Genomic DNA, 115,343 nt, shown 5'->3' with positions numbered 1-115,343 from the left:
TGCCGACTAAGCTGGTCAACAGACATAACTTGATACAAGACGAACTGACAGACATGACATGATTCTGTGGTATTAAACAATGCTGTCAGTGTAGGGATTGACGGCTGAAAGTCGTCGGGGACCTGTATCATAAATCCGCCTATGGTACATATGTCCCATAAAATAATTGATTGATTTTGCTTTTATTTAGGAGTTTTAAATGAAGGATATTGTCATTATTGGTCTGCTGGCACTCATCATGTGCTTTAAGCTTTTTGACATTAGTTCCGACATTCAATTAGGCATTCCGCAATGGCATTTAGTGCAGGAAGCCATACTCTTAGTGCTCACCGCCGTCGGGGCCATCTACCTCAGTTACGATTTAATTCGCCGCTCGCGCGAAGTTAAAGCCTTAGCAAAACGCCTCGAGTACGCCGATAAAAAAATCGACAATATGTCGACCCAAATGCGCTCCGCCAGACAGGAATACAGCCAAGCCGTTGCAAACCAGTTTGATACTTGGGGTTTTACCAAGAGCGAGCAGCAAGTCGCGTTTTTATTGCTTAAAGGGCTGAGTTTTAAAGAAATTGCCGAAGTGAGACAGACAAAAGAGAAAACGGTGCGCCAACAGGCGTCGACCATTTATGGCAAGGCCGCCGTTGATGGTCGCCACACCTTTTGTGCTTGGTTTATGGAGGATTTTATTCAGGAACATAACCAAGAACTGGTGGCAAACGAGTCCGATAGCGCCCATAAGGCCGCTTAAGCTAAACGCTCAGGCTTAGTTGTTATAGCTATTTGTTATTGAAAATCGATATTGGCTGGCTTTTTGGTTCTAAACAATAATGAGCATCCCCTAAGTTTGTCGGAGGATGCAATTGAAAAACTCGCTGCTGATTGTGTTTTGCCTTATTGCCTTGGTTGCATCCACGCAAACCACAGGATTACTCCGCTCGCTGATCGAATTTTCCGCCTTTTTAGGCGTACTGGGGTTGGCTTGGCGAATTAAACCTAACGCCGAATAATGCATCCCGCGTTATCGCGTCAATCTGAGCCGTTAGACTCAAATCCAATCTATTGAAAATACAGAATATAAGCTAAAGACGTTACCCCAATCGCCGCCCACAGAACCACGCCCAGCAGCAAAGGTTTAGGGCCGCTCGCTCGCATTTTTTGCACCGTAATCCCCGCACCAATCAAGAACAGACACAGAACCAAGGTGCGTTTAGACACCATAAACAGCGTGTCGTAGAGTGGCTGAAACTGCGGCAGCCAATGGGCGATTGCGATGGCTAAACAGTAAAATCCGATAAAATACGGTAGGTTAAGCTTACGTTTATCGCCGCCAAAGATCAGTGCACTGACAAGGGCGATGGGGATAATCCATAGTGCGCGCGCCAGTTTAATGGTTGTGGCGGTTTTAAGTGCTTCATCACCATAGGCAGAGGCCGCGCCGACGACAGAGGAAGTGTCGTGAATCGCGATGGCACTCCACACGCCAAAATCGTATTGGCTCATATTGAGCAAATGCCCGAGGGCGGGGAATAAAAATAAGGCTACCGAGTTGAGTACAAATACACAGGCTAATGCGGTGGCGGTTTGGTCTGGTTTGGCATTAATCGCTGGCGATACGGCGGCAATGGCGCTGCCGCCACAGATGGCGGTGCCAGAGGCGATTAAGTGGCCTGTGATCGGGTCAAACTTCAGGGCGCGAGTCACCATAAAGCCTAAGATCAGCGTAAAAATAATCGAGCCGACAATTAACCCTAGGTTATGGCTGCTGGCCTCAATCGCGGCGTTGAAGTTAATGCCAAAGCCTAAGCCGATAATCGAATAGGACAGTAATTTTTTGGTGAGGGCGGCGATATTCCAGTCGTGTGGCACCCAACCTAGGCTGGCCAAGGTAAAACCGAGCACAAGCGCCATGGGGGATGAGATAACAGGCGCGAGACATACCAGTGCGGCGCAGATAAACACAAGGCGATGGGGTTGCTTAAGTTGCGAGACTATCGATGAAAAATTCATAACGCCTTAGGTTTGCGACTGAGTGTTATCGTGCCAATCTTGGGTTTTTAGCTCCATCCACATAGGCATGGATACTCGAATAAGCCAATCGAATAAGCATTGGGACGCTGACAAAGACGGGCATTATAACGATTGGGCTCAGCTTCAATAAAATCAATTTAATTTATTTTGTAAGTCAATTTTATTGAGTCTTAATGAATAGGTAGGTTTGAAGCTAAAAAGGAGAGCCGCCAACGGCAGCTCTCCCGTGAAAATACGCGGAATTTAGAGATTCACGATACGTTGCAGGTTGTAGTCGCCACCATCTTTAGCGGTAAACAGCTTGTCTTGAATATCGTTAGCGCTTGGCATTCCCGCATGTAACAGGCTTAACCAGTGGCGCGAGGTGGTGTTGCGTGTCTCTGTGGGTTCGGCGGCTAACTCAACAGGCGCTTCGATTTGCACATCTTCCAAATTTGCTAAATCCCGCGCGCCTATCATGCCAGTGCGGTCGAAACATAACTCTACATGGCAGCCTTGGTCCTGTAACACTATGGCGCTTGGTGCATCTTTAGTGCCGTTGAAGGCAACAAACTGCTTGGTTTGGCGTAATCCGCTGTGGCTGCCGTCGGCAAAAAATGCCAGCAGGTGTTGGTAGTAAACTACATAGCTGATCACATCCTGGTGCGAACCCGCATCGAGCGGGAAATGACGGTCGAGGAACTGCTTCGCCTGAGCAAGTTTTTCATGTTCGGCCACGTTCACTTGGGCGACGGCAAGCACTTCTTCTGCGATGAAGCTGTTTAGATTCGGTTGGATCTGGTGGCTATTGATAATTGACATATTCATCGCTGCATCCTCTACACATTCAAATTAAAAATTAGGGCCTTGATTTCACTTCTAATGGTTCAACGTTTGTCTTCAATTTGGTTTGTCCGACAGAGTTAATGGTTAAGCAGTGTCAGGTGGATAACCTGCCTCGATTGCTTAATTTGTAGTCTAGTCTTTTTTTGGCTACAATTTCACAATAAAAATTTTACAATGTGAATTTTACAAAATGCGCAATGACCAGAGCTTGATGAGAAAGTCACATTTCCTAGGGACTAAAATACGTAACCTACGGAAACGTAACAATTTAACCATGGAAGATTTATCCGCGCGTTGCATCCGCGTCGATGCGGGCAGTGCGCCCTCTGTGTCATATTTGTCGATGATCGAACGCGGAAAACGTGTGCCCAGTGCCGAAATGTTGGCCGTGATTGCCACGGTTTTTCAAAAGGATGTTGACTGGTTTTTAGACGACGTGCCCGAGGAAAGTGCCATCACGCCGGACAAAGGCCGCCGTGGTGGGATTAGCGGCATGGCGCTCGAACCCAGCTTTTTGTTTTCAAATGATATTTTGCAAATAGCCATCCCTGAAATGCTATCCCAGACTGGGATCTCGGGCCGGCAATTTGCCCACTTATTAATCCGCGCCCATCAGGAACACCATCAAAATCATTTCCCCGATCTTGAGCGTGCCGCCGAAGAGGTTGGGTTAAAACGCATGCCCTTATCTCTCGAGGATATGCTGGATATTGCCAAGGGCGTAGGCTTAAAAATCAAATGGATAGATAGTACGCCCCAGGAAGTGATCGACGAGCGCGGCGTAAGCTCCCATCAGTTAGTGACCTCTTTCTTCGAGCCGCCCAGCACGATTTACATCAATAAAGTCCTTAAAAATCGCCCCAGTCGGCTGAAGTACGATCTTGCTGCCCATATCGGCCATTGTGTATTGCACAACAAGGATGGGCTTAAGAGTGTGATGATTTCTGGTCGAAAACTGGAGATGGATGAAGAAGTGACGATGCAATCTAATACCCTGAACGCGCAGGATATTTTGCATGCGTGGCGCGACTTTGAGTCAAGCTTTTTTGCCGGAGCCCTGTTATGCCCTAAGGTGCCCTATCGACAATTACTCGACCGTCACGGTTACGAAATTGAGGTGCATAAGCAGCTGCAAGTGTCGGCCTCGGTCGCCATGCGGCGGATGACTGTGGTATCGCCTTATCCCCATTGGCATTATTTTGATGCTTACGCGCCGGGCAAACTCAAGGCGGTTTACCGTGGCAATGGTATTCCCCTGCCTTGGGGCAACATGCGGCTGGTGGAAGACCCTTGCCAGCACTGGGCGGTGTTTAGAATGATCAGCGAGCCTTCAGTTGGGACATCGGCGCAAATTTCGATTTTAAATGTGGGCAATGAACCACGGATTTACTGCTGCGAGTCGATTAAGGTCGAAGACTCGGCGGGCAACCCCCATGTGCTGTGTGCTGGCATCGATTTGAATCCGGCCATTGAAGCCCAAGGTAAAGATGCACTCTCTATCGCCCATGATTTAAAAGCCGCCTGTGTCTCTGGCGGTGGCTCAATCGCGATTCCTAAGCATATTAAAAGCGATCTGGTCAGCGTGGCTAAGATATTGAATATCAACTGGATTGAGCGCGGTATTAAAAATGATGCCCGACTGATTTGCTCCCGCGGCGCCGTCTGCCCACGGCAACCCAGCTGTTACCAAGCGGGTAAATCCCAGTGTGATGGGGTGGAGTAAACTATGTCGCGAAGTTTTGCATAGGGTTTAGTAAATGGCTGCTATTAAGCACTCTCACTTCAGTGACACGCCACCCTTTTATTTTATAAGAAATCGTCCCTGAGGGCTCGACGGCGGCATCTGCTGCATATGAATGTGCGAATGCCGCGATCACATGGATGTGAATGAGCGGCCATGCCCCCAACGGTCACTGCCACTAGAGTACTTAACTCTGTGGACTTTGGTGTTTCTTAGTCAGCAAATAGGTAAAAAATTTAACTATTAAATTTCTTGGATTTAGCAGATTAAAAATAACTAGTGCGGCTCATTAGTAATGATAATTAGAGTTCCCTCTTACTAAGTGCTAATCTACATTACATTTGGATTTTCAACTGTGATCTTTGTGATATCGTATTGAATAAAAAGAACTTTTAACCTATGATTACTAGCAGATTGCATCGAACTAAAACCGCATAGTGATGATAAGTGTCGGTAACAACTCAATTTGATATACACGATTGAGATATTGTTAGTTAGACTAACATTTCAAGCCTATCATCGAATTGGTGTAGATTTTAAGGAGTAACCGTGCTGCAACGAATGACTATTAAGAATTTGACAGTGTTTGCCGAAGCAAACCTTTCTTTTGCACCTGGCTTAAATGTAATTATTGGTGAGAATGGCTGCGGAAAATCTCATTTATTAAAGACCGCGTATTCTTTAATAGCTGCAAGTGCAGAAGAGGGGCGAAAGCCTAACGCAACTACACCGACAAAATCATTATTACAGAAGGTGTATGCTGAAAAACTCGTTAATGTCCTTCGCCCTGAATCATTAGGACGTTTGGCACGCCGTAGACAGGGAAGAGAACGTTGTGAATTATCCTTAGAGTTCGATAACCCTAATCTTAACTTCACTCTTGATTTTTCAACATCAAGTAAATCTGAAGTGCAAATTAGTGCCCTTAATAGCGATTGGCAACCTAAAGCTCCTGTTTTTTTACCTACTCGTGAATTACTAACTCTATATCCAGGTTTTGTATCCATTTATGACAATCATTATCTAGAGTTTGATGAAACATATCGTGATGCATGTTTACTGTTGGGGGCACCAGCTTTAAAAGGTCCAAGGGAGAGTAAAGCGGCAATTCTATTAAAGCCTTTAGAAGATTCTATGGGTGGGAAAGTAATTTTAGACTCCAATGGTCGTTTCTACTTGTCCTCTCCTGGTCAAGGAAAAATGGAAATGCCCCTTGTTGCAGAAGGTTTGAGAAAACTTTCAATGCTTGCGCGTTTAATTGGAACTGGTTCGTTATTGGATAAAGGTTATCTCTTTTGGGACGAGCCAGAAAGCAATCTCAATCCTAAATTGACAAAGTTGATTGCTGAAATGGTGTTGCATTTATGTGCGAACGGCATTCAAGTATTTATCGCCACACATTCACTGTTTTTGCTGCGCGAACTAGAAGTGTTGTCAGAAAAAAAGCAGTTTAAGAAAATCAAACAACGTTATTTTTCTCTTCGCCCAAATGAAAATGGTGTTGAGATCGAGCAAGCTGATGCCATCGAAGAAATACAAACTTTAGTACTGTTGGATGAGGAACTTAGTCAATCACAGCGATTCATGGAAGCAGAGGCCTAAAATTGATTGAAGAAAATAATGCTATTGTCGAAGGTAGATTAACTTTTCATTTTGCACCATTGATCAAAGCAACAAAGTATGACGATTGGTCATTTTATCGTAACCAATTTAACAATGCTTTTGGTGGTGCAAAAGCAATCGACTTGATCGTCATAGATAGTCATACAACATGGCTCATTGAAATCAAAGACTACCGAGCACATCAACGAACGAAACCTATAGATATCGGGGATGAAATGCTCGGTAAAGTACGTGATACTTTAATTGGTTTAGTCGCCGCTAAATTCAACGCTAATGATCAAGAAGAGAGGCGTGTTGCAAAGCGGGCATTAGGAACTAATAAACTTCGGGTGGTGCTACATTTGGAACAACCACAAAAACATTCGAGACTATTCCCAAGGGCAATAAATCCTGTGGATGTAATACAAAAATTAAAACAGAAATTAAAATCAATTGACGCTCATCCAATAGTAGTCGATCAATTTAGTTTAAAGCCTGAAATGAAATGGACTGTGGAAGGATAGGATATTTTGGCTTTAACCATTAAATTTAACCAGATATTCATCGCTAGATTGTACGCAGATGTTGGTGATTAAGCACTGGAATGCCAGTGCTTAATCATTTATCGGTCTACTATCAGTCTGGTTCTGTGAATAATCGCTAAGCTCTAATCTGTCCTGTGCCTGAAACCAGATATTTTTCAGTGGTTAAGGCTTCGAGTCCCATGGGGCCGTAGGCATGTAGCTTAGTGGTGGCTATGCCGATTTCGGCGCCGAGGCCGAGTTCGCTGCCATCAGAAAAGCGCGATGAAGCATTCACCATAACGACCGAGGCATCCACTGCGCGTTGAAAGCGGGCGGCGGTGAGTTCATTGTCGGTGCAAATCACCTCGGTATGGTGGCTGCCAAACTTAGCGATATGTTGGGTGGCGACCTCAAAGCTGTCGACTTGGCGAATGGCGATTTCTAAGTCCAAGTATTCTTGGCCAAAATCCTCTTCTGCCATATAAGTGCAAGCATCGAAATACGCGGCGGCCTGAGGACAGGCATTGATTTTAACTTGATGCTCGGCCAGGGCTTCGGCGACGCGGGGCAAGAATCGCGGCGCGATATCCTTATGCACTAACAAGCCTTCGAGGGCGTTGCATACGCCTGTGCGTTGGGTTTTACCATTAAGCAGCAAATCCAAGGCGATATCTTGATTGGCGTCTTTATCCACATATAAATGGCACACGCCCTTAAAGTGCTGAATAACCGGAATGCTACTGTTTTCAGTGACGTAATTAATCAGTCCTTCGCCACCGCGGGGGATGATCACATCGATAAATTCCCGCTGCTGCATCAGTTCGAGCATCAGGGCGCGGTCAGGATCGGGGATCACGCTGATAAGTGCTTTAGGCAAGCCATAGGCGGTCAGTACCGCCTGTAAAATGCTGGCGATCACTTGGCTGGTGTGTAGCGCTTCCTTACCGCCACGCAGGATCACCGCATTGCCGGATTTAAAGCACAATGCGCCGGCATCGGCAGTGACATTAGGTCGCGCCTCATAAATCATGCACACCACGCCGAGTGGCACGCGCATCTTACTGATAGATAAACCATTGGGGCGTTTACCAATAAAACGCTCGCGCCCAACGGGATCGGGCAGGGCGGCGATGGTTTCGATTCCTTGCGCCATCGCCTCGATGCGGTGTTGGTTCAGCGTGAGGCGATCGACCATAGCGGGGCTTAAGTTGTCCTGAGTCGCACGGTGTACGTCAATCAGGTTAGCGCTTTGGATTTCATAACTTTTTTCCCTTAATGAGCGCGCCATATCCAGTAATACGGTGTTTTTTAACGACTCATCGAGCTGGGCGAGTGTGCGGGCCGCATGGGCGGCATCGGCGGATATTTGTTTAATTAGGCTCATAGTTTCTCCACTCAAATGGATTTAAGAATGGCGATATTCTTATCGGAAATGATGGGGCCGGTTTTTTGCTGGAATTCACTGGCAAATGCCTGATCATCCTGCTCGGTAATAAAACTCAGTAGGCAACTGCTGTAGTTAGATTTGGCTTTCGCCAACTTAGTGCCATCGCCTTTACGTACCAGAATGGTGTCGCCCACTGAGAAATCCCCTTTGACTTCAACCACATCATCGCTGGTTAATTGCTCGCTGTGCTGATCGAGTGCGAGGTCAAAATCATCCTCGACGATCACTTCGCCCTGGGCTTGCGAGGTGTGGGTCATCCAATGCAAATGTTCCTGCATCGGTTTTTCGTAGGGGGTAAAGAGGGTACCCGGATTTTGCCCCTTTAGCAGCTGGCTAAAGGAGTCGGCATTAAAGCCATTGATAATAAAGGTCTCAATGCCGTGTGAGATGGCTTTTTCGGCGGCTTGGATCTTAGTGCGCATGCCTCCGGTGCCAACATCGCTGCTGACGCCTCCCGCCATTGCATAGATATCGGCATTGATTTCAGTGACTTGCTTTATCAATTTGGCATTGGGATGTTCATGGGGATTTTGATCGTAGAGTCCATCCACATCCGAGCAAATTACTAAGGTGTCGGCATCGGCCGCAGCCGCCACCATGGCCGAGAGATTATCGTTATCGCCAACCTTGAGTTTGTCGGCGGTCACGGCGTCATTCTCATTGATAATCGGCATTAAACCGTGTTCGAGCAGGCTAAAAATCGTGTCTCGAATACTGATATAACGCTCGCGATTACGTAAGTCGCCATGGGTCAGCAGCAGTTGGGCGGTAGGAAAATCAAATAGCTTATTCCACGTCGCCATCATATCCGCCTGACCCGCGGCCGCCATGGCCTTTTTGACCGTGACACTTGGCTGAGCTTGGCCCTCAAAATGATGCCACCCAGCGGCAACCGAGCCGGATGAAACCAATACCACTTGAATACCTTGGACACGGCAATAAGTAATAAACTGCGCGATCCCCAAGAGATAATGACTACTGCAACCTTGCTTGTGGGGCGCGATTAAGGCGCTCCCCACTTTGACGACGATACGTTTACGGGGAGAGTCTGTCATAGCGCCTCCTTAGCTTTCCTCGGCCAATACACGACCGGCCTGATGGAACTGCTTAGTGGTTTTAGCGCACGGGTCGTTATCGAATTTGCTCACCAGATAAATCACTGTGCTGCTGACAACAAAGCCTGGGATCATCTCATACACTAAGCTACTCAATGCCTTACCGTCGGCAAGCACGGGGGCATAAATCCAAAAGAGCACCGTGAGTGCGCCCGAAATAATCCCCGCAATTGCCGCTTTATGGGTGAGATTAGCTTTATACAAACTAAACAGCACCAGCGGACCGAAGGCGGCACCAAAGCCTGCCCACGCATTACTCACGAGGGAGAGGATGCTGTTAGAGCGATCAAGCGCCAGCAGCGTTGCGACAATGGCAACACCTGCGACCCCGTAACGACCCATTTTTACCATCTCTTGCTCGCTCGCTTGTTTCTTCGAGAGGGTGCGATAAATATCTTCGGTCAGCGAACTCGACGAGACTAATAACTGCGATGAAATTGTGCTCATAATGGCCGCGAGAATCGCAGCGAGCAGGAAGCCGCTGATTAAGGGGTGGAACAGTAACTCTGAAAACACGATAAAGATGGTTTCAGGATCCGAGAGTTTCATGCCAAATTTATTGGCGTAGGCGATACCGACCAAGCCGGTCGCTAATGCGCCGATAATGGTTACTGTCATCCAGCTGATGCCGATGCGGCGTGCGGTTTTAATGTCGGCGACCGAGCGGATCGCCATAAAACGCACAATAATATGCGGTTGGCCGAAATACCCGAGTCCCCACGAGAGGCTGGAAATTAAGCCAAGTAGAGTCACATTTTGCATCGCGTCGGCAAAATGCGGGATCGACTGATAGGCAAAGTTCATCATACGATCTGCGCTGGTAAATTCTTGATATGCCACGAAAGGCACTAAGACCAAGGCGACAAACATAATGCAGCCTTGCACAAAGTCGGTAAGGCTAACGGCTAAAAATCCCCCCAGCAGAGTGTACGACACCACGACGGCTAAGGTGACGACTAGGCCGATATCGTAGTTCAGCCCAAAGGCGGATTCGAACAACTTACCGCCTGCGACTAATCCCGCCGAGGTATAGAGGGTGAAAAAGATCACTATGATGGCGGCGGCAATAATACGAATGCTGTTATCGGCCTGACCAAAGCGTTTGGCGAAAAACTCAGGGATAGTCAGCGCGTTATCGGCGACCTCTGTGTAGACTCGTAATTTAGGGGCGACCACGAGATAATTGATTAGAGCACCAATTAATAATCCGAGGGCGATATACAGGGTTTCAAACCCCACTAGGAACATGGCGCCGGGCAGGCCCATCAGCATCCAGCCACTCATATCCGAGGCGCCAGCCGAGAGTGCCGTGACGTGTGGGCTCACTTGGCGGCCACCCAAAATGTAGCCAGAGACATCATCGGTCGACTTACGATAGGCGAACAAACCAATAGCGAGCATGGCAATAAAGTAAATTGCCAATGAAACGTAAGAGAGGGAATTCATCGATTATTTTCCTCCTAACGCTTTGTTATTTTGAATGAAGCTCGGTTTCAAAATGACAAAGAGATAGGTACTTAGAATGGCGAACAGGCAGAAATATTGTAGTGTTCCATGAAGGCGTTCCCGGGTGGAACGGATGATCTGTGAGATGGGGTTTTCATCTGTAGCATGCTTAGCTGACATAATGCCTCCTTGATTTATTTAAGATGAATAATAGTTAGTGCTATAACTATAATAAGATCTTTATTAGTGGAATATCAAGTTGAAATGCCCAGTTTGCATACTTTTGGTTGGCGTAAAACAAGGGAAATTGATTTGAATACTGATAAATTTGCCTGTGCTTTAACCGAAAATTAGGGCTAAAGAATGGGATGTTAAGAGCGGATACATAAGCTTGATGGCTTAGCGTTGAACATAAAAAAGCGGCGCTGAGAATCTCAGAGCCGCTTCGATAAAATGCAACATTTACAGGCTATTGAGCCTGATTTAAAACTTGAGTCATGCGCTTAGCGCATAGTCACAAATTCCTCAGCACCAGTGGGGTGGATGGCGACAACGGCATCGAAATCGGCTTTGGTGGCGCCCATTTTCATGGCGACACCAAACCCTTGAAGGATCTCATCCATACCAAAACCAATGCCATGAATACCCACGACTTTCTCTTCTTTACCCGCACAGACCAGTTTCATCTTACAGGCCTGACGGTGGCTAGTGACGGCGGTATACATTGAGGTAAAGCCAGAGGTGTAAACCTTCACATTATCATCACCATATTGTGCGCGGGCTTCTGGCTCGGTTAATCCCATAGTGCCAATCGGTGGATGGCTGAAGACCACGGTTGGGATTTGGCTGTAATCCATTTTGGCATCGCTCATGCCGTTGAATAGGCGCTCAGAGAGTAAGCGACCTGCCTTAACCGCAACGGGAGTCAGTTCCACGCCGCCTGCCATAATATCGCCCACGCAATAAATGCCTTTGTGGGTGGTATTTTGCTGTGCGTCGGTAATCACATAGCCTTTGCTATCCAGTTGCACATCGGTGTTTTCTAAGCCGATATTACCCGTCGCGGGTGAGCGGCCAATGGCCCAAATCAGGCAATCAACGGTCACGCTTTCGCCATTCTCGAGATTTAGAGTCAGGCTGTCGTCAGCATTTTTAACCACAGATTGTGGGACGCTGTTGGTGTGCAGGGTTGGGCCTTCGGTCTTCATGGCATCGACTAGGGCGTCGATTAGCATAGGATCGAAGTTACGCAGCGGCGCATGTTTACGCACAAACAGGTGAGTCTCACTGCCCAGTGCGTGTAAAACGCCCGCGACTTCGACGGCGATATAGCCAGCGCCGACGACTGCGACACGTTTAGGTTGTTCGCGCAGGGCGAAGAAACCATCTGAATCAATCCCGTATTCCGCGCCAGGAATGTTTGGGATAGTAGGTGCGCCGCCAGTGGCGATTAGGATATGGTCAGCTGTGTAGTGCTCGCCATTTACTTCAATGGTGTTGCCATTAACGAAACGGCCATAGCCATTGAGCAGGGTGACCTTGTTATTGGTAAAGCCGCGACCGTAGGCCTCGTGGATGCGACCTATATAGGCTTCGCGACTGTTCACTAAGGTGTTCCAGTCGAATTTGTTGACTGAAACATCAAATCCATAATCTTTGGCGTAGAGGTTCATGGCTTCGGCGATATGTGCGCCATACCACATGACTTTTTTGGGTACGCAGCCCACGTTTACGCAGGTGCCGCCGACGTGTTTCGCTTCGATGAGTAGAACTTTAGCGCCACGCATGGCAGCTCGGTTAGCTGAGGCGATACCGCCGCTGCCTGCGCCTAGGCAGATATAGTCAAAATGTTGAGCCATGAGTTTCTCCGTCTAACTCTAAGAATGAGGTGCTTATTAGCAGAAGGTCATTGTAGGTTGGAATGGGTTTGCAGACCAGCCCATTAGGTTGCTTTGGTATAGACCTTGTTTTGCCGCCAAAAATCTCAGCAAAGCACCTACTTTATCTTTAGGCGGTTAGCTCAAACTTAACGGCGATATTGGCAACGATAGTGATCGTCTTGGTTTGGCCCTTCGGCGCCGCATTTGAGGCATTGCCATTCCTGCTGACGGGCACTGAGCTCATCGGTCTGATAGCTCGCGGCTTTGTCGGGGCGGTTGCCAATCTGGGTTTCGAGTTGTGACATGCGGGCATTGAGCCAGCGGCAACTGGGGTTGTTAGCGACCCTCTCTCGGCTGGCGAGTTGTTGCTTGCGGCTCTGCTTTTTCTTTTTCGATGACGTCGACTTTGCTTTATTGGTATTTGTTTTCGCAGGCATATTGTCAGTGTCGATAACGGGAGATTGGTAATCTAAGGCGCTTTGTTGAGCCGGGATAGGGAGCGGTTTCCCTTCACTGTCGAGTAGGGTTCCTAAAGGTAGGGGCTCAGTTGCGGTCGGTTTGGATAATGCTTCTAACTCAGGCTCAGCAGCAAATGATGGTAAGCCATAAAATATCAATAAGATAAATGCGTTAGACAGCCATTTTATATGATGCGTTAACATTCCCTGTTCCTCGCCCAAGCTGAGTCGTTCCATCGACTTCTTGAGTGTAGTTAGGGCGAGAAGAGTTTGCCAAACGGAGAAGCGTGCTTAAAAACTTAGAAACTCATATTAAAGTGGACACCCGCATAGGTTTGATCCTGCGAGCTAAAGTCGCCGTTGACGGCCGCTTCTAGTTCAATATCGTCCTGGGCAATGCTGTGGCTAATATGGCCACTGAGACTCATATTATCGGCCAGATCATAATTGGCCTCCAAACCAAATTGGAGGTGATTACGGCCATTGTGTTCTTCTGTTCGATATTTAAAATCAAGCCCTTGGGTTATATAAGGCGCGAGAGTAAAGCTTTCACTCAGTTGCCAATAACTGTGTAGACTCAGCTCGACAAAATAGCCTGCCGCCTCGGTGGAATACACATAACTCACCGAGGGCACTAACCAAGGGGCGGAGGTGTAGGCTAATTCTGCGAACAGTTCGTTATCCTGACAGCGACTGCTGCTATAACCTTCAATCCGCTGATAACCCAGATTCGCCTCTAAGTGTTCGCTGAGGTTTAACGCATATTCGAGACCAATGTTCCACTCGGTATAAGCTTGGCTATCGCCGCGTCCGACAAGGGCGTAGGTGGTGAGATTGCCGTATTGAACGCTAGCATTTAGCCAATAAATTCCGCCCTCGGCCAGATTATTGCGCCCCTGGGACACATATTTGCTATCCCAACCTAAGTCTAGATTCGCGGCCCAAGGTGCTGTGGTTGCTGCGGGTAGTACGCTGCTTGAGACACCTTCGGTTTGCACTAAGCTCTCGTTCGCCAAGCATGGGTGACTCAAGCAAATGACGCTAATCACGCCGACGACACTAAGGATGGGATGAAGTGAAGCTGCCATATTTAAGCCAATCTGATAAAAGATGCGGAATATGTGCAGATATTAACTCAGGTGAATATGATCGTTAATGAGAATGGATTTGATTTGCGATCAGCTCGTCAAGATTGAGTAAGTAAATTTGGTGTAAATCTTAATTGTGAACTGGTTCGCTTTTTTCTTTGTTGAATACGGCTAGGTGTATCTGCGAAGGGGGCAATCGGTTTTCTCACCTTGATAAATAGTAGATAAGCCCTTATTTATTAGCTACACAGATTGTAGAGGAACCATTATGAGCAACCCTTTGCTTAACGGCGCAAAATTACCGCTTTTTTCCCAGATTAAACCTGAACACATTCAAGTTGCCGTTGAGCAGGCCATTGCTCAGTGTCGTGCCAAGATTGATGAAGTGCTGCAAAATCCAGGGCCGTTTACGTGGGATAACTTAGTTGCCCCGCTCGAGCAAGTGGATGATGAGTTAAGCCAGATTTGGTCGCCTGTCTCCCACATGAACTCTGTGGTGAGCACAGATGAATGGCGCGCCGCCCATGATGCTTGTTTGCCGCTGTTATCCGAATACGGCACCTATGTGGGTCAACACCAAGGGCTATATGAGGCATATAAATCACTACGTGCATCAGCAGACTTTGACCAATTAAGCCAAGCACAGCAGATGGTGATTGAGCACAGCTTACGGGACTTCGAGCTTTCAGGTATCGGCTTAGACGATGGGCAAAAAGTGCGTTATGGCGAAATCGTTAAGCGCCTATCCGAGCTGACGAGCGGCTTTTCAAATCAATTACTGGATGCGACCCAAGCCTGGACTAAGTTAATTACCGACGAGGCAGAATTAGCCGGTTTACCCGATTCAGCCAAGGCGGCCGCAAAAGCGATGGCCGAGGCGCGCGAATTAGAAGGTTGGTTATTTACCTTAGATTTCCCTTCCTATTTACCCGTGATGACCTACAGCGAAAACCGTAGCCTGCGTGAAGAGTGTTACCGCGCCTACGTGACGCGCGCCTCGGATCAAGGTCCAAATGCGGGTGAATTCGATAATGGTCCCTTGATGGATGAAATCCTTGCGCTGCGCCACGAGTTGGCGCAATTGTTAGGCTTTGATAGTTTTGCCGAAAAATCCCTCGCGACGAAAATGGCCGAAACGCCTGCGCAGGTGATGGCATTCTTAAATGAATTAGCGCTGCGCTCTAAAGATCAGGCCAAAGCCGAACTGGCTGAGTTAAAAGCCTTTGCGCTGGAGCAGTACGGCGTGAGCGAAATGGCTTCTTGGGATTTGAGTTTCTACGCCGAGAAGTTACAGCAACATAAGTATGAGATTTCTCAAGAGTTGCTGCGTCCTTACTTCCCCGAAGATAAAGTGCTCTCTGGCTTGTTTTACACTGTCTCGCGCCTATTTGGCTTAAAGATTGTCGAGCAAACTGAGTTCGACCGTTGGCATAAAGACGTGCGCTTCTTCGATATTTTCGACGAAACGGGCGAGCACAGAGGCAGCTTCTATTTAGACCTATACGCCCGCACGGGTAAACGCGGCGGCGCTTGGATGGATGATTGCCGAGTGCGTCGTCACACGCCTACGGGTCTACAAAAGCCTGTGGCTTATCTCACCTGCAACTTTAACGGCCCTGTAGATGGCAAACCGGCACTCTTTACCCACGATGAAGTGACGACGCTGTTCCACGAATTTGGCCATGGCATTCACCATATGCTAACCAAAATCGACGTGGCTGGCGTGTCAGGTATCAACGGCGTGCCTTGGGATGCGGTCGAATTGCCTAGCCAGTTTATGGAAAACTGGTGCTGGCAAGAAGAAGCCTTAGCGGAGATCTCCGGTCACTACGAAACCGGTGAACCTTTGCCAAAAGCCATGTTAGACAAGATGTTAGCGGCGAAAAACTTCCAATCAGGCATGATGATGTTGCGCCAGTTGGAGTTTTCACTGTTCGATTTTAGATTGCACCACGAATATGACCCCGCCAAAGGGGCGCGTATTCAAGAGACCTTGGACGAAGTGCGTCGTCAGGTAGCCGTGTTAATTCCGCCTGCATTTAACCGTTTCCAACATGGTTTTGCGCATATTTTTGCGGGCGGTTATGCCGCGGGTTACTACAGCTACAAGTGGGCAGAAGTGCTGTCGGCGGATGCGTTTTCTCGCTTCGAAGAGGAGGGCATCTTCAATCCTGACACGGGCCGTAGCTTCTTGCACAACATTCTCGAAATGGGCGGTTCAGCCGAGCCTATGGGCTTGTTCAAACAATTTATGGGTCGCGAGCCGAGTATCGATGCGCTGCTGCGCCACTCTGGGATTGCTGCTTAAGCCAGACTCAATAGGAATGCTTGAGCATAAAAAGGCGCCATTTGGCGCCTTTTTTGTGAGCTAGATCTCGCTTGCCCTCTGGTATGACCTCTGTTAGCCTGTGGCTCTTATTTTTAGGGCGACTGCATATGAATCTGTATTTCCGTTTGTTTTGGTTGTTGTTTTGGCGCACGCGTCACTGCCGTAAGATTGATTTTTTGGGCACGAGCCGCATTACTTACCGGGCATTACCCAGCGATTGCGATATCAACTTCCACCTGACCAACTCCCGCTATCCAGCGTTTATGGATCTGGCGCGTACCTATATGTTGGCTGAAATGGGGCTGTTGAAGCGTTTCCTTAAATTAAAGTGGATGCCGATTGTTAACGCCGCCGAATTTACCTATATCCGCGATATCAAGCCCCTGAAAAAGTTTGAGATTGAAACCAAGGTCGTGGGCTGGGATGAGAAATATTTTTATATTGAACAACGCTTTGTGAGTGAACGCGGTTTGCACTGCATAGTGCATGTGCGTGGTGTGTTTGTCTGTAAAGGTAAGCAAGTCCCGCTAGATGTGTTAGTCAAAGAAGCGGGTTATACCGATCCTGCTCCCGAGTTGCCGCCAGAAGTCATTAAATGGAAAGCGTTTTTACAGTTGAAGAAAGAACGCAATCGCTAGGGCGTGTTGACGTTTCGAGATTAGATTTTGTTCGTTCTGGCAAGCTCGTGCTCGCGAAACGAGGAATGACGTGTAGTTATTCTACTCAAATGACGAGTGACAAAGAGAACGAGCTTGCTAGACGAACCCTTCGGGCAGCGTTTGGCTGACGTTTCTGCTGCGTTATCGTCCGTTTATGTAGAATAACTACACTGCACGGACTTCGCCTTGCATAAACGCCAGCCAAATTGCTGCAAAAATAACCCTGAAACGTCAACACGCCCTAATGTGTTGGCACTAGGGAATACTCCTGATGCCAGTGTCTTCCTCCATTTCGGCGAGTAGCACTTCTTCAAGCACCAGCATCCAGGCGCCGCGCAGCTGCGCCTGTTGCCAGTAACGTACTAACTCATCTAAATCCAGCAGGTTTAAGTGGGCAAAACTGTAGCTTAAACAGGGAATAAGTGCGCAGTCGGCCAAGGTAAAACTGTCGCCGCATACCCAGTGATTTTGGCTTAAATGGGCATCAAGGCGCTGAAACTGGATAAACATCTGCTTTTCTATCTGCTTGATCTCAAATTCATGCCCTTCGGGCGCATGCTTTAATTTTTCCAATTGAAATAACGGGTTATTGATATCGTTATCAATAATGCGATCGAATAAGCGCACCGCTAAATTGCGCTCGGGTTCGGCGGGCAGTAACTCGGTACCGTTTCGGAAATGCCTGTCTAGGTATTCGATGATGATGCTGGACTCGGGGAGCAGTTGGCCTTCGTGGGTTTTGAGTAACGGCAGTTTGCCGGGAGGATAAAATTGCTGGAATGTTTGACGCGCTAACGGGTCGCGCAAATCGGTGATCCGCGGGTAAAAGTTCGCTTGTTTTTCATAGAGAGCAATCAACACCTTCTGTGAATAACGTGATAACGGATGATAGAACAGCTCCATAGGTGTCGACCCCACAACCCCTGCATTTTTTGACTCTACGACTTAACTTTAGTCGCTATCAAGGCGCTTGCTGTAGGATTTCCCTTAAAAGTAGTGGAAGTGGCGTAAAAGTGGTTTGCCATGCGGAATGATCCGCTCGCGCGAAAATTCGGTACTATTAGCGTTAACATCGCAGTGAAATAGAGATAACCAAAGGTAACAGTATGAGCCAGTTAGAAAGTTTCTCATCCATCTATGCCAGAGCGAGTGAGCGCAAGGGCGGTAAAAAGGGGCTCGAAGCATTGTTGCCAGGCTGCCTGACCAGTGCCGAAATTCGCCAGTATGATGATGCTACTTTGCTCTCTGCTATGAGTCGGCAGGTATTTCAGAGTGGCTTTGTCTGGCGTGTGGTCGATAATAAGTGGCCCGCCTATGAGCAGTCTTTCTTTCATTTCGTGCCTGAAAAGGTGTTGATGTTGTCGCCCGAGCAGATCCAAGCCCGCGCCGCGGATGCGACCTTAATTCGCCATTTAAAGAAGACTCAAGCGATTTATGACAATGCGCTGATGATCCATGATATTGCCCGCGAACATGGCAGCTTGGCTAAGCTGATTGCCGACTGGCCGACCGAAGATATCGTCGGACTCTGGGCGTTATTGAAAAAGCGTGGCGCTCGCCTCGGCGGCAATACTGGGCCCTATTTCCTGCGCGGCATTGGTAAGGGTACCTTTTTGTTAACCGATGATGTGCAAGGTTATTTTAAGGCGCATAAGCTGGTGGATGCCGGTTTTAGCTCGCAAACGGCGCTAAAGCAGGTGCAGGCCGCTTTCAATCAATGGCAGCAAGAATCGGGTCGGTGTCTTGCGGATATCAGCCGCGTCTTAGCCTGTAGCGTGGGTGATAATCGTATTTAGATAAAAAAGGACCAGCCAAATTGGCTGGTCAAGGCTCGATATTTCAAGCAATTGGAGTACTGCAGGGAAGCAGCGGGATGAACGGGTAAGTCACATAACGATTAAAAGCTTTTACTGATCCCAATGACGACTCTGTCATCGAAGATTTGAGTTTGAGTGCCATAGACCTTATGGTCACTGTCCACTGTGCTGCCGTGGTAGCGTAGGTCGAAGTTGAGGCCGTAGTAAGCTTTACTCAAACCAATGTTCCAGTGGCCCCAACCTTCGGCGCCATCACCCGTGAGGTCTTGATAACCTACAGAGGCCGAGATTTTTACGCCATTGTCAAAGCTATAGCTTGGGTGCAAGGCATAGTTAACCCCGTGCCAGCCATCGACACCAAACCAATCATCAACCGTTGGGGTGACTTCGAGTTGCAGATTTGCGCGGCCAAATTGTTTACCCACTTTTAACCATAGCTCGGTGTAGTTGGAGTAGGACGCACCGGGATAGAGGTATGAAAACAACATCACATCGTAGGTAAAACCTGAGTCGCCAAATTCCCCCGCTTTGCCAATAAAAGGTGCGGTAACGATTTCTAAGTTAGGATCGGCAAATTTGATGTTGGAGCTAAATACCCCTGCATACCAGCCTTGGTTGTGATTCCAGCTCAGAGTGCCTTGTACCACAGGAATATCGCCGTCTAAGGTTTCTGATTCACCACGAAACACATAGTCAGATGCAAAGTTAAGGTTGCCGTTAATGGTGCCGCCAAAGAGTTGATTATCTTCGGCGCCGTGGGAGCTTGCCGCCAAAGAAAGCAACGCCCCTGTCAGCAAAAATTTAGTACGAGTCTTCATAATCATCATCTCAAAGTATTGGGAATTGTTAGCGCACCTTTATCGTAAAAATAAGTTGTGAATAGCGCTGCAGCTTGGGATGAACCAATGACGAAAAGATATGAATGAATGTGAATAAGCGGCGAAATAACCTAGTTTGCCGGAGATGTGTTTGTGATCTAATTAATAAAAATACGTTTTTTGGGAAGCAGAGTTTCATTAAATGGGGTGTAAAAAGCCATTTCAGATTTGCCCTCAATTAAGCTTGGTCATAAAATGTCGCGTTCAAAGAGTTGAGTGTCACTCATTTCTGCTGATATGTAGATTCAAAGCGAATTTACATAAACCATACATCATTACCGTTACATCAATAGAATTAAGCATTCGAGTTTTGTAGCGTCTTGTTTGCATCACCATAAGTGAGAGAGCCATATTGGGCTCGGGCAGACAAGCCAAGCCAAGCTAAACGACTGATGGTATATGCAAAAATGCTTATTTATTGGCGTAATGTAGTCGGATAAGTGTCATTTATATCGAATAGACTGTTATCAGGGTTCGCTTGATAGCAGCCTGTGGTGTCGAACAGGTTTGCAACATTTTCGATATAGAGTAGGCTGAATAAGTGTTTTGTATCGTACAACGCTAACAAGCTTATCCACTATTAACATATTTCTTAAATAGGATAACAATTCAATCAATAAGGTATTCGCGAAGGTGTGAATATTTTCATTAGTTTACACTTTAGTTTGTTTATCTTTCTTGTTCATCCTTATAGGGTATGCGATAAGTAACAGATTTGATTTTAGTTATAATTACGGCCGTCAGTTCACCTTTGAAAGCGTGAAAAAACGGTAGCGTTAATATTTAAAGGAGTTCTCATGCGGCAGACAATTAAACTTGCCTCAGTAATCAGCGTGGCGTTGTGGATGGCAGCTTGTAGCCCTCAAGAGGATAAGGCAGCTCAAGCAGGCGCTGGGCCGCAGAGTATGGAAGTTGGTGTAATCAACGTGGCTGCCAAGCCTCAGGTTATCCAAGTCGAATTACCCGGCCGCAGCAAGGCGTTCCTCGAAGCCGAAGTGCGTCCTCAAGTCAGCGGTATTGTTACCAAGCGTAGCTTTGTCGAAGGCGGTCATGTGAAGCAGGGCGAGTCCCTCTATCAAATCGATTCCGCGCCTTACAAGGCGGCACTGGTGAGCGCTAACGCCGATTTAGCCAGAGCGAATGCGAGTCTTGCTTCTGCTAAGGCCAAAGCGGCCCGTTATCAACAATTGGTTAAGACTAACGCTATCAGTAAGCAAGATTTCGATGAAGCCGAAGCGGCTTACAAAGAAGCGCTGGCAAGCGTGACAGTCGCTGAAGCGGCAATCAACACCGCCAAAATCAATCTCGAATACACCGAAGTATTAGCGCCAATTTCTGGCCGTATTGGTAAATCGAGTGTGACTGCGGGTGCGCTGGTCACGGCAAACCAAAGCCAAACGTTGGCGACCATTCAGCAGCTCGATCCTATCAATGTGGATATCGCCCAATCGAGTGCCCAATTGCTGCGCCTAAAAGCGAAATTACAGCAAGGCAAGCTGCAAGCGGCTGATAACGCTGACGTGCAGTTAGTGCTTGAAGACGGCACTGTTTATGGCCACAGCGGTAAGCTGCAATTTGCTGAGGTGAGTGTGGATGAAAACACGGGCTCAGTGATCCTGCGTGCAGAATTCCCTAACCCAGATGGCCTCTTACTGCCTGGCATGTATGTTCGCGCCGTGCTGAATACTGGTACCGATCCTCAAGCCATCCTAGTACCGCAAAAAGCCATTAGCCGTAACGCTAAAGGGCAAGCCGTGGCTATGGTGGTGAACGATCAAGGCGTAGTGGAAGCAAAAATTGTGACCACCGCTGAAGTTATCGACAATCAATGGCGTATTACTGCCGGTTTGGAAGCGGGCGATAAGTTGATTGTGGAAGGATTACAAAAAATCCGTCCAGGTGTACCAGTCACTCCCAAAGTTATTTCTGAAACCCAAGCACAATAGGGCATAGCTATGGCACGTTTTTTTATTGATCGCCCCATCTTTGCGTGGGTGATCGCCTTAATCATTATGTTGGCGGGGGTTCTGTCGATCCGATCCCTGCCAGTCTCGCAGTACCCCAGTATTGCGCCACCAACAGTGGTGATCAGTGCGAACTACCCAGGTGCATCGGCCAAAATCGTTGAAGACTCAGTGACTCAGGTGATTGAGCAACGTATGAAGGGTATCGACCACCTACGTTATATCGCATCGACCAGTGATAGCTTTGGTAACGCGTCTATTACTTTGACCTTTAACGCGGAAGCCGATCCGGATATCGCGCAGGTTCAGGTACAGAACAAGTTACAGGGCGCTATGACTCTGTTACCACAAGAGGTGCAATCTCAAGGGGTTAACGTTAACAAGTCAAGCTCTGGCTTCTTAATGGTACTGGGCTTCGTCTCGACCGACGGTTCTTTAGATAAGGGTGACATCGCCGACTATGTGGGCGCTAACATCCAAGATCCTATGAGCCGTGTACCTGGCGTGGGCGAAATTCAGATTTTCGGTGCCCAATATGCGATGCGTATATGGTTAGATCCATTGAAGCTGACCCAATACAATCTCACCAGCTTAGATGTGGTGAGCGCTATCCGTGCGCAAAACGCGCAGGTATCAGCAGGTCAACTCGGTGGTACGCCATCACTGCCAGGACAAGAGTTAAACGCGACAGTATCGGCACAGAGCCGTCTGCAAACGCCAGAACAATTCCGCAAGATCATCATCAAATCCGATACTTCGGGTGCGAACGTGTTCTTGGGTGATGTGGCGCGTGTTGAATTAGGTTCAGAAAGCTATGCGGTAGAGTCTCTGTATAACGGCAAACCCGCTTCTGGTATTGCGATTAAGTTGGCTACTGGTGCTAACGCCTTAGACACGGCAGAAGCCGTTCGCGCTAAAGTTGAAGAGTTACGTCCCTTCTTCCCTGCTGGGCTAGATGTGGTTTACCCCTACGATACAACGCCATTCGTTGAGAAATCGATTGAAGGCGTGGTACACACTCTGCTCGAAGCTATCGTACTGGTGTTCGTCATCATGTACCTCTTCCTGCAAAACTTCCGTGCGACGCTGATTCCAACCATCGCAGTACCTGTCGTATTGCTGGGTACCTTTGCGATTCTGTCGGCAACGGGCTTCTCCATCAACACCCTCACCATGTTCGCTATGGTGCTGGCAATTGGTCTGCTCGTGGACGACGCGATTGTGGTGGTGGAAAACGTTGAGCGGGTAATGGCCGAAGAGGGCTTAAGCCCACTCGAGGCGACCCGTAAGTCGATGGATCAAATTACTGGTGCGTTAGTCGGTATCGGTCTGACCTTGTCTGCGGTATTCGTACCTATGGCGTTTATGTCGGGTTCAACCGGGGTAATTTACCGTCAGTTCTCGATCACTATCGTGTCTGCGATGGCGCTGTCTGTGCTGGTGGCCTTAATTTTAACGCCTGCACTCTGTGCGACCATGTTAAAACCTTTGAAGAAGGGCCATGGTCATATCGAAACCGGTTTCTTCGGCTGGTTTAACCGTGGCTTCGATCGCTTAACGAATCGTTACGAATCGAGCGTGGCTGGCATTATAAAACGTAGCTTCAGAGTCATGATGATTTACGCTGCATTAGTTGTGGCTGTGGGCTGGATCTTCATGCGCATGCCAACGGCATTCTTACCCGACGAAGACCAAGGTATCTTGTTCACGCAGGCGATTTTGCCAACTAACTCAACCCAAGAAAGTACGCTTAAAGTGCTGGAGAAAGTCTCTGACCACTATCTGGCAGAAGAGGGCGTGAGATCGGTGTTCAGCGTGGCGGGCTTCAGTTTCGCGGGTCAAGGCCAAAACATGGGTATTGCCTTCGTTGGCTTGAAGGATTGGTCTGAGCGTGAAGCGCCAGGTATGGATGTGCAATCCATTGCGGGCCGCGCGATGGGCGTATTCAGCCAAATGAAAGAAGCCTTCGTATTCGCCTTCGTACCGCCTGCGGTAATCGAGCTGGGTACGGCTAACGGTTTCGACATGTACCTGCAAGATAAGAATGGCCAAGGGCACGACAAGTTAGTCGCAGCGCGTAACCAATTGTTGGGTATGGCGGCACAGAATCCAAACCTAGTGGGCGTTCGTCCAAACGGTCAGGAAGATGCGCCAATTTATCAGTTGCATATCGACCACGCCAAACTGAGTGCCTTAGGCATTGAGATTGCGAACGTGAACAGCGTACTTGCAACCGCATGGGGTGGCTCCTATGTAAACGACTTTATCGACCGTGGTCGTGTGAAGAAAGTTTACGTACAGGGTGATGCACAATACCGTATGCAACCTGAAGACTTAGACACTTGGTACGTGCGTAACAACAAGGGCGACATGGTGCCATTCTCGGCCTTCGCAACGGGCGCTTGGGAATATGGTTCACCTCGTCTAGAACGTTTCAACGGTTTACCTGCCATGAACATTCAAGGCGCAACGGCTCCTGGTTTCAGTACTGGTGCGGCGATGAATATCATGGAAGACATGGTGAAGCAGTTGCCACCAGGCTTTGGCATCGAGTGGAACGGCTTATCCTATGAGGAACGTTTATCGGGTAACCAAGCGCCAGCGCTGTATGCTCTGTCGATTCTGGTGGTATTCCTCGTACTGGCAGCACTTTATGAGAGCTGGTCTGTACCGTTCGCAGTAATCCTAGTGGTTCCGCTGGGGATTATCGGTGCCCTACTGGCGATGAATGGTCGTGGCTTGCCAAACGACGTGTTCTTCCAGGTGGGTCTGTTGACGACGGTCGGTTTGGCGACGAAGAACGCCATCTTGATTGTAGAATTCGCCAAAGAATTCTATGAGAAAGGTGCGGGACTTATTGAGGCGACCTTACATGCGGTACGTGTGCGTTTGCGTCCAATTCTGATGACGTCACTCGCCTTCGGTCTAGGTGTTGTACCGTTAGCGATTAGTACTGGTGTAGGTTCTGGTAGCCAGAACGCCATCGGTACCGGTGTACTCGGCGGTATGATGAGTTCGACCTTCCTAGGTATCTTCTTCGTGCCGTTGTTCTTCGTGATTGTGGAACGTATCTTCAGTAAGCGCGAGAAGAAAGGTAAAGAAGAAAAGCCGACCTCGGCGGAGTAATCTAACCTAACCTAACATTATTAAAGCCCTGCACATGCAGGGCTTTTTGTTAGCGTATCGTTATAAGGATGGATAGCCAGCATTAGCCAATTCGGGCATATTGGCGGAATCATAATGGATAGGGAGCTTGGTATGTTGTCACAGGAACTTGCAGCGCTGGATAAAGCAATAGCCAAGGGAAAGTGGTTTTTTATCCTAGTCGTTGGCGTGTTGTTTTGGGGAGGCATGACCTCCCTCTTAGTCGCCACTATCCATTATTTCACCTCAGATACATCCTTTTGGGGCGAGTTAGCTCGGGCACTCTGTATTTATCCCGTGGCAGGTATTTTATTTGGTTGGTTTGACTGGGTGCGGTTACAACGTAAAAGAGATAGACTGCGCGCCGAATATTATCAGCCGCATAATGAGTAACAGTGTGTTGGCTTTAGGAGCAAAGTGGTGTCATCGGTGAGAGGTTTTATGACTAAGCAGCTTATCATGGCAGTCGTTTGCCATTGTATCGCGCTGGGCATGGTCGCCTATGGCGCCTATGAGTTTTATCTTGAGCAACTGGCCGTTCCTGAGCTGTGTCGCCTCTTTGCCGTCGCAGTATTTTTTATTGGCATGGGGCTGGACCCTAATATGTTTTTTACTCCCCTCAACCAAGTGATGAGTCAGGCCGAGGATAAATCGCCTAAGGCAAAGTTACAGACTGTGGTGTTTAATCTGGGGGTTTTCTTGCTGATCTGTAGTTTTTTAATGGAATGGTTATACGACTGAAGCCGTTAATCCCTGCATGAATTCGGACATCAAAAAGGGCGTCGAGCTTAGCTTCGACGCCCTTTTGGTTAGGGACGTAGGCAAACCTCGGCTTAAGGTGTGTAGTAAGTGGCTGCGCCTGGCCCCACAGGCAGACCAAAGCCAAACACCCACAGGAAGAAGAACGCCGTCCAGCCAACGAAAAACACTAAGGTGTACGGCAGCATAGTGGCGATAAGCGTGCCTATGCCAAGGTTTTTCTGGTAACGGCAAGCCACGGCCAAAATCAGCCCGAAATAACTCATCATAGGCGTGACTAAGTTAGTCACTGAGTCGCCAATACGGTAGGCCGCTTGAATGGTTTCGGGCGCATAGCCGACTAACATCAGCATGGGCACAAAAATGGGGGCGGTAATGGCCCACTGAGCCGAGGCGCTACCCAGCATCAAGTTGATAAAGCCACAGATCATAATAAAAAACAGGAACAGGATTGGCCCAGTTAAGCCAATGGATTGCAGGGCATCGGCACCCAGCACGGCTAACACGGCACCCAGATTACTCCAGTTAAAGAAGGCCACAAATTGCGCCGCAAAAAACACCAGTACGATATACAGCCCCATAGTGCTCATGCTGTGCGACATGGCATTGATAACGTCTTTATCGTTTTTAATGCTGCCAACGACCTTGCCGTAGACAAAACCCGGGATAGCAAAACAGATAAAGATAAAGGCGACGATGCCTTTGAGGAAGGGCGAACCCGAGACCAGGCCGGTTTTAGGATCGCGCAGTGGCGCACCCTCTGGCACGACTGACAGCGCAAGGATTACCGCTAGCACCAGCATAGATAATCCCGCCCACTTGAGGCCGCGTTTTTCCAGCTCGGTGACATTGCCCATGGGTTGGTGCACGGTTTCATCGGCATCATCGCCTTGATACTTGCCCAGTTTCGGCTCGACAATTTTCTCGGTCACAAAGGCCCCGAGGAAAGTGATCACAAAGGTCGAGACAAACATAAAGTACCAGTTAACCTCGGGGCCGACGTTGTAGTCGGGATCGATCATTCGCGCCGCCGCCTCAGTGATACCCGATAACAGTGGATCGACAGTACCAAGCAATAGGTTAGCGCTGTATCCCCCTGATACCCCAGCAAATGCTGCGGCAAGCCCCGCCAGTGGATGGCGACCTAAGGAGTGGAAGATCATCGCCGCCATGGGAATTAATACCACATATCCAAGCTCTGCCGCCGTGTTCGACATAATGCCGGCAAATACGATAGTTAACGTCACCAAACGCTTCGACGCGCCCATAACGAGTGCACGCATCGCCGCGGATAACAGTCCCGAACGCTCGGCGATACCCACACCCAGTAGGGCGACCAACACAGTGCCTAAGGGCGTAAAGCCAGTGAAGTTAGTGACTAAGTTGGACACTATCATCCGCAAGCCTTCGGCATTCATCAGACTGACCACATGAATAAGTCCATCGGCACCTCGGCCGTGGGCGCCCTCGGGGCGCGGATCGGTGACCGTTAATCCAAAGTAGCCCGCAATGCCCGATACTAAGATCACGGCGACACAGAACAGGGCGAACAAGGTAATAGGATGGGGGAGTAGGTTCCCTAAGCGTTCGACAATATTAAGAAAACGGACAAACCAGCCGCGAGAACTCATGTCGTCGGCCTGTGGTGAATTGACGGGAATATCGTTGGATTTCGAGCTCATTCTCTTGCCTCTGTCGACCTTTGCTAGCGCATTCTTTACCCGGGAGCAGAATCGATGCGGCGTACTTGGCAGAGCTATGTCTGGCCCAAGTGGTTGGATTAACGCTAAGGTGAAAGTTAAAAAATTGGCCGAAAAGTATGATGGTTAAGCTTTAATTGAAACTTAAATGTTGCAACTGCGGCTGTGCGGCGGATTATGGGGGAAATGCGGGGTAAAAAAATGGACTCACTAGGAGTCCAGTATTCACGAGCAAAAAGGTTGCTCTTAACGTTGTGCATATACACTATAGCCTAGTTTTTCTGTATCCAAGCTGAATAATCTCGCTGGTCATTTTGTTGCTTAATGCTCTGACCAGAGTAGCTAAAGCTAATATTTCATTGCGTTAGCTATCGCTTTAGATGAAATTCTTGGCCATTTATGTTTAGCTGTACCCGTTGAGACTAAGAACAAACCCTAAGGATGGAAGATGGACAAACTGTTATTAGGATTAGCGCTGATTTTTATCGTCACCTACCTTTGGTACGTCAGCCTAGTCAAAAAGCGCAATACCGCCCTCGAAGCCCTGTCGGGAATCGATGTGCAGTTAGCCAAGCGCGCCGATCTTGTGCCCAATATCCTCAAAATCGCCAAGCGATTTATGGATCATGAAAAGTCATTACTCACTGAAATCACTGAGCTACGCACGCAATTAACCCGCAATTACAACAAGACAGATCCGAATGCGGTGAAAGAGCATATCGCGCAAGCCGAGAAGCTGAACGATAAAATGGGTGCCTTGATGGTGAGCGTTGAAAGCTATCCCGAGCTGAAGTCGGACAATACTATGCTCGAGGCTATGCAAACCTATAACGAGGTCGAAGCCCATATCTCTGCTGCCCGCCGTTTCTATAATTCGGCGGTGTCTGAGTTAAATACTGCCGTTGAGATTTTCCCCGGGTCGATTATTGCGTCGATGGCAAACATCAAGGTGATGCCATTCTACGAGGTGAATGAAGCCTCTAAAGCGCCGATAGACGCGGCGGATTATCTGTAATCCTTCGATATTTGCGGGGCCAAGATAGGCTCCGCAAACATATTAACTGAATGAATATACTCACCTTTATCTTAGGTAGTCCCATCAAGGCTCAGCGACAGGCGGCAAGATTGTCAGCCGACGCTTCGGATAGGGCGTCGCTGCAGGAGTACTACGATACCCAACTGGCGCCGCTCGCCGCCCGCTATGAAACTAAGCGCGTCAACAGCCTTAAGGCCACACGTAAACGCTTATATCTTAGTTTGGCGATAGTCGTAGGTCTCGTGCTGTTAGCGCTATTGGGGCATAGCCGTGGGCTCATGCTGTTTCCGCTGCCGTTGGTCGCGCTATTGGGATTAGGGTTTTGGAGTTTTACACCGACTCGGCAGTTTAAGCGGCAAGTACAGCAAGAAATTTATCCCATCATGTTTAAGTACTTTGGTGAGGATTTTATCTACAACCGCGAGATGCGCCTCGACATGAATCGCCTCAGTGCGGCTAAGGTGCTACCTAATTACGATAAGGCGAGCTTTGGTGATTATATTCAAGGCCAATACAAGGGCATCGAGTTAGTCGTCAATGAGTTAACCCTAACCAAAGACGTGCGAGTGGAGGAGTGGGACGGCAATAAACGCCGCACCGTGACCCGCACCGAGACCCGCTTTCGCGGCACTGTGGTTGAGCTAAGTAGCCATAAGCAATTTATTGGTCATACCGTGGTATTGAAGGATCGCGGTGGGCTGGCAAATTTCTTATCCGACAGCCACTCAGGGCTGCAAAGGGTGAAGCTTGAAGATCCTTTGTTCGAAAAAGAGTTCGATGTGTTTTCAACGGATCAAATCGAGTCGCGCTATTTGCTCAATACCGCCTTTATGGAGCGCTTGCAACAATTGGCAAAATCCTTCGATGGGGATATTCAATGCGCCTTCTTCCGCAATCGTTTGATCTTGTTTTTGCCAAATCGCCGTAGTCGTTTCCAGATGCAATCTATCTTCGACAGTGCTAATTTTTCGGCCGAATTTAGCCAGTTAAACCGTGAGATGAAGCAACTCTTTGCTATTATTGAAGTACTTAAACTAAACGAACACACGGGACTTTGATGCCAGCAACGCATTCTTCGCCACTTTGCCTTAAGTCGATAGCCATCATTAGCCTTGGTTTGTGGTTGGCTTGGGGAAGTGTTGCGGCCGCGTTTGCCGATGAAGCCAAGCCTAAGCCTCGTATTGTGGCCCGTTATTCTGAAAGCGGTATTGTGAGTAACACTGGGCAAGAAAAAGTCAAAGTTTATCAATATCTACAGGCCAATGGTGTCACGGCTTTTACCGATAAAGCGCCGACCACCAATGAGTATCAAATCCTGCTCTATGACTGCTTTGCCTGTCGCCCTGACTCCAAAATTGACTGGAATGGTATTCGGCTGTTTACCCGCAATTACGATAGCTTGATCAGCCGTGCGGCCCATAAACATCAATTAGACCCTGCACTTATCCGCGCTGTGATCCACGCTGAATCGGCCTTTAATGCCAGGGCCTTGTCACGTACTGGCGCAATGGGCCTGATGCAATTGATGCCCGAAACCGCCAAAGAGATGGGCGTGACCAATGCCTTTTTGCCGGAGGAGAATATTCTCGGCGGCAGTAAGTATTTGGCGCAAATGCTAAAACAGTTCAATGGAGATATTGCATTGGCCTGCGCCGCCTACAATGCTGGGCCAACCACAGTGACCCAATACAACGGTATTCCTCCCTATCCAGAAACCCAAGCCTATGTGGAGCGGGTGCAAATTCTGCTAAAACGTTACCGCAGCGCCAAAGTCTAGCTGCTCTGTTGCATGCGGTGATGACGCAATAGGATTGGCTTATTCGCCGACTTCCCATTTAACGATGACATTGCCATCGGCTTGGCCTAAGTTTTTGCCGAGGTAATCGAGCATCTCAGTCGCGATTTCATCCAGTTGCCAAGGTGGGTTGATCACCCATAGTCCTGCGGCTGTCATGCCAAATTCATTGGAGTCCGGTTTGATTGCCTGTTCGATACGTAGCTGGCGCTTAATACCGCTGCTGGCTAAGCGGGAAAGCATTTCTTCCGTCTGCGCGCGGTTGACTACGGGATACCAGAGCATAAATATGCCGGTGGCAAAGCGCTTATGCGCCTTGATTAAGGTCTCGGCGACCGTTTGATAGTCGGTCTTAATCTCATAACTGGGATCGACAAGTACCAGTGCGCGGCGCTCAAGTGGCGGTACCGCAGCAATCAAGCCTTTAAGGCCATCGCCCTTGATGACTTTTACCTGCTTATCCTGCTCGAAATACTCATCCAGCAGCAGATGATCGGTACCGTGCAGCTCGTGCAGCAGCATACGATCCTTCGGCCCCAGCTCCATATCGATAATGGCGGGAGAACCTGGATAAAAGTTGAGTTCTTCTGGATTGTCTTCGTTAAAGTGACGCACCGCATCTACATAATCCTGCAGGGATTTTGGCAGATCGGTTTTATTCCAAAGCTTAGCTACGCCTTCGAGGTATTCACCCGTCTTCTGAGCAAACTCATCCGTTAACGCATAACCGCCGGCACCTGCATGGGTATCGATATAGACTAAGGGTTTGTCTTTCTTATGCATTAACTGCAAAGTTTGCAGCAAAATAGCGTGTTTCAGCACATCGGCATAATTGCCGGCGTGATAACCGTGGCGGTAACTTAACATGGAGGATCCTAGTTATTTGCAAACAATGCAAAGGGAGGCAAACGCATGTGGGCAATTATACCTAGGATGCCTTAAAGCGTAAAACGAATGCCTCAGTTAGCCGTCTTTTTCTGTGCTAACCAGTGGGTTGGGGTTTGCATTTGATAGGTTTTTAGCCACAACGAGGCTGGTGCAGGTTTGCCAAATAAGTAGCCTTGGAATTGTTCACACCCCAGTGCTGTGAGCTGTATCAATTGGGTTTCAGTTTCAATCCCCTCGGCAATTACATGCAGTTTTAAACTCTTCGCCAACAGAATTGCCGCGTTGACAATTTGCGTGTGGCGCTCGCTAATGCCGAGCTGGCTGACAAAGTAGCGATCAATTTTTATTGTATCGGCGCTTATGTCAATCAGCTGGCTTAAGGAAGCATGGCCTGTGCCGAAATCGTCGATCGCAATGGAAACGCCCATTCTCGCGAGTGTGTTTAAGCGTCTGCCAGTTTCTTTGTGGGTGGAAAACACTGAGGTTTCAGTGATTTCAATTTCTAAAATTGGAATGAGTTCGGGATGGTTAATATATGTCTGGATCAGTACCTTGAAGAATCGATCCGACAAAATATCTTGTCCCGATAGGTTGAAGGCAATCTTAGTCATAGGGACATTTTTGGGCCAAGCACGGATCAATTGAAGTAATTGCCTAAACACTTTAATGGCGAAAATCGCCTGCAACTGCGATGACTCTATGATGGGGATAAAGGTGCTGGGCATGATCATACTGCCGTCTTTGTCGAACATTCTGGCGAGCGCTTCAAAGCTAATAATATGCCCATCTGCCAACACTTTTGGTTGCAGCCACATTTCCAGTCGGTTGTGTTTTAGCGCGTCGCGGATTTTGCTTTCTTGCGAGGATGCCTCAAGTAAATTGTTAATCAAGCCAACGTAATACACCATAACTGGGTTGGCTTGGGTGGTTTGTTTAATGGCAATCAAGCATTGCTCGGCGGCTTGCTGCGGAGCGGATTTATGGCCAGAACTACAGCCAACGCGACACTCTAAATGGTATTCAATCTGTTGTTCTTGCTTAAGTTTTAAACTTGTCGGAATGCGAAGACGTAATTGCGGTGCGAGCGTCTCTGGCGAGATGAGTGGCTGTTCGGTAAATTCCAGGGCAAAGGATGCACCTCTAAAACGATATATTTTGGCCTGATGGCCGAAGCGCTCTTTAAGCTCTAAGGCAAAGGCTTTGAGGATGGCATCTCCCACGCTGATGCCAAAGGCGGCATTAATTTGGCTTAGATTATCGATCTTAACTAGGGCGACAGTCATTTCCTGGTGGGCAGTACTTGGTGTCGGGTTATACCAGTGGTTCTCGTTGGGTAGGCCAGTGACTAAATCGTAAAAATGGGTACTGATATGGTGCTTTTTGAGTCGATTGAGTTCGAGCTCATGATTGGCTTGTGCCGTGATATCGTGGCAGTGAAACAGCAAGGTATCATGGTGCTCTAATGAGGCTTTTTGCAGTAGATATCGACTGCCGCTATTGTGCCTTAAACGGGTATGGAATGAGGCGGCCAACAAATTCGTACTGGTATCTTGGTCCACTTCAAAAATATCACACAGGCGAGTGCGATTAAGTGTGACATCTCCTGCGATTTGTTTTGCCGCATTATTCAAGTTGAGGATCACTCCATCTTCATTACAGAAGAAGGAGGCCGTGCCATTATTGTCAAAGATTTCTGCATATTGATCTAAAGAGCGTTGCAGCGCGTGTTGATGCTGGATCATTTGCTGCGCATGGACTTTCTGGGTTTTTAACAACCGCATGGCTGACAACGGGATACAAATATTGAAAAACATAAACAACAGCCCGTTGAGGTAAGCGTGGGTTGCTGGCAGGCTAATATCGACATCGACAATAGGCGGGAGATTCTGGTTACGCAGTAGCAATAAGAAAGGCAGCACATTGAAGCACATCATCCAGAAGGCGACTTTTCGACCAAACAGGAAAAGCGCCATCAGCGGCAGCGTATACAGGAAGGTAATGCCCGCCTGCGACAAGGTAAAATCTGGAATAAACAACAGTATTGCCAAGCAGGCCGCGACCACCATGGCCAGCAAGCTGATTGAGCTCGCCAGTAAATACCGACGGGTAAACCATAATGCGAGAAATAAGACGGTTAAAAAACTGACCGTAATACCAATAATAAAGCTGAGGTTGAGCTCATATGCGATCAATGAGCTGTGCAGTACTATGCTGGTGGTCAGAATGGCACCACTTAGCAAAATAATCCGCAATAAACTGGTTTTTAATATGGTTCTATCGGGGTTTAAAAAGTCTTGCTCCCTGATAAACAAAAAACCTTTCAGCCAGTTAAGCAAAAAATGTCCTTATTCCGTATGGAAGTCGCAAGGTTGGCTCGGAACAAAACATATAACACAAATCGCTAAACTGTTATATAAATAGATTTTTGCCTTTATCAATCAGTTAATTACACTGTGACTCATGTTTGAGTTTACCTCAGGTGGCTTAGACAAATTGACTCATAGAATAATGAGCATTAACAAGATGATTGACCGAGTTACATATTCACGAAGCAGATTTTTAGGCATAATAGCCATCATTTTGTTGCTTTGAAGATAGCCTGTGACTCCGATTTTTTTTAATCAGCAATTTCCAACTCTTGTGGACATTTGTGCCCGCTGGCAACTGGTTTTTGATGCCGATGCGCCGTTTGAATTGCGTTTTGAATCAGACACCTTGACGCTACATAAGCGCGATGAGCCTAAGCTCGATGGCATAGTAGTGGATTTTGTGACTGGCGCGGTTGCCCATAGACGCAAGTTTGGTGGCGGTCGTGGGCAGTCGATTGCTAAGGCTGTTGGGTTAAAGCAGGGCGTTACCCCAAAAGTGGTCGATGGTACTGCGGGCCTCGGTCGCGATGCCTTTGTGTTGGCAAGTTTAGGTTGCACTGTGACTATGGTAGAGCGCCATCCTGTAGTGGCCGCATTATTAGAAGATGGCCTGCGCCGTGCCTATCAAGATGCCGAAATCGGCGGCTGGATGCGTGATCGTATGCAGCTTTTCCATGGTTCTAGCCTCGAAGCACTCGCCAAATTGGAGCAAGAGGTTGATGTGGTCTACCTCGACCCTATGTATCCCCACCGCGACAAATCAGCCTTAGTCAAAAAAGAAATGCGAGTCTTTCAAACCTTAGTCGGTGCAGACCTCGACGCCGATGGCTTGCTCGTCCCCGCCATGGTTCTAGCCAGTAAGCGTGTAGTGGTGAAGCGCCCCGATTATGCTGAAGACCTCGCTGGCGTTAAGCCCAGCATGGTAATCGAAACTAAGAAAAACCGCTTCGATGTCTATGTAAAATCGGCAATGAAGTAGCGATCTTCATCCATTTTTAACGCCCTCTTGTCCCTTAGTTATTGAGGATTAAGGCAATAAAAAAGCGCTAACCTAGGTTAGCGCTTTTGTTTTTGAATAAAGGTTATGTTTATCGCACTAAGGTAAACAGTGGGGTTTGACTGACCGCTTGAAAATCCAGCGCCATGGTTACACTGAGTGCTGTGATGGTAATAATTGAAAAACCAAACACTTGTCTGGCCCAACGTGGCATATCCACATCTTGACGATAACCTTTGAGGGCCATAGTTAGCCACCAGAGGCTGGTGGCACAGGTCACGGCCATAAAGGCGGTGCCTGTGTAACCTGCGAGTGGCAGCATGGTGCTGACCAAGGCGAACACTGCGATATAGAGCACTATATGGTGCTTCGCCTTGGCCATCCCTTCGGCGACTGGCAGCACGGGGATCTTCGCGGCTGCATAGTCATTAAAGCGGAAAATCGCGATGGCGTAGGAGTGTGGCATCTGCCAGAGGCTGAACATCAGCAATAAAATCACTGCGCCCATATCCATTTGCCCCGTCACGCTGCAATAGCCCACCACGGGCGGTACTGCGCCCGAAAAGCTGCCGACTAAGGTGCCGTAAACCGAGTTTCGCTTCATATAGAGGCTATAAATCCCGACATACACGACATAGCCAATAGCGGCAAACAGCAGAGCTAAGGCATTGGTGAACAAGGCTAAGATACCAAATCCAAGCACGCCTAAGGCGATGCCAAACAGCAAGACATGGCTTAGGGGAATTTCGCCCGTGACGGTGACGCGTTTGCAGGTGCGCTGCATTTTGGCGTCAATGTCACGGTCGATACAGTTATTAATCGCACAGCCAGAGGCGACGACTAAGGATAATCCCACTAAGCTTGCCAGCATCAAGACCAGATCCACATCGCCCTTAGCGGCCAATAGGAAGCCGCCAGCAACGGAAATCAGATTCCCGAAAATGATGCCAGGCTTAGTCACCTGTACATACCCTTTGAAGCGTGCTTTCCATTGCGTCGATGTCAATCTAGCTTGTGTGTTCATTTGCTGTGTCTCGTTACATCATCAAAGCGTTAGCTTCGAGAATGATCCATACCGACAAGCCAACCACCATCACGATGATCAGTGCGGTAAATAGGAAGGAGAAGGTGTTGATCTTGCCTTCCTTAGAGAAGTCCAAGTGCAGGAAGTACTTAAGGTGTACCAAAATCTGCACCAGTGCCGTGACAACGACGATGGCAAGCGTCGTCGATTGCTCGAAGTGATGGGTCATTACCGCCCAGAATGGGATGGCAGTTAACACCACTGACAGCACAAAACCGACTAAGTAGGACTTGATGCTGGCGGCCAGATCGTCTGCGCCATGGCTATGGTCATGTGATTGAGTATGTGCGCCCATTACAGTGCTCCCAATAAGTACACAACGGTGAATACGCAAATCCACACGATGTCGAGGAAATGCCAGAACAAGCTTAAGCAGCTCAAGCGAGTGATGCTGCGGTTACCTAAGCCAGTTTTGGCGACTTCAATCATCATGATTGCCATCCAAATTAACCCCGCGGTCACGTGCAAGCCGTGCATGCCCACTAAGGTGAAGAAAGATGACAGGAAGGCGCTGCGTTGTGGGCCGTTGCCATGTTCGATCAGGTGATGGAACTCATAGACTTCCATGCCGATAAACACACAGCCCAGTGCAAAGGTAATGGCTAACCAAGTAAGGGTTGCCGCCTTGTTGTGGCGCTTAGCGAAAATCAACGCGAAACCATAGGTAATACTACTGAGCAGCAGGGCTGCGGTTTCGATCAGCACAAAGTCCAGTTCGAAAATGTCTTTACCCGATACACCGCCGTCGGTGTTCATATAGAGCACGGCGTAGGTGGCGAATACCGAAGCAAACAAGATGCAGTCGGTCATCAGGTAGAGCCAAAAACCAAACAGGGTGTTGCCACCCGTATCATGGTGCTCGTGGTGCTCCTCGGCGTGAGCAACTTCTAAATCAGCTGGGATTGCAACACTCATATCAGCCCCTTACTACATTGTTTAAGTGAGCATTTTCAATGCGTGCCACTTCATCGGGTTGAACGTAATAGTCGACATCGTTGTTATAAGCACGGAATAAGAACACGATAAACGCGCCCACCATGCCCACAATCGCGAGCCACAGAATGTGCCAAATTGCAGCAAAACCAGCGGCAGTAATGCCCAGCGCCATTAAGATACCGCTCGGGGTATTTTTCGGCATATGGATTGGCTGATAGTGTTTGAGGCGTTGATAGGCGGTGCCTTTTTCTTTGGCATCGGTAAAGGCATCGATATCAGACACTTGTGGCAACTTAGCAAAGTTGTAGAACTGTGGTGGTGATGCGGTTGACCATTCCAGCGTGTGGCCATTCCATGGGTCACCCGTGGTGTCACGGTTTTGGTCGCGGTCACGGATACTCACGTACAGTTGCACGAATTGCAGAATGATACCGACCATGATGATGCAAGCACCCACGGCAGCGATATAGATCCACATGTTCCATGCTGGGTTATCAATGTGGTTGATACGGCGAGTCATACCCATAAAACCGAGTACATACAGCGGCATAAAGGCCACATAGAAACCAATCTGCCAGCACCAGAATGACGCTTTACCTAAACGCTCATTTAAGTGGAAACCCGTTGCTTTCGGGAACCAGTAAGCAAAACCCGCTAAGTAACCGAACACGGCACCACCGATAATAGTGTTATGGAAGTGAGCGATCAGGAACAAGCTGTTGTGCAGTACGTAGTCGGCGCCAGGTACGGCCAATAACACGCCCGTCATACCACCGATGGTGAAAGTCACCATAAAGCCTAAGGTCCACAGCACTGGCACAGTTAAGCGCAGGCGGCCGCGGTAAATAGTGAACAACCAGTTAAACAGTTTTACCCCAGTCGGGACCGCAATCACCATGGTCATCACACCGAAGAAGGCGTTGACGTTGGCGCTCGAGCCCATGGTAAAGAAGTGGTGTAACCACACGATAAAGCCGAGGATCGAAATCGCGCCGCTGGCCCATACCATTGAGGAATAGCCGAACAGACGCTTAGAGGTAAAGGTTGAAATCACATCCGAGAAGATACCGAACGCAGGTAAAATCAGGATGTACACTTCAGGGTGACCCCAAGCCCAGAACAGGTTGATATACATCATGGCGTTACCACCACCATCATTGGTGAAGAAGTGGAAACCCATATAGCGATCGAGTGTTAACAGCGCTAAAACGGCGGTCAGGATCGGGAACGATGCCACGATCAGGATGTTGGCCCAAGTACAAGTCCAAGTGAAGATAGGCATTTGCATCAGCTTCATGCCTGGAGCACGCATCTTAAGCACTGTCGCGATAAAGTTGACCCCGGTTAAGGTTGTCCCTATCCCCGAAATCTGTAGCGCCCAGATATAGTAATCGACCCCAACGCCCGGACTGTAAGCCAGCTCAGACAAAGGCGGGTAAGCCACCCAGCCGGTACGGGCGAATTCACCTAAACCTAATGAAATATTGATCAGCACGGCACCAGACGCAGTTAACCAGAAGCTGAGGTTGTTCAAGAAGGGGAAGGCAACGTCGCGGGCACCGATTTGCAGTGGCAGCACTAAGTTCATTAGACCGATCATAAATGGCATCGCCATAAAGATAATCATGATCACGCCGTGGGCTGTGAAGATTTGGTCGTAATGTTCTGGCGGCAGATAACCTGCGGCGCCATTGGTGGCCAGTGCCTGTTGGGTACGCATCATTATGGCGTCGGAGAAACCGCGGATCAACATGATGAAGGCAAGCACTATGTACATGATACCGAGGCGTTTATGGTCAACCGAGGTTAACCAGTCGTGCCAAAGCACACCCCATTTTTTGTGTTTAGTGATCAAGGCTGCGACGTACAGGCCTATCACGGCAACAACCGCAAGGGTCACCATGATGATAGGCTCATGATACGGGATCGCATCTAAGCTTAATTTACCGAGAAAAGACATGTTTACTCCGCCTCCACTTGGTGAGTGGATGAGTGTTCTGTTGATGAAGTGTCAGAATGGGTTGAGCCTTCCATGTCGGCCATCTTCTGGTCGCTCGCCATATGCGCCATATCGTGGTGCATGCCAGCCATATTGTGGTCGGCACTCATGTGTTCCATACTTTCATGGCCTGCCATGTGCTCGTTTGAGTCCATGTGCATGTATTGCATAACGATTTGATCGAACATGCCGTGACTAACTGAGCCAAAGTATTCAACAGGATTGTTTTCACTCTTCTGTGCTAAGGCTTGGTAAGTCGCAGAGTCTAAGGTCTTAGTCGCCTGTTGTTTTGCCTTGGCTACCCAAGCATCGAAGTCGGCCGCCGTTGGCGTGGCAATGGCTTTAAACTTCATGCCCGCAAAACCTGCGCCGCTATAGTTAGCGGAAATACCGTCATAGGTACCGGGTTCGTTGGCAATCAGGTGCAACTTAGTCGTCATCCCTGCCATTGAGTAGATTTGGCTACCTAATTGCGGGATAAAGAAAGAGTTCATGGCGGTATCAGAGGTGATCTTAAAGTTCACTGGTACATTCGCTGGGAACGCCAATTCGTTTACCGATGCAACACCTTGTTCTGGATAGATAAACAACCATTTCCAGTCCATAGAAACCACTTCAACCGTAATCGGCTTGGCGTCGTGTTCGAGTGGTTTGTAAGGGTCGAGATCATGGGTTGACCCCCAAGTGATCACGCCTAAAATCACGACGATCACAATCGGCACAATCCAAACCACGGTTTCAATCGCACTTGAGTGGGACCATTTAGGGGCAAAAACCTCATGATCTCGGCCATCGCGGTATTTCCATGCGAAGAACAAGGTCATGAAGATCACGGGGATAACCACAATCAGCATGAGTAGGGTAGCGATGATGATCAGGTGTTTTTCATCGACACCGATCTGGCCCTTGGGATCCAATACGCCGCCATCACAGCCTGCGAGCATCAGGGCAAGCGCCGCGAATGCTACTTTACTTAAATTTCGAATTAACAAAGGAAGATTCCTCTAACCCTAAGGTTTACAACTCTGCCCAGAGAGATAGGCAGTAGCATTGAGCGGCGTTATCCGAAGGCAAATCCGAAAGTGGCTCGAGCGCGGCACAAAAAATGCCTGCCACCCCAATACGAGATTGAGGATCGACTTTCAGCGCTTAATGCTAAATTTGAATTTTAAAACAGAGAGTTACAATGGTGGGGCGCGACAACCGTGCGCAAGGTGCTCGAGGGATTTTAGCCTTGGGGGTGCTAAAAACTGGCCAGCATTAGTGAGGTCTAAGCTGTTGAAAAACTTAAAGCCATTGTCGAACAGATTCCACAATTGCTTAATTATCTGGGGGTTGAGCAGCAATACGCTCAGTAGCGTGGCGCCGAAGAACTCAATTAAAAAGCCATCGCTCAGGGTGATTAACTCGCCAATATCGATACAGCCACCAACCATCACCGACACTAGGTCAGCAGCGGGCAGCACAAACAGTAACCCAAAGAGTAGGGTTAGGTTTGTCATACTGAAGTGGGAGAACCTCGCAACGAGATTCAATCCTTCAGCGATAAATTGGCTGAGTGCGAATTTCAATTAACAGGTCCGGCTGAACGGGAGGAAATCGTTGGCTGAATAAAAATTCAAGCTGCAACTTTTTTGTGCGGGCGGGAGGATAACAAGAAGCGGGGATTGATTGAAAGTGGATCACTGGCTCAAAACGGCTTTTGCATTAAAAAAACCTTAATTAAAACTAAATTTAAACATCTTATTAACCAATTTAACTGAATTTATATCGATTACACTCGCAAAAAATAGGGTTAATGTGAGCTGAATCAGAAAATGCCTTGAGTTAAATGTGAACAGTTTTAGGCAAGTTTTGATGGCTTATCCAGCGGATTTTGTCGTCTGCTTTGGCTAAAATTAGCGACACTTATTTAGATTGGCTGTGAGATGTTGAGTCGTCATCAAGGCTGTAGAAGGTCGATGGCTTTTGTGCCTAGTCGGCGAAATTGGCGCGAGTTTACCAGATAGATGCCTGCAAAAAGAACCTCCATCAGCCGATTTTTAGGGGACTTTTCAATACTGAGTCTGTTATCAGCTTGAGATTGATTTGCAGATTAAGGCATTATGGTGCCTGTCTGAGTTCCGGCTTAGTAATAAAAAGGGATTGTATATCAAAGCATTTGCTCATTATCTTAAGGTCAATATTCTCGTTGCCTTGGCTTATTTTGTCGTTGGCAAAATAGGCTTGTTGATTGCCCTACCGCCAGGTTACTCGGCCGCCATCTGGCCCGCGGCGGGGATTGCCATCGCCTCCTGCATTATGTGGCGCCAATATGCTCCTTGGTTTGGGGTGCTGCTTGGATCTTGGCTGATTAATATCAATATCGGCGGAGCCCTTCACTTAGGTTGGCTGCCCTTAGCCATTGCCTCTGCTTCGAGCTTACAAGCCTATGTTTCCGCCAAAGTGATCCGTCGTATCGACCCCGTTTTTACCTTAGATAAACCCAACACTGTGATTAAATCCTGTCTCAGCCTCGCGCTGACCTGCATGATTGCCACGCTGTTTGCAAATGCCGCCTTAGTGGTCCACGGCACCATTCCGCTCAAGGATGCCTTGGGAAGTACGGTTAATTGGTGGATTGGTGACTTACTCGGGGCGGTGATCTTTATTCCGCTCACTATGTTGATCTTCGATCAGCGCTCCATTTGGCGCTCGAGGCGTGTCCAGACAGGGCTGCCGCTGTTGGTTGGTTTTTTATTCTGTGTCGGGATTTATTACTACTCGGATATGAACCAGCGGCAACAACTGCAAGATAAGTTTCAAATCCAATCCAATGCCATTATCAGCAGCGTGGAGAGTTTCCAAGAGTCTAACTTACAGCAAGTGATTGCCTTGGCCAGCCTGTTCGACAATAGCGAACAAGTGTCCGAGGACGAGTTTATTCAGTTTGGGAAGCGTAACCAACTGCAACTCGATGGTTTTCGGGCCTGGGCTTGGTCGCCACTGATTGCCGCGAGCGATAAAGACAGTTTCGAGACCGAGACCAGTGCCGAGCTCGGTGAGCCCTATAAGATCAGATACTTAGAAGGCGGTGCACCGAATGCCGATGGTTGGCTGGTACCCGTTAAGTTTGTGCAACCTATGAATACTAGCCGCGCCGCACTCGGGTTAGACATCAATGGCGAGCCCTCAAGGGCGGCGGCGATAGCGAAAGTACGCGCGACCCTATCACCTGTGATGACGGGGAAAATCCAGCTGGCGGAAGATCCTAATGGCCCTGGTGGTACTCTGTTCCTCGCGCCCGTATTCGACCGCATAGGCAATATCGTCGGCTTTTGTTCGGCGGTGATCGATCTGCAGTCGATTATCAATGAAGTAGAGCAGGTCAAAGGCTTGCATTGGCGCCTGACGGACATGAGCGCCAAGGGCGCCTTGCTTTACGTCAACAGCCAGAAGACGTTTCCTGATTTTGAAGGCAATATCCATAGCGACAAGATGGGCCAGTACTTTCAGGCGAATCTTATGCTGGCCGACAGGCACTGGCATATAGTGATCTATGAATCCTATTCCTCCTTGATGGGGGATACTTTTAGCCTGTCGCTGCTGATGTTACTGCTCGCCTTTATTACCTGCGCCGTAGTTGGCGGTATGACCTTAGTTTCATCGGGAGAGCGCCACCGTATCGCCGAAAAGGTCGCGGAAAAAACCATGGCCCTCTCGAAGGAAATTGCCCGCAGCCAGACCTTCCAAGCCACCTTGATGGAGAGTGAGCAAAGGTATCGCACCTTATTCGATAAAGCCCCCGTTGGGCATGCCTTAAAACGGTTAGAAGACGGGCAGTTTGTCGCCATCAACCAAGCCTTTATGGAGATAACCGGTTACACCCTAGAAGAGTTGCAAGCCATAGACCCATGGGAACTCACCCCCATTCGCTATCAATCGAGTGAAACCGAGCAGCTCGAACGCCTCAAGCAAACCCGTCGTTATGGCCCCTATCAGAAGCACTACCGCCATAAGGATGGTCAGCTAGTGGCCGTGAGGTTGAATGGCTCCCTCGTCACCGCTGCCAATGGTGAGCAGCTGATCCTGTTTATTGTGGAAGACATTACCGAGCAGGAACGCACAGTTGCTCGGGTTAACCTGCTGGCTCAGGTGTTCCAGCAAAGTGGTGAAGGCATCACCATCATGGACGCCAATGACATCATAGTGGATGTGAACAGCGCCTTTACTCAGATCACCGGCTACTCAAGGGACGAGATTATCGGTAAAAATTGCCGTTTCCTCGAGGCCGAGCGCACCGACCGTAGTATCGATGCACAGGTGCGCGCCGCCCTCGAACAGACCGGATTCTGGCAGGGGGAAGTGTGGGACAGACATAAAGAGGGTTTTGATTTCCCGAAATGGTTAATGATGTCGATAGTGCGGGATGAGACGGGCGCGATCAGCCATTACATCGGCAGTTTTACCGATATCAGCGAGCGTAAGGTGAATGAGGAGCGGATCCACTTTTTAGCTCACCACGATTCGCTAACCTTGCTGCCGAATCGTTTGAGCCTGCAATCGCGTCTGGAGAAAGTCTTTCAAGAGGCATTTATCTCCAAAACTCAGATCGCCGTGATGTTTATCGATATGGATCATTTCAAAAATATCAACGACACCTTGGGTCACCATGTCGGTGATATGTTGTTGCTCGAAGTGGCGCGGCGCTTAAAAAACATCATGGGCAATGACGATATCGTCGCGCGTCTCGGCGGCGATGAGTTTGTGGTGGTGTTGTCCGATACGGATCACGATAGGGTCGCTAAGGTGGCAGAAGCGTTACGTAGCGGTTTGAATCAAACCTATCTTATTGATAATAAGCCGTTATACTCATCGCCGAGTATTGGTATTAGCCTGTTCCCAACCGATGGTGACAGTGTTGAAGCACTCATGAAAAATGCCGATATGGCCATGTATCGTGCTAAGGCGGCGGGGCGTAACAACTACCAGTTTTTCACCGCTGCGATGAACACCTTAGTGACTGAGCGTCAGCAAATCGAAACTGGGTTAAGGCAGGCGATAGCCTGTAATGAACTGCTCCTACATTACCAACCGCAGGTGGATATCAGTTCCGGGCAAGTGGTTGGGGTCGAGGCGTTGATCCGCTGGCAACATCCGGAATTAGGGTTAGTCGCACCCGATCGTTTTATCCCGATCGCCGAAGAAATTGACATGATCATCCCCATCGGCCAATGGGTGTTAGAAAACGCGTTAGCACAGCTGGCCGAATGGCGTGACAAGGGCGCTAAAGGATTGCGGATGGCGGTTAATCTCTCGGCGCATCAACTACGTAAAGACACTATAGTCGCGGACATTATCAACGTGCTGACCAAGCATAAGTTGGGCAAGGGGGCGCTCGAGCTTGAAATTACCGAGAGTGTCGCCATGCAGTATCCCGAGCAAAATGCCAAGTTACTGGCCGAGTTGCGCCAGCATGGCATCGAATTGGCCATCGATGACTTTGGGACGGGTTATTCGTCACTCTCTTACTTGAAGTTATTGCCCTTAGACAGGCTCAAGTTAGACCGATCCTTTGTGAAGGATATTGAGAGCGATCCGAACGATGCCGCCATCAGCGCGGCGACGATTTCAATGGCACATGAGTTGGGGCTGACAGTGGTGGCCGAAGGGGTCGAGAATGAGGCGCAACTGGTGCTGCTCTCGAGCATGGGCTGCGATTTAGTGCAGGGATATTATTTTAGTAAACCACTGGCTGCCGATGACTGTTTCCGCTTTATCGAGCGCAATTTTTAGGCCGTTTTTTTATCCATTTAGAACTATACTTGGCTAAATCCGGCGATGGAAAGATGGATAAACTAAGGACGGCGTCATGCAAGTTATCTTCACCAAAGGTTCGAAGCGTTACGGGCAATTGCGTTGTGTGCGCATGGATGGCAGCGCGACCCAGACTCAAATGCCCGAGCAGGGGATAGCACCCCACGATATGATCCACTATGTTGTTGAAAAACGTCTGCATATTCAGGGGGCATTTTTTGCCCAAGTGCGAGCGGGGGCCGATATTAGCTTCTCCCTCGAACATAACGAAGCTTCCTTAGCCGTCGCAGATAAGACCTTAATTTGGCAAACCGAGTCGATTGTCGAATCCCTGCAATCCCTGCTGTGGTCCGCCGATGCACCGACCTATGCTGGGTTTTTATACCTGTTAGAGCAGAGTTGCAGTAACCGTAAACTCGCGTTGCCCGAGGTCTCTGAAACGGACTTTGAACATATTATCAATGAGATAATGGATCTAACTCTCGAATGGCAGGGCATGGGAGAAGGCCAGTCCTTGACCTTAAAGTTTTAAGCTATTGAATATAAAAAGAGCGCGAATATTCGCGCTCTTTTTATTGGTAAAGATTATTCCCGGTGGCGGCGCTCTTGGCTCTGCGCCGATCTGCCTTGGTTATGCTCAGGGCTGCGGGCCATTTGCATATTTTGGCGTGGCTCGCTCTGCCTAACTCTCGTTTCTTCCCGCTGTCTTGGTTGCACTTGGCGGGGTTGTTCAATACGCTGCGGTTCGGCGCGTCTCACCTCGGGGCGAGCTTCCTGTCTCTGTGGCTGAGTACGGGTCTCAACGCTGCGCGGTTGCTGCTCTCGAGTCTGATACTGGCGTTGTGGACTCTCCTTAGCGTGCTCCCTCGTCGCTTTTGCCTGCATTTGCCTTACCTGATTATCATTGCGGGCATTGTCGTTACGCTCTCTTTTGTAACCTTCCTTGTTCGCTTGCGTCGAGTTTGTCGGTGCCATGCGGCGCTCTTTTAACTCGGCCTGAGTATTTTGGTAACTGGGCGTACGCTCGCGGCTGTAGTGATTATCGCGGCTTACGTTGTTGCCTCTGTCCTTATCTTGGCGCTTGTCATAGTTCTTGTTGTCGCGGTTATAACGTGCGTCTTGGTGTTCCCGCGATTTCGAGTATTGGCTGGTAAAGTGCTGACCACTGCCAGTGGAGTGAGAATCGCGGCCACGGAACTTACTGTCACCGTAGTAGCGCTCTTTCACCACGGGATTATGGTATACCACGCCGCGTCTATGCTCGGGCTTATGCTTCCAAGGTTGAGCGCCGTAGCTGACTGAGTATCGCTCCCTTGGGCGATAATGGTGGGAGTGGCGGTGATCGACAACGACGACTCTGTGGCTGTGCCAATGGAACGAGCTAAAGAAGTAGTTGAAGGAAATATGGATCCCGGGTGACCAGTAAAAGTAACTATGACTTGGGCGGTAAGGGTAGCCCACATAGCCACCGAATTCCCAATACACGGGGGGATAGGCCACGCCCCAGCGCCAAGTGCCGTAAACCACGCGGGGATCATAGTAGGGCACATACACTACTTCGCGGCGCGCGGGCTCTATGATGATTTGGTTGTTGGCACGGGTCACCGCCATATTGTCCATATTGGCTAAGCTGTTGGCTTTATCCGCTTGTTGTCTTAGCGATTGAATGCCGTCCATTACTTGGCCTTCATCGGCCAAGAAGGCTTCGCCGAGCTTCTGGGTCCAATCTAAGTCTTCGCTCATTTTTTCTAAGACGTTAGGGAAAGCCATCAGGGCTTTAACACTCGGATCCCAGTCTTTATCTTCGGTGCGAGACATTACCTCGTCGGTCGATAGCTTAGGATTATCCTCTAACCAACGCTGCGCTTGTACCACTTCGAGTGGATAGGTTGAGGCGATCAAAATATGGCTCAATAAACTATCGGGATAGAGTGCAATGGGCGCAAGCATCTGTTCGAGTTCGGCTTGGCTCAATGAAGCACTTGAACCTTGGCTGACTGATACGCCTTCGGCTTGAGTTGGCGCGGTGAAAGGCAAGGTCATTAATGCCGCCGATAACACCAGCCATTTCCATCGATGTAATCTGTTCATGGTTCGCTCCAATAATCCTATTTGAGGATGTTATTGGCATCATAGGCGCGTGAATATGAACATAAGCTGAAAGTATTTTGTAGGGTAAAAAGAGTATTGCAGCGCCATTCTCAGCTTAAAAATTAACTATCTTTATGAAAAATTAAAGATTAAGCCGAGTGAGTGAAGTTAACGGTAAACTTGGCGCCGCCTAAGTTTTCTGAACGGGATACAGAAATGCGGCCGTTATAGCTATCCACTAAATCGCGGACAATCGCTAGACCAATGCCGTTGCCTTGGCGGTAGGAATCGGCGCGGATCCCACGCTCAAATATTTGAGTTTGCAGGGCTTCGCTGATCCCTGGACCATCGTCTTCAATACAGAGCTGTAACTGATAGGCATTGCCTGTGACGGTTAATTTTACCTGTGACTTGGCGGCCTTACAGGCATTATCGAGCAAGTTGCCTAAAATTTCGGTGAGATCGGCTTCATCGCCCTTAAATACCGCCTGTGGGGCCATTTCACCACTGAGATCTATCTGTGGTTCTCGATAAATCTTGGCTAAGGTGCGCAGCAATTTGGCACCAACCTCATCCACCTTAATCCCTAAGTGCCATGATGCCGATGCTGCCGTTTGGGCGCGTTTAAGCTGATGGCTGATGATGCGACTGATATTCGACACTTGCTCGCTCGACGCCTCGCTTAAATCCGCTTGGCTCTTAATCACAGCGAGTGGTGTTTTGAGGCTATGGGCCAAATCGGCTAGGGCATTACGATAGCGTTTACGCTGGGTTTGCTCGGTATTGAGCAGGATATTCAGTTGCCGCGCGACTTCCTGCAACTCGCTGGGATACTGGCTACTGAGCTGGGTCGATTTACCCTGTTCGACATCGTGAAGTTCTTGGGTAAAGCGCGCTAGCGGCCTAATGGTCCAAATCAACCAACTCAACTGAAACACCAGCATGACTAAGATTAAGATCAACAACCAAGTCCAAAGCTGTTGATTAAACTGGGCAATTTGCTGTTGAAATTCCAACTCATCCTTAATGATATGGATAGTCACAGGCACGTTTTCGTTCAGGCTGGCAAAGCTGACGCTAAAGCTGTAGATAAGATGCGGCGCACCATCGAGGTCGATTTGCTCAAATGCACTCTTGCCCGTGGGAGGAATCGTAAAATGCTCGGGCGGCGTGATGCCCATAAAAGACTGCGAATGCCAGACTATGCTCTGCTGATGCTCGGCATTCTCTGTGGTGGCAATGGCATAGAGGCCTGATTGAATGAGGTTAAAGCGGTTTTCGAGCACTAATTCGGGGATAAAAATCCGTTTGTTTTCAACCTCAGTCACCGCTAACACCGAATACACATAGGCACTTAGCTCGTTTTTAGCGGCGCTTTTTACTTGCTCGGCAAAGGCGTCATTGAGGGCGACCCCAATCAGCGGCAGCAGCACCAAAATAAACAGCAGCGCACTGAGGACGAGCCGAGTTTTGAGGGAGTTTAATAACTGCCAGGCAAGCGCACGCTTACTCATCTGGGGAGATGACTCTTAAACGATAGCCTTGGCCGCGCAGGGTTTCGATCAGATTGTATTGGTTATCTGGGTCGAGTTTTTTGTGTAAACGGCGGATAAAGACTTCGATAACGTTAGAGTCGAGGTCAAAATCCTGATCGTAGATATGTTCGGTGAGCGCAGTTTTCGATTTCACTTCGCCCTGATGCAGCATAAAAATCTCAAATAGCTTGTATTCAGAGCCGCTTAGAGTGACGAGTTCATCCCCTTTGCGCACTTCTAAGCTACTGGTATTTAAGCTAAAGGGGCCGTTAGTAATCACTGGGCTGGCTTTACCGGCCGAGCGGCGTATCAAGGCTTTGAGCCGAGCCACTAATTCCTCGGGATGAAAGGGCTTAGTGAGATAGTCGTCGGCACCCGCATCGAGGCCCTCGACTTTATCCTGCCAGCTATCGCGCGCGGTTAAAATCAGGATAGGGAACGCGCGCTCTTTTTGGCGCACGCGGCGAATAAGGCTTATGCCGTCGAGTTTAGGCAAACCGACATCGATAATCGCGGCATCATAATTATATTCAATGGCTTGATACAGGCCTTCTTCACCGTCGCTGGCGACATCTATGCTGTAGTGAGCATCGAGCAAGTGCTGTTTTAAGTTGGCTTGAAGCGCTAAATCGTCTTCAACGAGTAAGAGTCGCATATTAATTCCTCGAAACACGCCCAGTGGCGGCATCCACCGAAACAGAAAAAACTTGGCCATCGTTATTGAGGATTTTGACTCTATAGCCTGAGCCACTCGACTGCACGCTGAGCACTTTTCCTCGATATTGACGTTGCGCCATCGCCACGGCTTGATCTGGACTGTTGACCACAAGGCGGCGCTGTTCATTCTTCACACCTTGGCCGCGCGATTGATTACGATCATCGTGTTTATCATTGCCCGCCATGCTGCCAAAGGAGGTGCATAAGCAAGCGACTAGGGTCAGTGTCAAACCAAGTTTCATATCTGTTACCCGCGCATGTTCGGCGATCTTAAGTGAGTAGCTAGGTGGATAGCTTATCGAGTCGACTAAGAATACCTTATCACCATAACAAACACATAGAGATCAGCCAATTGGTAAACACAATTCCTTTAAAATTCACTGCGATTCGTGGGATTTTATCGAGTTAATCCCCATCGAACCTCTTTACAGAACAGGAGTCATATCCTGTGACATATTAGCAGTGTTAACCAAAACAGATGAATTGAGGCTGAACGGCTTTTTATCCCCAAAATCACGGTTTTTAATGTTCAGCTTATGTTCACCTTGAGTGCCCTCTAATGTCACCAATTTGAACGGATTATCCAATGGGGTATTCAAGATGAGCACACTCAATCAATCAGGTATCGTAGGCACAACTCACTCTACCTTTATCAAGGCAATCGCATTGGCAGGTGCATTACTGGCGCCAGCCATGGTGAGCGCAGAGTCCTTCGACGAGTCAAACTTGGCCCCCTTTAGCGCGGCCAGTATTGGGATGGCGAGAAAAGCCGATGCCGAGCAGGCCACAGAGCAAGAAAAACAAGCCCTAAGCCTATTGCAGCAGTCGGCGCCCGCTCAAAGTGTGGGTGAAGCCGCTGCGGCCGCAGTTAAATCTTTAGCGCCGTCGTTGTCGCCAAAGAGTCCGAGTGCTCATCGCGTGCAATTGATGGGCGCGACCCCCATGACCCGCGAACAAGTGATTGCTAAGCACACGAGCCAGCCTATCCCAAGTTCGAGTGCGGCCAGTGAAGACCCCTACCGTGCGCCCGTGTATCACAGCTTTGCGATTTTTGATGCCAGCAGCCGTTTGTTTGAAGACTTTGATTACGATGGTTTTTATCAAACCTTCAGCGTGACCTTCGATGTGGATGTGTTTGGCTCATATCTTAATGAACGCGCCGACCTGTTTGCCGAATTGTACCTAAGCCGTAACGGTGGCCCTTGGGTGCATTACTACACCACGGACGTGTTTACCATTTACGGTGACTCGACGCAGGACGATTACGAAGTGCTGACGACTCTCTACACTGGCTATCCAACGGATCACTACGATGTATTAATCGATGTTTATGAAGTGGGTTATAGCGATATTGTCGCCACCATTAGCGCCGATGACACCGATGGCTTATATGCCTTGCCACTGGAAAGTAGCGACCGTGACCGTGTTGACGAAGTGATTGTGGTGGAAGAAAGCGGCGGCGCATTGTCAATCTTTGCCTTGCTTGGTCTGGGATTGCTGGTGGCAGCCCGTAAGCGTGCAAAATGGATTAATACTCTGAAATAAACTCTTACGTAAGCCCAACAGGGTTATACAGAGTCATCACGCCTACCTAGAGTAAACAGCATGTCTCACACTAAAAAGCAGCGTATATCGATACGCTGCTTTTTATTTCGCAATGCGGGTAACAAAAGCAACCATGCGATTTATCAGCACTTTGCTCCCTCTGCTACAAATCCCCTTTTTCTCTCTGTGTTTATCATTTCCGATTCGGGCTAGTATGAGCAAGTTACGTTAACTAAAGGAAGAGAGACATGATTGCTCAAGGTCAAACATTACCAGCGGCGACGCTAAGCCAACTGACTAAAGATGGCATGGTAAATCATCAAGTTACCGAGCTGTTCGCGGGTAAAAAAGTAGTGTTATTTGCAGTGCCTGGTGCTTTCACACCAACCTGTTCTGAAGCGCATTTGCCAGGTTATGTCGTACTGGCCGATCAGTTTAAAGCTAAAGGCGTTGATTTAATTGCCTGTGTATCGGTAAACGATGCCTTTGTAATGAAAGCCTGGGGCGAAGCGCAAAATGCGTCTGAGCTACTGATGCTTGCCGATGGTGACGCCAGCTTTACTAAGGCGCTGGGACTCGAGATGGATACCGCTGGCTTTGGCGGTGTGCGCTCACAACGTTATGCGATGATCATCGATAACGGCGTGGTGACTTTACTGAATGTCGAAGCACCTAAGTCATTTGAGGTGAGTAAAGCCGAAGTGGTATTAGCGGCACTTTAATGCCTGATTAAAAAACAAAATGGGAGCCTAGGCTCCCATTTTTATTGGTATCAAGCTTAAGCCGCTCGGGCAGATACAGTGTTGGTGTCGGCTATGCCCAAACTGGTCTCGATATCTTCCACGCTTTGCTGTACTTCTTGGGCAATCACTTCACTCTGCTGCGAACTGGTTTGCGCTTGGTCTTTTAGGTTATCCATGCTGCGAACAAACTCATCGAGGTAATCGACCTGTTCTTTGGCGTTAAGCGAACCCTGCTTGGCGGTATTGGCCATTTCACTCGCTTGATTTTGTACGGTTTGTGCCACATGCCATAGGCTCTGTGCCCGTTGTTTTTGGCTGTCGGTCGCTTGGGCAATGCCATCAACACTTTCGCCTAGCGCGAGGTTAGATTGGGTGAGCTGATGCAGGATCTTCACGATTTCATTTAACGACACCTGAGTGCGTTGACTCAGGCTTCGCACCTCATCGGCGACCACGGCAAAGCCGCGGCCTTGCTCGCCCGCACGGGCGGCTTCGATAGCGGCATTCAGTGCCAATAGATTGGTTTGCTCGGCAATATTGCCAATCACATCAATGATTTTTGCTACATCTGCCACTGAGTTATTCAGGCTTTCGAGCGAGGCATGGCAAAGGCCAACCGCCGTTTGGGTTTGTTCTGTGGCACTCAGTACTGCTTCGGCCTCGGTTTGGCTCGACTGCATTTGGCGCATGGTTTCAGCCGCGCTTTGTTCAACAAGGGCCGAGGTGTGGCTGACCTCATTGGCGAGGCTGCGGATATGCTCGGTTTGCGACTGAGTGTCGGCGACTATGGTCTGAGTGTGTTCGGTGTGCTGCGACAGTTGAGTAATGCGCGCGACCAACTGACTTAAGGATTGAGAAACCTTAGTCATTTGTTGGCGCTGGAGTTCGTCTTCTTGCTCGAATCTGTGTAGCAATTGATTGAAATGGCCTGCAATTTGGCCGGTTTCGCAGCGGCGATTAATGTCCAAGCGTTCGCGACTGTTGGACTCGCTTAATTGCATAAAGGCTTGATTGAGGCGTTTAAGGGGTTTTACCACGCGGTTCTGTTGCAGGATTAAATAGCCGATAGCAAACAGCGCCATAATCGAAACCATCGCATAAAGAATGATTTGCAACTCATATTTGAGTTGTTGGTTTTTGGCGGCCTGCGCCTCACCTAGGGCGATAAGTTGCTGTTCAACCCTGCTAATGGCTTGAATTAACTGCTCTTGCATCTCCTGATTGGCTTGCAGCAGTTGGTGGGTGTTGGCAACTTCTTTATTGTATCGATTGGCTAGGCTTAACAGCTCGCTGCGATCATTTTCACCCACTTCAATCTGCTCAGGCTCACTTGCGCCAAGGGCAAATTCATCGGCTTCCTGTTGCTCGTACACGCCGATTAACGGCAGGGCGTTCAGTTGGTCGCGCCACTGGTTTAGTTCTTTGCTGGTGCTGTCGAGAATATTTTTAAGCTGCTGATTTTTATCGATGAGATAGCCATCGGTCAGCTGCGATAACTGATAAACAATGCTGGGTAAGTCGCGGCTTAATTGCAGATATTGTTCGGCCACAGTGGCATTAACGGCTAAACCTCTGTCGGCGTAACTGCCGAGTCTGCGGTTATAGTCGAGCATTTCGGATTCGGCGTGGGCCAGTAGCTGTCTTGGATTGCCCGCGAGTTTACCGGCGGCGCGGTATTTGGTATCTAAGTCTTGAATGAATTGACTCAGGCCAGTTTGCAATTCCTCATCGGCACTGCCCGCTGCGGCGAGGTTGAGTTCGCTGAGCTTAGTTTTAATCTTGCTCAGTTTGGCTTTGGCTTCTTCGAGTTGGGTCGCGTTACCGCTGGCTAAATAGCCATCGAGATCGCGGCGTACCCCCACGAGAAAATCCTGTTGTAAGCCCTGGAGCACTTGGGTTTGTTGCTCAATCTGTTGTCTTTGATCGCTGCTCCACAGCACCACGGCTGCTAATAGTCCAGCAAGCAGTAACAACAGCGCCGAAGCTGAGAGTGACAGCGTTGAAATCTTCATGATGCAATCTTCATTGGAAACTTTAGGAAGTTAACTGCCTAGAGTTTATGAATTTCGCGTGACATAAATATGACAACACGAGTTGAATGTCAGCGTTGTCATTCTGAATTTAGGATTTATTCCAGGGGGAGCCAGACTTGGGCTTTTAAGCCGCCCTCAGTGCGGTTAGATAAGGTCACTTGGCCTTGGTGACGGTCGATAATCCGTTTGATGATGGCGAGCCCTAGGCCCGAGCCAACACTACCGCGCGCAATATCACCTTGGGTAAATGGCTGAAACAGTTTGGGAATTTGTGATTCATCAATCCCGGGGCCATTATCCTCAACGCTAAAACCGATACGCTTGCCATCAAATTGCGAGCTTATCCGCACCCAGCCCGAACCATATCGGAAGGCATTTTCGACCAGATTGCTGAGCACTCGCTTAATCGCCAGCCCTTGGAACAGAGTCTCGGGGCAATCGCTCAGTACGACTTCAATTTCACCGTCGCGGTTGGCTTCGGCCTGCGCAATATCTTGGATCAGTTTATTGATTTGCCCGGGCTCGCGGCTCGCCTCCTGATCTTGGCGAATATAGGCAATAAACTGGCTGATAATGGCGTCCATATCTTCGATATCGTTGACGATGCCGTCTTTAAGATATTGATCTTCTTCGACCATCATCTCGGAGGCGAGACGAATGCGCGTCAGTGGCGTGCGTAAATCGTGGGAAATTCCCGCCATCAACAGGGCTCTGTCCTGTTCTAGCTGTTTCATGCTGTGGGACATCTGGTTAAAGGCATTGGTCACTTCGACCAGTTCGCTGGAGCCTTTAAGCGGCAAGGGCTCGGGAAACTCACCGCGGGAAACTGCTATTGCGGCCTTTTGTAAGCGTCTGAGTGGCCTGTTTTGCTGGCGGGCAAACCACCATCCACCGGCGACACTGAGTGCACCGATCACCATTAAGTACAAAGTGAGTGGTGACAGGTCGGAAACGTTTTGCCCTATGAGTGGCACTTTAATCCACACCGAAGGCGCCTGCGGCGGGCGGATCCAAATTTGTAATACCGTGCCGTGGGTGACGCGAACTTCAGCATCGCCACCTAGGTATTCCGACATCTGCGATGACCAAAAACCGTAGTAGGTGGCCTGTTCGATTCCCGCCTCTCGGGCCTGTTGTTGGTTGTAGACCTTCATGCCATCGTCACGGACTTTGGCATTGAGCGCATCGACTATGGTTAAGTGTTCGCGGCCGATATCGATACCATCGACAAATAACAAATTGATTTGACGGGCAATTAACTGGTTAATTTGTTGATAACTGGGCTTTAACACATACACAGCCACAGTGACATAGGAGACCAGCTGATTGATCAACAGTAGGCAACCAATCAGCATAACGGTTTGGCTAAAGGCGCTGCGGGGAAGAAAGCGCCACCAAAACTTAGGTTTCATCTTGATGCCAACGCACTGGCGACTTCAGGCAAGAATGGCTCATCGACGGGCTGCGCCGTCGGGCACAAACACATAGCCAAGACCCCAGACTGTTTGGATATATCTTGGGTTAGCGGGATCCTTCTCAATCAATCGGCGCAGGCGCGAAACCTGTACGTCAATTGAGCGCTCTAGCGCCGAATAATCGCGGCCGCGGGCGAGGTTCATCAGTTTATCCCGAGATAAAGGCTCGCGTGGATGAGTCACTAACACTTTTAATACCGCAAACTCGCCACTGGTGAGTGCGATGGCCTCACTGCCGTGGTACATCTCACGGGTGGCTAAGTCGAGGGAGAACTCACCAAAGCTAATTTCGGCTTCCTGCTGCGCGGGTGCGCCGGGCACATCTTGGATTTGGCGACGCATGACCGCTTTGATCCGTGCCAATAATTCCCTCGGGTTAAAGGGTTTCGGTAGGTAATCATCGGCACCGAGTTCTAGGCCGATAATGCGGTCGACCTCATCGCCCTTGGCGGTGAGCATCACAATCGGAATGGTACTGCCCTGTTGGCGCAGACGACGGCAGATGGATAGCCCATCTTCACCGGGCAACATCAAATCGAGCACTATTAGGTGGAAGTTTTCACGCTCCAATAAACGGTCCATCTGCTCAGCATTGGCCGCACTGCGCACCTGATAGCCTTGCTCCATCAGGTAACGCTCGAGTAGTGCTCGTAGGCGCATATCATCATCGACGACGAGGATTTTCGAGGTTTCTTGTCCCATGGGATGTCCTTAAATTGCTCGGATTATTGCTTTTATTCTTTATGCCGTCATACAACAAAGATTAACTGGCTGAAATTGAAAACGAATCTGCCAAGAATGTGCTTAATATAGCTGGATTCAATCTGAGCGACTAGCTCATGATGTGAGTCAATGTCGACCGAATACGGCTAATTGCCAACTCATGTTAATACTAAGCAAATGAAATTGCATGGGAATCGTCACATTTATCTAGTATGTAACTGAAATTGTAACTAAATTGGCACTAGCGACTTTTGATGCATTTGTTGAGTTAACTTATCAGCTTTATGGCAAAAGTATTTTGATTAGTCCAGAATCATAACTCTATGATTATCAATTATTAGGTGTATATGACCCTGTCGATGAGTTACAAGCAAGCCTCCAAGTGGGGATTTTTCGTCTTGCTCGTGGGACTTTTTTTTAGTGCCGTGCTCGCTTGGCAGGTGAGTCGTATCAATTCGCAAACCATTTCTTTGGCGCTCGAAGCGAGCGCGCAGCAGATCAGTGAGAATGTCACCAATAGGATTGCCCTCTACCAATATGGCTTGAGGGGCGCCAGAGGCATGATCCTCACGGCGGGTGAAGACCATATCAGCCGCCCCATGTTTTACAACTATAGTCTGACGCGGGATGTGGATGAGGAGTTCCCTGGTGCTCGGGGTTTTGGTTTTATCAGGCGTGTCCCTAAAGAGAACGAAGCGCAGTTTTTAGCGCGGGTTAAATCGATGGATTGGCCTGACTTTCATATTCGTCAGCTCAATCCAAACGAGGGCGAAAAATATCTTATTGAATACATTGAGCCGCTCGACCGCAATAAGGCGGCAGTCGGCTTAGATATTGCCTCCGAAAGCCATCGAAAAGAAGCCGCAGACCGTGCCTTGTTGTCGGGGGCGGTGCAAATCTCAGCACCTATTACCTTAGTGCAAGCCACGGGTAAGCCACTTCAATCGTTCCTTATTTTATTACCCGTTTATCGTACCAATATGGTTCCCGCTACTCCGGAAGAACGGCTGGCTCAGGGCTTTGGCTGGAGCTATGCGCCGCTGGTCACGACCGAAATCTTAACGGGCTTATCTCTTCATCAGAAAATGACCAAACTGATGCTGAGCGATGTGACGGATGAGCAGCAGCCGATCAATTTCTTCGAAACCCACGCCAACGACTTAAGCGAGTTATCGGATTACAGCTACAAGTCCACTAAGACGATTTTTGGGCGGCATTGGCAGTTTGAAGTGATTGCTTATCCGGCATTTATCAAATCATTACATTTAAATAAGCCGAGTCTAGTGTTGTTCAGTGGCTGCCTGTTTAGCCTGTTGCTGGCGGCCTTGATTGCTATGTGGTCTTTGAGCTTACAGCGTAAGCAGCAAGTGTTAGCCGAGCAGGCACGGCGCGCCAGCATGTTGGAACACTCCCTCGATGGCATTATTAGCTATGACCTCGCCGGAAATATCACCAGTTGGAACCAAGGTGCCGAGCGACTCTTTGGCTATACGGAGCCAGAAACCTTGGGATTGCCGAGCTGTGAGTTGATTGTCCCCCCCAGCATAGTGCTGGAGGAACAGGCACTATTTGCCGAGGTGCTAGCCGGAAAAACTGTGCTTAACCGGGTATCGCGCCATCAACGCGCCGATGGCAGTAACCTGTCGACCTCGACCACAGCATTGCCCATTTACGATGAACATGGCGACATTGTTGGCTTGAGCCAAACCATACGGGATATCACCGCGCAGCAGGATGCCGAGCGGCATATTCTTAACCTCAACGCCAGTCTTGAGCGCCAAGTCGCGAAGCGCACCCATGCGTTGCAGCAGGCTCTACTCGAGAATCAGGCACTGCTCGATACCATCAACCAACAGTTGCATTACTCAGTCACCGATTTAGACGGGGTGATCTTAGATGTGAATGAACACTTCTGTTTGATCAGTGGCTATGCGCGGGAAGAATTAGTTGGTAAGACCCACGCGGTGCTTAAGTCGGGTGAGCATGATGCTGCGTTTTGGAAGGCAATGTGGGAACAGATTAAGGCGGGAAAATCCTGGCATGGGGAAATCTGTAACCGAGGGAAAGATCAACAGCTGAAATGGTTCGATACTGTGATTGGTTCAGTATTCGATGCGCATGGTCAAGTCGAGCGTTTTGTGGCACTGCAAACCGATATTACCGAACGTAAATTGGCACAGATTGAAAAAAATCGGATTGCGACACTCCTGACCAATGTGCTGGATGCCGCCTCCGAAATGTCGATTGTTGCCGCCGATCCGCAGGGCATCATCACCATCTTTAACCGCGGCGCCGAGCGCATGCTGGGGTATTCTGCCGAGGAGATCATAGGTAAAACCACCCCAGCACCATTCCATATACCCGAGGAAATAACCGCAAGGGCGGCTGAGCTTTCTGAGGAGTATGGCCAAACAATTCAAGGCTTTGATACGTTTGTGCATAAGGCGCGGGAAGATGGCTCCGAAACCCGCACTTGGACCTATGTGCGTAAAGACGGTAGCCAATTCCCGATATCGCTCTCGGTGACGGCGATGCGTGGTAATGATGGTGACATTTTGGGATACCTTGGTATTGGGGTGGATATCTCGCAAATTGTGGCCCAGCAAGAAGCCTTACTCACGGCGAGTAACCACCTAAGCAAGGCGGCCGAAGTTGCTAAACTCGGGATCTGGACTTGGAACTTGCTCGATAACTCGTTGCAGTGGAACGATCGCATGTTTGCGATGTATGACCAGCCAGAAAGCCTAAAGCAGCAAGGGCTTAGCTATGAACATTGGCGGATGCGAGTGCACCCTGATGATGTAATCGAGGCCGAAGAAACGCTTAAACGCGCGGTCGAGCATGATGAACCCTATGAGCCGATTTTTAGGATCCTAACAACGGACGGCGAGGTTAGGTATGTGCAGGCCGCCGCTAAAATCGAACGGGATAGGCTGGGCCATGTGATTCGGGTCATCGGCATCAATATCGACATCACCGCCCAGCGTCAGTTAGAAAAAACACTCAGAACTGCCAAGCAGGAGGCGGATACCGCCAATGCCGCTAAGTCGGCGTTCCTTGCCAATATGAGCCATGAAATCCGCACTCCCATGAATGCCGTGTTGGGGATGTTGCAGCTAATGCAATATACCGCCCTCTCGGTGCAGCAGCAGGGCTATGTGACTAAGGCGCAAACGGCCGCTAAATCATTGCTTGGGCTGTTAAATGATATTTTAGACTTCTCAAAAATTGATGCGGGTAAGTTGAAGCTCGACCTTCATCCTTGCTCGATTGAATTGCTGATGCGGGATCTCGCCGTGGTACTGTCGGCCAATCATGGCAATAGCGATGTCGAAGTGATGTTCGATCTCGACTCAGCGCTGCCTGCGTGGCTGCTCGCCGATCAGTTAAGGTTGCAGCAGATTTTGATCAACCTTGCTGGTAATGCCCTCAAATTTACCCCACACGGACAAGTGATTGTCGGGTTGGAATGTCTACGCCACGAGGCGGAGAGCGTTACTGTGCAGTTTTCGATTGTCGACAGCGGTATTGGCATCAGCGAGGAGCAAATCGAGCGGATTTTCACTGGATTTGAGCAGGCTGAGTCCTCCACTTCACGCCGTTTCGGCGGTACAGGGCTTGGGCTTGCGATTAGTAAACGTCTCGTCGAATTAATGGGCGGCCAACTGCAAGTGACCAGTAAGGTCGGTGTGGGCAGCCGTTTCTGGTTTGATTTGACCTTCCCGGTGATGGAAGTGGAGGCTAACCCACGCGCCGATTTGAGCGGTTATCGTATTTTGGTTGTTGATGACAATCAGATCACGACTGAGATCCTATCGAAAATCCTCAGCGATTACGGCTGTGTGGTTGAAACCGCCTCGGGTGGTTATCAAGCCATTGAAAAAGTGAAACAAGCCACTGCCAATGCTCAGCAATTTGATGTGGTATTGATGGATTGGCGCATGCCGGATATCGATGGTTTACAAACCGCCGAGATGCTGAAAAATGCTGGAACCGGTAGTTATACCCCGCTGGTGGTGATGTTAACGGCATACGGCCATGAAGTGATAGCCGAGAGTCAGCATATCAACAACGTGCCTTTTGTGAACTTTTTAACTAAACCTGTGACTTCACAAATTCTGGCCGAAGCCGTGCTCAACGCCATCGAAGGCAAGACCATGGACGCCAATCCTAAACCGCGCTCACAAAGACTCTTGGCGGGGCTCACGCTGTTAGTGGTTGAAGATAATCAATTAAACCGTGAGGTGATTGACGAGCTGCTCACCTACGAGGGCGCAACCGTTGTGCTGGCCGAAGGCGGCATTGAAGGGGTTACCCAAGTATTAGACAGCGGCGATATGTTTGATGCCGTGATTATGGATATGCAAATGCCGGATATTGATGGCCTAGAAGCCACGCGGCGGATCCGCGCAGATGGCCGCTTTGACCAGTTGCCTATCCTGGCGATGACGGCCAATGCCTCGCAGGCGGATAAACAGGAATGCCTCGAGGCGGGCATGAATGCCCACGTGAGCAAACCCATAGATATGCAGCAGTTATTGCCAAATATTCTACGGCTGGTGGGGCGTGATGCGGCACAGTTCGCAGAGTCTGAGTCAATGCATCTTGACGCTCAGCATAATCTCGAAGGCGAAACCCTGCTCGACGATATTCGCTTGATCCTGCGCCGCTTTGGCGGCAACCAAGTATTTTTCGAGAAAATGGCGAGCAGTTTTGCCCCTGAAATGATCAAACAGCTAAGCTTGTTCAAGCAATCGACAAAAACCTTTGATTACGCCACCACAGCGGCGATTAGCCATGCGATTAAAGGCATTGCCAGCAACTTTGGCGCGAGGCGTTTAGCTGTGCATGCAGCATTTTTAGAAAAACAATTTAAACAAGAAGGCCTAGAGCTGCTGGAAATAAAATGCTGGACGGATACACTGGAGTCCTTAATTAATCAAAGTATTGAGCAGCTTTCTGGCTTTTTACCCAAGACACAGTTAAAACAGCCACAATCGAGCGAGCCTGCAAACGGTGTTGTGGATATACAAAGTGTTCGAGCCGAGTTGGATAACTTGGCCTCCCTCTTACAGGAAAATAATTTAGAAGCCGTGACTCTTGTTGATAAACTCGCAAAACCGCTCTCACAGCACCCACAATGGACTGAGCTAAATGGACAAGTGCAATCCCTTGCCTTTATACAAGCCTTAGAGACATTGCGTGCGATGATGTTGGAGAATGCCTAGTGCAGTATTTAAGTGAATTAATGGCGACGCAACAGGCCACTAAAGGCAAGATTTTGATCGTGGATGATCAGCCTCTGAATATCAAAATCTTACACCAACTCTTCCATGAGGAATATGAGATGTTCATGGCGACGAGTGGTGAGCAGGCGCTGCAGGTATGCCAAAAAATGCAGCCCGATCTGGTGTTATTAGACATCGAAATGCCTGAGATGACGGGTTATGAAGTCTGCCAGCGACTAAAAGCCGACCCCGCCACCGCCAATATTGGGGTGATCTTTATTACCGCCCATTTCGATGAGATGGAAGAGGTGAAGGGCTTTCAACTCGGCGCGGTGGATTTTATTCACAAACCGATCAACCCCATCATCACCAGTGCGCGGGTAAAGAACCAATATCTACTTAAGCGCCAATCCGATGTATTGCATTCCATCGCCCTGCTCGACAGTTTGACTGGCGTGGCTAACCGTCGCCAATTCGAGCAACGCTTACCCGAAATCTGGCGCCATTGCAGCCGTAATCAAGCGTATTTGTCCGTTATCATGCTGGATGTGGACTTTTTTAAACGCTATAACGATCGCTATGGTCATCAGGAAGGAGACCAATGTTTGCGACTGGTCGCCGATGCCGTCAAAGGTATGTTAAAACGCCCTAACGATCTTATCGCGCGCTACGGTGGCGAGGAGTTTATCTGTATCCTGCCTGAGGCTAAGTTGTCTGGCGCCATGCGCCTCGCACAGGCGATGGTGGATGCGGTGCATGCCCTGCATTTAGAGCATCTAGACTCAGAGTTTGGTGAGGTCACAGTGAGCGCCGGTATTGCCGCAATTCAGCCACTCGCCGAGCAAAGTTGGGAGTCTTTGGTTGAAGTTGCGGATCAGCAGCTATATATCGCTAAGCATAATGGCCGTAATGAAGTCGTTGGTATCGATATCGAACCGGCGCAATAATCTTGTTTGAGTGTCGAGTAAAGTGACTCGACATGGTTAAACCTGTGGATAGTGAGTTATGAAAGCGCATTTGATCACCCGCCAAGGCTGGATGACCTTAGATAAAGAATTAAAGTACCTGTGGAAGGAATATCGTCCGCAGATCACCCTTAAAGTGCAAGAGGCCGCCGCCCAGGGCGATAGAAGTGAAAACGCGGATTACACTTACAATAAAAGGCTTTTGCGTCAAATAGATAGTCGGGTTAGATATCTGGTCAAACGCCTCGAAGAACTCAAAATCGTCGACTATTCTCCCCAGCAGGAAGGCAAAATTTACTTTGGCGCTTGGTTCGAGCTCGAAAACGAAGCGGGCGAGCGCGTGCGTTATCGTATCGTCGGCAAGGATGAGCTCGACACTAAACTCGGCTACATCACCATAGACTCTCCTATGGCGCGGGCACTGATCGGCAAACAGGTCGATGATGAAGTGGTCGTGCAAACCCCCTCGGGTCCGAAGGAATGGTATATCAATGACATCCGCTATACCCCATTCGAGACGCCGCTCGAGGGCGAGCCAGAATAACCTTTAGTAGATCAAACTCTCGTCGATTTTCATGCTGAAATCGACAGCATCATATGAAATAACGACTGCGCCTGTGGTATCTTGGGCGCAATTAGGATCAATCAAACCCTTAGGCACGATACTTTATTTATGCAGACTATTGCCCAAATTATTGCTCAGGAACTGAATGTTCAGGAGCATCAAGTCACTGCCACCATAGATTTGCTCGACAATGGTGCCACAGTTCCCTTCGTCGCCCGTTACCGTAAAGAAGCGACTGGTGGTTTAGATGACACCCAATTACGTACATTGCACACCCGTTTAGGCTATTTACGTGAGCTGAATGACAGACGCCAGGTCATTTTATCCAGCATTCAAACTCAGGGTAAGTTAACGCCTGAATTGCAACGGGAAATTGAAGGTGCCGACAGCAAGACCCGCCTCGAGGATCTGTATCTTCCCTTCAAGCCTAAACGCCGCACTAAGGGCCAAATTGCGATTGAAGCGGGATTAGAGCCGCTTGTTGAAGCTTTACTGGCGGACCGTAATGCCGATATCGAAGCATTGGCTGCGGGTTATCTGAATCTCGAAGCGGGCTTTGCCGATACCAAAGCCGTACTGGAAGGCGCTCGTTATATTCTGATGGAACGTTACGCCGAAGATGCGGAATTACTGCGTAAAGTTCGTGAACACCTGAGCCAAAACAGTGTGTTAGAGAGCCGTGTTATCGCCGGCAAAGAGAAGGAGGGCGCTAAGTTTCGCGACTATTTCGAGCACAGCGAACCTCTGGCGAAAGTGCCATCACACCGTGCCTTGGCGATGTTGCGTGGCCGCAATGAGGGTTTCCTCTCCCTATCCATGAATGCCGATCCTGCTGCCGAAGCGGGTCAGGGCAGTTACTGTGAAGTGATCATTAGCGAGCACTTAGGCCTAAAACTCGGCGATAGCAGTGTTGACCAATGGCTTAAGACCGTTGTGACCGCCACATGGCGGATTAAAATTGCACTGCAGATGGAAACCGAGTTTATCTCGCAAATGCGTGAGCGCGCCGAAGCAGAAGCCATTAAAGTGTTTGCCCGCAACTTAGGCGACTTACTTATGGCCGCACCAGCGGGCGCTAAGGCGACTATGGGTCTAGACCCGGGTCTACGCACGGGCGTTAAAGTGGCCGTGGTAGATAACACGGGTAAGCTGGTCGCACATACGACTATTTTCCCCCATGCGCCACAGAATTTGTGGGATAAGTCGATTCGTACCTTAGCCAACTTAGCGCAAATGCATAAGGTGGAATTAATCGCGATTGGTAACGGCACTGCATCACGCGAAACTGACAAGTTAGCGGGTGAGTTGATTGCCAGCCTTAAGGATAGCCAACCGCAACTGACCAAGGTGATGGTGAGTGAAGCGGGTGCTTCCGTGTATTCCGCCTCAGAACTCGCCGCGCTTGAGTTCCCTGAGCTGGATGTGTCTATTCGTGGCGCCGTTTCGATTGCTCGCCGTCTACAGGATCCCTTAGCGGAACTGGTGAAGATTGAGCCTAAATCCATCGGTGTGGGTCAATACCAGCACGATGTAAGCCAAAGCCAGCTGTCTAGCTCGCTCGAAGCCGTGGTCGAAGACTGCGTAAACGGTGTGGGTGTGGATTTAAACATGGCGTCAGTGCCTTTGCTGTCGCAGGTGGCAGGGTTAAACAAAACCTTAGCGAAAAACCTGGTCGACTACCGCGATGCCAACGGCGCCTTCAAAAACCGTAAAGAACTGCTGAAAGTGCCGCGCTTGGGCCCTAAAGCCTTTGAACAAGCCGCGGGCTTTTTGCGGATCCGTGATGGCGACAATCCATTGGATATGTCGGCAGTTCACCCCGAAGCCTATGCGCTGGTCGAAAGCATTGCTAAGACCAAGCAAGTGGAGTTGGCGAGCCTTATCGGTAATTCTGAGCTGCTACGCAATATCAAGCCGCAGGAGTTTACGACCCCTGAGTTTGGTTTACCGACAGTGACCGATATCCTCAGCGAGCTGGATAAACCGGGTCGTGACCCGCGTGGTGAGTTTAAAACCGCCAAGTTTAAGGATGGGGTTGAGGAGCTTAAGGATCTGAAACCAGAGATGATCCTCGAAGGCGTTGTCACCAACGTGACTAACTTTGGCGCCTTTGTGGATATCGGTGTGCATCAAGATGGTTTAGTGCATATCTCGTCATTAACCGACAAATTTATTACCGATCCCCATACAGTGGTCAAAGCGGGTGATGTAGTGAAAGTGAAGGTGATGGAGGTCGATGTCGAGCGTCGTCGTATCGGTTTGAGTATGCGTCTGGATGAGGCTATCGATCAGAGCAAGGCTCAAACACGCGGCCCATCTCAAGGTAAGCCACAGGCTCATAAGGGCAATGCCCAGCATAAGTCTTCGCGTCCTGCGCCAAAAGCGGCACCCGTCAATGCGGCCATGGGCAATGCCTTTGCCGACGCCTTCGCAAAGCTGAAAAAGTAATCTGACTCAGGTCGACTCGGATACACACCTGTGTTCGAGTCGACATTTTTTACTCGTTAGCCACAAAATTGTTGCATATATGCTGTCCTAGGTAATATAAAGTCGGCATTTAATGCAACGTTAAGCAAAATCGGTTGTCATACCACAACTTTTTCACCGATTTTTTTCAAATTGACACTCCAAAGCTGAGTGGAAGTTTAATGTTTTGGGGTTATACATGCAGTCAGGTTCATCCGCTCGTGGACGCCAGTCCGCCCATGGGCCATTTCGCGTCATTCTTGTTTTCAGTCTGTTAGTACTCGCTATTGCTACGGCAAGCCGTATCGGCTTAGGTCTGTGGCAGGGCGAACGTGTGGCCGCTGTTGACGGTTGGTCGCATCTGCTACTACAAGGTATTCGTGTCGATATCGCAACCCTGTGTTGGTTATGGGGCGTCGCCGCCTTAGGTACGGCGTTGTTTTCGGGTGAACACCTGCTTGGCCGCATTTGGCAATGGGTGCTGCGCCTATGGCTAACCTTAGGTCTGTGGGCCATTGTGTTCCTTGAGGTTTCAACGCCAGCCTTTATTGAGGAATACGGCATTCGTCCGAACCGCTTGTATGTGGAGTATTTGATTTACCCCAAAGAAGTGCTGTCGATGCTGTGGGCGGGACGCAAACTGGAGCTGATTTTCTCTGTGCTGCTTACCCTAGCGACGCTGTGGGGCGGTTGGATACTCAGCGGTAAGTTAACTAAAAATCTGCGTTTCCCACGTTGGTATTGGCGTCCGGTGCTAGCTGTCTTGGTGATCGTCGTGACCCTATTGGGTGCGCGCTCAACCTTAGGCCATCGTCCAATCAACCCAGCGATGGTGGCATTTGCCGACGATCCATTAGTGAACTCCCTCGTGATTAACTCTGCTTATTCGTTAGTGTTTGCAATCAAGCAAATGGGCAGCGAAGAAGACGCCTCTAAGGTATATGGCTCATTAGATAGAGATGAGATCATCAAGACCATTAGACAAGAGAGTGGTCGCCCCGAGAGTGCCTTTACCTCGAGCGATATCCCTTCATTGAGCTTTAACCAGGCCAGCTACAGTGGTAAACCGAAAAACTTAGTCATCCTGTTACAGGAAAGCTTAGGCGCCCGCTTTGTGGGGAGCTTAGGCGGTATGCCCTTAACGCCGAATATCGATGCGCTCTCACAGGAAGGCTGGTATTTCGATAATCTTTACGCCACTGGCACACGTTCAGTGCGCGGAATCGAAGCGGTCACCACAGGTTTTACGCCAACACCGGCCCGCGCCGTGGTAAAACTCGGTAAGAGCCAGACGGGCTTTTTCACTCTCGCGGAATTGCTGAAAAACCACGGTTACACCACCCAATTTATCTACGGTGGTGAGAGCCATTTCGACAATATGCGCAGTTTCTTCCTCGGTAATGGATTTAGCGACATTATCGACCAGAAGGATTATAAGTCTCCGGCCTTTGTTGGCTCGTGGGGCGCATCCGACGAAGATTTAATGCGTAAGGCGAATAGTGAGTTCGAGCGTCTTCACAGTGAAGGTAAACCATTCTTTAGCTTGGTGTTTAGCTCGAGTAACCACGACCCATTCGAATTCCCCGATGGCCGCATTGAGCTGTATGAACAACCTAAGCAAACTCGCAATAACGCGGCCAAATATGCCGATTATGCGATTGGTGAGTTCTTCAAACTGGCGAAAAATGCCGACTACTGGAAGGACACTATTTTTATCGTGGTGGCCGACCACGATAGTCGCGTTGGTGGGGCCGATTTGGTGCCAGTATCGCGCTTCCGTATTCCGGGGTTAATCATTGGGGATAATGTTGCGCCAAAACGCGATCACCGTATTGTGAGTCAAATCGACTTGCCGCCAACCCTGTTATCTTTGATTGGTATTTCAGACTCTTACCCTATGTTAGGTCGTGACTTAACCCAGGTCAGCGAGGATTGGCCGGGTCGTGCGCTAATGCAATACGATAAAAACTTTGCCCTGATGGAAGGTAAAGATGTGGTTATCCTGCAGCCAGAGAAAGCAGCGCAGGGCTTCCAGTACGATGAAAAGACCGAGCACTTAACGCCTTATGCCCCTGCGGCGCAGGCGTTGGAGAAAAAGGCCTTAGGTTGGGCACTGTGGGGCAGCCTAGCCTACCAGCAAGAGCTGTATCGCTCGGGTAAATAACCGAATGAAAAATGCCGCTGATTAGCGGCATTTTTATTTTGAAACTTATCCTTAAACCAGCAGATTTTAAATCCAAGCCGACATAGCTGGTTCGGCTTCGGGCTGAGTTTGCTGCGCATAATATTGCCCAATACGCTGTCCAACTTGTTGATAAAACTGAGGGGATTCCCCTTGCATCGGCTGACGCGCGGCCGCAGTCGTGGTTTTCGCCGTAGTATTGGCGGGGCGAGGAGTATTTTGGCCGACCTTTAACCGAATATCCTTACGCTGCAGCGCCGCTGGGCCGCGCACTGGCACTTTAAGGGTTTTAGGGAGCGCACGATCGGCAGCAACTAGGGGCGCTTGTTTCTCTTGCTGTTGCTGGCTCTGCTGCTTTGAAGACTGCTGCTGTTGCTGCTTGTCTTGAACTTGTTGCTGATTTTGCTCGAGCAAACGTGCCTGTTGCTGAGTTTGATCGGCGGTACGCTCATTTTGCGGATTAAAGGCGCGTTCTTCATGGCCCTTAGTCGCGGCCTGTGGCGGGATAACGACGGGCTTGAGCTGATTGTCGACCCGAGCCGAGTCCGTCGCGACATTGGTCGTCGCTATCGGAACTTGGGGGTAGTTACTGACAAGCAGCATGAAAAATTCCTTGTGGCCTTAATGGTTAAATACTAGCCACTTATTGCACAAAGATAAAGCACTAGTCCTTGAATTGCGCCAGCCAAGGTGTGATTGCCTGCAAGAATTCTTCCCTGTGGGACACAAATGGTGCGTGGGATGCCTTGGCAAGCATGACATCAGTGATGTGACTGGCGGTGGGCATTTGAGGTTGAACGCGTTTGGGCACGAGTCCATCGAGTCGACCCCAGATCCGCAGCCAAGGTTGCTGTATCGCCGAGAGATGTGGCCTAAGATCGATTTGGTTCAACATATCCAAACCTTGAGTTAAGGCCGCTGCATCGGGTAGCGGGCGTGCTAAGACTAAATCCCGCAGCTGCTTAATATCGTCTTTGGCGGTTTCGCTGCCCATGGCCTGAATTGCTAAAAAGCGCTCAATCGTTTTTGGTAAATTTTGCCCAAGCTGCTCGCCAAACATGCTGAGCACCTGCGGTGGAATGCCGGGCCATGCTTCTTCCTCCCTTGCCATAAAACAGGGCGAGGAGGCGATAGTCATTAATCCTCTGACATGGGATGGGTAGCTTATGGCGGCTTGGGTGGCTACTAATCCACCCAGTGACCAGCCAGCCCAAATCGCATTGGCGGGTAAGACATGAATTAGCGCATCCACCCAAGTCGATAAACCACCCGCGATTGGCTGGCTTAAGCCAAAGCCCGGCAGATCGACATAGTGGACTCTATACTCAGAAAGCTGCTCATGGAGCGGCGTGAAGACGGCGCTATTAACGCCCCAACCGTGAAGCATGACCAGATCCGGCCCTTGGCCTCGGGTGTCGATATGCAGTTGCGGATGATGGGCTGGCGTCGCAGAGTTCACTAAAATACCTCTAATAGGAAGTTGTATGTCGGGCGATAGCAAATGGACTTGGTCGCAACAGGGGGCGAAGCTGTTACGCATAGTTTCGCATTTGGGGCAGCGTTACTTGGCGGGCAGTTTACCTAACCGCTGCTTACTGTGCCACCAATCCCTCAATGCAAAGGAAGCCGGATTTTGTCAGGTATGCCTGCAAACGGGCTTATATCACAGCCCAATTTGTTTAGGTTGTGGAAAATCCATGCCGCTTGAACTCGAATATTGCGGTGAGTGCCTAAGGCATCAACCGCGAAAAGTCATCGCACCTTGCAGCTATCATCAAGGCTTTGGTCCTTGGATAGCGGCCATTAAATATCAGGGGCAACTCGCCGCTCTACCCATATTGTGCCAAGCCTTAGTGGCGCGCATTGGTCAGCTCGAACAGCAAGACTTAATCACTCTTCCGCAGGCCATAGTGCCAGTCCCTTTACATCCCAATCGGCTGCGCCAACGTGGATTTAATCAAGCATGGTTAATTGCCCATGAATTATCGAAGCAGCTCTCGCTGCCACTGGTCAGTGACGGATTAATTCGGCGGCAGGATACGCGCCCACAAGCCGGACTCAATGGCGCACAGCGCCGGCGAAATCTACAGGATGCTTTCGAGTTAAACGCTGATTTTGCCTATCAACGGATTGCGCTGGTGGACGATGTGGTCACCACGGGGACCACAGTGGCAGAAATTGCCCGCTTGTTCGAGGCGCGATATATACAAGTGCAAATATGGTGCCTCGCCAGAGCCGAAGCACCGGGTTTATTGGAAGCGTTTGAGGAGTAGGCAAGCGGCAATGCATTTTACCTTTGCTTACGTCAAAACAATGTCAAAAAAACGACAAATAAAAAATAAGTTTTATTTTTGGGATCAGATGTAAGTATATGTATCAATAGGTTTTGTTTATTATTTGTATTGAGATACCTTCCTTTATTATTTGGTTTGGGGGTATTTATGGAAGCTAAACAGGCTCTATCAAATGCAAATAGGGTATCGACGTTACAAGACGTTATTCAGGAAATTAGTGCTTCATTGAAACTGCACGGTTTTAGTGGTTTTTGGTTTCAGGGGATCCCACACTGTGCTTATGAAAACTATCATTTTCCGAAAGATACCAGTTTATTTTCCCCTACGGCATTGCGTAAACCGATCGCTAGCGTAGCTTCTTCACCTGTGGTTGCTCAATTACAGCGCTTTTATTTAAATCAAGTGGCCGCTAGTGATGCTAATTTTGGTTTTTCACTCGACACATCAAAACCCTACGCATATAAATTTATAAGTGAAAAAAACAATAAGGCAAGCGTACTGTTTAATAAGCACAATATTCAGACTGTCCTGAGTTGGCCTATTGCGTGTCACAAGCAATGTCGTTGGACTGGTCGTTTTATACTACTGAGTCACCGAAATAATTCAGACCTAATGTTAGACGGATTAGCAGATACGTTAAAGGATGCGCAACACAAACTATTTGAATTCAACAAACCCCAATTCAATCCATTTTTACAAAGTCCCCTGATAAAAGAAAATGCCAGAGATATTTTGAAAATGGTTGCAAATGGTTTACAAAACGATGAAATTTCTACTCAGCTCCCGATAAGTGTTAGAGGAGTTGAATATCATATGGAAACCATGCGGAAAAAATTTGGTGCAGCTAATAGGGCAAACTTGGTTCATTTGGCGCACCAATATGAGTTGATTTAAATATGTTGATATTACTGATTGAGGATAATCGGCTGTTATCAAGTAACATCATTCAATATCTTGAGTTAAGTGGCATTGAGTGTGATTACGCATTTAATTTAGCCCAAGCAGATATGCTCATTAGCCGGCAACAATTTGACGCTATTATCCTGGATCTTAATTTACCGGACGGTGATGGAATAAAAGCGTGTGAACGGTGGAAAGCACAGTGCATTACTTCACCCGTGATTATGTTAACTGCACGCAGTAGCCTTAAAGAACGTTTGAGTGGGTTTGCGGTTGGGGCTGACGATTACCTAGTAAAGCCTTTTGCGATGGAAGAGTTGGTTGCACGACTAAAAGTGGTCGCCCAGCGTCGACCTGCGCCTCAACGTCTCACCATCGGTGATCTCGAAATAGATTTTGGGAATCATCTGGTTTATCGCCAAGGACTATTGCTTACGTTATCTAAAACAGGTTGGCAGATCTTAGCGTTATTAGCGCGGCGCAGCCCAGAAACGGTCAGTCGAGAAGAAATTGAGCGATTGATTTGGCCTGATAGTATTCCGGATAGTGATAGCCTACGCAGCCATGTTCATCTTCTACGTAGAGTGCTCGATAAGCCCTTCGAACACCAATTGCTGCATACGATTCGTGGGGTTGGATTAAGTCTTAGAGATGACACTGATGCAAGTTCCTAAGCTTAGCCTTAAGCGAAGCTACCAAGTATGGGGTGTTATTTTCCTATTAATCACATTAGCGGTTAATAGCTTTATCCCTCTCTGCATGATGTGTGCCGGGATGATTTCGATGCATAAAATCACGGTTCATAATGCGGGGCAATCTGCTGAATTAATATTAGAATTAGCTGAAAGCACTCAGTCGCATAAACCTTCAGTTAAACAACCCATTCTAAAAACGGATAATCTTACCGTCTATGCTAATTGGCATGAGCTCCCTTCGAACATTCGGGCACTGACTAATAATAAAGCCCTCTCTGATACTAATAAGATTGTATATGAGCATGCTGAAGGCCCCTATGTTGATGCATTAAGTGTGTATTACACGAAAGATAATATAGCTCTCTATATTTGGTTGCATATCAATGTAACCCATGATTTACAATTTGCACCCAAAAATATGACGGCAATTTTACTTCTGATATTAATTACTTTTTCTGCGAGTGCTGGTCTTGCTTTTTATATGCAAAGTAAAGTGATCACTCCTATTCGTCAGATTAGCCATGCAATAAAGCAGCATGATTGGATTGGTGGGAAAAAATTAAGGTTACCCGAACAGGAATATGCTGAGTTAAGGGCAATTGTTGATGCCTTAGATAACTCGATATTACAACTCCAGGAAGCTCAGCTGCGAGAGTTAAATTTTTTACGCTTTGCTAGCCATGAGTTACGTACACCCGTTGCGATATGTCAGTCATCATTTGAAATTCTTACCCTGCAACAAGGAGAACTCACTGGTGCAACTCTAAATGCTTCTCAAGCAACAGGGCAAATGAAGTCACTTATTGAAACATTACTCTGGCTAACGAATAAAGAATGCGTTGTTATGGAGAAGGAGGTAGTAGCTATCTATCCCTTGCTTTTTAATATTGTTGAGGAGCAAAAACGAGTGCATGGACTAGATCGAAATATACAGTTAGTGACAGATAGCACACGATTATTAGTACCGCTGCATCCGCTACGAATTGTTATCAGTAATTTGTTAAGAAATAGCATGGAGCATGGTGGTGCTAATATACATATCACTCAAAGTGGACATTCAATAGAGATAGTTAACTCGTATAGTGGACAAGGCAATAGTGGTTTTGGGCTAGGTTTACTGTTGGTCAGGCGGTTAGCGCAACAATTAGGGTGGATTTTTGAAATATCATCAGAAAATAATCTGTTTATATCAAGGTTAGAAATAAAATAAGTATATTTAAAGTGTAGTTTTACTGCGTAAAACCACACACATTTCCAAATCAAAAAACTTTTAAATCATAGATCACATAGCCTTTTACTTGATTGTAGTAAAAATATCATTAAATGGTTTCTCTACTAAAAAATCATTTTTATGGTGAGGAGACTACTGTCTGGTCAGACATAATGGTGTGGAGGATTTATGTTGAATAAAAGTATGGTGTCCGCTTTATTAAGCACAATTTTCATTAGTGCTTCAGCCTATGCCGATGTTACTAAAACTAGTGTAGATCTGGGTTATAAGTTTTATTCCGAGAGTACAAAAGATGATAACCCAGGGGTATTTAATCAACCATTTGTTAAATTAAATCATTTAGGGATTGCGGATTGGGGGACCTATTTTGCGAATATAAAATTAGAAAACCCTGCAGAACTGGCCGAGAATCAGAAAAATCAGGATGGGAAAACAACACTTAAGTCATTAATGATACTAGAAAATCAGCTAGGTGAATCTAACTTCAATTTTTGGACGCAAAACTTTATATCAGCTAGTGAAACCTTAGTCGAAGACAATCTTTATCTAGGTTTAACACATAATACAAAATTCAAGTCTCTATCATTAAATTATGGTGTTGGCTTTAATTATACCTTTGGCAATTTCTCTCCTACATCAGAGAAGTTTAACGATTTATCCGGCTACGCACTTGTTGTAAATGCAAAATATCCATTTGAACTATTAGGGGCTAAACATAGCCTTAGTCTAAATTACGAGGCTCAGATTGATCGGGACAAGGCGCATCAGGAACTATTTTCTTATGAAAGTTATGGTCACCAAATTATAACTACGTTGCAGACGAATTTGACTGACTCAATATACACCAAACTGCATCTTACCCATTATGACAGTTGGGGAGCACAATATAATGATGGAATTGAATATGGTGTGTCTGTCGGTTATCAGTTTTGAATAAAATAAGCTACTAAATATTTTAAATAAGTATATTACTTATAATTCATGTTGATTTTAAAATTTCTATACATTTAATACAGAGGGACTGTAATGCATTATAAACAATCCATCATAGGTCTTGCTATTACTGCACTCATTGTGGTCGCGGGTTGTCAAGTGACACATCAAATAGTCAAAAGCCAAGGCACGGCTCAAGGTAAGCATGGCGAAGTGCAGGTTGAAACGACATTTAAAGACGGTCATATCGTTGCGATTGATGTACTCAAGCAAAAGGAAAATAAAGTTCTTGCGGGAGCAGTATTTCGTGATGTGAAGCAGGCGATTATTGACAATAATTCTGTCGATGTTGACGGTATTACTGGGGCGACAGTGACATCGAATGCACTTAAAGAGGCCGTCAGTAAAAGTATCGAAGCCGCAGGCGTCACATTGGCAGCAGTTGCTGCCGCAAAAAAAACGGAAGCTGTGACACCGACCGAATATACCTATGACGTTGTGGTGATTGGTTCGGGTGGGGCTGGATTTAGTGCGGGCTTAGAGGCTATGGCTGCAGGTCGAACGGCAGTGATTATTGAAAAAATGCCGATCGTTGGTGGTAACTCATTGATTTCTGGCGCTGAGATGAATGTGGCCGGAAGCTGGGTACAGAAAAACATGGGTATAACTGATAGCAAAGAGTTGTTTATCAGCGATACCTTAAAAGGTGGGGACTTTAAGGGCGATCCCGAAATGGTTAAGACCATGGCAGACAATGCCGTCGAGGCCGCAGAGTGGTTAAGGGATTATGTAAAAGTTGAGTTTTATCCCGACCAATTATTCCAGTTTGGTGGACATAGCGTTAAACGGGCTTTAATCCCTAAAGGCCACACCGGTGCTGAAGTGATCAGTAAGTTTTCTATTAAAGCTGAAGAAGTTGGTTTACCCATTCATACCAACACCAAAGCGGAGCGATTACTTCAAGATCAAACGGGGCGGGTTGTTGGCGTCGAGGCGACTCACAATGGTAAAACCATCACTTATCATGCTAAACGCGGTGTGATTGTTGCCACTGGTGGCTTCTCATCAAATATGGAAATGCGTAAGAAATACAACCCTGAGTTAGATGAACGCTACGGCAGTACGGGACATTCAGGTGGTACTGGTGATGGGATTGTTATGGCGGAGAAGATTCACGCGGCTGCTAAAAACATGGGCTATATCCAGTCATACCCTATTTGTAGCCCTACATCAGGTGCGATTGCGCTGATTGCCGATGCACGTTTTTTCGGAGCTGTGCTAATTAACCAGAATGGTGAGCGTTTTGTGGAAGAACTGGACCGCCGAGATGTGATTTCACAGGCCATACTGGCACAGCCAGGACGTTATACCTATGTGTTATGGAATCAAGCTATCGAGGACGTTGCCCATACGGTTGAAATGCACCAAGGCGAACTGAAAGAATTTACCAAAGATGGGCTAATGTACAAGGTTGATACCTTAGAGGAAGCCGCTAAAGTATTTAATATTCCTGAAGATAAGCTATTAGCAACGATTAAAGACGTCAATCATTATGCCGCGACTGGCAAGGATGAAGCCTTTAACCATCGCTCTGGTTTAGTCGATTTAAGCAAAGGACCATATTGGATTTTAAAAGCGACTCCTTCTGTGCACCACACTATGGGGGGACTTGTGGTTGATACTCACACTCGTGTGCTAGATGAAAAAGGAAATATTATTCCTGGTTTGTTTGCCGCAGGTGAAGTGACAGGCTTAACCCACGGTACAAACCGACTAGGTGGTAATGCGTACACAGATATTATTGTGTTTGGTCGTATTGCAGGCCAAGAAGCCGCTAAGTAGAGTATGGTTTGTTGCAAGTAAAAGCGGCCTTTCGGTCGCTTTTTTGCCTTGAAAGAAGGATATTTTACTCATTTATTTGAGCCCTTTATCTGAGCCTGAAAGCGTGATGGATTTTGCAAAATTCCAGAACTTGCTACCCTAGGGACTACAAAGCGCGTGTGAGTAGGAGTATCATACGCCTAATTCTTACTAAAACACTCAGGTATCCCCTGACGGAGCTGGTTTCCATGATTACTATTTCCGATGCGGCTCAGGCCCATTTTGTAAAGTTGTTAGCCGATCAACCTGAAGGCACTCATATTCGCGTATTTGTGATCAGTCCTGGTACCGCACAAGCCGAGTGTGGCGTGTCTTACTGCCCGCCTGACGCTGTTGAAAGCGATGATATTGAATTAGAATTCAATGGCTTTAGCGCTATGGTTGACGAGAAGAGTGCGCCTTTCTTAGAAGAAGCCTCAATCGACTTCGTGACCGACCAATTAGGTTCGCAATTAACCCTTAAAGCCCCTAACGCTAAAATGCGTAAAGTGGCTTCCGATGCGCCTTTAGCCGAGCGTGTTGAATATGTGATCCAATCTGAAATCAACCCACAACTGGCAAGCCATGGTGGTAACATCATGTTGGTTGAAATCACCCAAGAAGGCGTAGCAGTACTGCAGTTTGGTGGCGGTTGTAACGGTTGTTCACAGGTCGATATCACTTTAAAAGATGGTATCGAGAAGCAACTATTAGATATGTTCCCAGGTGAACTCTCTGGTGTGAGCGATGTGACCGATCACCAACACGGCGCGCATTCTTACGCTTAAGCTGGTGTTGAACTTAATAAAAAACGCGACCAATGAGTCGCGTTTTTTTATGGTACTTTGTTGTCACAGTTGGGTTTTCAGGTTGTCGGCTAAAAACTTATCGAGCGCCTTAAAGGTGGTTAACCTATGGTCATTATTGCTTAAATAATGGTCACCATTTTCGAGCTCAATATATTCGACGTTTTTCTTACGTGATTTCAGTTCGTCAAACATTTCGCGACTATGTTGCACCTTAACCACTCGGTCCTTATCGCCATGCAGTAGTAATACCGGGATGGTGATCTTATCGGCTTTACTAACGGGTGAGCGTTCATAGAGGGCGCTAAAATCATCGCCAATTTGTTCTTTAACGACTTCATAATTGGTAAAACGGCGACTGGATTTCACTAGGTAAGCCACATCTGTTACGCCAGCCACACTGACCGCGCAGCGGTACAGATCAGGTGTCATCGCCGCGCCCATTAAGGCGGCATAACCACCATAACTCGCGCCGACGATACAGATACGCTGTGGATCGCTAATCCCTTGATTGATTAGGTAACGTGTTCCATCTTCCACATCGTTTTGCATTTCGAGCCCCCAGCTTTTGAGGCCGGCCTTCATAAACTCATAGCCGTAGCCCGCCGAGCCCCTAAAGTTCATTCGAAATACCGCGTAGCCACGGTTGGCGAAAAACTGCGCCCAATAATCGAAGTCGTTACTGTCGTAACTTATGGGGCCGCCGTGGGGGAAGATAATGGTGGGTAGTTGCTTGGCCTCCAAACCCTTTGGCACTGTCAGGTAAGCATCGATTTTGAGTTTATCCCGCGCTTCGTAGCTCAGATAGTGAGTGTCGGCGAGTTGCTCGCTACTTAGCTGACTATATCTGTCGGCAATCGGAAACAGTGCCTTTTCATCCCTATCGCCGAAGTAATAGGTACCAGGTTGCGTCGAACTGGTGGAGTAGACGATATAGCGGCGTTCATCCGCGCTAAATTGGGTAATGTAGTTATGGGCATTGGGCAATACCGCTTTCAGTCCATTTTGCAGACCCGCATATTCAGGATCCCAGAAGGTATATTCCTCGCCGTCACCTTCACTGATCCCAATGACTTTTTTCTTAAGTTCCGAATAGATGAGATTGCCTTCAACATCGGTATCTTCGTTGGCGTACACTAGCTCCTTAGTGAGCTTAGGATCGGTTAAATTCACCTTGAAGATAGCTTCAAAGCCTTGGTGATAGGCGCGTACGAACAAGATGTTGGGATCCGCATCGAAGCCCAGTGGCCAGACACTCTCATCGGAGAAGGCTTTAAAGGTCCAGAGCAGGCGTGGCTCCGTTTTTTGTTCCGGCTGTTCGTAGATCCTATATTCAGTGTCATCGTTATAGATGGAGATACGCACCTTGTGCTGCCTGTCGGTAATCCAGCCGATGATTTTACGTTTAGAGTTTTGAATAAACGCAGATTTACCCTGAGAGAGATTGACTCTCATTACGCTGTCTTCACCCACTTCTTCGCCCATACCATCGAGGGAGAGCAAGATATTATCAGGGTCATCCGGCATCATATCGATAATCTGTCCCTGATGTTGGGGGATCCAACTGAGTCGGTCGATGACGCTACGGGCGAGCACGCTCGTGGTTTTTCGCGTGGTTAAATCGTACTTCACCAAGCGAGTTTCGGTCGTCGGTGTGCCATAGCGATTTGCCGGAAACTTAGCGCTGATCAGCAAAGTGTTGTCATTTGCCCACTGTAATGACAGCAGGACAAACTTCTGGTTATCGGTATGAATCGCGTAGTCTTTGTTGCCCGTTTCTAAATCGAGAATACTGACCACTGTGCCCTTAAGTTTGGGCTGGTCTACCCGAACGATAGAGGCAATTTTTTTTCCATCGGGCGACAGTTGGACAGAGCTGACATCGGGAATACTGGCAAAGGCCTCGACCGGAAGCTGTGGTACGGTTTGGGCAAGCAGTGGCAGGCTTAGCCACAGGAGTAACAAAGGTAAAATCCTTTTCATAGCGCATCACAATTTTATTACAATAATGACGCGTATCTTAATGGGATAACCTTAAGTAAGCCACTGTCTTTACAGAACTAATTAAGAATAAATGCCTTGCTAAAGCGGTAATGTGTCGCTAGGGTGAGGCTGCGCGTTAGCATAAAGGCCGTCATGGCCGCCCATAGTGCATGGTTAGCCTGCTCGGAAGGTAACAGCGACTGCAGCAAATACCATGCCGGGAAGAAGGCGCCAAATGTAGCGATAATCATACTGTTACGCATCACTTTACCCTTAGCGGCGCCAATATAAACCCCATCAAACAGATAGGAACTAAAAGACCAAAGCGGCAGTAATATCAGCCAAGGCAGATAAATTTGCGCTGTGGTTCTCACCTCATCAATATTGGTTAGCAGCCCGATGATACGGTCGCCGAAAAGATAAAATATCAGACTGAAACCCAATGCAGAGATGGCGGACCAACACCAAGCCAGGAGTACTGCTTCGCGCAGTGGTTGTGTGCGTTTTTGTCCGTAGGCTTTGCCCACTTCCGCCTCGGCATAATAGGCAATGCCATCGAGGGCGTAGGCGATTAATAACAGTAAATTCAATAACACCGCATTGGCTGCGACCGTATTATCCCCAAGGCCCGCACCGTGAAAGGTCATAAAGGCGAAGGCGGCTTGCAGGCACAGGCTGCGGATAAAAATATCTGTATTGAGCCTAAGCAGCTGGCCGTAACCGACAAACGTTAGATGGATACGCAAGTGGCCAAATGTAAACTGAGACGACAGTTTAAGTTGTTGTAATACCATGTAGAGCGCAACGCTAAAGGCGGTGATATCCGCACATACTGAGGCGAGTGCCGCTCCTTTAACGTCCCAGCCAAATCCGATTACAAACAGTACATCGAGGATAATATTGGCTACGTTGGCGAAGATAAGCTGCCACATGGCCGCCTTAGGTTGTTGTCTGCCAAGGAGCCAGCCGAGCATCACTAAGTTGAGCAGGGCGAATGGCGTCGACCAAACGCGGACTTGAAAATATTCTCGGCAATAACGCTCCACTTCGACACTCGCCTCGGAGAGGCTAAGCGATAAATTCAGTATCGGGATCTGCAATAGGATCACCGCGATACCCAGCCCTGTCGCCAACATGGCGCCTTGGACTAGCAATTTTAATTGGGCGTTAAGATCATTTGCGCCATAGGCCTGTGCGACCAATCCCGTGGTCGCCATCCGTAAAAAGCCTAATAACCAAATGATTAATGTGATAATCGTTGACCCGAGTGCAACGCCCCCTAAATAATAGGCGTCACTTAAATGCCCGATGACAGCCGTATCGACTAATCCCAACAGTGGAACCGTGATATTGGATAGGATCATCGGCAGGGCAAGCGCGAGCAGCTGGCGATTCTTGGTGCCATTCAACAGGAGCGCGAGTGCGGTGGATTTTGCGGTAGTCATTGATTTCAGAGGTATTCACATTATGGTTAAACGTGCGTTATTAGCACTCTTAGGGCTGATGACTTTCTCGGCCCATGCTGTGGTCATTTTACAGTATCACCATGTGTCAGAAACCACGCCGGCGGCGACTAGCGTCACGCCTGCACAATTTCGTGAGCAAATGCAGTTTCTGGCGGACGATGGTTTTAAGGTAATCCCCTTGTCGCAGGTGGTTGAGGCGATCAAAAACAAGCAAGATTTACCCGCCAAAACGGTGGCGATCACCTTCGATGATGGTTATCGCAGCATCGCGACCACAGCGCACCCTATCCTAAAGGAATTTGGTTTTCCCTACACCCTATTTGTGGCAATTGAGCCGATTAAACAAAAGTTTACCGAGATGATGGCTTGGGAAGATCTGATTAAGCTCTCCAAGGAAGGGGCCGACATCGCTAACCACAGCTGGGCCCATGAGCATCTGATCCGCAAACTCGACAATGAATCCCAAAGCCAATGGCTAGCGCGAATTAAAGCCAATATTCTAGACACCGAAAACGCGATTCGTGAGGCGACTGGACAGAACTTTAAAATGCTGGCCTATCCCTATGGCGAATACAATCAGGCGATTCAGGATATGTTAACCGACAATGGCTTCGTTGCCTTTGGTCAGCAGTCAGGTGCGGCTGGTCCCTATTCACCACTCACGGCGCTGCCGCGTTTCCCGGTGGCGGGGCAATATGCAGATCTAAAAAGCCTAAAAGCCAAGTTATACAGCCTCAATATGCCAGTGCTTGAGCAAACGCCTAGCGATCCTGAGCTTAAGGGCGGGCATTGGCGCCCCGAACTTAAGGTTAAGCTGGATATGAGCGATATTTCGGCCAAGCAAGTCATGTGTTATATCCAAGGGCAAGGCGCTAAAACACCAACTTGGAACAGTGATAATGAATTTAGTATTCAAGCCGATTTAGCCCTGCCAGCGGGTCGCTCGCGCTACAATTGCACGGCACCAAGCAAGACGCGCAACGGCTATTACTGGTTTTCGCAGGCATGGGTGAGACCCAAAGACGACGGCACTTGGGTTAAAGAGTAACACGTCGGCGGCTATTTAGGTTTGTAGCTTTTAACGATTTTATCGAAGTCGCCGATCAAGGCGTCGTTGAGTACTTGAGGGGCTTTACCTAAGGCTGCGGTGGGTTTAAACACCGCGACCCGCGTGCCTTGGGGAGAAACCAGTACATAGCCAGCACTATGATCGACTTGATAATTATCCCCTTCGCCGACCATGGCATAGGTGAGGCCTAGGCTGCGGGTGAGGGGGAAGATTTGGGTTTGCTCACCCGTCACTGCCTTAAACTCAGGATTAAAGAAATTCACATAGGTGAGGAGTTTCTCTGGGGTGTCCCGCTTCGGATCCACGGATAAAAACACGATTTGAATGGGCGCAATTTTTTTCAGCTCAGGATAGGCGGCGGCGAGCTTGTTTAAGGTGGTCGGGCAGACATCGGGGCAATAGGTAAAGCCGATAAAGAATAGGCTCCATTGGTCATTCAAATTCGCATTGGTAAAGGGTTTCTGCTGTTGATCGACAAGCTCAAAGGGCGCTAGCTCGAACGCCTCGGGAAACAAAAAACCACTCTCTAACTCAACGGGCTTAGGTGGATTGAACTTCACTGCAAATAGTCCGCCCAACCCTATTAATAGAATCGCTATCACTAAAATCTTGTTGGAGATTCTTGTTTGCATATTTTGTCCTTTGACCATGCTCGCCCCATCGCTCGTTGCACATTAAGCCCAAAGATAGTGGTCGAGCAGTAATGCCATGAATAACAACATTAAATGATAAATCGAAAAACGAAACACCTGCATCGCCAGCCCTTCGCTGTCCTGATACTTTAACTGCCACGCTTTATAAATAAATCCTGTGCTGAGCAAGCTTGAGCACACAAAGTAGAGCGGTCCACTCATCCCGACTAGTACGGGCAATAGACAAGCCATCGCCAGCAAAATCGTATAGAGCAAGATACAGGTCTTAGTAAATTCTACCCCATGGGTCACGGGCAGCATGGGAATATCCACTTTGGCATATTCTGCGCGTCTGTGAATCGCCAGAGCCCAAAAATGCGGCGGCGTCCACAGGAATATGATGATGACGAGCAATAGCGCATGACCATGGAATTGATTTGTCACCGCCGTCCAACCCAAGAGCGGCGGCATCGCACCCGCTAAACCGCCAATGACAATGTTTTGTGGCGTGGCCCGTTTTAAATAGGCGGTATAAATCAAGGCGTAACCAATCAAGCTGGCAAAGGTCAGCCAAGCGGTGAGCGGATTAGTAAAAACATAGAGGATCACAAAACCTAGGCAGCCTAAGAGTGCCGCGAACAACAACGCCCTCGTCGCCGAGACTCGGCCTTTGGGCAGTGGTCGGTTATAGGTGCGTGCCATCATGCCGTCGATTCGCCTATCAATCAGATGGTTTAAGGCGGCGGCCGAACCTGCCATCATGGCGATGCCGAGTAGGCCTGCTACTAAGGGTTTAACTGGCAGTATGGTGGGCATGGCTAAACACATACCGACTAAGACGGTGAGCAGCATTAAGGCCACTACCTTAGGTTTGGTCATCTCGAAATAGGCACGCCAAGCCAAATGCACACTGGGGTGACTGCTGATAGAGAGTGGTTTTGCCATGATACATCCCCCGATAATTAAGGTGCCCTGCGCCAAAGGAAATAGTTAATCGCGACTAAGGTGAGTAGTAACAGTGCCGCGCCGCCATTGTGGGAAACGGCAATCCCTAGTGGTAAATGCATTACCACGTTTGAAATCCCTAAACTGACTTGCAGTATCACTAAGGCGACCAACAATAGGCTTAGGGCCTTGAGCTGAGTGCTGAAAAATAACCGATAGGCGAGCAACAACAATAGACTGGCGGTAATGATGGCGCCAACACGGTGGGCGATATGAATGGTCATGCGGGCATGGTAATCCAATACGCCAAATTCAAAGCTTGGGTGTTGCCCTTGAAAAGGGGAAAACGCATCGGCAATGGCGAGATTATCCATCCAATTGCCTTCACAAATCGGCAGAGCCGTGCAGGCGAGGGCGGCATAGTTGGAGGAGGTCCAAGCGCCGAGCATGATTTGACCTATCAACACCACCAGACTCAGCAACGCCAGTTTCGGTAAGTGTTTACTCTGGCCGAGAAATTTAAGGCTCGTGCCTATCCGCGAACCATGGGAGCCATTAAATCCTGCGCCCGCAACACGCTGATTGTGAATATCCGCGGTTTCGAAAATTCGCCTCGGACGTGTTCGCAGATACAGCAAGAGCAGGAGCGAGAGCAAGCTAAAGCCGCCAATTAAATGGGACATCACAACTATCGGCATTAATTTCATTGTCACAGTCCACATCCCCAAGGCCGCCTGAAAGATGATGAGTAACACTATGGCTAAGGGCAGCTTTTTTGGGGCTTGGGATGTTTTCAAGCAAAGGATCAAAATCAGTAACACTAGTATGCCCAAGGCGCCCGCGATATACCTGTGGATCATCTCGAGCCAGGCTTTTTCGGGATGGATATCGTGGTCTGGAAACAGGGTTTGGGCATGAGAGATTTCATGGTCGTGGGTGGGCACTTTGATATGGCCGTAGCAACCGGGCCAATCTGGGCAGCCAAGTCCCGCGTCCGAGAGCCGAGTGTAAGCCCCCATTAAAATCACTAACAGGGTAAAGACTATAGTGACGCGTAGGAGCCAAGTCAGTTGCATTAGTCTACCCTCGATAGTTTTAATAACTTACGGAGATCCGCGACCAAGGCCTTACCCTGAGCTAAATGTGCCGCCTTGCCTTGTACTTGGGGATAACGCAGCACGAGTGCGCCGAGTGGATCGACAATAATCAGCTGCTGTTGGTCAAGCCAATGGCTGAGGCTTTGGCTGGCGGGCTGAGTGTTGAAGTTAAAGCTGCTTAATGCGCTTAAGTCACTGTCTGGGTTTACAAGAATAAGCGGTTCGACACGAGCCTGATCTGGCCCTAAGGCGGTATGGCTCTGACGCAGGATATACAAGCGCTCGCGGCAAGCCTCATCGCACTTTGCGGGCAATAAATACAGCAGTTGCCATTCCTTAGGCTGAGGATTGTTAAGGCCAAGACTGGTATAACTGGTTTCTGGGCTAATGAGCTCACCGTGGTTGGTGGAACCGCCTTGATACCAATGCATGCTCAGCACTAACTTAGCGATGACCACAGGCGCGATAAAGGCCAGTAGTAATAACCCCAATGCGCGGTATTTGGCTGTTTGTTGGGAGTCCATATTTGCTCCTCTTATTGTCCCTAATGCTTTGTTTTATTGTTTTTTATTAAAATCTTGCTTGTATCTGTTACTCGGTCTTAGTCGCTTCCTTATCGGCTCGATGTAGTTGTCGTGATTTTTTGAGGTATTTTGCTCCTTGCCAACCCATCAGCCCAGCAAACACAGTTGCCATGGCAAACCATTGCAATGCATAACCCCAATGTTTTTGGGCCGAGAGCGGGAAAGGTTGCCAAGGGTGGGGCAAGGCCTGCGCAGGTTGTAATTGGGGTAAGGCATCGGGTTGTAACACCGCAGGTAGAATGGGATGCCCTAACATTTGTGCCATCTCGGGTAGATTGAGATTTTGAAACCGAATCCGTTCACCTTGTTCCGTGGTGAAGGGTTCTGCCAATAAGTGATGGCTCAAGGGATTAATCTGTTTTTGATAGAGGCGGCCCGTAAGAACCTGTTCACCGACTATGGGGCTGACTTCGGGCAAGGCATCTCGGTGGGATTTAGCGGCGATAAAACCGAGTTCGAGTAACAGCCAAGGTTGTTCAGCATCGTTTGCCTGATTTTCAGGAGATATTTGCAGCAATTGAAAGGCGAGATAGCCCACTTGCCCTTGATAGACCTGATTGTCGAGTAACCAGATTTGTGGATTAACGGGGCTGGCTTGAACCTCAAGGCGATAGCCAGTAACGCCGCCTTTAGCCAATTCAGCGATGAGCTGCTCAGGATTGAGTGCGGCAGCGGATTGTCTGGCCTCCATTTGTGCGAGTAGTTCGGTTTTTTCCGCGGCCCTATCCATTTGCCACAAACCCAGCTTGACCAAAATCACGAATACCACCACAGTCAATATCAGCAGTAACAACATTGCCCTATGCACCCAAATGTATCTTGGCAACCCCATTAATTTGGTCAGCAAAACATAAGGATAGCGTATGAACATCCCGTTCATTTTTAAGTGTGTTTTAGTACTGCTGTTACTGTTTATCATTTTTAACCTAGGCAGAGCCTTAATCATTATGGTTAAAGGTGACGATCAAACCGCTGATCACCCTGTGCCTATGAGCCGGTATTTGGGCCGTAGGGTGATGTTTTCTGTACTAGTGATCCTGCTCTTGCTGGTGGCTTTGGGGACTGGACTACTTGGTCTTAATCCCACGCCTTAAGCTTTCAACTTATTGTTTTAATGAATATTTAAAGCACATAAACAAAGATAAATAGGCAGAGCCAAACTACGTCGACAAAGTGCCAGTACCAACTGCCCGCTTGGAAGGCAAAATGCTTATCCGCACTAAAGTGGCCTTTTAACACTCTGAAAAACAAGACTAATAGAAAGATAGTGCCCAAGGTGACATGCATGCCGTGGAAACCCGTCAGCAGGAAAAAGGTGTTGCCATACACGCCCGAGGTGAGCGTTAGCCCCATCTCATGGTAGGCATGGCTATATTCCTCCGCTTGCAAAGCAAGGAAGCTAATTCCCAACAAAATCGTGAGCCCAAGCCAGAGGGTGATGGCCGAACGCTTACCTTTTTCTAAGCTGACATGGGCAAAATGCAGCGTGACTGAGGAGGTTAGCAGCACTATGGTGTTGACTAGCGGTAGTCCATTCCATGGCATGGCTTCGGTTTTGGTGCCATCTGGCGTGGTGACGAGTGGCCAAACGGCTTCGAACTGTGGCCACAGGACTTCGTGGGTCATGGCATTGTTGGAGGCACCGCCTAGCCAAGGCACAGCGACCATACGGGCGTAAAATAAGGCGCCGAAGAAGGCGGCAAAGAACATCACCTCGGAGAAGATAAACCAGCTCATGCCTTGGCGAAACGATCTATCCATCTGATGGGAATAGAGGCCCGTCATCGATTCTTTGATCACGGTTCTAAACCAACCAACCAGCATAAACAGGATGACGGCTATGCCTGCCAGTAGAATATAGCCGCCACCCGAAGCGCTAGATTTGAGTTGATGTACAAAATGTCCCGCCCCAAAGGCAATTAAAAACAAGCCGATAGCACCAACAATCGGCCAAGCACTCTGGGCGGGGACGTAGTAAGTCTCATGTTTAGTGGTCATTTTGCAGCTCCTTGCTCTATGGCAGACGCTAACTGCTTGTCGGTAATGTCGTAGAGGGTGTAAGAGAGGGTTAAGGTGTGGATAGACTCGGGTAATTGAGGATCCACGAAGAAGATCAACGGCAGCTCGGCGCGACTCGCGGCGGCTAAGTGTTGTTGGTTAAAACAAAAACATTCGGTTTTATTGAAATAAGCCGCACCTTGTCCGGGCGAAATAGAAGGAATCGCCTGGCCAACGATCGCTCTGTTAGAGACATTTTGCGCCAGGAATGCCGTGTGAATGAGTTCTCCCGGATGCACTTCGAGCCGTTTCGTTTGTGGCTCAAATTTCCACGGCATGCCGGTCTGCACCTGCGAGATAAACTCCACCGTTACCACGCGGTTCTTGTCCACAGTGATCGCTTGATAACTGCTGGCAGTATTGGAGGTTTTGCCATTAATCCCCAGTTTTTCGCACAACACATCGTAGAGCGGCACTAAGGCGAACCCAAAGCCAAACATCCCAAGGCAGCCCAGCACCAGCAGGCTGATGAGCTTACGGTTGGACTTGATGTTGGGCTGATGGGGTTGGCCTTGCATGTTATTTCACCTCGGGTGGCGTGGTGAAAGAGTGGTAGGGGGCAGGGCTGGGTAGGGTCCACTCTAAGCCTTCGCTGCCTTCCCAAGGTTTGGCGGGCGCCTTTTCACCGCCCCGAATGCACTTAATCACCAGCACGAGGAAAATCAGCTGAGAAAGACCAAAGGCAAAACCCCCAATCGACACGATTTGGTTTACATCGGCAAATTGAATCGAGTAATCGGGAATACGCCTTGGCATACCCGCAAGACCTAAGAAATGCATCGGGAAAAACAACACATTGACCGAAATCACCGAGCACCAAAAATGCCACTGGCCGAGCTTTTCGCTGTACATATGGCCGGTCCATTTTGGCAGCCAGTAATAGGCCGCCGCCATGATGGAGAAAATCGCACCAGTAACCAACACGTAATGGAAGTGAGCCACCACAAAGTAAGTATCGTGGTATTGGAAGTCGGCTGGCGTGATGGCGAGCATCAGGCCAGAGAAGCCGCCAATAGTGAACAGGATAATAAAGGCCACCGCGAACAACATTGGGGTTTCAAAACTCAATGAGCCGCGCCACATGGTCGCTACCCAGTTAAACACTTTTACCCCAGTCGGCACGGCAATCAGCATAGTGCAGTACATAAAAAACAACTCAGCAAACACAGGCATGCCGGTGGTGAACATATGGTGCGCCCACACGAGGAAGGACAGAATCGCAATACTCGCCGTGGCATACACCATGGATGAATAGCCGAATAATGGTTTACGGCTGAAAGCTGGAACAATGGCGGAGATAATGCCGAAGGAAGGCAGAATCATGATGTAGACTTCGGGGTGACCGAAGAACCAGAAGATATGCTGGAACATCACAGGATCACCACCACCTGCCGCCTCGAAGAAGCTAGTACCGAAAAACTTATCGGTTAACACCATAGTGACGGCGCCAGCGAGCACAGGCATAACGGCGATCAGCAAGAAGGCGGTAATCAGCCAAGTCCAGACAAACAGCGGTAACTTCATCCAGGTCATGCCGGGAGCGCGCAGGTTGACTATGGTGACGATCACGTTGATGGCACCCATGATCGAACTTATCCCCATGATATGAATAGAGAATACAAATAATGCTGTGCTGTCAGGGCTATAAGTGGTCGAGAGTGGTGCGTAGAAGGTCCAACCGAAGTTAGGGCCGCCGCCTTCCATAAACAGTGAGCTCAGTAAAATAGTAAAGGCGAAGGGCAGGATCCAGAAACTCCAGTTGTTCATCCGTGGAAGCGCCATATCTGGCGCACCAATCATCATCGGGATCAGCCAGTTAGCCAGCCCTGTAAAGGCCGGCATCACGGCGCCGAATACCATGATTAATCCATGAACTGTGGTCATCTGGTTGAAGAAGTTAGGCTCAACGAGTTGTAATCCTGGCTGAAAGAGTTCGGCGCGGATCACCATAGCCATCGCACCACCGGTTAAAAACATTATGAAACTAAACCACAGGTACAGGGTGCCAATGTCCTTGTGGTTGGTGGTGAGTAACCAGCGCATGATGCCTTTAGGTGCACCGTGATGGTGTTCATCATGGGCGGCAATTTGATCTTGAGTCAGTGTGCTCATCTTAATCCCCTACTGTCCATGGCGAGCAATATCAGCGGGTTGCACTGTATCGCCAGTATTATTGCCCCACGCATTGCGCTCATAGGTAATGATGGCGGCAAGCTGTTGTGGCGTTAGTTGTGTGCCAAATGCCTGCATCGCCGTGCCCGGTTTACCGTGCATCACAATGTCGATGTGATTGGCGACCGGACCCGTTGCAATAGCGCTGCCAGCAAGGGCGGGGAAGGCGGGAGGCATACCTGCACCCGTTAGCTGGTGGCAGGCGGCGCAAATCGTGGCATAGGTCTTTTCCCCTTCGGCCATCAGTTCATCATGGCTAAGCGTGGGAAGACTCGCGGGGTCGACACTGGCGACGGGTTCTGTCGCTGGCTTTGGCGCATCGGTGGTTGCTGGAGGCGGAGTCGTTGCTACTGGTTCGCTATTGGTGCCTCCGGATTTATGGGCATCAACGTCTTTGGCTTGCACCGCATCCCCCGTGTTATTGCCCCACGCATTACGCTCATAGGTAATCACGGCGGCAATCTCTTGGGTCGTTAATTGTTTGCCAAAGGCTTGCATGGCCGTACCCGCTTTACCATTGAGCACTATTTCAAGATGGCCGCTCAGTGGTCCGGTCGCAATCGGGCTGCCTTTGAGGTGCGGGAATACTCCTTGTAGACCTTCACCGTTGGGTTGGTGACAGGCCGCGCAGTGACCAAGGTAAACTTGCTCACCCTGAGCCATCAGCTCTTCTTTTGTCAGTGTTTGCGATAACGCGGCTTGTGCGGCTTGCGCTGCGGCATTGGCGGCTTGTTTTTGTTCTACAACCCAAGCATCGAACTCGGCTTCGGGTAATGCCTGCACCACTATCGGCATAAAACCATGGTCTTTACCGCAAAGCTCGGCACATTGGCCACGGTAAATGCCGGGTTTGTCGATACGGGTCCATGCCTCGTTAATAAAACCTGGGTTAGCGTCTTTTTTAACCGCAAAGGCGGGCATCCACCATGAGTGAATGACATCCTCTGAGGTCATTAAGAAGCGGATTTTACGATTGATGGGTAATACTAGGGGTTTATCGACCTCGAGTAAGTAGTGCTCTCCCTTGGCTTCACTTCCTTCGATTTGAGGTCTTGGTGTTGCGAGAATGCTGTAAAAATCAATATCTTGATCGAAGTAGCTATAATGCCATTTCCATTGAGAACCTGTGACTTTTACCGTGAGATCGGCATTACTGGGATCTTCCATGGCAATCAGAGTTTTCGTGGCGGGAATCGCCATTAAGATCAGAATGACAAAAGGAATAATCGTCCACGCGATTTCGACTTTTGTGCTCTCATGGAAGTGAGACGCGACCGCGCCCTTGGATTTTCTGTGGTTGATCATGGCATAAATCATCACGCCAAAAACCACTAGGCCTATCGCGCAGCAGATATACAGAATCGTCATGTGTAAGTGATAAACCTTGCCACTGATTTCTGTTACGCCGGGGGTCATGTTGAACCGCATGTCCGCTGCGGCCAACGGTGGGGCGAATAGCACCACGAGTAAACAATACAACCATTGCTTCACAAGACTTCTCCTCTGCTAATTGCGAATAGCAACTACAAAGAAGAGCAACACAGTAAGTCTCAACTCTATGCAAACTCTTCAGTTCCCAAAAAAGCTTCTCTGACTTCAACGTGCGTTGGCGGATTACTTTTGATTAAGTATTGTTACTGCTGGTATTAGCCACACTGGCACATACTGCTGAATAAACCCATTATTCTCGATTTTTGTGGGCAAGAGATATTCGATAAATCGTCGATATTTTTTGCCTAAATGGGCGATATATTATGCTCGCCTGAATCAAACATACTTGCTGTTTAAAAATTGATCAAGATCACTTCTTTTTCTAATTGTCTGAAAAATTGCCAAAAAAAAAGCCCCACATTCACAGGTGAGGCGGCTTTCAAGGCTAAATACGCAGTGCAAAAATTTTAATGAACAGAGCTAAAAAAACTACCTTGGGCAAAGTGAGCAGGTTGCTTGAGTGTCGCGTCCGTAGGTGAGTGATTTACGACACCTTCTAGCACGATTCCCATGGCGCGGGCGCTCTTGGCCACAATTTGCAAACGACGATTGTCGCGGGCATCGAGTGAGTGGATCCAAGTAATTACTGCGCTGGAAGTGCCGCTAGTTAAGGCTTTTTCCATGGCCCACAGGGTTTCCACTTCATCTTTCGCATGGACTAAGAGTATGCGATCCATACGCACGCCGGCGCTGGCCAGTAACTGCTTGTAGCCAATACTGGGTGGGTTGATGAGCACGACCCAGCGGCCTTGTTGGCTCAATTGTGCCAATTGTTTGCTAAGTTGCATTAGCTCTTGGCGCCCTTGGCTCTCGGTGGGCATAGTGATGATAGGCGTATGCTGCCAGTCTGTATCGGTTTCGCGTACCGCATCGAGCCATAAACCGGGGTGACGCGGGGCATTACCTAGTAGTTTGTTCATAGCCAATCTCCATTGCGGATCACCCCTACGGCGAGCCCTTCAATTGTTAGACTTTGGAAACTTAAATCGACTTTAATCGGGGAGTAATCTTCATTTTCAGCATGTAGATAAACGAGATTCCCTTTCTTTTCAAAGCGTTTAACTGTTACATCATCGTCAACGCGAGCAACAACTACTTGGCCATTGCGCGCTTGCTGTACCTTATGAACGGCGAGCAGATCCCCTTCGAGGATACCGATGTTCTTCATACTGTCGCCTCTGACGCGCAGCAAGAAATCGGCGGCTGGGTGGAACATGCTGGGGTCGACTTGATAATACTGTTCGACATGCTCTTGGGCGAGGATAGGTTCGCCCGCAGCCACTTGACCAATCAGTGGTAAGCCAGATTCGCTGTTATCTTCTTCCTCAACTGGGAGGCGGATCCCGCGGGAAGTGCCAGGCATGATCTCGATGCAGCCTTTTTTCGCCAATGCCTTAAGGTGTTCCTCGGCGGCATTTGCACTTTTAAAACCCAAACGGGTGGCGATTTCGGCCCGGGTGGGTGGCATGCCAGTCTCGGCAATATTACGTTTAATCAGCTCTAAAATTTCGGCTTGGCGTGGCGTCAACGGTCTCATGTTCTTTCCTGTTTTTCTATACAGTTACTGTTAGTATATACAGTATTATTCGTAGTGCAAGTATTAACCACTTTTTAACGCGATTGGAGAGTATTAGCGAATATTCCCTAGAATCTGGTATTCTATGGGGCTAATGAACGTACTTACATTGCATAAGAATAATGCCTAAACAAGACTCTCTTTGGTTGAAATCATTACGCTGGATCCAAAAACACTTAGTGCACACTATTGTTGTGCCGCAGGATCCCTTTGCCGATCTGAATCTGGACGCTTCCAGACCGCTTGCTTATGTAATGAAAACAGAATCCCTGAGTGATATTGCTGCGTTAAGCGAAATCACCACTAAGCTGGGTTTGCCAAGCCCCTATGAGCCGCTCGTGGTAAATGGCGTTGTCGCGCCCCGCGTCGTTTGCCTCGAAGGCCGTAAGCCTTTGTTTGGCGAGCGTGCCAGTAATGAGCCATTCCTCGAATGTTTTATGCGCCTGTTGGCCGTCCATAAGGAAAAGCCAGAGTTAGATATTCAGCTGGTGCCTGTGAGTCTGTATTGGGGCCGTACTCCGGGTAAAGAAGACGACACCATGAAGGCGGCTGTTCTTGAGCGCGAGAATCCAACTTGGTTACGTAAGTGCTTGATGATCTTATTTTTGGGTCGTCATAACTTTGTGCAGTTTTCTAATGCGGTATCGCTGCGTTACATGGCCGACGAACACGGCACCGATATGGGGATTGCCCATAAACTGGCGCGGGTGGCTAGGGTGCATTTCCGCCGCCAACGCAAAGTGATGACAGGGCCTGTGTTGCCGAATCGTCAGGCAATGTTCCACTCCCTGCTGAAATCCGAATCCTTACGCAAGGCTATTCAGGAAGAAGCGGCGAGTAAGAAGATTTCCGAAACCCAAGCCCGTGAAACAGCAATTGAATATCTTGATGAAATTGCAGCGAATTATTCCGACAGCCTAGTGCGTATTGCTGAGCGTTTCTTAACTTGGTTATGGAACAAGCTCTACAGCGGTATCAATATCAAAGGTGCCGAGCAAATCCGTCAGCTGCACCATGATGGTCACGAGATTGTTTATGTACCTTGCCATCGCAGCCATATGGATTACCTGCTGTTATCCTACATTCTGTATTACCAAGGCATGGTGCCACCGCATATTGCGGCGGGGATTAACCTAAACTTCTGGCCTGCGGGACCGCTGTTCCGCCGTGGTGGCGCTTTCTTTATTCGCCGTAGTTTTAACGGCAATAAACTTTATACTGCCGTGTTCCGTGAATACCTCGATCAGCTGTTTGCTAAGGGATATTCGGTTGAGTATTTCTCTGAGGGTGGCCGTTCTCGCACCGGTCGTCTATTGGCGCCGAAAACTGGCATGATCGCCATGACGATCAACAGTGTGCTGCGTGGTATCGAACGCCCTGTCACCTTAGTGCCTGTGTATTTAGGCTACGATCACGTGATGGAAGTGGCGACTTATCATAAAGAGTTGAGCGGTAAGAAAAAACAGAAAGAATCTGTATGGCAAGTTTTTGGTGCTATTCGTAAATTAGGTAATTTTGGCCAAGGTTATGTCAACTTTGGTGAGCCGATTACACTGCAAAACTTCTTGAATGAAACCGCGCCTAACTGGCGCGCTGAAGTGGCCGACGATCCCGAACAAAAACCGACTTGGTTAACCCCTGCGGTGAACGTGTTAGCGAATCGTGTGATGACCCGTATTAACGATGCTGCCGCCGCCAGTTCTATCACCTTGACGAGCTTAGTGCTATTGGCGTCGGAGCAAAATGCCCTAGAGCGTTGTTTGCTCGAGCGTCAGTTAGATTTGTACCTGACGCTGCTTAAGCGTGTGCCTTACACTTCGTTTACGTCGGTGGCCGAAGGTGATGGCAAGCACTTAGTGCAACAAGGTTTAGAGCTGAATAAGTTCTCCATCAATGCCGATCCTCTGGGTGAGATAGTATCTATTGACGCGAATCAAGCGATTTCAATGACTTACTATCGTAACAATATCATCCACTTATTTATTATTCCGTCGTTGATTGCTAGCTGCTTAACCAACAATAAGCAGATTTCAAGAGCCTATATCCTAGGGATTGTGAGTGACTTCTATCCGCTACTGAAGGCGGAGTTATTCATGGGTATCAAGGACCTCCCAAGTTATGTGAATCAAGTGCTGGATCTGTTTATTGAGCAGGGTCTAGTGCAGGAAAGCGATACGCTGTCGGTGGTGACCGAGCACACCAGCCAAATGTTGTTGCTGGCCGGAAGCGTTAGCGAAACCTTGCAACGCTATGCGATTATCTTCAATCTGCTGGCCCACAGACCTAAGATGGAGCGTTCGGAGCTGGAGTCTGAAAGCCATCTGCTTGCCCAACGTTTAGGGGCGCTGCATGGAGTTACCGCGCCAGAATTCTACGACAAGAAACTCTATAACACCTTGAGTGTTAAGCTTAAAGAGTTGGGTTATTTCTCCGAGAAGGAAGATAAATCCGACGTTGAACGCATTCGCGATCAAGCCAATAGCTTACTCAGAGCCTCAGTGAGACAAACCATAGTTGCGAGCGTGACCGCGGAGCATATCGTTTAATGGCTAACCATATGAATGCGGCGAAGAATAAGCCAGTGGGCAAGTCCTTGCTCGGTGGTGCCATGATTATTGCCGGCACCACAGTCGGGGCGGGGATGTTTTCTTTACCCGTTGTGGGCGCTGGCATGTGGTTTGGCTACTCGGTACTGATGTTACTCGGTATTTGGTTCTGCATGTTGATGTCGGGATTGTTACTGCTCGAAACCAACCTGCATTTCGAACCGGGAGCGAGTTTCGATACCCTGACCAAGGAAACCCTAGGCCAGTTTTGGCGGATCGTGAATGGGGTATCGATTGCCTTCGTGCTTTACATCTTAACCTACGCCTACATCAGTGGCGGCGGCTCGATTGTTAACCATAGCCTACAGGGTATGGGGATAGAGTTACCCCAGAGTGTTGCTGGATTAGTATTTGCGGTTGTGCTCGCCTGTATCGTGTTGATCAGCACCAAGGCTGTCGATCGCATTACGACCATAATGCTCGGCGGTATGATTATCACTTTCTTCCTCGCGATTGGTAATTTACTGATCGAGATCGATGTGACTAAGTTGCTCGAACCGGATGGCAATCAAAGCTTTATGCCTTATCTGTGGGCTGCTTTGCCCTTTGGCTTGGCAAGTTTTGGTTATCATGGCAACGTGCCGAGTCTGGTGAAGTACTATGGCAAAGATTCATCGACCATCATCAAAGCGATTTTCGTCGGCACTTTCATCGCACTGATCATTTATGCCTGCTGGTTAGTCGCCACTATGGGCAACATTCCCCGCAGCCAATTTAGTGAGATTATTGCCCAGGGTGGCAATATGGGTGTGTTAGTCGGTGCCTTGTCGAAAGTGATGGAAAGTAGCTGGTTAAACAGCATGTTAACCCTGTTTGCTAACTTGGCTGTGGCGTCTTCATTCCTTGGCGTGACCTTAGGCTTATTCGATTATTTGGCCGATTTATTCGGGTTCGACGATACGCGCTCGGGGCGGATGAAAACGGCAATTGTCACCTTTGTGCCGCCGACCATATTAGGTTTGCTGTTCCCCGATGGTTTTTTGGTTGCCATTGGTTTCGCAGCCTTAGCGGCAACCGTTTGGGCCGTCATAGTGCCCGCTCTGATGGCCTATAAATCGAGACAGCAGTTCCCTAACCATCAAGGTTTTAGAGTCTTTGGTGGCACGCCCTTAATTATCCTTGTGGTGCTATATGGCGTGGTGACAGGGGCTTGTCATCTACTCGCGATGGCGAATTTATTGCCGCAGTTCTCCTAAGTATTTCGCCTACGAATCAAGCCCTCAAATTGAGGGCTTTTTCTTTATATTCATCTTTTTATCGTCAAAACTGGACAGTTGCTCAAACTCCAGCTTAACTCGAACACATAATCTGTTTGATTGGAGTCTGCAATGAGGATTACTCAGTACGCACAGGGACAGGCTTGTTGGGTCGAACTGGCGAGCCATGACTGGCAGGGCGCACAGGGGTTTTACCACGCACTGTTTGGTTGGAATGCGGTGGAAATGGCGATTCCTAATGGTCATTTCTCGCTGTTCAATCTGGAGGGAGACGATTTAGGGGCCATGTATCAAATCCCTGAGTCGGAACCACAGATCCCTAGCCATTGGCGGATCTATTTTGCGGTTAAGGATATCGAGGCGACGGTTGCCGCCATCCTGGCCGCGGGTGGGCAATTACACATGGGACCGCATGTGGTGGGTGACGCGGGCGTGATGGCGCAGGTGAGCGACCCCGAAGGGGCGCGCTTTGCCCTGTGGCAAGCAAAAAATCACTCAGGCTCGCGTCGCCAAGGTGAAGAAAATACCCTGTGTTGGGTGGAGCTGGCCTGTCGCGAGCCTAGCGCCGAAGCCAGTTTTTACACTCAAGTGTTTCCTTGGACCGCACTTCCCAGTCATGTACCCGGTATTGATTACACCGAGTGGCAAATCGACGGTCAGTCTATGGGGGGCATGATGAAAATGATGCCGGAATGGGGTGAGATCCCCGCCCATTGGATGCCTTATTTTGTCGTGGCTGATTGTGATGCCTTTGCCGCTAAGGCGCAGGGGCTAGGCGCGCAGCTATGCGTGCCGCCAAGCGATATCCCCGATGTGGGACGTTTTGCGGTGATTGCCGATGCGCAAGGGGCAACGTTTGCGGTCATCAAGTTAAATGAGCTTTAATCTGGCGAAATGACACTTCAGCATAAGCGATGATAAAACCTAGGTTTATTGAGGTTATACCTAGGTTTTATATGGTCTTATGTCGATAGGCTTATTTCTTTAACCGCTACTGGCTACACCTTAAACTCACTCACTAAACCATCCAGCTGTTGACCTATCCCCAGTAAGCCATTGGCAGAGCTTGCCGCCTGTTTAACCCCCGTCAGAGTACGGTTGGCGCTGTCATTAACGCTGTTGATCGACATATTAATTTCTTCCACCACGGTCGACTGCTGCTCGGCAGCGTGGGCCATTTGCGAGACCGAGTGGGTGATCGACATGACCATTTCGGTGATAGTCGAGAGGGCCGATTCCACTTGAGTCACTTGCTCAACCGTGCTGTTGGTGGCTTCTCGGCTTTGTCCCATCATGGTCGCCGCTGAGCTGGATCTATCCTGCAGTGTTTGGATGATTTGTTGGATTTGCTTGGTCGATTCTTGTGTTCTGCTGGCAAGTGAACGTACTTCATCGGCTACTACGGCAAAGCCTCGTCCTTGCTCGCCCGCCCGAGCTGCTTCGATGGCCGCGTTGAGCGCCAACAGATTGGTTTGCTCGGCAATGGCGCGGATCACATCCAGTACGGCACCAATCTTATCGCTGTCGTTACGTAGCTGTTCTATGGTCGTAGCCGATGCTTCGACTTTGCTCGCCAGTTCCCGCATCGAATGGGTGGCGCGGGTGACTGTCTCGCGGCCGAGGAGAGCTTGCGCTTTGGCATCTTCCGAGAGCTTATTGGCGGTGTCGGCACTGGCAGCGACTTCGACAGCACTGGCGGCCATTTCTGTGATGGCCGAGGCGACGAGTTGGGTTTCATTCTGTTGTGAACTCATGTCTTGAGTCGCGCTGTGAGTCACACTGTTTAGCTGGGTTGATGCGCTAACCATTTGAACCGTTGTGTCTTTGACTTCGGCCACTAACTGCTGGATCCGCAATACAAAGCGGTTAAAGTTTTTGGCGAGTTGGGTCAGTTCGTCATGGCCATTCTCGGGCAGTCGCTGGGTGAGATCGGCCTCACCATCGGCGATTTCATTCAGCAGCGCCACCACTTCGCGTATGGTGCGCAGCAGGCTTTGGGTCACTATCACTGTGATGAAGGCGGAAAGCAGAATGGCGATCAACAGGATAATGTTGATAAAGGTGATTTTTTGGCTAACCTCCTTAGCGGCTTTATCGCCCGCTTCAGACAGCGACCTCATCGTATTATCTTGCAAATCAGAGGTCATCTGCGCCATTTCGATGCCGATATTATCTAGCTGCACTATGGCTTGATTACGGTTATTGATTGCCGTGACGACACCGTTTGCCGCTTGCTCGTATTCAGTTAACAGCCCCGCAGCTTGTTTTACCTGAGACTGATAGGTCAGATTATCGAGCGCTGCGGCAAGCTCATCCATAGTGCTATGAGTGTTAACCAGTTCGGCTCGAAAACGTTGCGCCTGATCGGCTTGGTTATCGAGGAGAAACTTGCTGACATAGAGGCGAGCCAAGAGCAGTTCACGCAGATTTTTACCGGCGTAGAAGGCGCCTTGCACATCGCCATCGGTAAAGGAGGACTGCATGATTTGGGAGATTATTTTCTCTATTTCAGGTCCTTTTACATCAAGTATGCCAGTGACTAGCTTGGCTCTTTGTTGTTGATTGGGGACGACTTGCTGATTAAAGATATCCACATAGCCTTTTTCATGCTCAATGATCCGTTGGAGCATTTGGCTGCGCTCCTGATTATCTATATGAGCCTTGGCTTTGGCTAATATGTCGCGGGTTTTACTGTCTTGGGCGCTAAATTCGGCTGCCGTTTCGCTGGAACCAGTTTTGACATAGGTTTTGACCGTCAGGCGCAAGCGATAAATTTCCTGCAAGAGGCTACTGGTGAGATCGCTTTCCGGGGCAAGATCTTCAGTCACGGCGCGCATTCGATTATCGATATCGGTCAGGGCGAAGTAGCTTAATACCCCTAAAGTGATCAGCATGGCAACGAGAAAGACAGGAACGATCGCAAGCTTTTTAGTGAGTGTTAACTGATTGATAGAAAACATAGTTACCTCAGAGTGAACTTGTCTTCCATGGCTTGGATTAAAGCGCTAGCTCCTGTACTAGGCACGGCTTGTTTGAGTATAGGAGACTTATTTCGAGGTAAGAGAAAGCTTAAATGAAGTTTCGTTAATATTGGGGCTCATTTGTGAGGGATAACAGCATTTAGCCCCTTGGTTTATAAGAGCCAGTCAGTGACGATATGCCTCGCCACTGGCCGTATGCGGTTAGTTTGGATTGTCGATTAACAGTGTGGCTGGGCAATTAGTCTTTTTCGCCTTCGGCGCCTTTGCGAGCAGACTCGGTAAAGAGTCGGAGCTGTTGATGACTTGAGGCAGGCTGATGCGGATTTCACTCAAGAGTCCTTTGGCGCAGTCTAGGGTGACCTTAGTGTGTGCACCTTGGCCAAAGCTGGCATCAAAGCTTTGATTTAGCTCCTGTTGAGTCACTTTTTTACCGATTCTTTCATGGATAAATTGTTGTACCCATGCCGAGGCATTGACTTCCTGCGTCAACTGCGTCGCCAGTAAAAAGTAATCATTAGGGTCTTGGTTGCGACAGGTGCCATGTTTCCACCATTCATGGCGTTCTAAACAGCTGCCGTAGCGGGCACTTGGCATCACTTCCTCGAGATTTTTTTGGACAGAGGCATTGAGCGGCACCTCGGGATAATCACAAAAATCACTCGGTTGTTGTTTCACGCTGCTGCAAAAGCCGTAACGGGTGCCACATTGCTGGCGATTCGGCCACAGGCCATGCAGGCTAAAGTGTTGCCACTGAGGCGCATCACTCGTTTGGCTTAAGGCGCGGCACTCGGCTTTACGGCTGCCATAGAGTTCGCAAAAGGTGCTCTGCCAACTTAGGGCGAGCACATTGGAGTCGTAGTTATCCTCGATTTGGCACACATTACCTTGGCGCTTCTCTGGCGTGCCATTTTCTTGCTGGCTTCCACTCTTAACCGCAGCGCTCTCGCTAGTGATGCCTGTTTGCGCGGGCTCTACGTTAGCGGTGGGCTGAACGGTTGCTATGGATTCGGCGGGCGCTGTAGCTGCGGCATTGTATTGCCCGCAATCACCTTTTATCCAACGCAGTGGCGAGCTGTTTGCGTTGGTTCGCACCCTGAGCCAATCGGGGTTGGCACTGTTACCTAAAATTTCGGCAACGGGATAACGCTCGCCAATATTGCTCTGCCAATCATCGGGATTGGTTTGTTTATTTTTAGACTGAAACAGTTCGCAGCGCTTGTTGGCGACAAACTCTCCCGAGGCGGGCGCCGCCTGAAGGGCGATGGGCGTTAAACCTATCAGCAACAGCCCCAGCCAGCCAAAGCTACGGCGATAAATACCTGTGCGGTTGTGGAGGGGGAGAGAAAATAAAGCTGTCATTCGCTGGCGTCCTTTCTGCTATGGCGGTGGCACAAACACATGGCGTTGCAAGCTGCTATTGTGCAGTGAAATTGTAGAATGTGCTAATGGGATAGCTACTCGATATTTGCAAAATCTTCGAGTTCTGGTTAAGGTGCCATGATGAAAAAATATTCTATTGCTTTTCTTACATTTACTTTCGTAACCACTTGGTGGCGCTCAGTCATATAGAGCGGCGCTAGGCTTTTTACATTCACTAGCTGCCGGATGGCAACGAGTGAATATCTATCAGAGTGTCTCCGGTCGGCTAATTTTTTGGAGATATACCATGCAACAACATTCATCACTATCCATTCCTGCCCAACCAGATAAAGTGCTGACTGGCGATAGAGCCACAGGGCCTTTGCATTTAGGTCATTATGTTGGTTCGCTGAAGCAACGAATTGAGTTACAGCATAGATTTGAGCAGACTATTCTCGTCGCCGATATGCAAGGATTGACGGATAACGGTCATCAGCCACAAAAAGTGGCTGCAAATATCTTAAATGTGGTTGCCGACTATCTCGCAGTGGGCATAGATCCTGCGAAAACAACTATTTGCTTGCAATCTTCTATCCCCGCGTTAGCTGAGTTGACTATGTACTATGCAAACTTGGTTTCGATTGCCAGATTAGAACGTAATCCCACTGTTAAAAATGAAATCAATAGCAAGGCCTTTGGGCGTTCGATTCCCGCAGGATTTTTGACTTATCCAATTAGCCAAGCGGCGGATATCACAGCGTTCAAAGCCACATTGATTCCTGTCGGGGATGATCAGTTGCCAATGTTGGAACAGACTAATGAAATTGTCAGAAAACTGAACCAGATTGCGCAGGATGAGGTGCTGGTTGAATGTCGACCGCTGTTAAGTCATATGACACGTCTACCGAGTGTGGATGGAAAAAGTAAGATGTCAAAAACGATCGGCAATACCATTATGCTTGGATCGAGTGAACAAGATATTTCGAAGGCTGTGAAGGCTATGTATACCGATCCCACGCATATAAATATAAACGATCCCGGTCGAGTCGAAGGCAACGTTGTATTTACCTATCTCGACGCTTTTCATCCTGATCTTCAATATGTTGCTGAACTAAAGTCCCATTATCGTGCAGGTGGATTAGGGGATGGAAAAACGAAAGCGATTTTAGAGGAATGCTTACAAAGCTTACTTGCCCCCATTCGTAAGCGTCGCGCTTTGCTCTTAGCCGATAAGGCTCAGTTAGTGTCGATTCTTAAGGAGGGAACCGCTAAGGCTCGCGAAGAGTCGGATGGGGTTTTAAGACGAGTCAAAACTGCCTTTGGTTTAAATCTATTTTGAAATGACCTAAAAAGCATAACCCCTAGCGTTAATCACGCGAGGGGTTATGGTGAAGTAAAGCAAAGGGTTATTCTGCTTTATTGATTTGGCGCGCGTAGATCAACAGATACAGTGCTGGCAGCACAAACAGCGACAGTATCGGGGCTGTCACCATACCGCCGACCATAGGGGCAGCGATTTTTTGCATTACATCGTTACCCGAACCTGCGCCCCACATGATGGGCAAGAGGCCGAAGAAGATGGTTGCTACTGTCATTGCTTTAGGTCGAATACGCATTACCGCACCTTCAATCAAGGCTTCTTTTAAGTCGTCGACTGTGTGGTAAGTGTTTTTCTCCTGCCGATGTTTAATGGCGTTATTGAGGTACACCAACATCACCACCCCGAATTCGGCTGCGACCCCAGCAAGGGCGATCATCCCCACTGCGACGGCGACCGAGATGTTGTAGTCGAGCAGATACAATAACCAAGTGCTACCCACGAGGGCGAAGGGGAGGCTGAGCATAATAATGCTGGCCTGCATGGTCGAGCCAAAGGTCATCATCAGTAGAATAAAGATCACCCCGAGTGCCATAGGGATCACTTGCTTAAGCTTGGCATCGACCCGCTGCATGTACTCGTATTGACCCGCAAAGCTATAGCTATAACGGGGCGGCACAACGAGTTCTTCATCTAAAGCGGTTTTTGCCGCGGCGATATATTCACCAATCGAAGTGCCTTCGATATCGATAAATACCCACGAAATTAACCGGCCGTTCTCACTCTTAAGCATTGGCGCGCCATCGTTAATTTCGATATCGGCCAAGTTACGTAGCGGCAAATAATGCCCTGATTTAGTGATCACCGGCAGTTCGCGCAGTTTCTCGATATTGTCACGCAGTTCACGGGGATAGCGCAGGTTAATGGGGTAACGCTCCGCGCCTTGAACCGACTCACCAATGTCCATACCACCAATCGCGTAACGTACTACATCTTGGATATCCTGTAGCGTCATGCCGTAGCGGGCGGCCACATCGAGTTTAGGGCTGATATCGATATAGCGACCGCCACCACTGCGTTCGGCGTAGGCAGATTTAGTGTGTGGCACTTTACTTAAGATGGCCTCAATCTTAGCGCCTAGGGTTTGTAGCTCATTGACATCGGCACCGGTGATCTTAATCCCCACGGGGGTTTTAATCCCCGTCGACAGCATATCGATACGGGTTTTAATCGGTTGCACCCAAGCGTTGGTTAGGCCGGGCACTTTTACCGTTTGTTGCAGCTGATTGATGATGCCGTCTAAGGTCATGCCCTCTCGCCACTCTTCATGGGGTTTAAGCATAATCGTGGTTTCGAGCATAGTCAGTGGCGCAGGATCGGTCGCGGTTTCGGCGCGGCCGACTTTACCAAATACGCGGGCTACCTCAGGGACGGTTTTAATCAAACGGTCGGTCTGTTGCAGCACTTCGGCGGCTTTACTGGCGCTGATCCCTGGCAGTGCCGTTGGCATATAGAGTAAATCCCCCTCTTCGAGGGCGGGCATAAACTCACTGCCCATGCGCGTCATAGGATACCAAGCGCTCGCCAATGCCACTAAGGCAAGCACAATGGTGATTTTAGGGAACTTAAGCACCAGTTTTAATGCCGGTTGATATAGGGCTATCAGCACACGACTGATGGGGTTGCTGCGCTCGCTTGGGATTTTCCCGCGGATAAAGTAACCCATCAGAATGGGCACTAAGGTGATAGATAAAAACGCGGCCGCCGCCATGGCAAAGGTTTTGGTATAGGCGAGCGGTGCGAATAAACGTCCTTCCTGCGCCTCTAGCGCGAAGACGGGAACAAAGCTTAAGGTAATGATAATCAGCGAGAAAAACAGCGCTGGTCCGACTTCAATCGAGGCTTCAGTCACAATGCGCCAATGTTCTTTTACCGAAGGCTCACGGTCGTGCTCGGCTTTAAAATGCTCCAAATGTTTGTGCAGGTTTTCGATCATCACGATGGCGCCGTCAACCACAGCACCGATAGCGATGGCGATGCCGCCAAGGCTCATGATGTTGGCATTCACGCCCATTTTGTTCATCACGATAAAGGCGATAAGAATCGACAGCGGCAAGGTGATAACGGCCACTAAGGTTGAGCGGGCATGCAGCAAAAACAGCAGACACACTAAGCCCACGACCAGCATTTCTTCGACCACTTTGCTGAACAGGTTATCGACGGACTTTTGGATCAGTTGCGAACGGTCATAGGTTGGAATGATTTCCACGCCGTCTGGCAAACCAGTTTTTAACTCTTCGAGTTTGGCTTTGACCGCATCAATCGTCGCGAGGGCGTTTTCACCGTAACGCATGACCACAATGCCACCCACGACTTCGCCTTCGCCATCTAGCTCGGCTATACCACGGCGAGAAGCAGGGCCTTTACGGACGGTGGCAACATCCTTGAGCAACAAACCTGTGCCTGATGGGCTAGTGATCCCTAAAGGAATTTCGCGAAAATCCTCTAAGGTTTGGCGATAACCCTTAGCGCGCACCATGTACTCGGCTTCGGCCATTTCGACCACAGAACCACCGGCCTCGCTATTGGCTTTATCTATCGCTTGCTTAACGGCGGCGATATCGAGCTTGTAAATCGCCATTTTGTCCGGCTCAAGCACGATTTGATAGGTTTGTTCCATGCCGCCGACGGTCGCGACTTCGGAGACTCCAGCAACGCTTTGTAGCTCAAGTTTGAGATACCAATCCTGTAAGCTTTTCAGTTGCGACAGGTCTAAGTTACCGGAGCGATCGACCAGTGCGTACTCAAACACCCAACCCACACCTGAGGCATCGGGGCCGAGTGAGGGTTGCACCCCTTGGGGCAAGCGACTGCTGATCTGGCTTAAATACTCCAACACCCGCGAACGCGCCCAATAGATGTCGGTGCCATCTTCGAAGATCACATAGACATAGGAGTCGCCAAACATCGAATAACCCCGCACGGTTTTCGCACCGGGCACGGCTAACATGGCGGTTGAGAGTGGGTAAGTCACTTGTTCTTCAACCAATTTTGGTGCTTGACCCGGATAAGGAGTCTTAATAATCACTTGCACGTCGGATAAATCCGGCAGGGCATCGAGCGGCGTTTTACGCAGCTCCTGTATCCCCCAGACAGTGATCATCATGGCGATAATCAACACCATGAGCCTTTGCCTGATCGAGGACTCGATAATATATTTCAACATAATCCGCTCCTAGTGCTGATGGCCGCTGCTTAAACGCATTAAGCTGCCCTTGAGGCTGGCCTCGGAGTCGAGTAGGAATTGTCCCGATGTCACCACGCGTTCACCTTCGTTAAGGCCCGAGACTATCTCGGCCTTACCTTGGCTCATCATGCCGACCGTCACAGCCTTAGCGGTGAAGCTGTCATCGGCCTGTTTTACTATCACGCGGTTTTCTTTACCCGTTTGGATCAGGGCTTCCTGCGGGATCACTAACACATCTTTATTCGGGCCGCCGAAGAGCGAGACCTTGGCGAGCGTCTTAGGTCTTAGGGAAATATCGGTATTATTCAGCACCACGCGTACTCTTAAGCTGCGGGTGACGGGGTCCAGCTCGGGATAGATATAGTCAATGGTGCCTTCGATACCGCTGATATTCATCGCGGGGACTGAGACTTCGGCCTCTTGACCCACGGCAATCCAGCTTTGCTCGTTTTCAAACACATCGGCAATCACCCAAACTTTAGAGAGGTCGACAACCGACATCACCTCGGTTGACGGTTGGATATACATGCCATCACGCACATCGAGTGCTTTGACTATGCCATCTTGCTGGGCATAAAAAGGCACCCGGTATTGGGTTTTGCGTGAGTCTGCAAGCTGTTGGATTTGTTTTTCATTCATGCCAAGCAGCGATAAACGCAGCCCGGCTTTGCGGACTAAATCCTGATAACGGCTACTGTTTCCCGCAGATTTGGCGGTATCGAGTGCTAACAGATAATCATCTTGGGCATTAATCAGATCGGGTGAATAGATCTCATATAGTAACTGGCCTTTTTTAACTGAGTCGCCCACCGATTTGATCATCAGCTTCTCAATCCAGCCAGTTACACGGGCATGCACATGGTTGATCTGGCTCTCGTCGTAGTCAATTTGGCCGACGGTTTCGACAAACTTCCACAGGGTATCGCGTTTTGCTTCGGCCACTTTCAGTGCAAGCGCCTGTTGCATGCTGCCAGAGACATTAATGTTGATTTCTTGGGTATTACCGCCGGTTTCAACCTTTTCTAAATTCATGCCGCAGATAGGGCAAGTGCCGGGCACGTCACTAATAATGTGAGCGTGCATAGGGCAGACATATTTAATGGTCGCACCCGAGCTTTGGCTTTTTACTAAGCTATTCGCTTTGGGTGTTGGCGTATCAAAGACTTGCGCCGCATTTTGGCTTGCCGCTTGATGCTCTGCATGTTGGGCGGCCGTGCTGGCTTCTTCCTCTTCTTCTTTTTCAACGAGGAACATATTGCACTTAGGGCAACGGCCGGGTTCGTGGCTTTCGACCTCGGGGTGCATAGGGCAAGTGTAGGTTTTGACTTGATTTGCACTGTGAGTATCGTGCGCATGCTCGTGGCCTGCCTCTGCTTGAGTGGCAGGATTCGCGAGCTGGGCCTGGGTTAACCAAGGCGTACCCATCAGTAAACTGCTGAGTATCAATACTGCCTTAGGGCCCGGCTTTTTTACTTTGTGAAATTGGTTCATATGCCTCATCTCCAGCCTAGCTTAGTGGTGCGCGTGATCTTTGTGCATTGCACCGTCAGCCATTTTTTCTTCCGTCGCTTTTGGCTCTAAGTTCATGCCACATTTAGGGCAAGTATCGCCTTTGTTGCCTGTCACTTCGGGGTGCATAGGGCAAACATAGGCTTGAGCTTGTTCCTGTGGCGCAGCATTGTTGTGATGATGCTCATGGGGTGTTGCCGTGGCAAACACACTGGTGCTGGTCATTAAAAATGCAACTAAGGCAAGATTAGTTAAGGTTTTCATATTGTTCACTCCATCGGGTTTCATAGCCGAATATGAGTGCATAAAACGTGACTGCGAGATTCTGGCGTTTTGAGGCGCGAGAAAGGGTCGACACAGTGGCCTGTGTGCTCAGTACAACGCTTTTGCTTTACTCTGGGTGCTTAGATGTTGGCGCACCACAATAAACGGCGAAATAAATTGTTTTGTTAGCTTGGTTTGCCCTGAAAAAAGGGCGCAATGAGGCTAGGCTATCGGCGGTTTGAAGGCCGAGGACAAAGAGATAGAGTGGAAATGAGGCATAGGAGTGGCCACTGGGGTGTCGCTCAGACTCACACTCGGCCAGAGGTGTGGGCTGAAAAGAGTGCCAGCAACTGAAATCATTAAACAATGTCCACAATCGTTGAGACAGGATGTGGTGCCATCACAGCAGTGCTGCTTCGCGCCGGGAAGCATTTGATCGTTACAGCAATCTGTATTGGCCATTGTACTTGAGTCAGAGCGGTTCTCTGTGTTCATTTGCATCATGGCTGCATGGTCCATTCCTTGGCTGGAAGGATTATGAACCATAGCACCCATCTCCATAGAGCGCATCACCATGGCGTGACCATTAGACACGACACTTTGCCCGACGAGTGCGAGTAAAGTGAATATGACTAATAGATAACGACTAAGTGTCTGATGCATATGTATTCCAAATAATGAACGACTCGATTTTAGCATAGAGGCATTATGCTGCAATGCGTTAACTCACATTTCAGTTAATGCCCCTGCTTGTAAACTCCTAAGGTTTATTATTTAGAAGGGTGACTTTCCAGCATATCCGCCATCAATTGGCTGTGGTTTTGCAGGGGTAGTTGCTGCGGTTCGGCGCCATCCACGCTTAACTGAATGCTAGGGTTTTTAATAAAACGTTTAGCATCGGCTTCGCTGACTAATTTAGTTGGGGTGTTGATTTGGTAATTAGACTCCGGCGCGACATTTAGGGTAAAGAATAAAGGCTCTGATTTGACCCAAGTGCCGCTATCATCGGCGCGATAGCTAAACATGTCTTGATATTTAACTTCGACCAGCACTTTACCTTCTGGCAATTGCACAGGTTTAAAGGCTTTCGTGGCTTGGCCATTAATACTGACCACATTGAGGGTATCTGTGCCTTTTAAGGTTGCCGCAGTTGCAGTCACGCTAATCGCCAAAGTGCTCATGATTAAAGTAGCGCCAACGAATGCTTTATTTAATAAAGTGGTTTTCATAATAAACTCCAAAAATTTGCTGTATCGCGAGGGTGCGCAATCGTGGTGGCACCGTCGCGGAATATTGAATCGATTTAATCGTTAAAAAGATCGGTTACAGCAAATCGGAGTTGGGAGGTGGCGTGGTTAACCCGAGGTCGGCCGTTTGAATCGCCCAACCTTGGACCGCAATACGCTTACTTGCATGATTCATCAAGGCAAGTTGAGGCTGTGAGGCGGTAAGATAAAGTTGTGCGAGACAATGGGTTTTACAATGGTTGGTGAGGGAGTCTTGGCAATGCAGCATGCATTCGTCTGGAGGACAATCTGGCATGGCACAATTCATCTTGCCATCGACCATCTGCATGCTGGGCGTATCGTGGAAGTCATTCATCGCTGAAGTTGGCATAGCATTCACCATCGCCGATTGGGCGATAAGTGAAAATAACAATGCTATGGTGATCCAAAACTTAGCCATAAAAACTCGATTAATGTGTACCTGTTCCTAAAGACCAATAAAAGTCCGGAAAAGTTTCATCCAAAATTCATTTTTTTCTTTTTTATCGGAAAAAACACCTTAAAAGAAAGCTATAAACGGGGTAAATGTCGCGTGGATCACATTTTTGTATTCTAAAAATGATTTCATTGTCTTAGCTTTTTAAGGTAGTACTTAATCATTGATCGCTTAGCATAATGATTAATGTATTAGTGAGAGTTGAAGTACCACATGGCTCTGCTAAGCTGGTTTGAGCGAGTTGTCGTATTAAGAGTTAGACCTAAGTCTCATTTTGCACTTTTAAGTTTAAATTAATCGGCATTTTTAGGCTTAGAATCAAATTTCTAATAAATGAAAAAATATAAAATAGTCTTATAAAAACTAATTTTGACAATATTTTTTGGAGATAGAGTGATGAACTGGCGTGCACTATTTAAACCAAGCGCAAAATATTCCATCCTGGCGCTGATCGTCGTCGGTATTGTTATCGGTGTTGTCGGCTATTTTGCAACCCAACAAACCTTACATGCGACAAGCGAAGACGCATTCTGTATGAGCTGCCATAGCAACCACTCATTGAAAGATGAAGTGTTAGCTTCTGCCCACGGCGGTGGTCGTGCTGGTGTGACTGTACAATGTCAAGACTGCCACTTACCACACGGTCCTGTGGATTACTTGATTAAGAAGATCATCGTATCTAAAGACTTATATGGTTTCTTAACTATCGATGGCTTTAACACTCAAGCTTGGTTAGACGAAAACCGCAAAGAGCAAGCTGACAAAGCTTTAGCTTACTTCCGTGGTAATGACTCTGCGAACTGCCAACACTGCCATACTCGTATTTATGAAAATCAACCAGATACTATGAAGCCAATGGCTGTGAGAATGCACAGCAACAACTTCAAGAAAGATCCTGAAGCGAGAAAGACCTGTGTGGATTGTCACAAAGGTGTCGCTCACCCCTATCCAAAAGGATAAGGTTTAGCGCTTCAATAGCTTGATATTCAAATAAAAAGCCCTCGTAAGAGGGCTTTTTGCTTTCTAACCTTATAAGTCTTGGCTATTGATTAATGCCACTCTTCGGGACAAGGCGCTTAGCGAAATGTGATGCACCATTTGCGTGGGAGCAGTGCAGGCATCGGCAATCACTTGTATTGAATAGGCTTGTGCCGCGGGCGATAGCGCCGTATGGGTCACGCAGTTTTGCGTCATGATGCCGCATAAGAGTAAATGCTTGATCTGCATACCTTGGAGTAAGTGGGCCAGCTCTGTGCCATCGAAACTGTCGGCAAATTGTTTTACCACAATGGGGGCGTTGGGCAGCTCTGCTAAAAGCGCTGGATGGATTTCGACTCCTTGGGTGTTTGGGTTAAAAAAGGGCGACTCACCCGGAGTCGTATCGGCGATATGCTGCACGAGAATAATAGGTATCACCTGTTGCTGGGCACGCTGCACTGAGTGCAAGGTGCGCGCTAATGCCTCATCGACTTGCCATTGCGGGTAAGCACCATGGCTAAAGTAATCATTCTGCACATCAATAATCACTAAGGCGCTGTTCGCTGGGATCTTATTTAAGCTCGACATAATTTTCTCCTGTTCGTTTTCTCTTGCAAAAGATGTCTTCGAAGGAGAGTTTGCGGTAGATTCATGCCCATTAAGAGTGGCAGAAATGACATCTATGGTGCTTAAATTGACAAATTTTGCCGAACCATCCCCATTAAAAGTGGCGATATTAGTCATACCCGGTTGTTTAGCTTCGGCCGTATTTGGCTTAGAAGAGATGTTGCTGGTGGCTAACAAGCTGATGTTAGCTGACGAACATAAATCCCTAGGCTCAAGCAGTTTTGCAGTGACTCGGTTATCCCTAGAGGAGATGAGTCTCGAAGAGTGCTATCAATTAGTGATTATCCCGCCGAGCATAGAAACTGAGTTTTACTTCAATGCGGCGCCTTCATTGCGATTATGGTTACAGCAGCAACATGCCCAAGGCGCTATCCTCTGCTCCGCCTGTGCGGGAGCATTTGTGCTGGCCGCCGCGGGTTTACTCGATGGCCGCAAGGCGACAACCCATTGGGGATTAGTGGAAACATTTGAGACTCAATATCCGCAGGTAAAACTCGAGATCGAGAAAATCATGGTCAACGAGGGCGATATCATCACAGCTGCTGGCATGATGTCTTGGCTCGACTTGGGGCTAGAGTTAGTGGCGCAGTTTTGCCATGTGAAAGTCATGCGCCAGCTGGGTAAGTACCTTGTTATCGACACCGGCGGGCGTGAACAGCGTTATTACCAACAGTTTTTACCTAAGCGAGATCATGGGGATGTAGTCATCTTGGGTCTGCAAAATCGCCTGCAGACTGACTATGGTCAGCCGATAAGTGTTGCGGTTTTGGCGCAGCAGTGCTGCATGGGCGAGCGAACTTTTCTGCGACGTTTTGTGAAAGCAACAGGGCATAAGCCTAATGAATACCTGCAAAAACTCAGGATCCAAAAGGCTTGTGACTTACTCGAAAATAGTCCACTGAATTTCGAGACTATAGCGCATCAAGTTGGCTATGAGGATGTGAGCGCCTGTCGCAAAGCGTTTACCCGTATTACCGGCCTAACCCCGAGTGCATTTTGGCAACGATTTAGTGCGCTTACGCCTGCGCCAACACCTGTCGACGATAGCTCAATAAACTAAATACGCCGAAGATAAACACTTGCAGATAATCTTGCTTGCGTAGCATCAGCAGGTTTTTAAACAGCATATGGAAGATGGCGACTTGGAAGCAATGCATCAGGCAAGTAATGCCAAGCAAGATATTGAGAATAATGCCGATATTACCTGCAAAAGGTATTACAAGGTTATAAGCCATCATCAGCCATGCGATTAAGGTAATGGCTTTGCCCATATTGATCAGAAACGACATGCTATTCCTCGGTGTTCGTCTGAGAGTCTTCGGCCTGGTATTGGTATAAGCGATAGCTGACTTGCCCTGCGGTCTTATCCTTGAGCGGTTGCCAAGTCGCAGGAACTGCCATTTGAGTTAATTCCGACTCAATCTCCACATAAATTAGCGCGCCATCATTAAGCCAACCTTGGCTGTCCAATAGTTGAATGGTTTTTTCTGCCAAGCCTTTGCGGAAAGGCGGATCGATAAACACCACGTCAAACCCTTGGTCGCAGCCATTTTGCAGTTCGACTAGAGTATCGGCGTTGAGTACCTCGGCATTGTCGCACTTGAGGGTATTGAGATTCGCTTTAAGTTGCATAGCGGCAGGACGTTGCAACTCGATAATCTTGGCGTAACTGGCATAGCGTGAGAGAGACTCAAGCGCCAATGCACCGCTGCCACCAAAGCAATCGAGCACCCTTGCATGGGCAATATCATTGGCAAGCCAGTTAAATAGGGTTTCACGGACTCTATCTGTGGTCGGCCGCAGGCCGTCTAAATCATGGATGGGCAGTTTGCGTGAACGCCATTGCCCGGCAATGATCCGCACCTGGCCACTACCGGCTTTCTTATTGGCCGTTTGACTCTTGGTCGCTTGCTTGTTGTTTGCACGATTATTAGCCAAAGTGCCCCCGTGATTTTGCCTGAAGAAAGAAAGTGGTAGACTATGCCACCTTAATAAAGGCCACTATTTTATATCAAACTCCTAGTAAAAGGTGAGAAGGCTGATAGAGCAGAACTAATTGCCGACTTTTTGGGCGTAATTGCCGCGGTAATCTGGTATAACGGCAGGGTCTTATTTTAAATTCAACACTGAAGTAGAGCGCTGGAATTACACATGGCAAAGAAAGGTTTTTTCTCCTGGTTTCGTAAAGATAAATCACAAGATGAGGTTGTCGAGCAAACCCCAGTCTCTACTCCATCGCAAACCGAGCAAGCCGAAGCATTAGCAAAGCAGCAAGCTGAAGAAGCCCGTCTCGCGGCGGAACAGGCAGCCGCCGAACAGGCTCTAGCCGACAAATTAGCGGCCGAAAAAGCAGAAGCGGAAAGAGTTGCAGCAGAACAAGCTGCAAAGGCTCAAGCAGAAGCAGAAGCCCAGCGTGTTGCCGAAGAGCAAGCTGCACGTATAGCCGAACAACAGGCCGCCGAAGCCGCGCATTTAGCGGCGGAGCAAGCTCTAGCAGAGCAGTTAGCCGCTGAACAAGCGCAAGCGGAAAGAGTTGCAGCAGAACAAGCGGCAAAAGCTCAAGCAGAAGCAGAAGCAGAAGCCCTGCGCATTGCTGAAGAGCAAGCAGCACGTTTAGTCGAACAACAGGCCGCCGAAGCCGCGCGTTTAGCGGCGGAGCAAGCTCAGGCAGAGCAGTTAGCCGCTGAACAAGCAGAAGCCGAGAGAGTTGCAGCAGAACAAGCCGCAAAATCTCAAGCAGAAGCAGAAGCCCTGCGCATTGCCGAAGAGCAAGCTGCACGTTTAGCCGAACAACAAGCCGCCGAAGCCGCGCGTTTAGCGGCGGAGCAAGCTCAGGCTGAGCAGTTAGCCGCTGAACAAGAAGAAGCCGAAAGAGTTGCTGCAGAAGCCCAAGCAGAGCGAGCTGCTGCTGAACAGGTCCAAGCTGAACAACCCCTTGAGCAACAACCCGAACCTCAGGCAAAACCCGCCAAAGAAAGTTTCTTCGCGCGGTTAAAGCGCGGCCTGATGCGCACTAGCGAAAATATTGGTAGCGGTTTCATCGGGTTATTCCGTGGTAAAAAAATCGATGATGATCTGTTTGAAGAGCTGGAAGAGCAGCTATTAATCGCCGACGTGGGGGTTGAAACCACTTCACGCCTTATCCAGAGCCTGACCGAACATGCGTCTCGCAAGCAACTAAAAGATGCCGAAGCGCTCTACGATTTGCTGCGTGATGAAATGCAGAAGACCCTCGATCCTGTCGCTATCCCTTTAGTGCCTGAAAATGCTAACGGCCCTTATGTGATTCTAATGGTTGGCGTTAACGGTGTGGGTAAAACCACCACTATCGGTAAACTGGCGAAGCAATATCAGCGTCAGGGCAAGTCTGTGATGTTAGCGGCGGGCGATACCTTCCGTGCTGCAGCGGTTGAGCAATTACAGGTTTGGGGTCAACGTAATAATATTCCCGTGGTGGCTCAGCATACGGGCGCAGACAGTGCCTCGGTACTCTTCGATGCGCTGCAAGCGGCCAAGGCCCGTAAGATTGATATCTTGATTGCCGATACCGCCGGTCGTCTGCAAAACAAGTCGCATCTGATGGAAGAGTTAAAGAAAGTGGTGCGGGTGATGAAGAAGCTCGACCCTGAGGCGCCACACGAAGTGATGCTGACCTTAGATGCGAGCACGGGCCAAAATGCCATTAGCCAAGCGCAGCTATTCCAAGAGGCCGTTGGCGTTACTGGCATGACCATCAGCAAGCTCGACGGTACCGCCAAAGGCGGCGTGGTGTTTGCGATTGCCGATAAGTTTAAAATCCCGCTACGTTATATTGGCGTGGGTGAGCAAATTGATGATTTGCGTACCTTTAATTCTAAAGAATTTATTGATGCCTTGTTCACTCAAGAGAAAGCGGATAGCTAATTTATGATTGATTTTCAGCAGGTCAGTAAGATTTATCCTGGTGGCCAAATGGCACTGGAAGAGGTGAATTTTCATCTACAAAAAGGTGAAATGGCATTCTTAACCGGCCATTCGGGCGCGGGTAAGAGTACCCTGTTGAAATTAATCACAGTGATCGAGCGCGCAACCACTGGCCGGGTGGCGATTAATGGCCACGATATTGCCAAAATCAGCCCTAAACACGTGCCCTATTTGCGCCGCAATATTGGAATGATTTTCCAAAACCATCATCTATTGATGGACAGAAGCGTATTCGACAACGTCGCCTTGCCATTAGTGATTGAAGGTTTTTCCCACGGTGAGATCCGCAAACGTGTCGCTGGTGCGCTGGATATGGTGGGTTTGTATGGCAAAGAGCGCCATAACCCCATCATGTTATCCGGTGGTGAGCAGCAACGTGTCGGTATCGCCCGCGCCATTGTGAATAAACCGCCACTATTGCTGGCCGACGAACCGACGGGTAACTTAGATCCTAAGTTGTCGATGGATATTTTGCGCTTATTCGAAACCTTTAACGATGCAGGCACTAGCGTGCTTATTGCTACCCACGATTTGGGGCTGATTGCGCGGATGAAGTACCGCACTTTTACCCTGAAACAAGGGCGTATGCTCGGCGCACAGGAATTACACCATGGACACGCGACGGCTCGAGGTGATGCGCAATGAGTGACAACGCTAAATTAACGCGCAGCAAGTTGCCCATTTCGGGGCGTATCGTGATGTTTTTTATTCGCCATGTGCAGCAAGCCATGGCGAGTATGGGTGAGTTGTGGCGCAGCCCTGTTTCTTCTCTGATGACGATGGCGGTTCTCGGTGTGAGTCTAAGCTTACCCGCGGCGCTGCAAGTGTTAGTGAAAAATGCCGAGACCATTACTAGCTCTTGGAACAGCGCGGCGGAGATTTCACTGTTTATCGATGAAAATCGCAGCGAGCAGACAATTCAAAGTTTACTGACCCGCATCCGAGCCTATGCCGAAGTGGAAAAGGTGCAGTATATCGACCGCAATCAAGCGCTCGAAGAGTTTCAGCGCCTGTCGGGGTTTGGTGAAGCGTTAGCCTATCTCGATAAAAACCCGCTGCCAGCGGTGATTACCGTGACGCCGACCCAGCGTTATTCGACCCCAGTGGGTGCCCGTGAGTTGTTGTCTAAGCTGGAGCGCGAGCCTGAAATCAGTTTTGGCCGCTTAGATATTGAATGGCTAGAGCGTCTGCAAGCCGTGGTGCGCTTACTCGAACGTACCGTGATGGCGATTGCTGCTTTACTGGTGCTCGCCGTGGTGTTGGTGATAGGTAACACCATTCGCTTGGCGATTATGAACCGTCGCACTGAAATTGAAGTGATGAAGCTGGTCGGCGCGACAGAGTCCTTTATTCAGCGCCCTTTCCTTTATACCGGTATTTGGTACGGGGTTATTGGTGGCGTATTGGCTTGGCTTATCATTAACATATTGGTTTGGTATCTGGATTCAGCGCTCGCTGAGCTGCTCGGTTTGTACGGCAGTCAGTTAGAGATGAAGTCTTTGACCTTTACCGAACTGCTACAATTAGTGGGCTTAGCCTCCTTCTTAGGTTGGCTGGGCTCTTACCTTTCGGTAAGACAACATTTAAGAGCGATTGAACCTTCTTAATGATCAATCGTTTATCGTTTAAAAATGCGGCTAGATAAGGCAGGCGATGAACTTTTGTTCACTTGCAATGTCTATTCAACGGGGTTAAAAGTAACACCCCAGACGAGCGAAGGTTGACATACTCTGTCAATTAGCCGATAGTTCGTCAGCTCATCCTTAAGGTGTTTTGAGTTAAGCCACAGGATGAAATCGACTTATATTTGATAAGTAGTAAGAGAGTAGGAGCGCGAATGACCTTTCAAACGCAATCAATGGCACTAACAGTCCCTCAGGGCAGCAGTAGTTTAGAAGCTTATATCCATTCAGTGACTAGCATGACAATGTTAGACGCTGAGACTGAGTATGAGTTAGCCAAGCGTTTGCAGGAAACGGGTGATCTGCAAGCGGCGAAGCAACTGATTATGTCGCACTTACGTTTTGTGGTGCACGTTGCTAAGGGCTACTCAGGTTACGGTCTGCCACAGGCGGATTTGATCCAAGAAGGCAACATCGGTCTGATGAAAGCGGTTAAGCGCTTCGATCCCGATGTAGGTGTTCGTCTAGTGTCTTTTGCTGTGCACTGGATTAAAGCCGAAATTCACGAATATGTGCTGAAAAACTGGCGCATTGTTAAAGTTGCAACCACCAAAGCACAACGTAAGTTGTTCTTTAATATCCGTAAAGCGAAAACTCGCCTCGGTTGGTTTAGCGATGATGAAGTTGCAATGGTGGCAGAAAACTTAGGTGTATCTAAGGCCGATGTGACTGAGATGGAATCACGTATGGCGGCGCAGGATCCTGCGTTTGACCTGAGCAGTGATAACGATGATGAGCAGGATTTTGCCCCTGTACATTATCTCGAAGATCATTCATCAGATTTAGCCGAAAACATCGAAAACGATAACTGGGAATCCAATGCCCAAGGTCGTTTATTATCGGCCATCAAAACCTTAGACGAGCGTAGCCAGCATATTCTGCGTGCCCGTTGGTTAGACGATGATAAAACCACACTGCAAGAATTGGCAGAAACCTATCAAGTCTCGGCTGAGCGCATTCGCCAGTTAGAGAAAAACGCCATGAACAAGCTTAAGGCTTGTATGGAAGCCTAATTCGGCTCGGCGTGAGAACATAAAAAAACCTGCTGTGGCAGGTTTTTTTATGTCTGAAATCAACAGGATTCGGATTGAATCGCGGCAATAAGTTGCTTGCGATTCACTTTTAAACCCGTTTGCTCGGTATTTTCTGGCCAAGGGTAATAGCGGCGCGGCCTTTTAAAGCGAGCGATTTTATCGGCGAGAAAGACTTCAAGCTCAGCCTCTATTGCACTTATCTCTTGGCTTGTGCTGCCGAAAATAATGTCGCCACGAATAATGGCGGCGGGGAGTTGGCCGAAGGTGACGTCTGGCTGAGGAAAGACGATCGCCTCGTCAATTAGCGGATGCAGTTTGAGCGCCGCTTCAATTTCCTCTGGCTGAATGTTCTCGCCGCCACTGATAAACATATTATCGACGCGGCCCAAGATCTTAAGATTGCTGTTAGCATCCCATTCGCCCCTGTCTTTGGTATAAAACCAACCCTCGGCATCGAGTTGTTTTTCAATGCCAT

General features: G+C 48.7%; 99 protein-coding genes (2 of these 99 only partly in view). 44 read left to right on the top strand and 55 right to left on the bottom strand.

What is annotated here, in order from left to right; genetic code table 11:
* Positions 1-55: the 5' portion of a metal transporter gene (locus tag N7386_RS20975; RefSeq protein WP_279770840.1), read on the bottom strand. Its footprint begins 1,148 nt before the window's first position; the window shows 55 of its 1,203 coding nt (coding positions 1-55); it begins with the start codon at positions 53-55; its stop codon lies beyond the left edge, outside the window.
* Positions 56-199: 144 nt separating this feature from the next.
* Here N7386_RS20975 and N7386_RS20970 point away from each other — a divergent pair, with 144 nt between their 5' ends.
* Together N7386_RS20970 and N7386_RS20965 are read left to right on the top strand one after the other, a co-directional pair.
* On the top strand, positions 200-745 hold the full coding sequence (locus N7386_RS20970; protein ID WP_279770837.1) for a LuxR family transcriptional regulator: 546 nt from the start codon (positions 200-202) through the stop codon (positions 743-745).
* Positions 746-857: 112 nt separating this feature from the next.
* Complete coding sequence (locus tag N7386_RS20965) at positions 858-1,004, top strand: hypothetical protein (RefSeq protein ID WP_083758005.1); 147 nt, start codon at positions 858-860, stop codon at positions 1,002-1,004.
* Positions 1,005-1,053: 49 nt separating this feature from the next.
* Here N7386_RS20965 and N7386_RS20960 read toward each other — a convergent pair whose 3' ends face one another.
* Both N7386_RS20960 and N7386_RS20955 read right to left on the bottom strand, forming a co-directional pair.
* Positions 1,054-2,004, bottom strand: a complete 951-nt coding sequence (locus N7386_RS20960; protein ID WP_279770836.1) for a putative sulfate exporter family transporter — start codon at positions 2,002-2,004, stop codon at positions 1,054-1,056.
* A 264-nt stretch (positions 2,005-2,268) separates the two neighbouring features.
* Positions 2,269-2,832 (bottom strand): malate synthase, encoded by a 564-nt coding sequence (locus N7386_RS20955; protein ID WP_220054250.1) that lies wholly within the window; start codon positions 2,830-2,832, stop codon positions 2,269-2,271.
* A 208-nt stretch (positions 2,833-3,040) separates the two neighbouring features.
* On the opposite strand from N7386_RS20955, the gene N7386_RS20950 reads away from it, so the two are divergent.
* The 3 genes from N7386_RS20950 (at position 3,041) to N7386_RS20940 (ending at position 6,717) form a co-directional block, all read left to right on the top strand.
* Positions 3,041-4,573: a DUF3612 domain-containing protein gene (locus N7386_RS20950; RefSeq protein WP_279770833.1), complete on the top strand. Its 1,533-nt coding sequence runs from the start codon at positions 3,041-3,043 to the stop codon at positions 4,571-4,573.
* A gap of 567 nt (positions 4,574-5,140) precedes the next feature.
* Entirely contained in the window at positions 5,141-6,193 is a 1,053-nt protein-coding gene (locus tag N7386_RS20945) for an ATP-binding protein (protein WP_279770831.1), read from the top strand.
* A 2-nt stretch (positions 6,194-6,195) separates the two neighbouring features.
* On the top strand, positions 6,196-6,717 hold the full coding sequence (locus tag N7386_RS20940) for a hypothetical protein (protein ID WP_279770829.1): 522 nt from the start codon (positions 6,196-6,198) through the stop codon (positions 6,715-6,717).
* A gap of 136 nt (positions 6,718-6,853) precedes the next feature.
* On the opposite strand, the gene N7386_RS20935 is transcribed toward N7386_RS20940, so the two are convergent.
* The 7 genes from N7386_RS20935 to N7386_RS20905 all read right to left on the bottom strand — a co-directional run bounded on the left by N7386_RS20935 (position 6,854) and on the right by N7386_RS20905 (position 14,151).
* On the bottom strand, positions 6,854-8,101 hold the full coding sequence (locus N7386_RS20935; RefSeq protein ID WP_279770827.1) for a glutamate-5-semialdehyde dehydrogenase: 1,248 nt from the start codon (positions 8,099-8,101) through the stop codon (positions 6,854-6,856).
* Positions 8,102-8,112: 11 nt separating this feature from the next.
* Positions 8,113-9,219, bottom strand: a complete 1,107-nt coding sequence (gene proB, locus N7386_RS20930) for a glutamate 5-kinase (RefSeq protein ID WP_011718769.1) — start codon at positions 9,217-9,219, stop codon at positions 8,113-8,115.
* 9 nt (positions 9,220-9,228) lie between these two features.
* A complete protein-coding gene (gene putP, locus N7386_RS20925) occupies positions 9,229-10,725 on the bottom strand; it encodes a sodium/proline symporter PutP (RefSeq protein WP_279770825.1) in 1,497 nt (498 codons plus the stop codon).
* 3 nt (positions 10,726-10,728) lie between these two features.
* The gene (locus tag N7386_RS20920; RefSeq protein WP_176400016.1) at positions 10,729-10,905 is read right to left on the bottom strand and encodes a hypothetical protein; all 177 of its coding nucleotides are present in this window, start codon (positions 10,903-10,905) and stop codon (positions 10,729-10,731) included.
* Between the two features lie 323 nt (positions 10,906-11,228).
* Complete coding sequence (gene gorA / locus N7386_RS20915; protein WP_011718767.1) at positions 11,229-12,584, bottom strand: glutathione-disulfide reductase; 1,356 nt, start codon at positions 12,582-12,584, stop codon at positions 11,229-11,231.
* A gap of 167 nt (positions 12,585-12,751) precedes the next feature.
* Positions 12,752-13,267 carry a hypothetical protein gene (locus tag N7386_RS20910; protein ID WP_279770824.1) on the bottom strand — a complete coding sequence of 172 codons (516 nt, stop codon included), beginning with the start codon at positions 13,265-13,267 and terminating at the stop codon, positions 12,752-12,754.
* 95 nt (positions 13,268-13,362) lie between these two features.
* Complete coding sequence (locus tag N7386_RS20905; protein WP_279770823.1) at positions 13,363-14,151, bottom strand: hypothetical protein; 789 nt, start codon at positions 14,149-14,151, stop codon at positions 13,363-13,365.
* A gap of 268 nt (positions 14,152-14,419) precedes the next feature.
* Here N7386_RS20905 and prlC point away from each other — a divergent pair, with 268 nt between their 5' ends.
* Together prlC and N7386_RS20895 are read left to right on the top strand one after the other, a co-directional pair.
* Entirely contained in the window at positions 14,420-16,459 is a 2,040-nt protein-coding gene (gene prlC / locus N7386_RS20900; protein ID WP_279770820.1) for an oligopeptidase A, read from the top strand.
* Positions 16,460-16,587: 128 nt separating this feature from the next.
* Positions 16,588-17,118 carry a thioesterase family protein gene (locus N7386_RS20895; protein WP_011718763.1) on the top strand — a complete coding sequence of 177 codons (531 nt, stop codon included), beginning with the start codon at positions 16,588-16,590 and terminating at the stop codon, positions 17,116-17,118.
* 276 nt (positions 17,119-17,394) lie between these two features.
* Here N7386_RS20895 and N7386_RS20890 read toward each other — a convergent pair whose 3' ends face one another.
* The gene (locus N7386_RS20890) at positions 17,395-18,042 is read right to left on the bottom strand and encodes a glutathione S-transferase family protein (RefSeq protein WP_086902478.1); all 648 of its coding nucleotides are present in this window, start codon (positions 18,040-18,042) and stop codon (positions 17,395-17,397) included.
* 203 nt (positions 18,043-18,245) lie between these two features.
* On the opposite strand from N7386_RS20890, the gene N7386_RS20885 reads away from it, so the two are divergent.
* On the top strand, positions 18,246-18,935 hold the full coding sequence (locus N7386_RS20885) for a DNA-3-methyladenine glycosylase I (RefSeq protein WP_086902477.1): 690 nt from the start codon (positions 18,246-18,248) through the stop codon (positions 18,933-18,935).
* Positions 18,936-19,036: 101 nt separating this feature from the next.
* Here the strand turns inward: N7386_RS20885 and N7386_RS20880 are convergent, their stop codons facing one another.
* Positions 19,037-19,783: a TorF family putative porin gene (locus N7386_RS20880; protein ID WP_086902476.1), complete on the bottom strand. Its 747-nt coding sequence runs from the start codon at positions 19,781-19,783 to the stop codon at positions 19,037-19,039.
* Between the two features lie 848 nt (positions 19,784-20,631).
* Here N7386_RS20880 and N7386_RS20875 point away from each other — a divergent pair.
* From N7386_RS20875 to N7386_RS20860, 4 genes are all read left to right on the top strand, one after another.
* Positions 20,632-21,780: an efflux RND transporter periplasmic adaptor subunit gene (locus tag N7386_RS20875; protein ID WP_086902475.1), complete on the top strand. Its 1,149-nt coding sequence runs from the start codon at positions 20,632-20,634 to the stop codon at positions 21,778-21,780.
* Positions 21,781-21,789: 9 nt separating this feature from the next.
* Positions 21,790-24,924, top strand: coding sequence for an efflux RND transporter permease subunit (locus N7386_RS20870; RefSeq protein ID WP_011718758.1), 3,135 nt, complete (start codon positions 21,790-21,792; stop codon positions 24,922-24,924).
* A gap of 114 nt (positions 24,925-25,038) precedes the next feature.
* Entirely contained in the window at positions 25,039-25,335 is a 297-nt protein-coding gene (locus tag N7386_RS20865) for a hypothetical protein (protein ID WP_279770814.1), read from the top strand.
* Positions 25,336-25,383: 48 nt separating this feature from the next.
* The gene (locus N7386_RS20860; protein WP_279770812.1) at positions 25,384-25,683 is read left to right on the top strand and encodes a hypothetical protein; all 300 of its coding nucleotides are present in this window, start codon (positions 25,384-25,386) and stop codon (positions 25,681-25,683) included.
* A 92-nt stretch (positions 25,684-25,775) separates the two neighbouring features.
* Here N7386_RS20860 and N7386_RS20855 read toward each other — a convergent pair whose 3' ends face one another.
* Positions 25,776-27,383 (bottom strand): AbgT family transporter, encoded by a 1,608-nt coding sequence (locus N7386_RS20855; RefSeq protein WP_279770810.1) that lies wholly within the window; start codon positions 27,381-27,383, stop codon positions 25,776-25,778.
* A 466-nt stretch (positions 27,384-27,849) separates the two neighbouring features.
* Here N7386_RS20855 and N7386_RS20850 point away from each other — a divergent pair, with 466 nt between their 5' ends.
* The 3 genes from N7386_RS20850 to N7386_RS20840 are packed head-to-tail and all read left to right on the top strand — an operon-like array spanning position 27,850 to position 30,214.
* Positions 27,850-28,416: a LemA family protein gene (locus N7386_RS20850; protein WP_011624553.1), complete on the top strand. Its 567-nt coding sequence runs from the start codon at positions 27,850-27,852 to the stop codon at positions 28,414-28,416.
* A gap of 50 nt (positions 28,417-28,466) precedes the next feature.
* Positions 28,467-29,495: a DUF3137 domain-containing protein gene (locus N7386_RS20845; RefSeq protein ID WP_109286697.1), complete on the top strand. Its 1,029-nt coding sequence runs from the start codon at positions 28,467-28,469 to the stop codon at positions 29,493-29,495.
* Positions 29,495-30,214: a lytic transglycosylase domain-containing protein gene (locus tag N7386_RS20840; protein WP_023266137.1), complete on the top strand. Its 720-nt coding sequence runs from the start codon at positions 29,495-29,497 to the stop codon at positions 30,212-30,214. The genes N7386_RS20845 and N7386_RS20840 overlap by 1 nt, the downstream gene beginning before the upstream one ends.
* 39 nt (positions 30,215-30,253) lie before the next feature.
* On the opposite strand, the gene rlmJ is transcribed toward N7386_RS20840, so the two are convergent.
* Both rlmJ and N7386_RS20830 read right to left on the bottom strand, forming a co-directional pair.
* Positions 30,254-31,099: a 23S rRNA (adenine(2030)-N(6))-methyltransferase RlmJ gene (gene rlmJ / locus N7386_RS20835; protein WP_279770805.1), complete on the bottom strand. Its 846-nt coding sequence runs from the start codon at positions 31,097-31,099 to the stop codon at positions 30,254-30,256.
* Between the two features lie 92 nt (positions 31,100-31,191).
* The gene (locus N7386_RS20830) at positions 31,192-33,456 is read right to left on the bottom strand and encodes an EAL domain-containing protein (protein WP_279770803.1); all 2,265 of its coding nucleotides are present in this window, start codon (positions 33,454-33,456) and stop codon (positions 31,192-31,194) included.
* A 265-nt stretch (positions 33,457-33,721) separates the two neighbouring features.
* Between N7386_RS20830 and N7386_RS20825 the strand changes: the two genes are divergently transcribed.
* Positions 33,722-34,468 carry a class I SAM-dependent methyltransferase gene (locus N7386_RS20825; RefSeq protein ID WP_279770801.1) on the top strand — a complete coding sequence of 249 codons (747 nt, stop codon included), beginning with the start codon at positions 33,722-33,724 and terminating at the stop codon, positions 34,466-34,468.
* A gap of 109 nt (positions 34,469-34,577) precedes the next feature.
* Here N7386_RS20825 and cyoE (N7386_RS20820) read toward each other — a convergent pair whose 3' ends face one another.
* The 6 genes from cyoE (N7386_RS20820) to N7386_RS20795 all read right to left on the bottom strand — a co-directional run bounded on the left by cyoE (N7386_RS20820) (position 34,578) and on the right by N7386_RS20795 (position 40,007).
* Positions 34,578-35,510, bottom strand: a complete 933-nt coding sequence (gene cyoE / locus N7386_RS20820) for a heme o synthase (RefSeq protein WP_011718749.1) — start codon at positions 35,508-35,510, stop codon at positions 34,578-34,580.
* A gap of 13 nt (positions 35,511-35,523) precedes the next feature.
* Positions 35,524-35,865 (bottom strand): cytochrome o ubiquinol oxidase subunit IV, encoded by a 342-nt coding sequence (cyoD, locus tag N7386_RS20815; RefSeq protein ID WP_126512164.1) that lies wholly within the window; start codon positions 35,863-35,865, stop codon positions 35,524-35,526.
* The gene (cyoC, locus tag N7386_RS20810; protein WP_011718747.1) at positions 35,865-36,485 is read right to left on the bottom strand and encodes a cytochrome o ubiquinol oxidase subunit III; all 621 of its coding nucleotides are present in this window, start codon (positions 36,483-36,485) and stop codon (positions 35,865-35,867) included. Before cyoC ends, cyoD begins: the two co-directional genes overlap by 1 nt.
* A gap of 1 nt (position 36,486) precedes the next feature.
* Positions 36,487-38,466 (bottom strand): cytochrome o ubiquinol oxidase subunit I, encoded by a 1,980-nt coding sequence (cyoB, locus tag N7386_RS20805; protein ID WP_023266129.1) that lies wholly within the window; start codon positions 38,464-38,466, stop codon positions 36,487-36,489.
* A gap of 2 nt (positions 38,467-38,468) precedes the next feature.
* Entirely contained in the window at positions 38,469-39,497 is a 1,029-nt protein-coding gene (cyoA, locus tag N7386_RS20800; protein WP_279770797.1) for a ubiquinol oxidase subunit II, read from the bottom strand.
* 189 nt (positions 39,498-39,686) lie between these two features.
* Positions 39,687-40,007, bottom strand: a complete 321-nt coding sequence (locus N7386_RS20795) for a hypothetical protein (protein WP_011718744.1) — start codon at positions 40,005-40,007, stop codon at positions 39,687-39,689.
* Positions 40,008-40,650: 643 nt separating this feature from the next.
* Between N7386_RS20795 and N7386_RS20790 the strand changes: the two genes are divergently transcribed.
* Together N7386_RS20790 and N7386_RS20785 are read left to right on the top strand one after the other, a co-directional pair.
* On the top strand, positions 40,651-44,280 hold the full coding sequence (locus N7386_RS20790; RefSeq protein WP_279770795.1) for an EAL domain-containing protein: 3,630 nt from the start codon (positions 40,651-40,653) through the stop codon (positions 44,278-44,280).
* Positions 44,281-44,356: 76 nt separating this feature from the next.
* Entirely contained in the window at positions 44,357-44,833 is a 477-nt protein-coding gene (locus N7386_RS20785) for a cytoplasmic protein (RefSeq protein WP_220054232.1), read from the top strand.
* A 53-nt stretch (positions 44,834-44,886) separates the two neighbouring features.
* On the opposite strand, the gene N7386_RS20780 is transcribed toward N7386_RS20785, so the two are convergent.
* The 4 genes from N7386_RS20780 to N7386_RS20765 all read right to left on the bottom strand — a co-directional run bounded on the left by N7386_RS20780 (position 44,887) and on the right by N7386_RS20765 (position 48,886).
* Complete coding sequence (locus tag N7386_RS20780; RefSeq protein ID WP_279770793.1) at positions 44,887-46,392, bottom strand: DUF3300 domain-containing protein; 1,506 nt, start codon at positions 46,390-46,392, stop codon at positions 44,887-44,889.
* A gap of 149 nt (positions 46,393-46,541) precedes the next feature.
* Positions 46,542-47,906 carry an ATP-binding protein gene (locus tag N7386_RS20775; protein WP_279770791.1) on the bottom strand — a complete coding sequence of 455 codons (1,365 nt, stop codon included), beginning with the start codon at positions 47,904-47,906 and terminating at the stop codon, positions 46,542-46,544.
* Positions 47,899-48,582, bottom strand: coding sequence for a response regulator transcription factor (locus N7386_RS20770; RefSeq protein ID WP_126512159.1), 684 nt, complete (start codon positions 48,580-48,582; stop codon positions 47,899-47,901). Before N7386_RS20770 ends, N7386_RS20775 begins: the two co-directional genes overlap by 8 nt.
* A 1-nt stretch (position 48,583) precedes the next feature.
* Positions 48,584-48,886, bottom strand: a complete 303-nt coding sequence (locus tag N7386_RS20765; RefSeq protein ID WP_011624537.1) for a PepSY domain-containing protein — start codon at positions 48,884-48,886, stop codon at positions 48,584-48,586.
* A 358-nt stretch (positions 48,887-49,244) separates the two neighbouring features.
* Between N7386_RS20765 and N7386_RS20760 the strand changes: the two genes are divergently transcribed.
* Together N7386_RS20760 and N7386_RS20755 are read left to right on the top strand one after the other, a co-directional pair.
* On the top strand, positions 49,245-50,189 hold the full coding sequence (locus tag N7386_RS20760; protein WP_279770788.1) for a choice-of-anchor H family protein: 945 nt from the start codon (positions 49,245-49,247) through the stop codon (positions 50,187-50,189).
* A gap of 248 nt (positions 50,190-50,437) precedes the next feature.
* Positions 50,438-50,911, top strand: coding sequence for a peroxiredoxin (locus tag N7386_RS20755; protein ID WP_011624535.1), 474 nt, complete (start codon positions 50,438-50,440; stop codon positions 50,909-50,911).
* Positions 50,912-50,967: 56 nt separating this feature from the next.
* Here N7386_RS20755 and N7386_RS20750 read toward each other — a convergent pair whose 3' ends face one another.
* From N7386_RS20750 to ompR, 3 genes are all read right to left on the bottom strand, one after another.
* Entirely contained in the window at positions 50,968-52,944 is a 1,977-nt protein-coding gene (locus tag N7386_RS20750; RefSeq protein ID WP_279770784.1) for a methyl-accepting chemotaxis protein, read from the bottom strand.
* Between the two features lie 116 nt (positions 52,945-53,060).
* Positions 53,061-54,377, bottom strand: a complete 1,317-nt coding sequence (gene envZ / locus N7386_RS20745; RefSeq protein ID WP_279770782.1) for a two-component system sensor histidine kinase EnvZ — start codon at positions 54,375-54,377, stop codon at positions 53,061-53,063.
* 39 nt (positions 54,378-54,416) lie between these two features.
* A complete protein-coding gene (ompR, locus tag N7386_RS20740) occupies positions 54,417-55,142 on the bottom strand; it encodes a two-component system response regulator OmpR (RefSeq protein ID WP_279770780.1) in 726 nt (241 codons plus the stop codon).
* 368 nt (positions 55,143-55,510) lie between these two features.
* Between ompR and N7386_RS20735 the strand changes: the two genes are divergently transcribed.
* The 5 genes from N7386_RS20735 to N7386_RS20715 all read left to right on the top strand — a co-directional run bounded on the left by N7386_RS20735 (position 55,511) and on the right by N7386_RS20715 (position 66,551).
* Complete coding sequence (locus N7386_RS20735) at positions 55,511-60,391, top strand: PAS domain S-box protein (protein WP_347815255.1); 4,881 nt, start codon at positions 55,511-55,513, stop codon at positions 60,389-60,391.
* Between the two features lie 20 nt (positions 60,392-60,411).
* A complete protein-coding gene (locus N7386_RS20730) occupies positions 60,412-61,338 on the top strand; it encodes a diguanylate cyclase (protein WP_279771090.1) in 927 nt (308 codons plus the stop codon).
* Between the two features lie 58 nt (positions 61,339-61,396).
* Positions 61,397-61,900 carry a transcription elongation factor GreB gene (gene greB, locus N7386_RS20725; RefSeq protein ID WP_011624531.1) on the top strand — a complete coding sequence of 168 codons (504 nt, stop codon included), beginning with the start codon at positions 61,397-61,399 and terminating at the stop codon, positions 61,898-61,900.
* Positions 61,901-62,029: 129 nt separating this feature from the next.
* Positions 62,030-64,369: a Tex family protein gene (locus N7386_RS20720; protein WP_279770774.1), complete on the top strand. Its 2,340-nt coding sequence runs from the start codon at positions 62,030-62,032 to the stop codon at positions 64,367-64,369.
* A gap of 217 nt (positions 64,370-64,586) precedes the next feature.
* Positions 64,587-66,551 carry an LTA synthase family protein gene (locus tag N7386_RS20715; RefSeq protein WP_279770772.1) on the top strand — a complete coding sequence of 655 codons (1,965 nt, stop codon included), beginning with the start codon at positions 64,587-64,589 and terminating at the stop codon, positions 66,549-66,551.
* 66 nt (positions 66,552-66,617) lie between these two features.
* Here N7386_RS20715 and N7386_RS20710 read toward each other — a convergent pair whose 3' ends face one another.
* Both N7386_RS20710 and bioH read right to left on the bottom strand, forming a co-directional pair.
* A complete protein-coding gene (locus N7386_RS20710; RefSeq protein WP_279770770.1) occupies positions 66,618-67,172 on the bottom strand; it encodes a hypothetical protein in 555 nt (184 codons plus the stop codon).
* A gap of 61 nt (positions 67,173-67,233) precedes the next feature.
* Positions 67,234-68,028 carry a pimeloyl-ACP methyl ester esterase BioH gene (bioH, locus tag N7386_RS20705; RefSeq protein ID WP_279770768.1) on the bottom strand — a complete coding sequence of 265 codons (795 nt, stop codon included), beginning with the start codon at positions 68,026-68,028 and terminating at the stop codon, positions 67,234-67,236.
* Positions 68,029-68,053: 25 nt separating this feature from the next.
* Here bioH and N7386_RS20700 point away from each other — a divergent pair, with 25 nt between their 5' ends.
* The 7 genes from N7386_RS20700 (at position 68,054) to nfuA (ending at position 75,270) form a co-directional block, all read left to right on the top strand.
* Positions 68,054-68,842 carry a ComF family protein gene (locus N7386_RS20700; protein WP_279770766.1) on the top strand — a complete coding sequence of 263 codons (789 nt, stop codon included), beginning with the start codon at positions 68,054-68,056 and terminating at the stop codon, positions 68,840-68,842.
* Positions 68,843-69,010: 168 nt separating this feature from the next.
* On the top strand, positions 69,011-69,757 hold the full coding sequence (locus N7386_RS20695; RefSeq protein WP_279770764.1) for a helix-turn-helix transcriptional regulator: 747 nt from the start codon (positions 69,011-69,013) through the stop codon (positions 69,755-69,757).
* Between the two features lie 2 nt (positions 69,758-69,759).
* Positions 69,760-70,437, top strand: coding sequence for a response regulator transcription factor (locus N7386_RS20690; RefSeq protein ID WP_279770762.1), 678 nt, complete (start codon positions 69,760-69,762; stop codon positions 70,435-70,437).
* Entirely contained in the window at positions 70,424-71,668 is a 1,245-nt protein-coding gene (locus N7386_RS20685; protein WP_279770759.1) for a sensor histidine kinase, read from the top strand. Before N7386_RS20690 ends, N7386_RS20685 begins: the two co-directional genes overlap by 14 nt.
* A gap of 189 nt (positions 71,669-71,857) precedes the next feature.
* A complete protein-coding gene (locus tag N7386_RS20680) occupies positions 71,858-72,622 on the top strand; it encodes an outer membrane protein OmpK (protein WP_279770757.1) in 765 nt (254 codons plus the stop codon).
* A 93-nt stretch (positions 72,623-72,715) separates the two neighbouring features.
* A complete protein-coding gene (gene urdA, locus N7386_RS20675; RefSeq protein WP_089068798.1) occupies positions 72,716-74,464 on the top strand; it encodes a urocanate reductase in 1,749 nt (582 codons plus the stop codon).
* A 227-nt stretch (positions 74,465-74,691) separates the two neighbouring features.
* Positions 74,692-75,270, top strand: coding sequence for a Fe-S biogenesis protein NfuA (gene nfuA, locus N7386_RS20670; RefSeq protein WP_011624525.1), 579 nt, complete (start codon positions 74,692-74,694; stop codon positions 75,268-75,270).
* Between the two features lie 63 nt (positions 75,271-75,333).
* On the opposite strand, the gene N7386_RS20665 is transcribed toward nfuA, so the two are convergent.
* Both N7386_RS20665 and N7386_RS20660 read right to left on the bottom strand, forming a co-directional pair.
* Complete coding sequence (locus tag N7386_RS20665; RefSeq protein WP_279770754.1) at positions 75,334-77,271, bottom strand: S9 family peptidase; 1,938 nt, start codon at positions 77,269-77,271, stop codon at positions 75,334-75,336.
* Positions 77,272-77,348: 77 nt separating this feature from the next.
* Entirely contained in the window at positions 77,349-78,716 is a 1,368-nt protein-coding gene (locus tag N7386_RS20660; RefSeq protein ID WP_011718719.1) for an MATE family efflux transporter, read from the bottom strand.
* 22 nt (positions 78,717-78,738) lie between these two features.
* Here N7386_RS20660 and N7386_RS20655 point away from each other — a divergent pair, with 22 nt between their 5' ends.
* A complete protein-coding gene (locus tag N7386_RS20655; protein WP_011718718.1) occupies positions 78,739-79,785 on the top strand; it encodes a polysaccharide deacetylase family protein in 1,047 nt (348 codons plus the stop codon).
* Positions 79,786-79,796: 11 nt separating this feature from the next.
* On the opposite strand, the gene N7386_RS20650 is transcribed toward N7386_RS20655, so the two are convergent.
* From N7386_RS20650 to N7386_RS20630, 5 genes are all read right to left on the bottom strand, one after another.
* Complete coding sequence (locus N7386_RS20650; RefSeq protein WP_166485393.1) at positions 79,797-80,426, bottom strand: SCO family protein; 630 nt, start codon at positions 80,424-80,426, stop codon at positions 79,797-79,799.
* A gap of 54 nt (positions 80,427-80,480) precedes the next feature.
* Positions 80,481-81,383: a heme o synthase gene (gene cyoE / locus N7386_RS20645; RefSeq protein WP_011718716.1), complete on the bottom strand. Its 903-nt coding sequence runs from the start codon at positions 81,381-81,383 to the stop codon at positions 80,481-80,483.
* Positions 81,384-81,400: 17 nt separating this feature from the next.
* Complete coding sequence (locus tag N7386_RS20640) at positions 81,401-82,459, bottom strand: COX15/CtaA family protein (RefSeq protein WP_279770750.1); 1,059 nt, start codon at positions 82,457-82,459, stop codon at positions 81,401-81,403.
* A complete protein-coding gene (locus N7386_RS20635) occupies positions 82,459-83,004 on the bottom strand; it encodes a hypothetical protein (protein ID WP_011718714.1) in 546 nt (181 codons plus the stop codon). Before N7386_RS20635 ends, N7386_RS20640 begins: the two co-directional genes overlap by 1 nt.
* 67 nt (positions 83,005-83,071) lie before the next feature.
* The gene (locus N7386_RS20630; RefSeq protein WP_279770748.1) at positions 83,072-83,983 is read right to left on the bottom strand and encodes an SURF1 family protein; all 912 of its coding nucleotides are present in this window, start codon (positions 83,981-83,983) and stop codon (positions 83,072-83,074) included.
* On the opposite strand from N7386_RS20630, the gene N7386_RS20625 reads away from it, so the two are divergent.
* Positions 83,928-84,158, top strand: a complete 231-nt coding sequence (locus tag N7386_RS20625; protein ID WP_041412864.1) for a DUF2909 family protein — start codon at positions 83,928-83,930, stop codon at positions 84,156-84,158. The two genes, N7386_RS20630 and N7386_RS20625, sit on opposite strands and share 56 nt — an antisense overlap.
* A gap of 28 nt (positions 84,159-84,186) precedes the next feature.
* Here N7386_RS20625 and N7386_RS20620 read toward each other — a convergent pair whose 3' ends face one another.
* The 6 genes from N7386_RS20620 to lexA all read right to left on the bottom strand — a co-directional run bounded on the left by N7386_RS20620 (position 84,187) and on the right by lexA (position 90,322).
* Positions 84,187-85,062, bottom strand: coding sequence for a cytochrome c oxidase subunit 3 (locus N7386_RS20620; protein ID WP_089068792.1), 876 nt, complete (start codon positions 85,060-85,062; stop codon positions 84,187-84,189).
* Positions 85,059-85,640 carry a cytochrome c oxidase assembly protein gene (locus N7386_RS20615; RefSeq protein ID WP_011624514.1) on the bottom strand — a complete coding sequence of 194 codons (582 nt, stop codon included), beginning with the start codon at positions 85,638-85,640 and terminating at the stop codon, positions 85,059-85,061. Before N7386_RS20615 ends, N7386_RS20620 begins: the two co-directional genes overlap by 4 nt.
* A gap of 1 nt (position 85,641) precedes the next feature.
* The gene (gene ctaD, locus N7386_RS20610) at positions 85,642-87,234 is read right to left on the bottom strand and encodes a cytochrome c oxidase subunit I (RefSeq protein ID WP_011624513.1); all 1,593 of its coding nucleotides are present in this window, start codon (positions 87,232-87,234) and stop codon (positions 85,642-85,644) included.
* Between the two features lie 9 nt (positions 87,235-87,243).
* On the bottom strand, positions 87,244-88,785 hold the full coding sequence (gene coxB, locus N7386_RS20605) for a cytochrome c oxidase subunit II (protein WP_089068791.1): 1,542 nt from the start codon (positions 88,783-88,785) through the stop codon (positions 87,244-87,246).
* Between the two features lie 407 nt (positions 88,786-89,192).
* A complete protein-coding gene (locus tag N7386_RS20600) occupies positions 89,193-89,705 on the bottom strand; it encodes a SulA-like leucine-rich domain-containing protein (RefSeq protein ID WP_089068790.1) in 513 nt (170 codons plus the stop codon).
* Entirely contained in the window at positions 89,702-90,322 is a 621-nt protein-coding gene (gene lexA, locus N7386_RS20595; RefSeq protein WP_011624510.1) for a transcriptional repressor LexA, read from the bottom strand. Before lexA ends, N7386_RS20600 begins: the two co-directional genes overlap by 4 nt.
* Before the next feature lie 161 nt (positions 90,323-90,483).
* Here lexA and plsB point away from each other — a divergent pair, with 161 nt between their 5' ends.
* From plsB to N7386_RS20580, 3 genes are all read left to right on the top strand, one after another.
* Positions 90,484-92,907: a glycerol-3-phosphate 1-O-acyltransferase PlsB gene (gene plsB, locus N7386_RS20590; RefSeq protein ID WP_089068789.1), complete on the top strand. Its 2,424-nt coding sequence runs from the start codon at positions 90,484-90,486 to the stop codon at positions 92,905-92,907.
* Positions 92,907-94,163 (top strand): tryptophan permease, encoded by a 1,257-nt coding sequence (mtr, locus tag N7386_RS20585; RefSeq protein ID WP_011624508.1) that lies wholly within the window; start codon positions 92,907-92,909, stop codon positions 94,161-94,163. The genes plsB and mtr overlap by 1 nt, the downstream gene beginning before the upstream one ends.
* 132 nt (positions 94,164-94,295) lie before the next feature.
* The gene (locus tag N7386_RS20580) at positions 94,296-95,069 is read left to right on the top strand and encodes a VOC family protein (protein ID WP_279770742.1); all 774 of its coding nucleotides are present in this window, start codon (positions 94,296-94,298) and stop codon (positions 95,067-95,069) included.
* A gap of 113 nt (positions 95,070-95,182) precedes the next feature.
* Here the strand turns inward: N7386_RS20580 and N7386_RS20575 are convergent, their stop codons facing one another.
* Positions 95,183-97,144, bottom strand: coding sequence for a methyl-accepting chemotaxis protein (locus N7386_RS20575; protein WP_279770740.1), 1,962 nt, complete (start codon positions 97,142-97,144; stop codon positions 95,183-95,185).
* A gap of 222 nt (positions 97,145-97,366) precedes the next feature.
* Positions 97,367-98,524 (bottom strand): ribonuclease T2, encoded by a 1,158-nt coding sequence (locus tag N7386_RS20570; protein ID WP_279770738.1) that lies wholly within the window; start codon positions 98,522-98,524, stop codon positions 97,367-97,369.
* A gap of 307 nt (positions 98,525-98,831) precedes the next feature.
* Between N7386_RS20570 and trpS the strand changes: the two genes are divergently transcribed.
* Positions 98,832-99,863: a tryptophan--tRNA ligase gene (trpS, locus tag N7386_RS20565; RefSeq protein ID WP_220054165.1), complete on the top strand. Its 1,032-nt coding sequence runs from the start codon at positions 98,832-98,834 to the stop codon at positions 99,861-99,863.
* A 67-nt stretch (positions 99,864-99,930) separates the two neighbouring features.
* Here the strand turns inward: trpS and N7386_RS20560 are convergent, their stop codons facing one another.
* The 6 genes from N7386_RS20560 to N7386_RS20535 all read right to left on the bottom strand — a co-directional run bounded on the left by N7386_RS20560 (position 99,931) and on the right by N7386_RS20535 (position 106,548).
* Positions 99,931-103,068, bottom strand: coding sequence for a CusA/CzcA family heavy metal efflux RND transporter (locus tag N7386_RS20560; protein WP_279770736.1), 3,138 nt, complete (start codon positions 103,066-103,068; stop codon positions 99,931-99,933).
* Positions 103,069-103,077: 9 nt separating this feature from the next.
* Entirely contained in the window at positions 103,078-104,580 is a 1,503-nt protein-coding gene (locus N7386_RS20555; RefSeq protein WP_279770734.1) for an efflux RND transporter periplasmic adaptor subunit, read from the bottom strand.
* A gap of 21 nt (positions 104,581-104,601) precedes the next feature.
* Complete coding sequence (locus N7386_RS20550) at positions 104,602-104,862, bottom strand: heavy metal-binding domain-containing protein (protein ID WP_220056813.1); 261 nt, start codon at positions 104,860-104,862, stop codon at positions 104,602-104,604.
* 222 nt (positions 104,863-105,084) lie between these two features.
* Positions 105,085-105,525, bottom strand: coding sequence for a hypothetical protein (locus N7386_RS20545; RefSeq protein ID WP_279770733.1), 441 nt, complete (start codon positions 105,523-105,525; stop codon positions 105,085-105,087).
* Between the two features lie 107 nt (positions 105,526-105,632).
* Complete coding sequence (locus tag N7386_RS20540; RefSeq protein WP_249556469.1) at positions 105,633-106,091, bottom strand: DUF2057 family protein; 459 nt, start codon at positions 106,089-106,091, stop codon at positions 105,633-105,635.
* A 94-nt stretch (positions 106,092-106,185) separates the two neighbouring features.
* Positions 106,186-106,548 carry a hypothetical protein gene (locus N7386_RS20535; RefSeq protein WP_279770728.1) on the bottom strand — a complete coding sequence of 121 codons (363 nt, stop codon included), beginning with the start codon at positions 106,546-106,548 and terminating at the stop codon, positions 106,186-106,188.
* A gap of 432 nt (positions 106,549-106,980) precedes the next feature.
* Between N7386_RS20535 and cymA the strand changes: the two genes are divergently transcribed.
* Positions 106,981-107,544, top strand: a complete 564-nt coding sequence (gene cymA / locus N7386_RS20530; protein ID WP_011718695.1) for a NapC/NirT family cytochrome c CymA — start codon at positions 106,981-106,983, stop codon at positions 107,542-107,544.
* A 69-nt stretch (positions 107,545-107,613) separates the two neighbouring features.
* On the opposite strand, the gene N7386_RS20525 is transcribed toward cymA, so the two are convergent.
* Entirely contained in the window at positions 107,614-108,150 is a 537-nt protein-coding gene (locus tag N7386_RS20525; protein WP_279770724.1) for a cysteine hydrolase family protein, read from the bottom strand.
* Between the two features lie 97 nt (positions 108,151-108,247).
* On the opposite strand from N7386_RS20525, the gene N7386_RS20520 reads away from it, so the two are divergent.
* Positions 108,248-109,249, top strand: a complete 1,002-nt coding sequence (locus tag N7386_RS20520; RefSeq protein ID WP_279771087.1) for a helix-turn-helix domain-containing protein — start codon at positions 108,248-108,250, stop codon at positions 109,247-109,249.
* On the opposite strand, the gene N7386_RS20515 is transcribed toward N7386_RS20520, so the two are convergent.
* Entirely contained in the window at positions 109,206-109,478 is a 273-nt protein-coding gene (locus tag N7386_RS20515) for a DUF1145 domain-containing protein (RefSeq protein WP_279770722.1), read from the bottom strand. The two genes, N7386_RS20520 and N7386_RS20515, sit on opposite strands and share 44 nt — an antisense overlap.
* A gap of 1 nt (position 109,479) precedes the next feature.
* A complete protein-coding gene (gene rsmD, locus N7386_RS20510) occupies positions 109,480-110,127 on the bottom strand; it encodes a 16S rRNA (guanine(966)-N(2))-methyltransferase RsmD (protein ID WP_279770720.1) in 648 nt (215 codons plus the stop codon).
* 213 nt (positions 110,128-110,340) lie between these two features.
* Between rsmD and ftsY the strand changes: the two genes are divergently transcribed.
* From ftsY to rpoH, 4 genes are all read left to right on the top strand, one after another.
* Positions 110,341-112,092, top strand: a complete 1,752-nt coding sequence (gene ftsY, locus N7386_RS20505; RefSeq protein ID WP_086902432.1) for a signal recognition particle-docking protein FtsY — start codon at positions 110,341-110,343, stop codon at positions 112,090-112,092.
* Positions 112,093-112,095: 3 nt separating this feature from the next.
* Positions 112,096-112,797, top strand: a complete 702-nt coding sequence (gene ftsE / locus N7386_RS20500; RefSeq protein ID WP_011624494.1) for a cell division ATP-binding protein FtsE — start codon at positions 112,096-112,098, stop codon at positions 112,795-112,797.
* On the top strand, positions 112,794-113,759 hold the full coding sequence (gene ftsX / locus N7386_RS20495) for a permease-like cell division protein FtsX (protein ID WP_088212483.1): 966 nt from the start codon (positions 112,794-112,796) through the stop codon (positions 113,757-113,759). Before ftsE ends, ftsX begins: the two co-directional genes overlap by 4 nt.
* A gap of 230 nt (positions 113,760-113,989) precedes the next feature.
* Positions 113,990-114,847, top strand: a complete 858-nt coding sequence (rpoH, locus tag N7386_RS20490) for an RNA polymerase sigma factor RpoH (RefSeq protein ID WP_011624492.1) — start codon at positions 113,990-113,992, stop codon at positions 114,845-114,847.
* A gap of 59 nt (positions 114,848-114,906) precedes the next feature.
* Here the strand turns inward: rpoH and menE are convergent, their stop codons facing one another.
* Positions 114,907-115,343, bottom strand: the end of a protein-coding gene (menE, locus tag N7386_RS20485) for an o-succinylbenzoate--CoA ligase (protein ID WP_279770715.1). The gene runs 1,027 nt beyond the window's last position; only the last 437 of its 1,464 coding nucleotides appear in the window; its start codon lies beyond the right edge, outside the window — the gene reads right to left on this strand; its stop codon occupies positions 114,907-114,909.

The sequence above is a fragment of the Shewanella sp. GD04112 genome (assembly GCF_029835735.1).
GTDB lineage: Bacteria > Pseudomonadota > Gammaproteobacteria > Enterobacterales > Shewanellaceae > Shewanella.
Note: the sequence above shows the minus strand (reverse complement) of the source record. Positions and strands in the feature narration are given on the sequence as shown.

Bases quoted from the DNA above. Each gene is read 5' to 3' on its own strand.
- N7386_RS20970 (WP_279770837.1), top strand. From the start codon at position 200: ATGAAGGATATTGTCATTATTGGTCTGCTGGCACTCATCATGTGCTTT.
- N7386_RS20960 (WP_279770836.1), bottom strand. From the start codon at position 2,004: ATGAATTTTTCATCGATAGTCTCGCAACTTAAGCAACCCCATCGCCTT.
- N7386_RS20955 (WP_220054250.1), bottom strand. From the start codon at position 2,832: ATGAATATGTCAATTATCAATAGCCACCAGATCCAACCGAATCTAAAC.
- N7386_RS20950 (WP_279770833.1), top strand. From the start codon at position 3,041: ATGCGCAATGACCAGAGCTTGATGAGAAAGTCACATTTCCTAGGGACT.
- N7386_RS20935 (WP_279770827.1), bottom strand. From the start codon at position 8,101: ATGAGCCTAATTAAACAAATATCCGCCGATGCCGCCCATGCGGCCCGC.
- proB (WP_011718769.1), bottom strand. From the start codon at position 9,219: ATGACAGACTCTCCCCGTAAACGTATCGTCGTCAAAGTGGGGAGCGCC.
- putP (WP_279770825.1), bottom strand. From the start codon at position 10,725: ATGAATTCCCTCTCTTACGTTTCATTGGCAATTTACTTTATTGCCATG.
- N7386_RS20920 (WP_176400016.1), bottom strand. From the start codon at position 10,905: ATGTCAGCTAAGCATGCTACAGATGAAAACCCCATCTCACAGATCATC.
- gorA (WP_011718767.1), bottom strand. From the start codon at position 12,584: ATGGCTCAACATTTTGACTATATCTGCCTAGGCGCAGGCAGCGGCGGT.
- N7386_RS20910 (WP_279770824.1), bottom strand. From the start codon at position 13,267: ATGTTAACGCATCATATAAAATGGCTGTCTAACGCATTTATCTTATTG.
- N7386_RS20905 (WP_279770823.1), bottom strand. From the start codon at position 14,151: ATGGCAGCTTCACTTCATCCCATCCTTAGTGTCGTCGGCGTGATTAGC.
- prlC (WP_279770820.1), top strand. From the start codon at position 14,420: ATGAGCAACCCTTTGCTTAACGGCGCAAAATTACCGCTTTTTTCCCAG.
- N7386_RS20895 (WP_011718763.1), top strand. From the start codon at position 16,588: ATGAATCTGTATTTCCGTTTGTTTTGGTTGTTGTTTTGGCGCACGCGT.
- N7386_RS20890 (WP_086902478.1), bottom strand. From the start codon at position 18,042: ATGGAGCTGTTCTATCATCCGTTATCACGTTATTCACAGAAGGTGTTG.
- N7386_RS20885 (WP_086902477.1), top strand. From the start codon at position 18,246: ATGAGCCAGTTAGAAAGTTTCTCATCCATCTATGCCAGAGCGAGTGAG.
- N7386_RS20880 (WP_086902476.1), bottom strand. From the start codon at position 19,783: ATGATGATTATGAAGACTCGTACTAAATTTTTGCTGACAGGGGCGTTG.
- N7386_RS20875 (WP_086902475.1), top strand. From the start codon at position 20,632: ATGCGGCAGACAATTAAACTTGCCTCAGTAATCAGCGTGGCGTTGTGG.
- N7386_RS20870 (WP_011718758.1), top strand. From the start codon at position 21,790: ATGGCACGTTTTTTTATTGATCGCCCCATCTTTGCGTGGGTGATCGCC.
- N7386_RS20865 (WP_279770814.1), top strand. From the start codon at position 25,039: ATGGATAGGGAGCTTGGTATGTTGTCACAGGAACTTGCAGCGCTGGAT.
- N7386_RS20860 (WP_279770812.1), top strand. From the start codon at position 25,384: ATGACTAAGCAGCTTATCATGGCAGTCGTTTGCCATTGTATCGCGCTG.
- N7386_RS20855 (WP_279770810.1), bottom strand. From the start codon at position 27,383: ATGAGCTCGAAATCCAACGATATTCCCGTCAATTCACCACAGGCCGAC.
- N7386_RS20850 (WP_011624553.1), top strand. From the start codon at position 27,850: ATGGACAAACTGTTATTAGGATTAGCGCTGATTTTTATCGTCACCTAC.
- N7386_RS20845 (WP_109286697.1), top strand. From the start codon at position 28,467: ATGAATATACTCACCTTTATCTTAGGTAGTCCCATCAAGGCTCAGCGA.
- N7386_RS20840 (WP_023266137.1), top strand. From the start codon at position 29,495: ATGCCAGCAACGCATTCTTCGCCACTTTGCCTTAAGTCGATAGCCATC.
- rlmJ (WP_279770805.1), bottom strand. From the start codon at position 31,099: ATGTTAAGTTACCGCCACGGTTATCACGCCGGCAATTATGCCGATGTG.
- cyoE (WP_011718749.1), bottom strand. From the start codon at position 35,510: ATGAACACACAAGCTAGATTGACATCGACGCAATGGAAAGCACGCTTC.
- cyoD (WP_126512164.1), bottom strand. From the start codon at position 35,865: ATGGGCGCACATACTCAATCACATGACCATAGCCATGGCGCAGACGAT.
- cyoC (WP_011718747.1), bottom strand. From the start codon at position 36,485: ATGAGTGTTGCAATCCCAGCTGATTTAGAAGTTGCTCACGCCGAGGAG.
- cyoB (WP_023266129.1), bottom strand. From the start codon at position 38,466: ATGTCTTTTCTCGGTAAATTAAGCTTAGATGCGATCCCGTATCATGAG.
- N7386_RS20795 (WP_011718744.1), bottom strand. From the start codon at position 40,007: ATGACAAACCTAACCCTACTCTTTGGGTTACTGTTTGTGCTGCCCGCT.
- N7386_RS20785 (WP_220054232.1), top strand. From the start codon at position 44,357: ATGCAAGTTATCTTCACCAAAGGTTCGAAGCGTTACGGGCAATTGCGT.
- N7386_RS20780 (WP_279770793.1), bottom strand. From the start codon at position 46,392: ATGAACAGATTACATCGATGGAAATGGCTGGTGTTATCGGCGGCATTA.
- N7386_RS20775 (WP_279770791.1), bottom strand. From the start codon at position 47,906: ATGAGTAAGCGTGCGCTTGCCTGGCAGTTATTAAACTCCCTCAAAACT.
- N7386_RS20770 (WP_126512159.1), bottom strand. From the start codon at position 48,582: ATGCGACTCTTACTCGTTGAAGACGATTTAGCGCTTCAAGCCAACTTA.
- N7386_RS20765 (WP_011624537.1), bottom strand. From the start codon at position 48,886: ATGAAACTTGGTTTGACACTGACCCTAGTCGCTTGCTTATGCACCTCC.
- N7386_RS20760 (WP_279770788.1), top strand. From the start codon at position 49,245: ATGAGCACACTCAATCAATCAGGTATCGTAGGCACAACTCACTCTACC.
- N7386_RS20755 (WP_011624535.1), top strand. From the start codon at position 50,438: ATGATTGCTCAAGGTCAAACATTACCAGCGGCGACGCTAAGCCAACTG.
- N7386_RS20750 (WP_279770784.1), bottom strand. From the start codon at position 52,944: ATGAAGATTTCAACGCTGTCACTCTCAGCTTCGGCGCTGTTGTTACTG.
- envZ (WP_279770782.1), bottom strand. From the start codon at position 54,377: ATGAAACCTAAGTTTTGGTGGCGCTTTCTTCCCCGCAGCGCCTTTAGC.
- ompR (WP_279770780.1), bottom strand. From the start codon at position 55,142: ATGGGACAAGAAACCTCGAAAATCCTCGTCGTCGATGATGATATGCGC.
- N7386_RS20735 (WP_347815255.1), top strand. From the start codon at position 55,511: ATGACCCTGTCGATGAGTTACAAGCAAGCCTCCAAGTGGGGATTTTTC.
- N7386_RS20730 (WP_279771090.1), top strand. From the start codon at position 60,412: ATGGCGACGCAACAGGCCACTAAAGGCAAGATTTTGATCGTGGATGAT.
- greB (WP_011624531.1), top strand. From the start codon at position 61,397: ATGAAAGCGCATTTGATCACCCGCCAAGGCTGGATGACCTTAGATAAA.
- N7386_RS20720 (WP_279770774.1), top strand. From the start codon at position 62,030: ATGCAGACTATTGCCCAAATTATTGCTCAGGAACTGAATGTTCAGGAG.
- N7386_RS20715 (WP_279770772.1), top strand. From the start codon at position 64,587: ATGCAGTCAGGTTCATCCGCTCGTGGACGCCAGTCCGCCCATGGGCCA.
- N7386_RS20710 (WP_279770770.1), bottom strand. From the start codon at position 67,172: ATGCTGCTTGTCAGTAACTACCCCCAAGTTCCGATAGCGACGACCAAT.
- N7386_RS20700 (WP_279770766.1), top strand. From the start codon at position 68,054: ATGTCGGGCGATAGCAAATGGACTTGGTCGCAACAGGGGGCGAAGCTG.
- N7386_RS20695 (WP_279770764.1), top strand. From the start codon at position 69,011: ATGGAAGCTAAACAGGCTCTATCAAATGCAAATAGGGTATCGACGTTA.
- N7386_RS20690 (WP_279770762.1), top strand. From the start codon at position 69,760: ATGTTGATATTACTGATTGAGGATAATCGGCTGTTATCAAGTAACATC.
- N7386_RS20685 (WP_279770759.1), top strand. From the start codon at position 70,424: ATGCAAGTTCCTAAGCTTAGCCTTAAGCGAAGCTACCAAGTATGGGGT.
- N7386_RS20680 (WP_279770757.1), top strand. From the start codon at position 71,858: ATGTTGAATAAAAGTATGGTGTCCGCTTTATTAAGCACAATTTTCATT.
- urdA (WP_089068798.1), top strand. From the start codon at position 72,716: ATGCATTATAAACAATCCATCATAGGTCTTGCTATTACTGCACTCATT.
- nfuA (WP_011624525.1), top strand. From the start codon at position 74,692: ATGATTACTATTTCCGATGCGGCTCAGGCCCATTTTGTAAAGTTGTTA.
- N7386_RS20665 (WP_279770754.1), bottom strand. From the start codon at position 77,271: ATGAAAAGGATTTTACCTTTGTTACTCCTGTGGCTAAGCCTGCCACTG.
- N7386_RS20660 (WP_011718719.1), bottom strand. From the start codon at position 78,716: ATGACTACCGCAAAATCCACCGCACTCGCGCTCCTGTTGAATGGCACC.
- N7386_RS20655 (WP_011718718.1), top strand. From the start codon at position 78,739: ATGGTTAAACGTGCGTTATTAGCACTCTTAGGGCTGATGACTTTCTCG.
- cyoE (WP_011718716.1), bottom strand. From the start codon at position 81,383: ATGGCAAAACCACTCTCTATCAGCAGTCACCCCAGTGTGCATTTGGCT.
- N7386_RS20640 (WP_279770750.1), bottom strand. From the start codon at position 82,459: ATGCAACTGACTTGGCTCCTACGCGTCACTATAGTCTTTACCCTGTTA.
- N7386_RS20635 (WP_011718714.1), bottom strand. From the start codon at position 83,004: ATGGACTCCCAACAAACAGCCAAATACCGCGCATTGGGGTTATTACTA.
- N7386_RS20625 (WP_041412864.1), top strand. From the start codon at position 83,928: ATGAACATCCCGTTCATTTTTAAGTGTGTTTTAGTACTGCTGTTACTG.
- N7386_RS20630 (WP_279770748.1), bottom strand. From the start codon at position 83,983: ATGATAAACAGTAACAGCAGTACTAAAACACACTTAAAAATGAACGGG.
- N7386_RS20620 (WP_089068792.1), bottom strand. From the start codon at position 85,062: ATGACCACTAAACATGAGACTTACTACGTCCCCGCCCAGAGTGCTTGG.
- N7386_RS20615 (WP_011624514.1), bottom strand. From the start codon at position 85,640: ATGCAAGGCCAACCCCATCAGCCCAACATCAAGTCCAACCGTAAGCTC.
- ctaD (WP_011624513.1), bottom strand. From the start codon at position 87,234: ATGAGCACACTGACTCAAGATCAAATTGCCGCCCATGATGAACACCAT.
- N7386_RS20600 (WP_089068790.1), bottom strand. From the start codon at position 89,705: ATGAACAAACTACTAGGTAATGCCCCGCGTCACCCCGGTTTATGGCTC.
- lexA (WP_011624510.1), bottom strand. From the start codon at position 90,322: ATGAGACCGTTGACGCCACGCCAAGCCGAAATTTTAGAGCTGATTAAA.
- plsB (WP_089068789.1), top strand. From the start codon at position 90,484: ATGCCTAAACAAGACTCTCTTTGGTTGAAATCATTACGCTGGATCCAA.
- mtr (WP_011624508.1), top strand. From the start codon at position 92,907: ATGGCTAACCATATGAATGCGGCGAAGAATAAGCCAGTGGGCAAGTCC.
- N7386_RS20580 (WP_279770742.1), top strand. From the start codon at position 94,296: ATGAGGATTACTCAGTACGCACAGGGACAGGCTTGTTGGGTCGAACTG.
- N7386_RS20575 (WP_279770740.1), bottom strand. From the start codon at position 97,144: ATGTTTTCTATCAATCAGTTAACACTCACTAAAAAGCTTGCGATCGTT.
- N7386_RS20570 (WP_279770738.1), bottom strand. From the start codon at position 98,524: ATGACAGCTTTATTTTCTCTCCCCCTCCACAACCGCACAGGTATTTAT.
- trpS (WP_220054165.1), top strand. From the start codon at position 98,832: ATGCAACAACATTCATCACTATCCATTCCTGCCCAACCAGATAAAGTG.
- N7386_RS20560 (WP_279770736.1), bottom strand. From the start codon at position 103,068: ATGTTGAAATATATTATCGAGTCCTCGATCAGGCAAAGGCTCATGGTG.
- N7386_RS20555 (WP_279770734.1), bottom strand. From the start codon at position 104,580: ATGAACCAATTTCACAAAGTAAAAAAGCCGGGCCCTAAGGCAGTATTG.
- N7386_RS20550 (WP_220056813.1), bottom strand. From the start codon at position 104,862: ATGAAAACCTTAACTAATCTTGCCTTAGTTGCATTTTTAATGACCAGC.
- N7386_RS20545 (WP_279770733.1), bottom strand. From the start codon at position 105,525: ATGCATCAGACACTTAGTCGTTATCTATTAGTCATATTCACTTTACTC.
- N7386_RS20540 (WP_249556469.1), bottom strand. From the start codon at position 106,091: ATGAAAACCACTTTATTAAATAAAGCATTCGTTGGCGCTACTTTAATC.
- N7386_RS20535 (WP_279770728.1), bottom strand. From the start codon at position 106,548: ATGGCTAAGTTTTGGATCACCATAGCATTGTTATTTTCACTTATCGCC.
- cymA (WP_011718695.1), top strand. From the start codon at position 106,981: ATGAACTGGCGTGCACTATTTAAACCAAGCGCAAAATATTCCATCCTG.
- N7386_RS20525 (WP_279770724.1), bottom strand. From the start codon at position 108,150: ATGTCGAGCTTAAATAAGATCCCAGCGAACAGCGCCTTAGTGATTATT.
- N7386_RS20515 (WP_279770722.1), bottom strand. From the start codon at position 109,478: ATGTCGTTTCTGATCAATATGGGCAAAGCCATTACCTTAATCGCATGG.
- ftsY (WP_086902432.1), top strand. From the start codon at position 110,341: ATGGCAAAGAAAGGTTTTTTCTCCTGGTTTCGTAAAGATAAATCACAA.
- ftsE (WP_011624494.1), top strand. From the start codon at position 112,096: ATGATTGATTTTCAGCAGGTCAGTAAGATTTATCCTGGTGGCCAAATG.
- ftsX (WP_088212483.1), top strand. From the start codon at position 112,794: ATGAGTGACAACGCTAAATTAACGCGCAGCAAGTTGCCCATTTCGGGG.
- rpoH (WP_011624492.1), top strand. From the start codon at position 113,990: ATGACCTTTCAAACGCAATCAATGGCACTAACAGTCCCTCAGGGCAGC.